Consider the following 85,124-nt stretch of genomic DNA (forward strand, 5'->3'; position numbering starts at 1 on the left):
CACTAGAATAAAAGAAGAAACCATCCGTGGCTTACACGGAAATCATGACAGGGTCGAAAGAACAGGCGATGACCTTCGTCGCGCAACACCCGGTCCCCAACGACCTCCTGGATTCCGTCGAGAACCTCAACGACGTCCGAGCCGCCGAGCTGATCCCGCCCGACGACCCCCGTGCGACCGGACGCTAGCCAGCCTCCGGCAGAGCGTCCCCAGCCGCCCGCCGGTCGACATCCCCAGTCTCTCCGTCCAGCGCGGCCCGCCGCCCCAGCGTGAACACGTACGTCAGGAACAGCAGCTCCACCACCGCCCCGATGCCGATTCGCAGCCACGTCGGCCAGCCGGACGGTGTCACGAACGCCTCGATCACGCCCGACACCAGCAGCACGCACGCCAGCCCCAGCGCTATCACCACCACTGACCGGCCTTGCTCGGCCAGCGCCGCGCTTCGCGATCGACGGCCCGGGTCCACCACGGTCCAGCCGAGCTTCAGACCGGTCCCGGCCGCGATGAACACCGCCGTCAGTTCCAGCAGGCCGTGCGGCAGCAGCAGTCCCAGCAGGACGTCGCCGCGGCCGGCGGAGGACATCAGGCCGATCGCGATCCCGGCGTTCAGCGAGTTCATCCACAGCGCGGCGATCACCGGCAGGCCCAGCGCGACGCCCAGGAACAGGCAGGTCGCGGCCACCCAGGCGTTGTTCGTCCACACCTTCGCCGCGAAGGACGCCGCGGGGCCGGTCGAGTAGTACGTCTCGTATTGGCCGCCCGGTGCGGTCATCGCGTGCACCTCGTCCGGCGACACCAGCGACGCGCGCACGTCCGGGTCGCCCGCGATCCACACGCCCAGCACCGCCATCACCGCGACCGACAGCAGCGCCGCCGGGATCCACCAGCGGCGGCTCAGGTACACCGCGGCCGGGAACCGCCGGGTGAAGAACAGCCCGACCTCGCGCCACGCCGGGCTGTGCGAGCCGGCCACCGCCGAACGGCCGCGGGCGACCAGCGCCGACAGCCTCGCCAGCAGGGCCGGGTCGGGCGCGGTCGAGCGGATCATCGACAGATGCGTCGCTGCGCGTTGATACAGCGTGACCAGCTCGTCTGCCTCCTGGCCGGTCAGCCTGCGCCGTCCGGCGAGCTCGCCGAGCCTGCTCCATTCGGCACTGTGCGCCGCGACGAACACATCGACGTCCACCGGCCACCTCCCTCGTCCGCCAGGATAGTGGCACCGGCGCCCGCGTCGGCGCTCTACGCTGGCCTCGTGCAGGAAGAGTCCGATCTCGTCACCGGTGAGGCCGTCGTCCTCGACCTGCGGGTGGCGAAGCTCGCCAGCCGCGCGGTCGCGATGCTGCTCGACGTCCTCGTCCAGGCCGCGTTGCTGCTGCTGGTGTTCGTCATGCTGATGCTGACCGCGGGGTCGTTCGACTCGGCGCTCACCGTCGCGCTGATGCTGACCACGTTCATGCTGGTCGTGATCGGCTACCCGGTGCTGTTCGAAACGCTCAGCCGCGGCCGTTCGCTCGGCAAACTCGCGCTCGGCCTGCGCGTGGTTCGCCTCGACGGCGGTCCGATCAGCTTCCGGCACGCGCTGACCCGCGCGCTCGCGGGCTTCTTCGTCGACTTCTGGGCGCTCGGCTTCCTCGGCGCGGTGGCCGTCATCGTGTCGCTGACGTCGTCGAACGGCCGCCGCGTCGGCGACTACCTCGCCGGGACCCTCGTGATCCGCGAACGCGTGCCGCAGTCCGCGCAGGCGATTCTCATGGTGCCGCCCGGCCTCGAGGCGTGGGCCGCGCACTTCGACCTCAGCGGACTCACCGACGACCTCGCCATGGCCTCCCGCCAGTACCTCGGCCGCTACCACGAACTGCGCCCGGAAGCGGCCGCGTCGCTCGGCTTCGGCCTGGCACAGCAGGTTTCGGCGGCGATCGGCGTACCGCTGCCGCACGGGATGCCGCCGTGGGTCTTCCTCACCGCCGTGCTCGCCGAACGCCGCAACCGCGATCACGCCCGGCTCGCGCCGATGCAGTACGGCCCGCCCGCCTACGCGCCGCCGCCGGTTCAACCCCCGGCGCCGCCGAGGTCCGACAACCCCTTCACCCCGCCGAGCTGAGGACATGCTCGCCGACGACGTCACCGTCACCACTGCCCAGGACGGTCAGCTCACGGTCATCGAGCGCATCGTCACCGACGCCCCCGCCGTCCATCGCATCGCCGAGCGCGTACCCGTCACTGACGACGAGGACCGGCTTTACTCGGTCACTGACCTGCATCTTTCCGGGGCTGTCAGTGCGAACGGAACGACGATCATGGTCACCGGTCCGGCCACCATTTCGTACACAGTGGACGGCGCGGTCGCCGCCGGGCAGGTTCGGTTTCAGCTCACTGGCGGCTGGGATCGTACGGTCGATCGGGTCACTGCCGCCTTCAGCGCGCCGGGAGTGTCCGCCGCGGATTGCTACGCCGGTCAGCCGGGATCGTCTCGGCAGTGCACTTTCTCCGAACTCCGGAGCGGGGGAGCGCATGCCGAACAGAACGTTCTGCGCCAAGGGGATCGGATCGATCTGGCCGTCCAAACCGGGCCGCTGCCGGAGAACGCCCGGTTTGTCCCGACTGGACCGTTGGCCGCCTTCGCACCGGGATTTCCTTCTGCCCTCAGCGGTCTTGCGTTAGTGCTCTACCTGCTCGTCGGTGCCGGTGTGCTGCGTCGCCGCACCAGGCTGCGTGGTGAACTCGACCTCACCGGCACGGTCCTCGATCTCGTCGCCCGAGGGCATCTGCACATCGCCGACGGTCAGGTCAGCCATGGCGAAGCCGATCCGCTCACGCCGTTCGAACAAGCGGTCAAGACAGCCTTCCCGCCGGGGCCGCTCGCTGCCGCACGGCCGGATCAGGCGGAACTGCGCACCCTTCTCGACGCCGAAGCGCATCGCCATGGCTGGCTGTCCACGAGGCAACCGCACGTCCGCCGAGCCGGGCTCATCCTGGCCGCTGCGGGCGTCGTGACGACCGTCGTCCTCGCCCTCACCGTCGGCGAGGCGCTGATCGGCGTCGCGCTCCTGGTCGCTGGAATCGCCACCTTCCTAGCCGCTCCGCTGGTTCACACCCGCCGTGGCCGTGCGTTGAGGAGCCCGACGGGGCGGGCCGAATCTCCGTTGGCGGCAGAGATCGGCGCGATCCAGGCCATGGCCGAACGGCGCTCGGCGGTGGCCGCGCAATGAAACTCGCCGCCCTGCTGCTGATCCCGTTCCTCTCCGCGGCGCCGGACCAGCCGTCGCTGCCCGGCCTGCCGCAAAGCGTCGAAGTAGCGCTGAAGGTCCAGCACGACGGCAGCCTGTCCGTCACCGAAGCAGTCTCAGTACCGCGCGACACCTCCATGACCCGCACGATCCCGTTGCGCGCCAACGCCCGCGTGCTCGGCATCCGCGACATCAGCATTGAAGGCGCGGGCAACGCCGAATCCGGCAACGACCAGGTGACCTTCTACCTGCGCGGCGGAACGTCCGTGCTCCGGTACACAGTGGACGGTGCGGTCGGCACGAGTCTTGGCGTCGAGCACGTGACCTGGGATGTGGCCGGTGGCTGGGACACCCGCCTCGAACTGGTCCGCGCGACCTTCGCCGCACCCGCCATCCCCGATGCGCTCAACTGCCTCGCCGGTCCGCCCGACTCGACGTCCCGCTGCGGCGCCGCGCAAATCGACCACTCCGGCCTGACCCGCGTCTCGGTACCGAACCTCCAGCCCGGCTCGCGCGTACAGCTGACCGCCGAACTCCCTGGCGGCACAGTCGCCGCGACAGAGCACCTCATCCCCAGCGGCCCCTTCGCCGCGACCGCGCCGGTGTGGTGGGCATGGCTGGCCTTCGCCGCGCTGTCGATCGCTGGTGCCGTCACAGTCTTCGTACGCCGCCGACGCGACCGACAGCCCGGCCGAGCCACTCCCGTGCAGCTTCTCGACAACGGCCGCTTCTCTTCGCCGGACGGCGTACTCCCTGGACACGTAGGACTGCTACTCACCGGACGCGTCAGTTCCGTCGACCTAGCCGCGACAGTGCTCGACCTATGCGTCCGTAACTACCTATGGGTCACCGAAGACGGTCCGCACAGCTGGGTCCTCGTACGCCGCAACCCGCCCGACGAACACCTGACCGCCTTCGATCGCGCGGTCTACGCAGCCGCTGCGCCGGGCGAAGCCGCGACACTCGCCGAAGTCCGCGAAGCAGGCGTACGCGAGCTAGTAGCGGACACGGTCCGTCGCGGTTGGCGCTCCCCGAAGCGGCTGTCGAAGATCGGCCCGCGGCTATGTGGGTACGGCGTCTTCCTCACCGTCCTGCTGGCCTTCACCGTCGGTTACGCACAACTCGGGTTGGTGCTTCTCGCCACCGGCGTCGCCGTGACGGCCGCCGCGCGCCTTCTCCCGGAGCGCACGAAGGCTGGCCTAGACCTCCGAGACCGCCTTCTCGGCCTCAACGCGCAGCTGCGCGCGATGGAAGCGCCAGACGACGAACTGCTCGTCTCTCGCGCGCTCCCGTACGCGTACGCGCTGGGCGAAGCGGACGCTTGGCTAGTTAACGCTTGTTCGCTGTCGGCGTACTGGTACGGCGCCTCGGGTGAGGACGCTGTGCCGTTGGTGCGGACCAGGGGATTCGTGGCCGCACTGACCGTCGCGTTCGAGGGCGCGAGGCACCTCCGACCGGACGAGCCCAAGACGCCCGCGCCTGCGTAGGGTGGAGGCATGGCCGATCCCGAGCTCTTCCGTTTCACGATCGACAACGGTCTGCGCGTGGTGCTCGCTCCTGACCCGACCGCGCCGGTGGTCGGGGTCAGCGTGCACTACGACGTGGGCTTCCGCTCCGAGCCGGAGGGGCTGACCGGTTTCGCGCACCTCTTCGAGCACCTGATGTTCCAGGGCAGCGAAAGCCTGGAGAAACTGGCGCACTTCCGGCACGTGCAGTCCAGCGGCGGCACCTTCAACGGTTCCACGCACCCGGACTACACCGACTACTACGAGGTGCTGCCCGCGGCCGCGCTGGAACGCGCGCTGTTCCTCGAGGCCGACCGGATGCGCGCGCCGAAGCTGACCGCGGAGAACCTGGCGAACCAGATCGAGGTCGTCAAGGAGGAAATCCGGCTGAACGTGCGCAACCGGCCGTACGGCGGATTCCCGTGGATCCTGCTTCCGCCGGTGCTGTACTCCACCTTCGCCAACGCGCACGACGGCTACGGCGCCTTCGAAGACCTCGAGGGCGCGACGCTGGACGACTGCGCCGCCTTCTTCGACACCTTCTACTCGCCGGCCAACGCGGTGCTGACCGTCGCGGGCGACTTCGAGGTGGAGGACGCGAAGGCGCTCGTCGAGAAGCACTTCGGCGACGTCCCGCACCGGCCCGCCCCGGTCCGCCCGTCGTTCGCCGAGCCGCTGCCGACGACGCAGCTGCTGGGCGAGCACACCGACGCGCACGCGCCGCTGCCCGCGCTGGCCGTGGGCTACCGGATGCCGGACCCGATCAACGACCTCGACGGCTACCTCGCGTACCTGGTGCTGGCCGGCGTACTCACCGACGGTGACGGTTCGCGGCTGCAGCAGCGGCTGGTGCACGTCGAGCCGCTGGTGGTCGACATCGGTGCGGGCGCCGGGCTGTTCGGCCCGTTCGAGGCGCGCGATCCGGACACGTTCACCATCACCGCGATCCACCCGCCGGAGGTGCCGCGCGAGCGCGTGCTCGCCGCGCTGGACGAGGAGCTGGAGAAGCTCGCGTCCACGCCGCCGGACGCCCACGAACTGAAGAAGGTCACCGCGCGCTGGGCGGCGAGCCTGCACGCGGAGCACGACCGGCTCGTGTCGCGCACGCTGGCGCTCGGCGCGTTCGAACTGCTTTACGGCGACGCGTCGCTGGTCTACCAGCTCGCCGACCGCCTGTCCGCGGTCTCCGGCGAAGCTGTGTCGGCGGCGGCGAAGGCGCTGCGCCCGGACGCGCGCGCCGTGCTCGTCGTGAAGCCCGCAAGCACCGAAGGGACGGAACAGTGACCTCGGCTGAACAGGTCAAAGCCGCACACCGCAGCGCCGAGGAGATCGGCCGCACCGCCACCGGACCGCGCCCGCTGCCCGAACTGGGCCGCCAGCGCGCCGCCGCCGATCTGTCCCATGTGGACACGACGCTCTCCAACGGGCTGCGCGTGCTCGCGGTGCGCAAGGCGAGCGTCCCGATGGTCGAACTGCGGCTGTGGATCCCGTTCGCGGGCGAGGACCGGATGCACGCGGCCACCGCGGAGGTGCTCGCGGAGACCGTGCTCACCGGCACCGCGCGGCGCGACCGGGTGGAAATCGACGCCGAGGTCGCGCTGATCGGCGGCGACCTGAGCGCGGGCGTGGACCCGGAGCGGCTGTACTTCGGCGGCACCGCGCTGTCCGACGGCCTGCCGACGCTGCTGGACGTGCTCGGCGACGTGCTCACCGGTGCCACGTACGGCGAAACGGAGGTCGCGCGCGAGCGGGAGCGGCTGATCGAGCGCATCGCGGTGTCGCGCACGCAGCCGCGCACCATCGCGCGCGAAGCACTGCAGAAGCACCGCTATGGCGACCACCCGGCGACCCGCGAGGTCCCGCAGGCCGAGGACGTCGCCGAGGTGACCGCCGAGCAGGTGCGCGCGCTGCACAACGCCTCGGTGCTGCCGCGCGGTGCCGTGCTCGTTCTGGTCGGAGACCTTGACCCGCAAGAGGTTCCGGCCGAACTGGAGCGTGCGCTCGGCGGCTGGAAGTCGGACCGCTCGGCCGTGGTGCTGCCGCCGCTGCCCGCGCTGACCGGCGGCAACGTCCTGCTGGTCCCGCGCGCCGGCGCCGTGCAGTCGCAGATCCGGCTGTCCGCGCAGACGGTGCCGCGCACCGACCCGCGGTACCCGGCGCTGCAGCTGGCGAACCTGGCGTTCGGCGGGTACTTCTCCTCGCGGCTGGTCGAGAACATCCGCGAGGACAAGGGATACACCTACGGTGCGCACTCGGGCTTCGAGTTCACCGGTGACAGCGCGGTGGTCAATGTGGACGCGGACACGGCCAACGAGGTCACCGCGGCGGCGTACCTGGAAACCCGGTACGAGCTGTTCCGGCTCGGCACCGTGCCGCCGACCTCCGAAGAGGTCGAATCGGTGCGGCAGTACGCGATGGGCTCGCTCGTCACCGGCACGTCGTCGCAGGGCGGGCTCGCCGGGCAGCTGATGGCGCTGGCGTCGAACGGCCTCGGCATCGAGTGGCTGCAGAGCCACCCGGAGCGGCTCGCGGCGGTCACCGAGGAACAGGTCGCCGAAGCGGCGGCGGAGTTCTTCGCGCCGGGCGGGTTCACCGGCGTCGTGGTCGGCGACGCGGACCTGCTCGCGCCGAAGCTGGCCGCGCTCGGAGTTTCGGCAAGCGAGAAGGACTGATGAGCGTTCCGTTCGAACTGGGGGCACTGCCGACGCTGTCGCGTTCCACAGTGGACCGTCAGGAAACCTTGCGCACCAACCCGGAGCGGCTCGCCGCGAAATGGTCGGAAGCCCGCGTGGTGCTGCTCGACGACACCGGCCGCACGCCGGTCGTCGAGGGCGGCTCCGCGCTGGCCACCCGCAAGGCGATGAATTTCGGCACCGAACCGCCCGCCGACGCGGTGTTCCTCGGCGAGTGGGAAGACATCGACTACTGGTCGCTGCCCGGCAGCATCGAGGGCGACGTCGACAGCGTGCGGCTGGCGGGCAGCTGGGGCGTGATCGAAGAGGTGCCGCGCGCCAACGGTGAGCTGTGGGTCGAGCTGCGCGGATACGGCGAGCAGCTGGACGACACGTCGGCCGGGCTGTTCACCACCGCGCAGGCATTGCGGCACTGGCGGCGGCAGTCGCGCTTCTGCACCCGCGACGGCTCGCCGACGCAGCTGACCCAGTTCGGCTGGGCCAGCCGCTGCGAAGCCAAGGGACACGAGGAATACCCGCGCACCGACCCGGCGGTGATCTGCCTGGTGCACGACCTCGACGGAGTCAACGGCTCGCACGTGCTGCTCGCGCGGCAGCCGATGTGGCCGCCGGACCGGTACTCGGTGCTCGCCGGATTCGTGGAAGCGGGGGAGTCCCTGGAGGGCTGCGTCGTCCGCGAAATCCGCGAGGAGGCCGGGATCGAGGTGGGCGACGTGCGGTATCTCGGCAGCCAGCCGTGGCCGTTCCCGCGCTCGATCATGCTGGGCTTCACCGCACGCGCGGACCGCGAAGCGCCGCTGGTTCCGGCTGACGGCGAGATCGAGGAAGCGCTGTGGGTGTCCCGGGAGGACGTTCGGGCCGCGTTCCGAAACGCCGGGACCGGGGTGCCGACGCCGATCGCCGGTGGCGCGTCGAATCTGTTGCTGCCGGGGAATTCGTCGATCGCCCGGGTGATGTTGAAGGCATGGGCGGAAGCTGAGGAGTGACGATCAGGTGCGGGCCGCTTCGCATTCGGCGATGCGCGCCCGCACCCGTTCGTTCCCGGCGAGCTCGTCGGAAAGCTTGGTATCGCGGTAAATCCTCGCCGACACGAGCTGATCCGCGGTCAATCCCCATGCCCCGCGCAGATTCGCGCCGAGCAATTTCGCGTTGTCCATCTTCGCGCCGGTCAGGTTGGCCTCTTCCAGGTCGGTGTTCTCGAAATCCGCCGACCGCAGGTCCGCCCGGATGAAATCGGCTCCGCCCAGCAGCGCCGCCTCGAAGTCCACTCGCCGCAACTGTCCGTTTTGGAACTTCCCCCGGCGCAGTTCGACCCGGCGCAGGTCCAGTCGCGGTTCGCCGTCCCGGATCGGGCGGCGGCACAGCACCGTCACCGCGGCCTGCAGATCCTCTGGCGGCCTCGGCGCGGCTGAGTCAGTCCCCGGCGACCGGTGCCGCAGGAACGCGGCGAGCACCTCGAGCACGGTGTCGTGGTCGGCCTCGCTGTCGCGCAGGATGCGTTCAAGGCTGTAGATCCCGCCGATCCGCTGGTCAGTGTTGGCGTCGCCGAGCAGTTTGATCGCCTCGACGTACCGGCCGGTCAGCTGTTCCTGCCGGTGCAGATCGAACAGCTTCTGCGTGTGCCGGTGGTTCTTGTGCGTGTAGAGCAGGCCGAGCCCGCCGACGACCCCGGCCCCGATCGCGACCAGCGTCGTGCGGAACCCGGTGACCACCGCGCCGTCGGCCGGTTGCAGATCGCGCTCGCGCAGATGGCTGCCGTCGAGCCACCACGGTCCGCGCCACAGCAGCAGCGCGAAGACGACGAGGGCGAGCACGCCCCCGGCAACGGCCATCGCCTGTTTGGTCCTCGGTGTCATGGACCACATGATGCCGTTGGTCTGGACCGCGCACGGTCCGCGCTCGCCCGATCACCCTGTGCCGGTCGCTGACATCCCGCGGTATCAAGCCGTTACCCCGCCGTTTCCCTAGCCCATTGACGGCGTGTGGCCGCGCTCACTACAGTCCGGGAAAACCGTCTGTAAAGTTTCCTAATAAAGGAGCAGCCAGGTGCGAGCCGGCAGTCCGCGAACGTTGCGCGAGATGAACGACCGCGCGGCGATCGAGGCGTTGCTGCGGAACGGGCCGCTCACGCGGGCCGAGCTCGAGGCCGCCATCGGGTTGTCCAAACCGGCCACCGCGCAGTTGCTCACCCGGCTTGAGCAGGACAATCTCGTCGGCAAGGCGGGGGAGCGGGCCGGTGGCGGACGCGGGCCGCGCGCGCAGTTGTGGGCGGTCAACGGCGGGCTCGCGCACGTCGCGGCCGTCGATCTCACCCCGCGGGTCGCGGACTTCGTGGTCGCCGACGTCGCCGGGGCCGTGCTCGCCGAGTACCGCGTGCAGCTTCCGGTGGCCGAGGGCGCGGACGTCGTCGGGTCGTTCGGGCAGGCGCTGCGCCGGGTCACCAAGGCCGCGGGCATGCAGCTCGACGATCTGGCCAATGTGGTCATCGGCGCGCAGGGCGCGTTCGACCCGCGCACCGGGTTGCTGTCCTCGGCCCCGCACATCCCGGGCTGGCTCGGGTTCGACGTGCCGGCGCGGCTGAGCGACGAACTCGGCGTCACGGTCAAGATCGAGAACGACGTAAACCTTGTCGCGGTTGAGGAAATGACCGTCGGCAACGCGCAGGACGTCGACGACTTCGTGCTGGTCTGGCTGTCCGAAGGCGTCGGCGGCGCGGTCGTGATCGGACGGCGGCTGCTGCGCGGCGCGACCGGTGGCGGCGGCGAGATCGACTGGATGCGCGTTCCCGATCCGGCCACTGTGGACACTGGCGACAGCTGGCCGTCCGCCGGTGCGCGGTTCGGAAACCTGGTCGACTCGTCCGCGATCACCCGGCTCGCCAAGGCGCACGGCATCTCCGCGGACAGCGGCTGGGACGCCGTGGCCCAGGCGCGGCACACGGCACACCAAGGGTTTCTGGACGATCTCGCGCGCCGCGTCGCCAGCGGAGTCGCGAGCCTCGTCGCGGTCGCCGACCCGCAGCTCATCCTGTTGTGCGGCGAGACCAGCCGCGCCGGCGGCGACGAGTTCGCCGGGATCGTCGCTGAGAAGCTGCACGAACTGGTCCTGCCGCGCACGCCCGTCGGCGTCGCTTCGGTGCAGGGCAACGCGGTGCGCGCCGGTGCGCTGCAGTCCGCGCTCGCCACCGCCCGTGAGGACGTCTTCGGCGTCGTCACCCCCACGCTCCTCGGGCCGCGTCGGTCCGCGGGAGAGCAAGCCCCGTCCCCGACCGAGTAGACCCACCCGAAGGACAGGAGGGTTCATGTCCGCTCCCACCCGCATCCGGAGAATCGCGCGCAAGCGCGGGTCTCTGCTGCTCAGCGCCGTCGCGGCGAGCACGCTGCTGGCCACCGCCGCGTGCGGTGCCGCCGCGCCCGCAGGCGGCGGCGACGCCGCGGCTCCGCCGAACAAGGACGACAAGCTCACCATCACCGTCTACAGCAAGTTCACCGACCGCGAGTACGGCGTGGTCACGAAGGCGCTGGACAAGCTCAAGGCGAAGTTCCCCAACATCACCATCAAGCACGAGGGGAACCAGGACGACGACAAGCTCACCCAGTCGATCCGCGGCGGGAACCCGCCGGACGTGGCGATCTCGTTCTACACCGACAACCTCGGCGCGTGGTGCTCGACGGGCAGCTTCCAGGACCTGAAGCCCTACATCGACCGCGACAAGATCGATCTCGAGCAGATCCCGCAGGCGGTCCGTGATTACACGTCCTACCAGGGCAAGCGGTGCGCGATGCCGATGCTCGCCGACGTGTACGGGTTCTTCTACAACAAGACGCAGTTCGCGGCCAAGGGCATCGCGGGCCCGCCGAAGAACACCACGGAGCTGTTCGAGGACGTCAAGAAGCTCACCGAGTTCAACCCGGACGGTTCGATCAAGACCGCGGGCTTCCTGCCGTCGATGCCGTTCTACGCCAACCAGGCGCAGTACTGGGCACCGAACTTCGGGGCCAAGTTCATCGGCCCGGACGGCAAATCGTCGCTCGCTTCCAGCCCCGGCTGGAAGGAGATGTTCGAATTCCAGAAGAAGCTCATCGACTTCTACGGCGGGCACGAGAAGGTCGAGAAGTTCAAGGCCGGGCTCGGTGACGAATACTCGAAGGACAACGGCTTCCAGTCCGGCAAGCTGTCGATGATCTACGACGGCGAGTTCCGCACCGCGTTCCTCAAGGACCAGATGCCTTCGCTCGACTACGGCACCGCGCCCGCTCCGGTGCTCGACAGCCTGGCCGGCCAGTACGGCGGCGGGTTCGGCACCGGCACGATCATCGCGATCCCGAAGGGCGCGAAGAACCCCGGCGCGGCGTGGGAGCTGATCAAGCAGGCCTCGCTCGACACCGACACCCTTGTCGAGATGGCGAATGGCCTGAACAACGTGCCCAGCACCAAGGATTCGCTGAGCTCGCCGAATCTGAAGATGCCGCCGCAGTTCAAGACCTTCACCGACATCTACAACAGCGGCAAGCTGGTCGCCAACCCGACCACGCCGATCGGCGACGCGTTCCTCAAGGCGGTCAACGACTTCGCCGAGAAGTGGCAGGCCGGGTCGGTTCCCGATCTGGACGCGGGCCTGAAGAAGGTCGACGCGCAGATCAACGACGAATTGGCGCAGAAGGGCGCCGGCGGATGACCACGCTGACCGCGGCGGAATCCGGAACCTCCTCCGCGCCGAACCAGGCGCGGAGGGGGTCTCCCCGGGCCAAGCGCAGGCGCACGGTGTTCTGGTTCATGGCGCCGGCGACCCTCGGGTTCCTCATTTTCTTCGCCTACCCGCTCGGCGCGACGCTGTTCTACTCGTTCACCCGCTACGACCTGATCAACCCTCCACAGTGGATCGGGTTCGACAACTACGTGCGCATGTTCACCAGTGAACCGCTGGTGAAAACGGCTGCGTACAACACGTTGTGGCTGGTGATCATCCTGACGATCTGCCGGGTGCTGTTCTCGCTCGGCGTCGCGTCGGTGATTTCGCGGCTGAAGAGCGGCGTCGGCATCGTCCGCACGCTCTGCTATCTGCCCGCGCTCGCCCCGCCCGCGGCCGCGACGCTCGCGTTCGTCTTCGTGTTCAACCCGGAATTCGGTCCGGTGAACCGGTTCCTGCGGCTGGTCGGCATCGACGGCGGATTGTGGTTCAACAGCCCGGAAATGTCGAAGCCCGCGCTGACCCTGCTCGCGCTGTGGGGTTCGGGCGAGCTGATGATCATCATCCTGGCCGCGTTGCTGGACGTTCCGCAGGAGCAGTACGAGGCCGCGGAACTCGACGGGGCCGGCCCGATTCGCCGGTTCTGGCACGTGACGCTGCCGTCGATCTCGCCGGTGCTGCTGTTCGGCGTGGTCAACTCGATGATTTACGCGCTGCAGTTCTTCACCCAGGCGATCGTCGCCGCGTCCGCTTCGGCGGGCACAGCTGACGTCGCCGGGAACTCGAAACTGATCGGTGCGCCGGAAAACTCGACGCTGACGTATCCGATCTGGTTGTACGTACAGGGTTTCCGATACTTCAACATGGGCTACGCGGCGGCGATGGCCGTGTTGCTGTTCCTGGTTTCAGCTGGTTTCACCTGGATTCTGGTTCGGCAGATGCGTAAGACGCAACATCAGGAGGACGGGGCATGACGACGCTTTCGGCACCGCCGCGTCCGGCTGCTCCGGTGCATCCGCGGGAGAAGTTCAAGCGGCGCTGGGACAAGAAACTGTCCTTTGTGGCCACGCACGCGGTCGGCATCGCGCTCGGCCTGATCTTCATGCTGCCGCTGCTGTTCGTTTTTCTCACCTCGGTGATGAAGAGCGACCAGGCGATGACCTCGAGCCTGTGGCCGACGGAATGGCATTTCGAGAACTTCGTCGAGGTGTTCCGGAAGGCCCCGTTGCTGGAGTACTTCGGCAACAGCTTCCTGTACTCGGCGCTGGCGACGATCGGGGCGCTGCTCTCGGCGATCCCGGCGGCGTACGGGCTGGCGAAACTCCGGTGGCGCGGGCAAAACCTGTGCTTCATGCTCGTGGTCGTCGCGATGATGCTGCCGCCGCAGGTCACTGTCGTTCCGCTGTACGACCTGTGGGTGCGGCTCGGTTTCACCGGCACGCTGGTGCCGCTCATCGTGCCGTACTTCTTCTTCGACGCCTTCTCGATCTTCCTGCTGCGGCAGTTCTTCCTGACTATTCCGAAGGACTACCTCGAAGCGGCGAAGATCGACGGCTGCAACGAGTTCCGGGTGCTCACGCGGGTGCTGATCCCGATGGCGAAGCCGGGGATCGCGGCCACCGCGATGTTCTGCTTCCTGTTCACCTGGAACGACTATTTCGGCCCGCTGCTCTACACGGGCGAGAACAAAGACAACTGGCCGCTTTCACTGGCGATCGCGTCCTTCCGAGGCATGCACCACGTCGAATGGAACCTCACGATGGCCGCCACCGCGCTGATCATGCTGCCGGTGATCGTGCTGTTCGTGTTCGCGCAGAAGTCGTTCGTCAAGGGCATCACGTTCACGGGAGTCAAGGGATGAAACTGGCAGTGGTCGGCGGTGGGTCCACCTACACGCCGGAGCTGATCGACGGCATCGCCGGACGGCGGGCCTCGCTCGACGTCGACGAGATCGTGCTGATCGACCCGGACGCCTACCGGGTCGAAGCGGTCGGCGATTTCAGCCAGCGGCTGCTGAACCACGCGGGGCATTCGGCCCGCGTGCGCACCACCGCGAATCTGGAGGAGGGCGTCGACGGCGCGTCGGCGGTCCTCATCCAGTTGCGCGTCGGCGGGCAGAAGGCGCGTGCGTCGGACGAGACGTTCCCGCATATGTGCGGTTGTGTCGGCCAGGAGACGACCGGTGCGGGCGGCCTGGCGAAGGCGCTGCGCACGGTGCCGGTGGTGCTCGACATCGCCGAGCGCGTGCGCAAGGTCGCCGGCGACGACACCTGGATCGTCAACTTCACCAATCCGGTCGGCATCGTCACCCGCGCGCTGCTGCAGGAGGGCCACCGGGCGGTCGGCCTGTGCAACGTCGCGATCAACCTGCAGCGCAAGTTCGCGAAGCTGCTCGGCGCGTCGACCGGCGACGTCAAACTGGTCCACACTGGACTGAATCACCTGAGCTGGGAACGCGGCGTCCTGGTCGACGGCGTCGACCGGCTGCCGGAACTCCTTGCCCAGCACGCGGAATACCTCGGCGAAGAGGTCAGCGTGCCGGTCGAGTGGATGCAGCGGATGCAGGCCGTGCCGTCGTACTACCTCAAGTACTACTACTCGCACGACGTGCAGGTCGCGAAGCAGCGGACCGAACGTCCGCGCGCCGAGGTGGTCAGCGACGTCGAGGAAGAATTGCTGAAGATCTACCTCGACCCGGAGCAGGTCACGAAGCCGGAGTCGCTGGAGAAGCGCGGCGGCGCGTACTACTCCGAGGCGGCGGTGCAGCTCGTGCACGCGCTCACCTCCGGCGGTGGCGCCGAGGAGCACGTGGTGAACGTCCGCAACAACGGCACGTTCGACTTCCTGCCGGACGACGCGGTCATCGAGGTTTCGTCCACTGTGGATTCCGCGGGCGCGACCCCGATTCCGCAGGCTCCGGTCGACCCGCGGTTCGCCGGGCTGATCGCCGGAGTCACGGCTTACGAGTACCTGGCCTTGGACGCCGCGATCAAGGGCGGCCGGGACCGGGTCGCGGACGCGCTGCTCGCGCACCCGCTGGTCGGCCAGTACACCAAGGCGGACCAGCTCGCGGACGAACTCGTCGCACGCAACCGGGATTTCCTGCCCTGGGCGCGGGCATGAGCGACACCGTCGTCGCGATCGACGGGGGGAACAGCAAGACCGAGGTGCTGGTGGTTTCGCGGGACGGCGTCGTGCTCGGCGCCTCCCGCGGCCCCGGCGTTTCTCCCCAGCGCGTCGGCGTCGACGGATGTGTCGTCGCACTTGAGGAATTCGTCCAGGAAGCCCTCCTTGCCGGTGGGCTTTCGACCGAGCCGCCGTTCGCCGTGCACACCTCGGCGTACCTGGCCGGTCTCGACTTCCCCCGGGAAGAAGAGGCACTGCACCAGGCTTTGTCGGCCCGCGGCTGGAGCTCCACTTTGGACGTCGGCAACGACGTGCTCGCTTTGCTGCGGGCTGGAAGTTCCGACGGCACCGGGGTAGCAGTGGTGTGCGGCGCGGGAATCAACGGCGCTGGCTTCGCCCCGGACGGTCGTTCTTACCGGTTTCCCGCGCTGGGCAAAGTGTCCGGCGACTGGGGCGGCGGCTACCGGCTGGGCGAGGAAGCCCTGTGGTGGGCTGTCCGAGCGGAAGACGGACGCGGTCCGCGAACTGCGTTGGAATCGGCTGTCGCGGAGTACTTCGGTGCTTCGAAACTGCTGGATGTGGTGCAGGGCTTGCACTTCGAGGAGATCGATGCCGCCTCGATCCACGGCCTCTGCCCGCTGTTGTTCGAGGTGGCCGCGTCCGGTGACGAGGTCGCGCAGGACGTGGTGACGCGGTTCGCCGAGGAGGTAAGCCTGCTGGTGGCCGCGATCATGCGCCGCCTGGACCTCACGACGTCCGCTCCGGAGGTCATCCTCGGCGGCGGCGTGCTGACCGGCGTCGGTGAATCGGTGATCGCGGACATCGAACGCCGCTGCCTGAAGGTGGCCCCGCGGGCGCAAGTGCGCGTAGTGGAGGTGAACCCGGTGGTCGGAGCCGCACTGTTCGGTTTGGACAAACTCGGCGCTTCTGACTCCGCGAAAGCCGCGCTGAAGGCTGCGACGCAACGCGCGTGACAATGGGGTGGCTGCCCGAGCAAGGCAGCCACCCCATTCTCGGGTCAGGCCGCGATGCCCTTGCCGGTCTCCAGGACCGACTTCAGGTCGGACAGGATCCACGCCCAGCCGCCGCCCGCGTTCTCGCCCGGACCGGCGTTGACGTCCTCGTGCTGGCCGGACACGAGAGCCGCGTGGTTGGGCGCGCCGGTGACGTCGTGGGTGACGGTGAGCCGGGTGCCCGCAGTCTGCGTTTGCTCGATGTCGTAGGTGACCGTGGTGTACGGCTCCGCGACGAGACTCGGATCCATCTGCAGTTTCCACGTGACCACCAGCTTGCGCGGCGGATCGACCTCCAGCACTTCGCCGTCGAGGAGGTCGCTGGTGAACCCTGAGTCGATGAACTCCTGGGTCGGCTTGGTGCGGTGCTTGCCGCCGCGCGTGAGGTCGTAGTCGGCCAGTCCGGTGTAGCCGTATTTCTGGGTCCATTCCGGCTTCGTGATGGCGTCCCACACCGCCTGCGGGGTGGCCTTGATGTACACGCGGTTGACCTGCACGGTCGTGGTCTCGCTCATTTTCCGGGCTCCTTATAGGTTTCTTCGGCTTCGAGCTGGGCTTTGAGGCCCAGCAGCGCCGAGGTGTGGTGTGCGGTGTACTTGTCGATCCAGCGGTCGTGGATCTGCCGGATCGGGATCGGGTTCAGGAAATGCCGCTTCTCCCGCCCCTCCTTACGCGAGGTGACCAGCTCGGCCTCCTCGAGCAGCTTGAGGTGTTTCATCACCCCGAACCGGGACATGTCCACTTCGGACTCCAGCTCGGTGAGCGTGCGGCCGTCACGCGCGTAGAGCAGGTCGAGCAGGAACCGGCGGGTCGGATCCGCCAGAGCCTTGAAAACCAGGTCCTCGTCGGGCACGCACCGAGAATAGGTGACCAAAAGGTCACATGTCAACTGGGCGGGCCGATGGTTCGGGAGCGGGCTTGATTCGCGGTGCGTCTGCTTCTTCAAACGTCCGTGAGGGGCCCCTTGTGGGAATCAGATTCCCTCAAGGAGTCCTTCACGGACGGCTGCGGAGGCCGGATGGGTGCCTGCCGAAACCTCGTCGCGATGTCGGGGCGAGGAGCGAAAACGGCGGCGGCGGGACTTCATCCGAGTGAAGTCCCGCCGCCGCCGTGAAAGGGCTCGGCGCTAAAGCAACGCGCCCAACGGCAGGATCAACGCGATCGCCACCACCGAGATCACCGTCTCCATCACCGACCAGCTCTTCAGCGTCTGCCCGACCGACATCCCGAAGTATTCCTTGACCAGCCAGAACCCGGCGTCGTTCAGGTGCGAAAAGAACAGCGACCCGGCACCGATGGCGAGCACCAGCAGGGCGTTGTGCGTCGGGTCGAGGGTCGCGGCCAGCGGGGCCACGATGCCCGCCGCGGAGACCGTCGCGACCGTCGCCGAACCCGTCGCCAAGCGGATCGCCACCGCGACCAGCCAGCCGAGCAGCAGCGGCGACAGGTGCGCGCCCTTGGAAAGGCTGGTGATCACGTCGCCGACCCCGGCGTCCACCAGGGTCTGCTTGAATCCGCCGCCCGCGGCCACGATCAGCATGATCCCGGCGATCGGGGCGAGGGAATCGCCGATGATCGACGACAGCCGTTCCCGGTTCAGCCGCGCCGGGCGGCCCAGCACGACCATGCCGACGAGGACCGCCAGCAGCAGCGCGACGAGCGGGTCGCCGATGAAGTCGAGGACCCGGCGGACCGGGTTTCCCTTGTCCGCCAAGATGTCCGCGAGCGCCTTGGCCAGCATCAGGACGACCGGCAGCAGCACCGTGGACAGCGTCGCGAAGAAGCTCGGGCGGTGCTTTTCGTCGGTGCCTTCGGATTCCGGGACCAGCCGGGCGGGCGGCGCGGCGTCGGGCACCATCTTGGCGGCCAGGCGGCCGAACAGCGGACCGGCGATGATCACCGTGGGAAGCCCGACCAGCAGGCCGAGGCCGAGGGTGAGGCCGACGTTGGCGTTCAGCGAACCGGCGGCGGCCAGCGGGCCGGGGTGCGGCGGGATCAGGCCGTGCAGCACCGAGAGCCCGGCCAGCGCCGGGATTCCCAGCAGCAGCACCGGTTTCCCGCTGCGCTTGGCGACCAGCAGCACCACCGGGATCAGCATGACCAGGCCGATCTCGAAGAACATCGGCAACCCGATCAGCGCGGCGATCAACGCCATCGCCCACGGCAGCCCGCCGCCGCGGACCCGGCCGAGCACGGTGTCGACGATCCGGTCGGCGCCGCCGGAATCGGCGAGCAGTTTGCCGAGCATGGCGCCGAAAGCGATCAATACGCCGACGGACGCGATAGTGCTGCCGACCCCGTTGGTGAAGCTCTTCAACAGCTTGTCCACCGGCATCCCGGCGACTAGCCCGAGCACGCCGGAGCCCAGCGTGAGTGCGAGCAGCGGGTGCAGTTTCACCTTGCTGATCAGCACCACGATCACGGCGATGGCGAGCACCGTGGCGAGGATCAGGCGGGTGTCGTGGCCGGTCCAGCCGGCGGCGAGGGTCGTCATGCGCGCTCCCGGAACGCTTTCAGCGCCGACGCGACGAGGTCGGCGGGCGGGCGGCTGATGTCGAGGGTCGCTCCCGGCTCGTCCGCTTCCAGCGGTTCGAGGTCGGCGAGCTGGGAATCGAGCAGCGAGACCGGCATGAAGTGGCCGGTGCGGGTCTTCATCCGCTCGGCGAGCAGGTCGCGCGAACCGTGCAGGTGCAGGAACCAGACGTCCCCGCCGCCGCGGAGCACGTCGCGGTAGCGCCGCTTCAACGCGGACGAACTCACCACCGCGCCGTTCTCATGGTGCTTCCCGATCCAGGACGCGATCGCCGCCAGCCACGGCGCCCGGTCCTCGTCGTTCAGCGGGTGCCCGGCGGTCATCTTTTCGATGTTCGCCCGCGGGTGGAAGGTGTCCGCCTCGGCATACACGGTCCCGAGCTGCTCCGCGATCGCTGTGCCGACCGTCGTCTTGCCCGAGCCCGATACGCCCATCACCACGATGACCGTCATCCGCACCTCCCACGTCTTTGTGCTCTGGAGAGTCAAACTCAAAAGTACTACTTAATCAAGAAGAAGTAGTACTTAATCGAGTCAGAGCGCTAGGTTAACCCGGTGGGGACTGATCGGCACGAGGAGATGCTCGACGGGCTCGGCGCGGCCATCGCGAGCGGCGAGCTGGCGCCGGGCGCGGTGTTGCGCTCCGAAGAACTGCAGGAGCGGTACGGGGCTTCGCGGACGGTGGCCCGCGAGGTTGTCCGGGTCCTCGAGACGATGGGGTTGACCAGCAGCCGCCGCCGCGTCGGGGTCACCGTCCGCGAGCCGGCCGAGTGGAATCACTATGACCCGAGGCTGATCCGCTGGCAGCTCGACGGCGCGGACCGGCCGGCCGCGCTGCGCACGCTGACCGAACTGCGCTCGGCCGTCGAGCCGTGCGCCGCCCGGTTCGCCGCGATCCGGGCGACCCCGGAGGAACGCGGGCGGATCCGCGCGCTGGCGGTGCATCTCCAGCGGACGGCGCGCGCTCGCGATCTCGACACCTTCCTCGGCCACGACGTCGCATTCCACGATCTGCTGCTGTCCGCGTCGCGGAATCCGATGTTCGCGCAGCTGTCCTCAGTGGTCGCCGAAGTGCTCGCCGGCCGCACCGGGCACGGCCTGATGCCGGACGAACCGCAGCCCGAGGCGGTCGCGCTGCACGTCGAGGTGGCGGAGGCGATCGACCTCGCCGACCCGGTGCGCGCCGAACGCGCGATGCGCGACATCGTGGAGCAGGCACGCGAGGAAATCGCCGCCGCGGTGTCGAGTAATCTCGGCGACTGAATCGTCCACGTTCGGGGGGCTGCAAGTGAGCGCGGCGCGCGCGATCGGCTTGATTCTCGGTTTGGCCGCAGACGGAGCACTCGGCGACCCGCGGCGACGGCCGCCGGTGACCGCTTTCCGCCAGGTAGTCGCCGCCACCGGTTCGCGGCGCGCGGCCGGTCTCGGAATCGCTGGCGCGGCCGTCGCGGCTGGCGTGCTGGTCGAGCGCAGCGGCCGCCGCAGCCCGGTGTTGCAGGCGACAGCGACGGCGGTGGCGACGTGGGCGGTCGTCGGCGCGGCCGGGCTGGCGACGCAGGGGACGGAACTGGCCCGCGATCTCGAAGAGGGCCGTCTCGAACCTGCGCGCGACACACTGTCCGAACTGGACCCGCGCGTCACCGACGGGCTCGGGACGATCGGGCTTTCCCGTGCGTCTGTGGAAACTTTGGCGGAGAACACGTCCGAAGTGGTCGTGACACCGTTGCTGTGGGGCGCGGTCGCGGGCGTGCCCGGGCTGCTCGCGGCGCGGACGATCGGACTGCTGCGTCGCCTGCTCCCTGGACACTGGGCGATCGACCGGCTCGATGAACTCGTCCACCTCCTGCCGACCCGGGTGGCCGCCGCGCTGACCGTTGTGGGTGCGCCGGTGGTGGGCGGTTCGGCGGGTGGCGCGTGGCGGGCTTGGCGGCGCGACACGATCGCGCACCCGAGCCCGAACGCCGGTCGCGTTGAGGCGGCTTTCGCTGGTGCGCTGGAGATTCGGGTCGGCGGGCGGACCGAGTATCCGCAGGGCGTGGTGGAGCTGCCGGTGCTCGGGGTCGGCCGGAATCCGGACGCTGGGCACGTGACGCGCGCGGTGGAACTGTCCCGAGTGGTCGGTTGGCTGGCCGCCGGGACGTCGGTGGTCGTGGCGGTGCTGACCGGATTGCGTCGCCGAAACCCCTGAGCCGTCAGGGTTTCAGGTGCGCGATGGCCTCCGCGTCGCCGAAACCGTCCCGTTCGGACAGTCGGGCCCCGATCCGTTGCCGGTCCTCGGATTTCTTGTTCCCGCCGTACTTGAACTTCGCCCGCACCTCGGTCACGGTCAGCTCGATGCCGCGAATCCCGGGCAGCAGCCGCCGGTCCGGAGCGTCCACGGCGGACACCGGGGTGCGCTTGCCGCCCGGCTCGAAGTGCGCCAGTTGGTGGTTCAGCAGCGCGGCCTTCTCCGCCGGGTCGTCGACGAGGCGGACGTCGCAGGCCAGCTGCACGCTCGCGTAGTACGACGTGGGCACGCCCAGCGCGGGATCGTCGGCGGTGTTCCAGTCCGAACGGATGTACGTGTAGTCGCCGGTCACCGTCAGCAGCGCGCGCGGGTGTTCTTCCAGCAGCGGCCACACCGGGTTCGGCCGGGCGAGGTGCAGGCGGACGGTCGCTTCGCCGTCGAAGACGAAGTGCGTCGGCACGACCACCGGGAGATCACGGCCGCGGCCGCCGGCGACCAGTTCGCCGAAATCGTGTCCGGCGAGCCAGTCCCGCCATTCGTTCTCGTCCGCGGTGTCCCAGGGATGGATCAGCATGCCGCCAGTATCAGCGCCGCGAGTGGCCCGGACAAAGAGCCATTTTTCCGGAGAACGACCAGGCCACTCAGGCGGTCGGCGTGTACTCGTCCTCTTCTTCGGCGAGCATCTCCGCGACGGACTTGCGCCGGCCGCGCTGCGGGCGTTCGGTTGTCAGCGCGCCGCCCGGACGCAGCTCGCGGATCGTGAAGTACAGCCAGCCCAGCAACGCCATCGTGCCGAACGCCAGCCACTGCAGCGCGTAGGAGAAGTACGGGCCCGACTCCAGCTGCGGCAGCGGAAGCGCCTTGAGCACGCCGGGCTGGTTCCCGTCGAGCTGGAAGTAGCCAGGCCGGATAGTGAGGCCGGAAGACTTCGCGACCACGCGCGAATCGACGGTGTAGCTCTGCAGCTTCCCGTTCGTCGACGCGTCAGCGAACGCGTCGCGGTTCTTCGGGTCCGTCTCGTCGCTTCGCACGCGCGCGACGACCGTCACCTGTCCGCCCGGTGCTGCCGCGTACGGAAGGACGCCGGAGTTGCTGCTGAGCCCGACGTAGCCGCGGTCGACGAGGTACACAGTGCCGTCGGTGGCGCGAAGCGGCGTGAGGACCTCGTACGCGCCTTCGCCCTGCACAGTGCGCAGCCGCGCGACAACTTCCGCCGAAGGCAGGTACGTGCCGGTGATCGACACGAGGTGCCACTCGGTGTTCTTGTCCGGCTTCGTCCCGGGCGGCAGCAGCTGTGCCGCGGGAGCGGGCTTCGCGGTGAACGACGTGGTCAGCGCGTTGTTCTGGGTGACCTGTTCGCCGTCGCGGCGGAACTGCCACGGGGCCAGCAACGTGTAACAGCAGATGGCGAAGGTGAACACCACCACTGTCAACGCCAGCCATCCCGGCCGGAGCAGAAACCGCAACCGCACCCCTCTACGGTAGGCCGTCGCGTTCCGTGCGCGCACCCGGACCGGACGTCACGCCTGTTCGCGGACCCAGTCCAGCAGCCCCGGCACGCTCCGCTCGATCATCCCGAGCACGTCCTCGAAGCCGTCGTCGCCGCCGTAATACGGGTCCGGCACCTCGGCGCCTTCCGGAGCGGACGGGTCGAAGGAGCGCAGCAGCCGTACCCGCGCAGGGTCTTCGACGCGGGACTGCAGGAAGCCCAGGTGACTTTCGTCGGCGGCGAGCAGCAAGTCGGCTTCGAGGTCTTCGTCGCTGACCTCGGCCGCGATGTGCTCAGTGGGGTAGCCGTGCGCCTTCAACGTGGCGCGCGCCCGCCGGTCGGCCGCCTCCCCGACGTGCCACGGCCCGGTTCCCGCGCTGGACACGTGCACGGCGTCGGTGAGGCCCGCGTCGGCGAGCTTCTTGCGGAAGACGAGCTCCGCCATGGGGGAGCGGCAGATATTTCCCGAACACACAAACACCAGGGAAGGCATGGTCGGAAGTCTCCCAGAGCGATCGTGCGAGGATCCCCAGGTGCCTGCATTAGCCGAGATCATCGCCGTCCTCGAACGCAGTTACCCGCCCCGGCTGGCGGAAAGCTGGGACGCGGTCGGGCTCGTCTGCGGAGACCCGGCCGAGGACGTCGCCCGCGTGCTGTTCTGCGTCGACCCGGTCGAGGAGACGCTCGCCGAGGCCGAGGAAATCGGCGCGCAGCTGATCGTCGCGCACCATCCGCTGCTGCTGCGCGGCGTGCACGGCGTCCCCGCGGACACCGCCAAGGGCTCGCTCGTGCACCGCATGATCCGCGGCGGCATCGCGCTCTACTGCGCGCACACCAACGCCGACTCGGCCGACCCCGGCGTGTCCGACGCGCTCGCGGAGGCCATCGGGCTCGTGGTCGACCGGCCGCTCGACCCGCAGGAACCGGGCGGTGCCACCGGGATCGGCCGGATCGGGCACCTGCCCGCCGCGGAGCCGTTCGCGCAGTTCGTCCAGCGGGTCGCCGACGCGTTGCCGGTCACCGTGCCCGGCGTGCTCGGCGCGGGAGACGAGGACCGGCCGATCCGTACCGTCGCGGTTTCCGGCGGTGCGGGCGACTCCTATCTCGCGAAGGCGACGGCCGAGGGCGTCGACGCGTACGTGACCGCGGATCTGCGCCACCATCCCGCCGGCGAACACCTCGCCGCGGCGGGAACCGTGCCCGCGCTGGTCGGCTTGACGCACTGGGCCAGCGAGTGGCCGTGGTGCGGACAGGCCTCGGCCCTTGTCGGCGCGGCCTTTGCGGGTACCGTCGAAGCTCACGTCTCCACGCGGTGCACCGACCCGTGGACCATCCGCGCTACCACCCAGTAACTAAATCAGGGAGCACAGTGAAGGCCGACCCCGCCGTCCAGCGTCAGCTGCTCGAACTCGCGAAGGTGGACGCCGAGCTTTCGCGCGTCGCGCACCGCCGCCGCACCTTGCCCGAGCTCGCCGAGATCGAGGCCGGGGAGAAGTCCGCCAGGGAGAAGCGCGACGCGCTCGTGTCCGTCCAGACCGCGTCCTCGGACCTCGACCGGGAAATCGCCCGGCAGGAGAAAGAGGTCGAATCGGTGCGGGCGCGCGTCGACCGCGACCGCAAGCTGCTGGAATCCGGATCGATCGGCGCCAAGCAGATGACCGATGTCGAGCACGAGCTGCAGACGCTGGGCCGTCGGCAGGGAGCGCTCGAGGACGACCTGCTGGAACTGATGGAGCAGCGCGAGGCGCTGGGCCTGGACGCGCAGCGCACCAGCGCCGAGGTCGACAAGGCGGTGCAGGAGGTCGAGGCCGCCACGGCGCGCCGCGACGAGGCGTTCAAGGACCTCGACACCACCGAGGCCCGCCGCAAGGAGGACCGCGCGAAGCTGCTGCCGCGGTTCCCGGAGCCGCTGCTCAAGCTGTACACCCGCGTCTACGACCACAAGGGCATCGGTGCGGCGCTGCTGCGGGCCCGCCGGTGCGGCGCCTGCCAGCTCGAACTCGACCGCAACACCATCTCCGAGATCAAGGCCGCGGCCGAGGACAGCGTCGTGCAGTGCGACAACTGCGGCGCGATCCTGGTCCGCACGCTGGAGTCGGGCCTGTGAGCGAACGGGCGATCGTCGAGGCCGACGGCGGATCCCGGGGCAACCCCGGCCCGGCGGGCTACGGCGCGGTCGTGAAGGACGCGGCCACCGCCGAGGTCCTCGCCGAGCGCTACGAATACCTCGGCATTACCACGAACAACGTCGCGGAGTACTCCGGGCTCGTCGCCGGGCTCGCCGCGGCGGCCGAGCTCGGAGTGTCCATTGTGGACGTCCGGATGGACTCGAAGCTCGTGGTGGAGCAGATGTCCGGCCGGTGGAAGATCAAGCACGCCGCGCTGCAGCCGCTCGCCGCGCAGGCGCGCGAGATCGCGGCGGGCTTCGACCGCGTCGGCTACACCTGGATCCCGCGCGCGGAGAACTCGCACGCGGACCGGCTCGCGAACGTCGCGATGGACAGCGCCGGGTCCGGGGCCACCTCGCCCGCCCCGCTCGCCGAAACGCGGCCGAAGGCCAAGGTTTCCGAGCCGGACCGGGTGTCCCCGGCGGGCTGGACCGGAGCCCGCGGCACGCCCACCAAGCTGCTCCTGCTGCGCCACGGCCAGACCGAGATGTCGGTCGACCGCCGCTACTCCGGGCGCGGCGACGTCCCGCTCACCGAACACGGCCGCGGCCAAGCCGCTGCGGCGGCGAAACGGCTGGCCGCGATGCCGGGGCTGATCGGCGAGGACGGCGAACCGGCCCCGATCATCTCGTCGCCGCTGATCCGCACCAAGCAGACCGCGCAGGCGGTCGCCGACGCGCTCGGCGGCCGGGTCGAAACGCATCCCGGCCTCATCGAGACCGACTTCGGCGAATGGGAGGGCCTCACTTTCGGCGAGGCCGCGCAACGGGATCCGGAACTGCACCGCTGCTGGCTGAGCGATTCGTCGTGCCCGCCGCCCGGCGGCGAGAGCTTCGACGCGGTCCACGAGCGGGTCGGCAAGGCCCGCCGCGACCTCGTCGAGCAGTACGACGGGCGCACGGTGCTCGTGGTCAGCCACGTGACGCCGATCAAGACCCTGCTGCGGATGGGGCTCGACGCCGGGCCGTCGCTGCTGTTCCGGCTGCACCTCGACCTGGCGTCGCTGTCGATCGTCGAGTTCTATCCCGACGGCAACGCCTCGGTCCGGTTGGTGAACGACATCTCGCATCTGCCCTGAGCGGCGTTGATGTGACGTGGATCACGGTCGGGGATGACGTGTGAAACGCCCCGAATGAGGTATTGGCTAGAGTGCGGTGTCGACCGCGGCGCCGCGGCGCTGGTCCCGGCCGGGACTTCAAGGGGGGCGCAGGCTCGTGCGTTTCTTCGGCAGCATCCGCAAGTGGAAACAGTGACGAGGACATGACGGCTAGCGCACTCACCGCAGTATCGGAGCCCGACCTGCCGGGGGAGGAGACGACCGACCCGCCCGCGCGGTTCAAGCTCAGCTGGCTGGCGTCGACGCTGGCGGTGCTGGCCGGCGTGGCCGCGATCGCCTGGCACGCCACCCGCTACGGGCACTGGATCGTCGACGACGCGGCCATCACGTTCTCCTACTCGCGCAGCGTCGCCGACGGGCTCGGCCCGGTGCTGGCCCCCGGCCAGCCGCCGGTGGAGGGCTTCTCGGACCCGACGTGGATGATCCTGCTCGCGCTGGGCAAGGTCGTCGGCCTCTTCGACAAGGGCCTGCTGTTCGGCATCCCGGACTACGTGCTGTTCCCCAAGCTGCTCGGCCTGTTCTTCGCCGCGGGCATCCTGGTGCTGTGCCATCTGGTGGCCCGGCAGGGGTTCCGCAGGCACGCGTGGGCGATCACGCTGGCCACCGGCCTCGGGCTGGCGGCGATCCCGTCGTTCGTGATCTGGGTGGTCTCCGGTCTCGAGAACTCGCTGTTCGCGTTCTTGATCACCGCGTTGGCGGCGCTGCTGTTCACCGCGCTGCGCAAGGAAAACTCGCTGTCGTTCAAGGTCGCGATCGTCGCGGGCGTGCTCGTCGCGGCCGCCGCGCTGACCCGGCCGGAAGGCCTGATCTACGCCAGCGCGTACCCGATCGTCCTGCTGTTCGGCGTGAAGCGCGAGGGTTTCTGGCCCAGCCTGCGGTCCGCACTGGTGTCCATCGCGGCCTTCGCCGTGCTGTTCGGCGGCTACGTCGTCTGGCGCTACACGGAGTTTCACCGGCTGCTGGCCAACCCGTCGGTCGCCAAGAAGCAGGGGCTGCCCACCTTCGCGTCGATCATCCGGCCGAACCAACTGGTGGAGTACGTGGGCATCGCGCTGACGCTCGTGCTGGTCGCGGCGGTCGTGTGGGCGCTGGTCAAGGCTCCGTGGCGGCGTCCGCTGATCGGGCTGGTCACGCCGCTCGTGCTCGGCGTGATCGCGTACGGCGTGATGGTTCCGGACTGGATGGCGCAGTACCGCTTCGCGACGCCGGTGTGGGTGCTCGGCACGCTGTGCGGCGTCATGGCCGTCGCCGAACTGCTGCGTTCGCTGGCGAAGGTGCAGTGGCGAGCGGTCGCGGCGCTCGTGCTCGTGGCCGCGTCGGTGCCGTCGGCGATCGGCTTCGTGAACCAGTCCGACGAGTTCATCAAGAGCCCCACCGTCCCGGCGTGCCTGATCGCGGACCGCTTCGGCCGCGGCTTCAACACCTACGCCGACATGCTCGGCCTGCAGCAGGCGTCGCTGCTGCTGCCGGACCTCGGCGGCTCGTCGATGACCAGCCGACTCGAACTGGTCGACATGGCCGGCCTGGTCAACGCGCCGATCGCGGACCTCACGCACAAGGAAGACATCGCCGGCCTGCGCGACTACGTGTTCGACACGGTGAAGCCGACCTTCATCCACTCGTGGGGCCCGTGGGCGGACGGCAACGAGATCAGCATCGACCCGCGCATCGACCGGGACTATGTCCCGATCCTCGTGTACCCCGGCCCGGGCAAGCGCCAGGGAGACTTCGTCCGCAAGGACGCGGTCACCGACTCGGCGAAGCTCGCCGCTGTCCAGCACTACGCGCAGGTGACGATGATGAACGTGGAAGCGCAGCGGTTCGGGGACGGTCTGGACGACTGTGGTCCGACGTTGTCGCGCGGCAGCACGATCGCGCCGCGCGGCTAAAGCACCAGCCACAACGCGCACGTCGCCGCAGCCAAGGCCAGCGGCGTCGTGAGCGCACCGAGTCTCAGGAATTCGCCTACCGGCGGATGCTGTCCATGCCGGACGACGACACGGCGCCACAGCAGCGTCGCGAGCGAGCCGAGGTACGTCGCGTTCGGGCCGATGTTCACGCCCAGCAGCACGGCGAGCAGCACGCCCTGATTCGGGTGCGGGCCGAGGACGGACAGCAGGATCAGCGTCGCGGGCAAGTTGTTGACGACGTTCGCCAGCGCCGCCGCGATGGCGGCGGCGAGGAGCAGTTCGGGCAGCCCGGCCGTAGTTGGCAGGATTGAGCGCAGCAGCCCGCCGAGAACGTGTTCGTTGACCGCTTCGACCACCACGGCGAGGGCGAGCACGAAGAGGATCAGCAGCGGGGACGCTTCGGTGAGCACCTGCCAAGGCCGGATCTTCCGCTCCGCCAAGGCTTTCGCGGCCAGCACGAGCGCGGTCAGCGCGGCGACCCAGACCGGTTCGACGTGCACCAGCTGTCCGGTCGCGAATCCGGTCAGCATCACCGCCAGCACGACGAGGGTGAAGACCGGCGCTTCGCGGTGTTCGGGGCGGCGGGTGCTGGCCGGTTCGCGGAGGTCCTTGCGGAAGAACCAGGCGAACGCGGCGAGTTCGACGGCGAGCGTGACCAGCCAGGGCAACGCCATCAGCGCGGTGAAACCGGCGAAGGTGAGGCCGGAAGCGGTGAAGGCGAGCAGGTTCGTGAGGTTGGAGACGGGAAACAGCGTGGACGCCGAGTTGGCCAGGTGCGCGCACGCGTAGACGTGCGGGCGCGCGGTGAGTTTCAGTTCCGCCGCGGTGGCGAGGACGACCGGGGTCAGCAGGACGACGGTGGCGTCGAGGCTCAGCACGGCGGTGACGATCGCCGCTGCGGCGAAGGTGAGCAGCAGCAGCCGAGGTTGCCGCCCGCGGCAGATTTCGGCGAGCTCGGCGCCTAGCCAGGTGAAGACTCCTTCTACCGCGGCGAGGTGGCTGACCAGCAGGATCGCTGCGAGAAAGCCCATCGTCGGCAGCATCTGGACGACCCGTTCGCCCGCTTCGTGCGGGGAAATCAGGCCAAGCGCGAGGACGACACCGGCGGCGGGGACCGCGAAGACAGCCTCCGGGAGACCGCGTGGGCGCGCCATGGCGAACCAGAGCGTTCCGGCGAGAAGAAGCAGAGACAGGGCACCGTTCACGCCCGAACGCTAGCCGCCGCGAGATCTCAGATCCCTGCCGGTTCCGGGACTCCCGCGCCGCGTTCCAGTACCCGCTCCTTCTCGCGGATCACCGGCAGCACCGTCCGGCCGAAGTGCTCGACGTCCTCCAGATAGTGCAAAAACCCGAGCAACAGCAGGTTCGCGCCGCGCTTTTTGTACTCGATCGCGCGGTCCGCGATTTGTTCCGGAGTGCCGATCAACCCGGTCCGGAATCCGTCGTTGTACTGCACCAGGTCCGCGAACTCCGAATCCGCCCACATGCCCTTGGTGTCCGAAGTGGACTTCCCGGCCTGCGCGACCGCCGAGCGGAATCCTTCGACGGCGGGCACGTTCGCCTTCGCCACGATCTCCCGCAGCACCTCGCGCGCCTCGGCTTCGGTTTCGCGGGCGATCACGAAGCCGTTGAGCCCGAAGCGCACCGCGTGGTCGTTCTCGGCGGCGTACCCGCGCACCTCGTCGACCTGCTCGCTGAAATCGGCGAAATCCTTGCCGTTGCTGAAATACCAGTCCGAAACGCGACCGGCCAGCTTACGCGCCGCGGTGGAGTTGCCGCCCTGGAAGACCTCCGGATGCGGCCGTCCGGGACCGGCGACCGGTTTGGGTTTGATGTCGAAATCGTGGATGCGGTAGAAATCGCCGCCGAACTCGGCGTGGTCGTCGGTCCACAATTGTTTGAGCACGCGGATGAACTCCTCCGAGCGGCGGTAGCGCTCGTCGTGTTCGAGCCAGGGCTCTCCGAGACCGGTGAACTCGTCTTTGAACCAGCCGCTGACCACGTTCACCGCCGCCCGGCCGCTGGAGATGACGTCCGCGCTGGCGATGAACTTCGCGAGCACGCCGGGCTGCCACAGTCCTGGGTGGACGGCCGCGATGACCTTCAGCCGCTGCGTCGCGAGCAGCAGCGCCAGGCTGAAACCGGTGGATTCGTGCTGGTAGGCGGCACCGTAGCTGGCGGTGTAGCGGACCTGGGTGAGCGCGTATTCGAAGCCGTTGTTCTCGGCGAGCACGGCCAGGTCGCGGTTGTACTCGTAGCCCCAATCGGTGCGCTGTTCGATGTCGCTGGTGACCAGGCCGCCGCTCACATTCGGGACCCAGTAAGCGAATTTCAGGGGTTCGTGGGGTTCAGGTGCGGACATGGCGGGAGTGAAACAGCGGCCGGGCACGGTGGCAAAGGGCGTCCACGCGGTGGAATGTGCCTGCGGCGCGGAAGGTCCGTGAGGGGAACCCTGAGGGACTCTGAGTCCCTCAGGGTTCCCCTCACGGACGAGGGCATCGCGACAGCGAATCCGCCGCAGCCAGAGCTGCTGAGAAACCTCAATGTGCCAACCCGTGCCGGTGCTCCGGCCGTCCCCGGGTACGCTGCTCCGGCGGACGAGCTGGCAGGACGGTCGCGGCCCGGGTTCTCCCGGTCCGAGGAAAGTCCGGACTCCGCAGGGCAGGGTGGTTGCTAACGGCAACCCGGGGCGACCCGCGGGACAGTGCCACAGAAAACAGACCGCCCCCGTCTCGGCGGGGGTAAGGGTGAAACGGTGGTGTAAGAGACCACCAGCATCCCGGGTGACCGGGATGGCTCGGTAAACCCCACTCGGAGCAAGGCCAAGAGGGAGCTTCGCTCCTGCGCAGGCGATCGAGGGCGGCCCGCCCGATGCCTGCGGGTAGGCCGCTGGAGCCTGCCGGCGACGGCAGGCCGAGATGGATGACCGTCGCCCGGTCCGCCGCGAGGCGGCCCGGGAACAGGATCCGGCTTACATGCCAGCTCGTCCGCCCGATCGCTACGATCGGGCGCATGGGTCAAGCCGTCGCCGCCGCTGTCGCCTTCCGGACCACCTTCGACGCTCTGCACGCTCCCGTCTACTTCGCGCCGGAGACTCAGCAGCGGCTCGCCGCCGTGGGGCTCAAACCGGGGTCGATGACCTACTTCGCCAGCCGCGCCGCGGCGATGGGCGCGGTCGGACCTGGCACGGTCACCGCGACCTTCTACAGCTTCAGCCCCAGCCTGATCGCGCACTTCGTCCCGCGTGTCTGGACGCTCGCCACCCCGGAGACCGTCCTGGAAGCCCGGCTCGCTGCCGTCGACGAGGTCTACCGCAGGCTGTTCGGCGACGAGACGCTCGCGTCCGCGGAGGTCGCCGAGGCGGCGGCGCTCGCGCGCGAAGCGACCGAAGGCTGCCGTCCGGAGGGGCGTCCGCTCTACGCCGCCCACGCGGACCTGGCGTGGCCCGAGGAGCCGCACCTCGCGCTCTGGCACGCGACCACGCTGCTGCGCGAGCACCGCGGAGACGGGCACGTCGCGGCGTTGACCACGAATGGCCTGCCCGGTCTGGAGGCACTGGTCACGCACAGCGCGACGGCGAACGGAACACCGCCGGACACCGCCAAACGCACCCGCGGCTGGAGCGACGACGAGTGGGACGCGGCCGCGTCCAGGCTGGCCGCCGACGGAATCCTCGGCGCGGACGGCGCGCTCACCGAACGCGGGCTGGCGTTCCGCGAACACGTGGAGACGGCGACGAACGCGGCGGCACAGGGCCCGTGGCGGCGCCTCGGCGAGGAGAAGACGGCTCGGCTGGAACAGCTGTGCGCCGCGCTCAGCCGCCGGGTGATCGAAGCCGGCGCGATCCCCAGCAGCGCGTTCCGGGCCTGATCCTCGAGACGGCCTGGAACTGCCCGGGATCACGCTTTGTAGTGAACAAATGCGCACATCGGACGTGATGGTGACCGTTATCGCATCAGAGAGTGATCAATTCCGGATTGTTTTCCAATCCGGTTGTCACTCACCGGACTCGCGGCGGAACGCCGATCGGGGCATGCCACACTGGTCCCTGCCCGACACGCCGGTCCGGGGCGCACTGAGAGTGAGCGCCGCACGATTTGCGGAGCCGCACCGCCGGAACACTGCGCAATCCGGGTGGCTTGGGTTATTCCGGAGCACCCTTGCCACGATGATGGAGGGCGAGGAATCCTGACCACCGGACCGCAGCACCCGCCCGCTAACCACAAGTCGACATCTACGCAGCGCGCTTTGACCATTACCCCTTGTAACGCCATGATGGTGTTCGTAGCTTCGCCGAAGCCAGAACAGCGCGGCGCCTGCCGTGCACCGGGAGTATCGCGATGACCAGCATGACCGCCCTTGAGACGTTCGTGGCCGAAGGGCTCGGCACCAGCAACGTCCGCACCTGGCTGCTCGACAACGTCATCCCGCTCGTACTGCTGGCGGTGGCGTTGCTGCTGCTGTGGCTCGGCGGCGGCAAGGGCGACAACGCGGGAGTCATGCGGCGGCTCGCCGGCGTGGTCATCGCGCTCGCGATCATCGGACTCGCGGTCAGCGGAGCGGGCGTCAACGTGGGCCAGTGGATCGCCGGCCTCTTCACCGGCTGAGGCGGAGCAGGCGTGCGGATCAGGACCGATGACGAGGTGTACCGGGTCGATGCCGTCTGGCTCGGCCCGCCGAAAGCGACTTTTCCCTGGCGAGCCCGATACGTGGCATGGCTCGTCGGCATTCCGGTCTTCCTGGTCGTGCTCACCGTGGAGCGGTGGGTCGGCTGGAGTTTCGGGTTCTTTTCCACGGCGTGGGCGTTCGTGGCCACGATCGTGATCACCAGGCTGATCACCGCCAAGATCAGTCACGAGCGCCCGCTGGGCGCGGTGATCGCGATGATGGGCCAGGAATTGCGCGCGCCGCGCGAACGGTCCTCGGGCGCGGGCGGCGCGGTGAGCGCCAGCCGGGTCCGGGTGCGGGCGGAGCGCCCGCTGCCGAAGCACAAGAGAAGGCGGCAGTACCAGCACCGCGACCCTCGTCGCGGTGCTGGCACGAGTGCCGGGAAACAGGGAGCACCACGAGCGCGCCGGAGCCGCCCCGCGGCTCGGGCCGGGAGGTAGTCGTTGTTCGGTCGCGGCGGAAGCCGAGGGAAACGGGAGCAAGACGTCCCCGCCGGCGCGTGGAACGCGCCACCGCGGGGCCGTCCGCCGTCCGGCGGCACAAACTCCGGCGGCAAGGGCCGCCGGCTGCCCGGTGAGCAGGCGATACCGGCGTACACGCCGTCGATCGCCGCGCGCAGCATCGACGGCCACCTGCTGCGGACCGGGTACGAGGTGTACGCCTGGTACCGGCTCGCGCCGCAGCGCTGGTCGTTCCGTTCCGATTCGCAGCGCCGCGACCTGATCGCGGCCATCGCGGGCCAGTACGCCGAACTGCAGGGCCGCTGGCTGCACCTGCGCGTCACGAACCGGCCGTACCCGATCCGGATGTGGGCCGAGGCGCACGTGCACAACGCGGTCGGCAGGCCGGGCGACGTGCCGGGCGCGCTGTCGTTCGACGACTACCTGATCGGCGAGCAGCAGCAGCTGATGGGCCGCTCGATGGCGGAAAAAGAGGTCTACCTCGGCGTCCAGGTGCAGACCCGGCGCATGGTGGACCGCGCGGTCGAACGCGCCGCGCCCGTGCTGCGCCGGATCCTGCCCGAGGCGGTCGACGCCGAACTGGCCGCGCTCGACTCCGAGATCGAGCACCTCGACCAGGTCATCGGCAGCGCCGGGCTGGAAGGCCGTCCGGTGCACGCCGAGGAGATGTCCTGGCTCATGCACCGCTCGTGCTCGCTGGGCCTTCCCGCGCCGCGGAACATGCCCGCGGTGCCGGGTGCGGCGTGGGAGCCCGAGGACCTCGCCAGCTTCACCGACGCGGCTGATTTCCACGCCGACCCGTACGCGCCCACAGTCACCGTGCGTGGCCGCACCGGGTCCAACGCCGGCGTGTCGCGGCATCTCGCGGTGCTCACCGTCGGCCAGATGCACGGGCTGCAGATCCCCGAGGTCGACGACCCGTGGATCCAGCACGCGGACCGGCTGCCCGCGGCGGTCGAGGTGTCCGCGCGGATCTACGTGCGGCGTCCGGAAGAGGTGTCCGGCGAGCTGCAGCGGCAGATGAACAAGGTCCGCTCGCAGGTCAAGCACTACACCGACGAGCACGAGCTGGAACCGCCGCAGTCGCTGGCCCGGCAAGCGGGCCGGGTGCTGGAGATCGACGACGAGATGACGTCGGGCTTCACCGCGCTCGCCACTCGCGTGCGGTCGTGGTGGCGCCTCGCGGTGTCCGGTCCGACCGAGCGCGACGCACTGCGGCTGGCCCAGCAGCTGCTGGACCTGTACAAGCCGAAGATCGCCATCGAGCACCCGGAAGCGCAGTACGCGATGGCCAGGGAGTTCATCCCGGGCGAGCCACTGGCCTCGGGCGCGTACATGCGCCGCGGTTCGGTGGTGTGGACGGCGTCCTCGGTGCCCACCGCGACCGCGGAGGTCGGCGACCGGCGCGGGATCCTGCTCGGCGAAACGGTCACCGCGACGCGGCGTCCGGTGGCCTGGGACCCGTGGATGGCGCAGGAGATCCGCGACGGATCGGGCCTCACCGCGATGGTCGCCGGACTCGGCGGCGGCAAGTCGTTCCTCGGCGGCGGCATCGTCTACAAGACGCTGCGGGCCGGGGCGCACTGGACGATCCTCGACCCGTCCGGCCCGCTGTCGCGGCTGTGCGACCTGCCGGAGATCCGGCCGTACGCGCGGCCGATCAACCTGCTCAACGCCCAGCCGGGCATCCTCAACCCGTACCGGGTGGTCGCCGATCCGCTGATCGAGCACTTCATGGACGAGGAGGACCCGGAACGCTCGTGGCGGCGCGAAAAGGCGCTGGCCGGGGCGACCCGGCGGCGGCTGGTGCTCGACGTGCTCACCGGCGTGCTGCCGTACGAGGTGTCGCGGATGGCGCAGACCCGGATCGTGCTGCTGCGCGCGGTGCGCGCGGTCGGCGGCCGGTTCGACGCGGACCCCGGCCAGGTCATCGACGCGCTGCGGCGGGATTCGAGCGAGCACCACGAGCACGCGGTCGTGGTCGCGGACTTCCTGGACGAGATGCGCGAGCGGATGGCGCTGCTGATCCCGGAAACCGACGCGGACCCGTACGCCGAGACCCGCGACGACCGGATGACCGTGCTGACCATGGCGGGCCTGACCCTGCCGAAGGACGGCGTGCCGCGCGAGTACTGGACCGACGCCGAATCGCTCGGCGTGGAGATGCTGAACCTCGCGGCGTGGCTGACCCAGCGGTCGGTGTACGAGAAGCCGAAGGAACTGCGCAAGGGCGTCTGGATCGACGAGGCGTTCTTCCTGTCCGAGGTGCCGACCGGGCGCGTGCTGATGAACCGGTTCGCGCGTGACTCGCGGAAGTGGAACGTCCGGGTGCTGCTGTCGTCGCAGATCCCGGCGGACTTCCTGAAGATCCAGGGTTTCGTGGCGCTGCTGGACTCGGTGTTCGTCGGCAGGCTCGACGACGACGACGCACAGGCCGACGCGCTGCGGCTGCTGAAGGTGCCGGTCGGCGTCGGCTACGAGCAGGTCGTCGCCGCACTGGGCCGTCGGCCAGGAGCCCAGCGCGGGCTGGAACGCGACATGGAACCCCGGCAGTTCATCTTCGGCGACGGCGCCGGCGGCGTGGAGCGCATCCGCGTCGACTTCTCCGGCCCGCATCTCGACCCGCTGCGCGCGGTCATGGACACCACCCCGGGCTCGCCCGACGCGCGCACGAAACCCGGCAGCGAACTCGTGGCACCCCACGAGGACGAGGCCAAGCCGTATGTCCCCGCCCCACCGGAGGACGACGAGCTGGAACACGACTTCGAACTCCAAGCGGAACTCGAGGTCGGTCTTGCCGACGAGCAGCTCCTGGGCTCGCCGGACCCGCTCGCGTCCGAGACCGGCGAGGTGGAGGGTGCAGTGCGCAACGGACGGCAGGAGGACCGGCACGCCCGCGCCGGCGGCAAGGGCGGCGGCACCGGCAGGGATGCCGCATGAACCCCGGTGATCCGGGCCGGCCCGCGCCGGCCGTGAGGAGGCCTGCGTGAACACCGTCTTCACGCTGGCGTTCGTCCTCGCGTTCGCCGCCGGCTGGCACGCGCTGCGCAAACGCGTCAAGGAGGGCCCGAAGCCGGGCGGGCGTCGGCCCAGCCGGCGTGCGTCGCTGCTGGCCGTGGTGGCGGTGATCGGCCTGCAGACGGTGCTGTTCGCCCCGGCGGCCAACGCGGCGGCTTGCGGGGAATCGCCTAACCCGGAGCGTCCGGGCGCGGGCATGGTCGGCGCGCTCGACCCCGCCGAAGGCCACGGCGAGGCGGGCAGCCCGTACATCGATTACAGCTACGCCGGATTCGTGTGGAACACCTACCAGACGAACTGCACGGCGTTGTCCGCCATCGCGTCGCCGAGCTCGACCATCGACACCTGGGCGGGCAACCAGCTCTTCAACGTCGGCAAGAACATCGTCGGCGCCACCAACTCGCTGCACTACACGGTGCTCGAGGGCGGTCTGCTCAACCCGATCTACAACGCGGTCAAGGCAGGCGCGGAGAAGGTCTACAACAACATCTACGCGCAGCTGTTCGGGCTGGTCGCGTTGATCCTGTCGATCATGTTGTTCCGCAACATCTGGCGCGGCGACCTGGCCGGGGTCAGCAAACGGGCGCTGTATGCGATGGCCGGCGTTTGGCTCGCGGCCTCGTCGCTGGCGATGCTGAGATATTTCGATCCGATCGACAAGGCGATCGTGCAGACCACCACGAACATCCAGGCCGGGTTCGTGGACGAGTCCGAGAACCGGGTCGTGCGGCACATCCTGCCGACCGACCTGCACACCGAAGTGGTCTACAAGAACTGGATGCGCGGGGAGTTCGGGTCGCCGGACGCGCCGCAGGCGACCCAGTACGGCCGTCCGTTGCTCGATGCCCAAGCCTTCACCTGGGACCAGCTGCGCAATGGCGACGACGCCAAGCAGAACGTCGTCGACGCCAAAAAGGCCGCCTTCAAAGACATCTCCACCAAACTCGGCCCCGCCACCGGCTACTTCACCGGCGAGGCGGGCGGCCGCACCGGCGCCGGGTTCCTTGCCCTGGGGCAGAGCCTCGTCTACTCGCTCTTCCAGTTGCTGGCCAAGGCGTCGGTGCTGCTCGCGCAGGTGCTGATCCGCCTGTTCGCGCTCACCGCGCCGCTGATCGGGCTGGTCGCGCTGCTGAACCCGGAGATCCTGCGCCGCGTGCTCAAGGTCGCCGGCGGCATCGCGTTCAACCTGGTCGTGCTGTCGGTGCTGGCCGGCGTGCACGCGCTGCTGCTGCAGGCGATCTTCGCCGCGGGCGACGGGCTCAACCTGCTCACCAAGATGGTCCTCGCCGGCCTCATCACGGTGCTGTTGTTCCTGGTCGGACGGCCGGTGCGGCGGTTGTGGCAGATGGTCGAGATGTCGGTCAGCATGGTCGGCGCGGCGGTGCCGTCGCCGGGCGGCGGGCTGTTCTCCCGGTTCCGCCGGAAGAACGGGCCGACGCCGCAGGACGAGTTCTGGCAGAACGTCCGCGACACCGACGACGTCGTCGACGGCGACCAGCGCGGCCCGATCGGCGCGACGGTCGGCGGCGGCCGGTACCGGCCCGAGGCGGCGGTGTTCGCCAGCTCGCAGCGGCTCGACAACGGCTCCCGCGCGGCCCGGCCCGCGGCGGCCTGGTCCGGTGCTCCGTGGCCGGGCGCGGTCGGTCCCGCGCAATCCGCCGCGGGCGCGCTGCCCGCGGGCGGCGGGGGAGGCGCGCCGGTGTTCGGCCAGTACCACCCGGTGGCCGGTGCGCCCGGCGACTACGTCATGGCGGGCGCGCGCTGGCCGGTCAAGGAAAGCCGCCAGGTCGACACGTCCCCGGTCGCCGACCGGCGGTGGAGCGACGAGCCGGAACCGGTGGTCGTGCCGTCCCGGATGGCCGCGCCGGACCGCGGCTACTCCTCGCCTGCCCCGGACCAGCCAGGGTTCACCGTGCCGACCCAGGGCATCCGGGCCCAGCCGCGCCGGGTGGACCCCGAGGTCGTGGCCGGGAAACCGGTGTTCGTGCTGTACCGCCCGTCGCGCGGCATCGAGGTCCGCGACACCGACCAGGTCATGGGGCGGTGACCGATGCCGATCCGCACCAACCGCGGCCGGACCGCGGTGTACCGCCGCCTGTGGGGCTACCCGCTCCGCTCGCCCCGGCACCTCGTGGGCACGCTGGTGTTCCTCGCGCTGGTGATCACCGCGCTGGGCATCGGCCTGCCGAAGATGCTGGGCAAACCGGCGTCCGCGCAGCCGGGAGCGGCTCCGCCGAACTCGTCGGCCGGACCGCGCACCGGCGTCGCGGCTCCGGTGCCGAGCACTGAAACCCTGCCGACCCGGCTGTCGCAGCCGCTGGTCACCCCGACGTCGGCGCCGCCGAGCCCGGAGGCGGTGAACGTCGCGAGGCAGTGGGCGAACGCCTGGGTCCGCCATCCGGCGGGCATCTCGAACGCCGACTGGCTCAACGGGATGCGCGGGCTCACCACCGACGAGTACCTCCCCGTCATGTCCACAGTGGACCCCGCGAACATCCCCGCCACCAAGGTCACCGGCGATCCGACGGTCACGCAGTCCTACTCCAGCTCGGTCAAGGTCGTGGTCCCCACCGACGGTCCGAAACTTAGCATCACCGTGGTCAAAATCAGCGCGGGATGGCGAGTGTCGGATTACGACCAGGCGAGCTGACCGTGAAGCTGGCCATTCTCGTCTCGGTGCTGATCGCCGCGGTTTTCGCCACGGTGCTCACCACCAACGTCGTGACGAAGGTCGTGAACGACCAGCAGCAGGCGGCGGCCGGCGGCATCGCGCTGACCTCGTGCGACGCCGCGATCGGCCCGACCCAGCCCGGCCAGCCGGAGCAGGGCGGTTCGGACGCCGCCGAACTCGACCAGGAGTCGCGCGGCACGGTTTCGCTCATCATCGCGATCGGCAAGCAGCGCAGCCTCGCGCCGCGCGCGTGGCAGGTCGCGATCCAGGCCGGGATGACCGAATCGCGGCTGCACAACGTGAACTTCGGCGACCGCGACTCGCTCGGCATCTTCCAGATGCGCCCGTCGATGAACTGGGGCAGCGCGGCCCAGGTCACCGACCCGAACTACGCGATCAACAAATTCTTCGACGTCCTGCTCGGCGTCCCGGACTGGGAAAACCTGCGCCCCGGCGACGCCGCGCAGCGAGTCGAGCGGTCCGGTTTCCCGGACCGGTACCACCGCTGGGAGGCCATGGCGGCCTCGCTGGTGCAGAACATGGGCCAGATCGCGGACGTGGTCGGCTGCGGGCAGGGCATGGGAGCCGCGCTGCCGCCGAGCCAGGCCGCCGCGCAGGCGATCAAGTTCGCCCTCGGCGAGCAGGGCAAGCCCTACATCTGGGGCGCGACCGGCCCGGACTCCTACGACTGTTCCGGCTTGATGCTGCGCGCCTACGAGTCGGCGGGCGTGGTCCTGCCGCGTGTTTCGCAGGACCAGTACAAGGCGGGCGCGATGCTGCCGGTGCGCGAAGCACAGCCCGGCGACCTGATTTTCCTCGCCACCGACCCGGCCGACCCGACGACCATCCACCACGTCGCGATGTACCTGGGAGACGGCAAGATCGTCGAGGCCCAGCAGACCGGCGTCCCGGTGCACATCCGCCCGTTCTCGTTCGACGAGCGTCAAGTGGTGCCGCAGGCGGTGCGCCCCGGCGTCTAGCATGGGTGCGGGAGGCATCGGCTCTTGACCCGCGGGCGCCCAGTACCGCGGGTCCGGATTCACCCCGAAGTCGCGGCCTGTCCACGAGCACGTGGCCGCGCGCTGGCAGAGGATGGCACACGTGGCACGGAAATTCGGCAAGCGAGGCAAGTCAGGCCAGAGCGAGCCCCAGGACCCGGCGGCGCTGTTCGGCGCACCGCAGCCGCCGCGCCAGTCCGCGCACCCCGCGTCCAGCACCCCGTTGGCGGACCTGCTGAACCAGGGAATGCCCGGAGTGGACGGCGGGTACGTCGTCCTGCCGCGCTCCCTGGCGGAGGGCATGTCGCTGCCGTGGCAGCAACAAATGGCGGCTTTGCTGGCCCAGTTCCACGCAGGGCACGCGCGGTTGTCGTGGCCGGTGTATCGGGTGGTCCCGTCCCGTTACGAGCGGTTGGTCGATCTCGACGAGGAGCAGCTGGCCGAGGCCGGTTACCTGGTGGAGATGGACGCCGAGGGGGAGATGGTTTACCGGGAACGGAGCGGCCGGAAGGTCCAGGACCCGGATCGGACGACTGTGCTGGTGTCCTGCCTGGACCCGATCCCGCGCCCGGCCGCGGCGGGTCCGGCGCCTGCCGGGGATCCGCGGCCGGTGGGGCCGTTGCCCGCGCCGGTGCCGATGAACATCGGACCGGCACCGGTGTGGCGGTCGGTTCCCAACGGGCCTGAGGAGGCGGCGGCTGGGCCGGTTAACGCTGGTCAGGTGCCTCGTCCGCCGGAGGAGACCCGCTCGGCCGCTGGTGCTGGCTCGGTTCCGGCAGCGAATCCGGAGCCGGTGACGAACGGCCAGGTCAAGGCACCGGAACCGCCCGCGCCTGTCCCGCCTGCGCCGCCCGCTGCGATGGCGGAACCGCCCGCGCCGGTCTCGCCCGCTGACCAGGTTCCGGAGACCGCCAGCCCGGCACCTGTGGCAGAGACACCCAAGCCTGATCCAGTGCCCGCAACTGACTCGGGCACGACTGTCGAAAAGCCGGTTCCTCCACACAACTCGGGCACCACGGATTCCGCTCCGCCCGCGGTGGAAGAGGTGCCGCCCGCGGTTTCCGCACCGGCGATTCCGGCCTCTGCCCCCGCACCGCACGATGCTCCGGCTCCCGCGCAGCCAGTCGATTCGCAGCAGTTGCGGGCGAGGCAGTCGTGGCAGCCGAAGCCGTACGTCCACGAGCCGAGGCAGCCCGCGCGACCGGCGGAACCGTTGCCGCCGCAAGGAAATCCGGCGCACGGCCAGGCTCCTCAGCCGGGAGTGCAACAGCCGCAGTACGTCGCTCCGCCCCCGGCACCGCAAGCTCCGTCCGCGCACCCGCCCGTTTCCGGGACACCGCAACAGGTTCCGCCTCCTGCCGCGCCGGTCACGGAGCAGCCGCCTGCGCAGCAACCCGCGCAGCCGATTCCGCCGACTGCACCGGTCGCGCAGCACCAGACTCCGCCCGCGCCTGCCCCGCAACAGACCGCGCCGGTGCAGCAACCGTCGGCGCAGCCTGTCCCGCAGCCGCTTCCGCCAGCGAACCCCCCTGCCCAGCAACCGCTTCCGCCCGCACCCAGTGCGCAACCGGCTCCGCCCGCGCAGCAATCCCCAGCGCAGCCGCAGGCGAACCCGTCCGCCACGGGACCATCACAGCCCACCCCTCCCGCCACGGGCACCCCGTTCCAACTGCCGCAGCCCAGCGGTCGCCGACGGCCCGCCGAGACCGGACCGGACGGACGACCGCTGCCGGTTTTCCCCGGGCAGGAAACTGGTCCGTCCGGGCCACCGCAGCCGTCGCGGACGTATCGGGAGGAGCCGCCGGTCTTTCCCGGCAAGGAGTCCGCCGTACCGCCGGTGCCGAAGCCGGATTACGGCGCTTCCTCCCCGGCTGACGACGCGGCGACCCCGCCCCGCGGCATCCCCGTTCCGGACAACCGAGACTGGTTCGACGAGCACCCCGACCACAAGGACGACGGCCCGACCGACTTCGGGCCCACCGGGCAGCCCACCGAGGTCCCGTTCCGCTGGCGCAAATGAGCGGGCAGGTGTCAGGCTGAACCCATGTCTGACGACCCGAACCCGGACCAGGGCTGGTACTACAACACCCGGACCCGCGAAGTCGAGCACCTGGAACGCAGCCGAGGAGCAGACCTCCTCGGCCCCTACCCGGACGAGGCCACGGCCCGCCGGGCGCTCGACATCGCCCGCGAACGCACCCGCCAGGCCGACGCGGCCGACCGCTCTTGGGACGGCGACTGACCGGCTGCCAGGGTAAATAGCCGGGTGACCGCGGCCTCGCGATCAAGCGGGGCCGTCGAGTCCCTGGGGCGTCCGCGGCTTGGCGCGGGGCTGGCCCCACAGTTGCAGCAGGCATCCGGAATCCGCGGTGTGGAACCGGATTCGGTAGTCGCCGTGTCCGGCGGGCAGCGGCGGCAGTGCCAGTTCCCGTCCGGCCAGCTCCCGCAGGACGACGTGGCCGGAATGAAAGCGGCAGCTCAGCTCCGCGATCCGGGGATAGGACTGGTCGGGGCCCGGGTCCGAGGGGGAGAGGGTCACGGTCAGGAGAAGGTCGCCGTCGTCGATCGGGGACCAGAGCAGTGCCGCGCCGGGGACGGCGTCGATCAGGTCCGCGGACTCGGCGGACGGCGGGACCGGCAGGATGTCGCCGAGCGGACGGCCCCGGTCGAGGAGCATGAACTGGCCGGCCCGGACACGCAGCACGAAGTCGAGCCGTTCGGTCTCCGCGGTCGCGAGCCGGTCGGGGGCGAAGTCTTCGGGGATGCCGTCGGGGAAGCCGTGCCCGGCGAGGTATTCGGCTAGCTCCGCGTCGGTGACCTGCCGGGCGCGGTCGGCGAGGCCGGGGACGTCTCCCGGCTCCGGCCGCTCGTATCTGCTGACGACCGCCACCTGACCCGGGCCTTCGGGCAAGGGCCCGGGCCATTGGCTCACCGAGACCGTCCACACGTTCGGCAGGCGACCCGTCTGATGTTGACGGTCCCGCCGGACGCGTCGGCCCGCGTTTCGGTCGGTGCGAAGGCGAACTCGGGGAAATCGTGCGGACGACCGCAGGCGCGCAGGATCTGGTCCATCGCGACGTCTTCTCGGGTCGGGACGGGGTTCACTGGTCGCCTCTCGGTTGAGCCAGCATTTCGCGGCCGCGTTCTCCGGTGAAGGTGGCCGCCAATACCGGGTCGGCGAGCAGCGCGATCGGGGCAACGTGGTCGGCGCTGCGAGGCCGCCAGTGCACCAGTGCCGCCCGCACGGCCCGCCACAAGGCTTCGGGGTCGTCCGTGTGCTGGTCCAGTGCTTCCCTGACCCGCAGGTCGAACTCCGGGTTGCCGAACCTCGGGCGCTGCCCGTCCCGTCGAAGCCGGGCCTGGCCCTCGCCGACGGCGAGCTGGATCTCCGGACGCTCGCCCATCATTGCCGTCCGCAGTGTCGAGCGGTGGTAGGGCGTGGTGGCGCGGGCGTGCTCGGCCAGCAGCCACGGCATGAACTCCTCGGTGAACAGCGGATCGGCGAAAAAACCGTCGCGCGCGAACTCCGAGTGCAGCAGCCTGCTCAGCGAAAGTCCGGCCGGGTAGTCGCGGCCGAGAAAAAGATCGAGCTGGACCATCAGAACCGTCGCCCGGTCACGGCCGAACTTCTCGGCTTGCTTGAGAACCGCCGCGGCACTGTCGACCTCGCCGGCGAGAGCGTCGAGCCGGGCTTGTTCGACCTTGGCGTCCCAGGCGTCGCGGGTCTCGCCTTCCGGCCGGCGCAGTCGGTGGAAATCGGCGTACAGGTCCTCCATCAGCGCGGCGAACGACGCGAACTTGGCAGGCGGCTCGGCCAGCCAGGAGAACAGGCTGTAGGCCGCCCACTCACCGGCCTCGTCGACGTCGCCCGGATCGAGGAACAAGATCCCGACGTCGGCCTCGAGCGAGATCAGCAGCCCTCGGCTGAACTTGTTGCCCTCGCTCGGATTCGGCTCGCCCTCGGAGAGCTCTTCCCACTCCTCCCAGTGCGGCTCGAGGTCGCGCAGCCATCCGAGAGCGGCGGTGTCCCGCATGCGCCGGACGGACGGTCCGGCGTCTCGCCAGCCGTCTGTGGTCAGCAGGAATTCCCGATACGACGGCGGCAGTTTCCGGCCGAGGCGCGCCTCCGCCCCGGCGACCGCCTCCGCGCTCGCCGGGGCGAAGCCGAGCCACCGATCGCGCAGGACTTGCGGGTCGAGGTCGGCGGGCTTCGCGCTCTGGACCCACTCCGCGCTCCACCGAGACAGCCATGGTCTCCAGTCCATAGCTGCCATTGTGGCGGCGCGGCTCCGTCTCAGGCGGCCAATTCGGCGAGGTCTCCGATTATCCCGCCACGAGAGCCGGATCCAGGACGAACTCCGGGTCCACCTGCTCCGCCAGATCCGCGCCCGCGCGCCCGTTTCCCCAGGCCCGCGCGTTCCGCAGGTGGAATTCCACTCCCTGCCGCTGGTACCGCGCCCAATCGCGCGGCGTTGTGTCCACCAGTTCCTGCATCGCGGCCAGCGTCGCCAGGTTGCGCGGTTCCAGTTCGCCGATCGGCCGGGTCGTGCCGCGTTCGGCGGCTCGGACGTGGCCGGACGTCGTCATCCAGCCCAGCAGGGCCGAACCCAGTTGCGTGGTCAGGAAATCCACGTCGTCGCTGTCGGTGACCTTGTTCCCGACGGCAACCAGGTGAACCCCAAAGTCCCGCGCGTGATCCGCGTACTGACGGTAAACACCGACGCTGCGCAGGGTCGGTTCGCATACCAGGAACGTCACGTCGAAGCGCGTGAACAGACCCGAGGCGAACGCGTCGGCGCCAGCGGTCATGTCCATCACGACGTACTCGTCCGTGCTGTCCACCAGGTGGTTCAGCAACAACTCAGCCGCGCCGACCTTCGAGTGGTAGCAGGCGACGCCCAGGTCGTCCTCGTCGAATTTGCCGGTGACGCCCAGGCGGACGTCGCCTAGCGGGCGGAAGCAGGTGTCGAAGACGGGGTTGTCTTCGAACGGGCGCACGAGCCGCGAGCCGCGGCCGGGCGGGGTGGTTTTGATCATCGCGTCGGCGGACGCGATCCGCGGGTTGTCGCCGCGCAGGTAGTCCTTGATCAGCGGCATGTGCTCGCCCAGCGTCGGCCACGCCAGCGCCTGTTCCTCGGTCGCGCCCAGGGCTACCGCGAGGTGCTGGTTGATGTCGGCGTCGATGGCCAGCACCGGTTTGCCCGCACCCGCCAAGTACGAGACGAACAGCGACGAGAGCGTGGTTTTCCCGCTGCCGCCCTTGCCGACGAACGCGATCTTCACCGATTCGACCCCTTCTGAAAATGAAGACGGTTATCAATGCCAGGCAGGCTACACCCGACCGGCCCGCGCCCGAACGGGCGATCATCGGCGGTTCGGCGGGATAGTGTTGGACCGTGCCGCCACTCGTGCTGAGGACGCCAGCGTCGGGAGGGGACTTCGGTCGTCTCCGGGCGGAGTTCGCGCTGCCGGAGTCGTTCGGGCCCGCGGTGCTCGCGGAGGCCGAAACGGCGGTGCTCGATCCGCTCGCGTCGGCCGGCGGCCGCGAGGACGCCACTGACCTGCCGTTCGTCACGATCGATCCGCCCGGGTCCAAGGATCTCGACCAGGCGATGGTGATCGAGCGGCGCGGCACCGGGTTCCGGGTGCAGTACGCGATCGCGGACCTGGCGGCGTTCGTGCCGCCGGGCGGGGCGCTCGATCACGAGGCGCGGCGGCGCGGGCAGACGCTGTATCTCCCGGACGGCAACGTTCCGCTGCATCCGCCGGTGCTCTCCGAAGGTGCGGCCAGTCTGCTGCCCGGCGAGATCCGGCCTGCGGTGTTGTGGACGATCGACGTCGACGAGGCTGGGGAAATCGTCGCCACGCGCGTTCGGCGGGCGTTGGTGCGTTCGACTGAGCAGCTTGACTACGAAGGGGTCCAGTCGTCGCTCGACGCCGGGAAACCGCATCCGTCGGTGGCGGCGTTGCCGGAGCTGGGCCGGTTGCGGCGCAGTCTCGCGGTGCGGCGCGGCGCGGTCGAGTTGCAGTTGCCGGAGCAGGAAATCAGCGGCGACGTCGACGGCGGCTGGATTCTCGCGCGCCGGCCGCGGACGGTCGTCGACGCGTGGAACGCCGAAATCTCTCTGCTCACCGGGATGGCCGCGGCACGGATCATGATCGACGCCGGGATCGGGGTATTGCGGACACTGCCGTCGCCGGAGCCGGACGCGGTGGAATGGCTGCGCCGGTCCGCGGCGGCGACCGGGTTGGCCTGGCCGGTCGAGCTGACGGTGTCCGAGTTTCTGTCTACTTTGGACCCGGGACAGCCCGCGTCGATGGCGTTGTACGCGGACACCACCAGGCTTTTGCGGGGCGCGGGCTACACGGCCTTCGCCGGGGAATTGCCCGCGGTTACGACGCATGCCGGGATCGGCGGGGCGTACGCGCATGTCACGGCGCCGATTCGTCGGCTGGTCGACCGGTTCGGCACCGAGGTGTGCCTGGCGGTGACGGCGGGGCGCGACGTGCCGGATTGGGTCCGCGAGGCGTTGTCTGAAGTACCGGCGCAGATGTCCGCTTCGGACAGTCTGGCCGCGCGGGTCGAGCGGGCGTGCATAGATCAGGTCGAGGCGTGGGTACTCGCTGAACATGTGGGTCACGAGTTCACCGCGGTGGTGCTGCGTGCGGAAGAGACGCGCGCGGAAATCCTGGTCGAGAACCCGCCGGTGATGGCGAAGTGCTCCGGCGAGAAGTTCCCGGAGGGCGAGCGGATCGCGGTGCGGCTGACCGAAGTGGACGTCGAGCAGCGGAAGGTGTCGTTCGAACGGGTATGAGGAACTCGGAACTGGTCGATGATCTCGGCGAGCCGGTGCCGATCGAGGGGCCGCCGCGGCGAGTGGTGTCGCTGGTGCCTTCGCTGACCGAGGCGGTGGAGGTCAGCGCGCCTGGGCGGCTGATCGGGGCGACGGACTACTGCACGCATCCGGCCGATCTGGACGTGGAACGGGTCGGCGGGTCGAAGTACCCGAAGCTCGACCAGGTGCTCGCGCTCAATCCGGATCTGGTGCTGGCGAATTCCGAGGAAAACCGCCAGGAGGATGTGGAAACGCTGCGCGCCAACGGGATTCCGGTGTTCGTCATGGCCGCAGCGGAATCCGTGCCCGCGGCCCTGGGTTCGTTGCGGCGGATTTTCGGCCAGGTGTACGGCATCGACGAACCGGAATGGCTCGACACCGCGGATGAGCTGTGGCGCGAGGTGGAGCCGGTGCGATACCGGGCGGTGATCCCGGTGTGGCGCAAGCCGTGGATCGTGCTGGGGCGCGACACCTTCGCCGGTGACGTGCTGCGCCGGGTCGGGATCGAGAACGTCTATTCAGGACACTCCGAGCGGTATCCCCGGCCGTCGCTGGAAGAACTCCAGAAGACCGGGGCCGACCTGGTCGTACTGCCCGACGAGCCGTACGAATTCACCCAGGACGACGGCCCCGGCTTCTTCCCGGAGATGCGCCCGGTGCTGATTTCCGGGCGCTACCTCACGTGGTACGGACCGTCCCTCGTGGACGCCTACGCGGCGCTCAGAGGGTCAGTCCAGTAAGGACGGTCACGCGCTCCTCGGTGAAGTCCGCCATCGCCGCGGCCGGACCTTCCCGGCCGACGCCGGAGTCCTTCACCCCGCCGTACGGCATCTGGTCGGCGCGGAAGCTCGGCACGTCGCCGACCAGCACGCCGCCCACCTTGAGCCGCGCCGACACGTCGAACGCCGTCGGCAGGTCGCGGGTGAAAACGCCGGTCTGCAAACCGAAGCGGGACGCGTTGATCCGCTCGACACCGTCGTCCACAGAGGACACCCGAACCAGTGAGACCACCGGGCCGAACACCTCGTCCGCCATCACCGAAGCGTCCTCGGGAGCTTCGGCGAGCACGGTCGGCTCCACTGTCGCACCCTTGCGGCTACCGCCGGCCAGCAGCTTGGCACCGGCGACAACCGCGTCGGTGACCCAGGATTCGACCCGCGAAGCAGCTGCCTCGTTGACCAGCGGGCCAACGTCGACGCCGTCCTCGCGCGGGTTTCCGGTGCGCAGCGCGGCGACCTGTTCGAGAACCTTCGCCTGCAGCTCGTCGTAGACGTCCGTGTGCGCGTACACCCGCTGCACCGAAATGCACGACTGTCCGGCCTGGTACATGGCGAACGTGGCGATCCGCTGCGCGGCGAAGTCCAGGTCAGTCCAATCCGGACAGACGAGCACCGCGCCGTTGCCGCCGAGCTCCAGCGCGACGTGCTTGCGCGGCACGCTGTCGCGGATCGCCCAGCCGACCGGCACCGAACCGGTGAACGACACGACCGGCAGCCGCGGGTCCTTGACCAGTTCGGCGGTCGCTTCGTTGCCCAGCGGCAGAATCGACCAGCTGCCCGCCGGAAGATCCGTCTCGGCAAGGATTTCGCCGAGCAGCAGCGCGGTCAGCGGCGTCGCCGGGGCCGGCTTGAGCACGATCGGCGCGCCGACCGCGATCGCCGGGGCGACCTTGTGCGCCACCAGGTTCAGCGGAAAGTTGAACGGTGTGATGCCCAGCACCGGACCGCGCGGCACGCGCCGGACGAGCGCGAGCCGTCCGGTGCCGCCCGGGTCGGTGTCGAGGCGCTGCAGGTCGCCGGAGAACCGGCGGGCCTCCTCGGAGGCCCAGCGGAACGTCGACACCGCACGGCCGATCTCGCCGCGCGACCACTTCAGTGGCTTGCCCGATTCGGCGGTGATCAGCTGCGCGATCTCCTCCGCCCGCTCGGAAAGCCGTCGCGAGATGTGGTCCAACGCGCCCGCACGGACGTGCGCGGGCAGCGTCGCGTACTCGTCGGCGACGTCGGCCGCGGCCTGGACCGCGGTCTCCACATCGGACGGTCCGGGCAGGTAGTGCGAACCGGCCTCAGACCCGTCGAACGAATGGCGGACGACGGTGGTTTCGCTGCTGGTTACCGGCTTTCCGGCCACCCAGAACGGAAAAGTCACTTGCGGGCCTCCGTGGCGATTGCGTACTCGAGAACGGCGAGGCCTTCGTCGAGCAACTCGTTGGACAGGGACAGCGGGGGAAGCAGCCGGACGATGTTGCCGTAGGTGCCGCAGGTCAGCACCACGACACCCTGCGCGTGGCAGGCGGCGGCAATGCGCTTGGTGAGGTCGGCGTCCGGCTCGTTCGTGCCCGGCTTGACGAACTCGGCGGCCAGCATCGCGCCGCGTCCGCGGATGTCGCCGATCACGCCGGTTTCCTCGGCCAGCGCCCGAAGCCGCGGCAGCACCAGTTCTTCAATGCGCTTCGCGGAACCGGTCAGGCCGTCGTTGCGCATGGTCTCGATCGCGCCCAGCGCCGCGGCGCACGCGATCGGGTTGCCGCCGTAGGTGCCGCCGAGCCCGCCCGGGCCGACCGCGTCGAGCAGCGCCGCGCGCCCGGTCACCGCGGCCAGCGGCAGGCCACCCGCGATGCCCTTGGCCGTGCAGACCAGGTCCGGGACGACGTCCTCGTGCTGCGAGGCGAACCAGTTTCCGGTGCGGCAGAAGCCGGTCTGCACCTCGTCGGCGACGAAAACGACGCCGTTCGCCTTGCACCACGAGGAAATCGCGGGCAGGAAGCCGGGCGCGGGCTCGATGAACCCGCCCTCGCCCTGGATCGGTTCGAGCACGACGGCCGCGACCTGGTCGCCGCCGATCTGCTTCTCGATCCGGTCGATCGCCTGCCGCGCGGCCTCCGGGCCGGCCAGCCCGTCGCGGTACGGGTAGGAGCCCGGCACGCGGTACACCTCGGGCGCGAACGGGCCGAAGCCGTGCTTGTAGGGCACCGATTTCGCGGTCATGCCCATCGTCAGGTTGGTGCGGCCGTGGTAGGCGTGGTCGAACACCACGACGGCCTGGCGACCGGTTGCGGTGCGCGCGATCTTCACCGCGTTCTCGACCGCCTCGGCACCGGAGTTGAACAGCACCGACTTCTTCGCGTGGTCGCCCGGGGTCAGCTCGGCCAGCGCTTCGCAGACCTCCACGTAACCCTCGTACGGGGTCACCATGAAGCAGGTGTGGGTGAACAGCGCCGCCTGCTCGCGCACCCGGTCGACCACCTCGGGCGCGGAATGCCCGACGCTCGTCACCGCGATCCCGGAACCGAAGTCGATCAGCACGTTGCCGTCGGCGTCGGTGAGCAGTCCGCCGCTGGCGGAGGTGATGTAGGCGGGCAGCGTGGACGCGACCCCGGCGGCGACCGCGTTCGCGCGGCGTTCTTGCAGCGCGCGGGAGACGGGCCCGGGGATCTCGGTCTGCAGCCTGCGCTGCCGGGGTGCCGGAGCCTGCGGCTCGGCGGCGGTGCTGGTGGTCACGGCGCTCCTACATCGCGGGTCGTGAGTGTTAATCCCGGTTAGAACCGCGATGCGCACTCACGAGCTTTCAGGTGGGTCGCCCTCAGGATGGGGCCTGCGCCGCCCGCCGTCAGCTGGCCGTTCTGTCCAACTTGACGTCTACACTTAGCCGTTATGGCACTCACCCTGCGCGCCCTCGCCGCCGAACCCGCGCTGGAGCTGCGCGTGGTCGCGGGCGAGGCCGGGCTGGACCGCCCGATCGGCTGGGTGCACCCCACCGAGCTGACCGACCCGCAGAGCTTCCTCGAAGGCGGGGAACTGCTGCTCACGACCGGCCTGACGCTCTACAGCGCGACCTACGCGGCGTACATCCGGCGGCTGGTCGAGGCGGACGTCGCCGGGCTCGGCTTCGGTGTCGGGCTGAGCCACGCGAAGGTGCCGGACGCGTTGGTGGCGGTCGCCGACGAGGTCGGGTTGCCGGTGCTGGAGGTCCCGCGGAAGACACCGTTCATCGCGATCACGCGCGCGGTGTCCCGGTCGGTCGCAGCCGACGAGTATGCCGCGACGGTACGGATCGGCCGCGCTCAACAGGAGCTGACGAGGACCGCTGTCGGGCGAAGCGGTGCCGGGGGGGTGGTGCGGCGGCTCGCGCGGCTCATCGACGGCTGGGCCGTGCTCTACGACTCCGCCGGACGCGTGCGCGAGGCTTCGTCGGCCAGGGCGCGCAGTGTCGAGTTGGACGTCACCAGCCTTCGCGCGGGCACGCGCGTGGTGTCCCATGGCGACGACGAGGTCGTCATCCAGACTCTGCACACGCGGGGTGCGTTGGCGGTCGGTACTGCGGAACCGTTGGACAGCACCGGCCAGCACATCGTCAACACGGCGGTCTCGCTGCTTTCCCTTGCCCTGGAACAGGATCGCGCACAGCGGCTTTCGCTCTCCCAACTGCACACCGGCGTGCTGGAGCTGCTCGCCGCCGGACACCGTGAGCTGGCCCGCGAGGTCGTGCCGGACCTTCCGCCGGAGCCGTGGACGGTGCTCGCGGTGGCCGGCAGCAAGGCCGCCCGGAACACGCTGTACGAACGGCTGGAAACCCTTGCCGGGCAAGTGTTCGCCGCGCATCGCGGGGACAAGCTGATCGTGCTGGCCGAGAACGACGAGGTGAGCGCGATCGTCGCCGAGACCGGGGAGTTCCACAGTGGACTGTCGACAGGGGAATTCCCGACCGCGCTAAGGCAGGCGGAAGAAGCAGCCGAGGCGGCGCGGACCCAGCGCGTGCCGATGCTGCGGTACGCCGATCACGCCGGGGCCGGACTGCTCGGCCTGGTCGATCACCAAGCCGCGCAAGCGTTTTCCGACCAGCTCCTCGCACCGGTGCGGGAGTTCGACCGGACCGGTCGCGGCGACCTGGAGCTGTCCCTGCGCTGCTGGCTCGAACACCACGGCCACTGGGACCTCGCCGCGACGAAGCTCGGCGTGCACCGGCACACCTTGCGCAACCGGGTCACCAAGGCGGCCGAGCTGCTGGGTCGGGACCTCGACGCACCCGGCGTCCGCGCCGAACTGTGGTTCGCCCTGCAGATTAGGTCGTGACCAGCAACGTGATCGGCGAATCCCCGCAGCGCCGCAACGTCATCCCGCCCGGCGCCGTGTACGGCTCCGCACCGGAGGCCCACCAGGCTGGCACGTCGATCTCGCGCACCAGCGACCCGGTCGCCTTCCGCACGCTGTTCGAGACGATCACGCGGCCCTGCGCGTTGAGCAACGCGGCGGTCCGGCCGAGCGCGCGAAGCCGGCGACTCACCGTGCGCTCGAACTCGCGCACATACACGTCCGCACCAACGACTCCGGCGAATTCCTCACCGCGCGTGACCGGAACGGTGAAGGTCAGCGTGTACTCGTCGGTGCAGAGATAGTCCACGTACGGCCCGTTGACGTGCCGCCGTCCGCTGTCGCGCGGGACGGTAAACCACGATTGCCGCGTGTAGTCAAGGAAATTAGGGCTCTCCGGATCGAGGCTGATGAACAGCTGTTCCGGCGCGCCGTCGTCGGTGCGGCACGAAGTCCACCACTCGAAGCCGAGTTCCTGATCAGCCAGGACATTCGGCGCGCTCACGAAGCCCGCGCCGACCACGAGGCCGCCGAGCGCCTCGATGACCTGCGGCCGGATCGTGTGCAGCGCTTCGGCGGACAGGTCGGCGGTTTCGCCGAGCAGCGTTTCCGCGGCGGCCAGAACTGGTTTCAGGCGCGCGAAAATCTCCTCGACGAGGGCGGAAACCTGGGTCACTACCTCTTCGCCGGTCAGCGTGTGGGTGTCGGTCACGATGCTCACCTCGTGATGCGGGTCATCGGAGCTTACGGCGTTTCGAGGGTCAGGTGCAGATCTGCGAGCCGATCAAGCGCGCCGAGAAGGTGTTCTTCGGTCAAGGCGCGCGCCCGATCGCCGTCGGCCGAGGCGATCGCGGTGACGATCGCCTGGTGCTCAGCGTAAGACCCACGGCAGGTTTCCTTGTCGCCGAGGGGCGCCCAGAGCAATACGCCGTGTTCGCTCTGCAGCTGAACTTCCTGGTTGGTGAGCCGCGGGGACTGTGCGGCGGCGGCGACTTCGAGGTGGAAGTGCCGCTCCGCGCGGGTCGCGTCGGGGCCGCTCGCGCCGAGGAGGTCTTCCGCGGTGAGCCGCAGCCGTTCGAGATCTTCGGGAGTGCTGCGTTCGGCGGCGAGTTTCGCGGCCGAGCCCGCGACGGCGAGGTAGTGGTCGCCGAAGTCGCGAAGTTCAGCCATTGAGACCAATCGCAGGCGTTCGGCCCACGAACTCTGCGCGGGCCAGTCCGGGGTGCGCACGAAGCTGCCGCCGCCGCGTCCGCGCCGCGTTTCGACGAGACCCTGCTGCCGCAGCACCGCGAGCGCCTCGCGCACAGTGACCGTGGAGACGCGGAACTGCGCGGCGAGTTCGGCCTCGCTCGGCAACTGCTCGGCGTCGTCGAGGAGACCGAGCGTGATGGCGTCGAAGAGCCGCGCCGCGACCGCTTCCGCGCGCCCCACCTGTTCCAGCGGGGCGAACATCGCCAGTCGTGCGCTGTTCGACATCTCCTTGCGCATCGTTGGTCCACCCGTCTCGGCATCCGTTGGTGCCAATCCTGCCCCAGGGCCTTGTCATTTGAAATATGGAGTTATATGTTTCATTCTGCCACGGAGAGTCAGGAGGCGCACGCGTGCAGGAGTTGAAGCACTACATCGGCGGGACCTACGTCGACTCGCTGTCCGGAAAGGTCGCGGAAATCGTCGACCCGGTTACCGGGCGTGCGTACTGCACCGCGCCGGTGGCCGGCGCCGAGGACGTGGACCGCGCGCTGAAGGTCGCCGCGGAAGCGTTCGAAAGCTGGCGCGAGACCACCCCGGCGCAGCGGCAGCTCGCACTGCTGAAGATCGCCGACGCGCTTGAGGCGCGCGGCGAGGAGATCATCCGCGTCGAAGCGCAGGACACCGGCAAGCCGTTCGCGCTGACCATGGAGGAGGAGCTGCCCGCGGTCATCGACCAGGTGCGCTTCTTCGCCGGTGCCGCGCGCGTGCTCGAAGGCCGTTCGGCCGGCGAGTACATGGAAGGCCACACGTCGTTCATCCGCCGCGAGCCGGTCGGCGTCTGCGCGCAGGTGACGCCCTGGAACTACCCGCTGATGATGGCGATCTGGAAGATCGCGCCCGCGCTCGCTGCGGGCAACACCATCGTGCTTAAGCCGTCCGACACCACGCCCGCCTCCACTCTGCTGCTCGCCGAGATCTGCGGCGATCACTTGCCCGCGGGTGTTTTCAACGTGATCTGCGGCGACCGCGACACCGGACGTGCGTTGGTAGAGCACGACATTCCGGCGATGGTGTCGATCACCGGCTCGGTGCGGGCTGGCATCGAGGTCGCCGGTTCGGCGGCACACGACGTCAAGCGCGTGCATCTCGAACTGGGCGGCAAGGCCCCGGTGATCGTGTTCCCGGACGCCGATCTCGAAGCCGCGGCCGAAGCTATCGCCGCGGCTGGGTATTTCAACGCGGGCCAGGACTGCACGGCCGCCACCCGCGTGCTCGTGCACGACGACGTGCACGACACGTTCGTCAACGCGCTCACTCGCCAGGCCGAGGCGAACAAGACCGGCACGGACGACGACGTCGCCTTCGGTCCGCTCAATAACGAGGCACAGCTGGAAAAGGTCTCCGGTTTCATCGACCGGCTCCCCGCGCACGCGACTGTCCACTGTGGAGGACGGCGCTCCGGCGACGAGGGCTATTTCTACGAGGCCACCGTGGTTTCCGGCGTCCAGCAGGACGACGAGATCATCCAGAACGAGGTCTTCGGCCCGGTCATCACGGTGCAGCGGTTCACTGAGGACGACGAAGCGCTCAAGCACGCCAACGGTGTTCCCTATGGCCTCGCCTCCTCGGTGTGGACCAAGGATCACCAGCGCGCCATGAAGTTCTCGGCGAAACTCGACTTCGGCTGCGTGTGGATCAACACGCACATTCCGCTCGTGGCCGAGATGCCGCATGGCGGGTTCAAGCGGTCCGGCTACGGCAAGGACCTCTCGCTGTACGGCCTCGAGGACTACACCCGCGTCAAGCACGTGATGAGTGCGCTGTAGCCGTCGTGACCAGATCCATGGGAAGGCCCGTCATGCCCCATCAAGCCCCCGCCGAGACCCGGCCGCCGGGAAGGCGTCCGCAGTCCGCGCAGCCGGCGATCCGGCTCACCGGACTGGAAAAGCACTTCGACAAGGTGCGCGCCGTGGACGGGGTCGATCTCGACATCCCGCCCGGCGAGTTCTTCTCGATGCTCGGCCCGTCCGGTTCCGGCAAGACCACCGTGCTGCGGATGATCGCCGGGTTCGAATTGCCGACCGCGGGCACGATCGAACTCGAAGGCAAGGACGTGAGCCAATTGGCTCCGTTCGACCGCGACGTCAACACGGTTTTCCAGGACTACGCGCTCTTCCCGCACATGACGGTGCAGCAGAACGTGGAGTACGGCCTGAAAGTCAAGCGGGTCGCGAAAGCCGAACGCCGGGACCGGGCGAAGGAAGCGCTGCGCACGGTGCGGCTGGAGGACTTCGGCGACCGCAAGCCGGCGCAGATGTCCGGTGGACAGCGACAGCGCGTCGCGCTCGCCCGCGCTCTCGTAAATCACCCGAAAGTGTTGCTTTTGGACGAACCCCTTGGCGCGCTTGACCTGAAGCTGCGCCAAGCCATGCAGGTCGAGCTCAAGCAGATCCAGCGCGAGGTCGGCATCACCTTCGTCTTCGTCACCCACGATCAGGACGAGGCGCTCACCATGAGCGACCGGATCGCCGTGTTCAACGCGGGCCGCATCGAACAGGTCGGTACTCCGGTCGAGGTGTACGAACGCCCGGCAAGTGCTTTCGTAGCAGGGTTTGTCGGCACCTCGAACCTGCTCAGCGGCCGCGGCGCCGAGGCGGTGATCGGCAGGCCGGGCGTCTACAGCATCCGGCCGGAGAAGATTCGCATCGACGGAGACCTTGCGTCTCCGGCCGGTCCCGGAGAGACTTCTGCGACCGGTTCGGTCACGGATGTCGTTTATGCCGGTTCGACGGTGCGCTACGCTGTCGCGCTCGATGCCGGGGGCCAATTGTCCGTTGTCCGCCAGAACACCAGCGAGCCGACCGAGTTCGCCGACGGTCGCGTCCGCCTGCGCTGGCGCCGCGAACACAGTTTCCGGGTCCCCGAAGCCGGCTAGTTCCTCACGGGAAGGTTTCTCTCGCTATGAAGAACAGGAAGACGCTGCTCGCAGGGCTGTGCGGCGTGAGCCTCCTGCTCGCTGCCTGCGGCACCTCGGGCTCCGACTCCAAAGCGGGGTCGGCGCCAGGCGCACAGGGCTTCACGCCGCCGAAGCTGAACGCGCTGACGCAGCTCGGCCAGCCGGAAGGCCAGCTGAACGTGCTCGCGTGGCCCGGCTACGCGGAAAACGGCTCGAACGACGCGAAGGTCAACTGGGTCACGCCGTTCGAACAGCAGACCGGGTGCAAGGTCAACGTCAAGCCGTTCGGCACCTCGGACGAGGCCGTGACGCTGATGAAGACCGGGCAGTACGACGTGGTTTCGGCGTCCGGCGACGCCTCGCTGCGGCTGGTCGCCTCGGGTGACGTCGAGCCGGTCAACACCGCGCTCGTGCCGAACTACAACGACATTTACCCGTTCCTCAAGAACAAGTCGTGGAACAGCGTCAACAACGTCGCCTACGGCATCCCGCACGGCTGGGGCGCGAACGTGCTGGCCTACCGCACCGACAAGGTGCAGCCGGAGCCGAAGTCGTGGTCGCCGATGTTCGACGAGAAGTCGCAGTACAAGGGCAAGATCATTGCCTACGACTCCCCGATCTACATCGCCGACGCCGCGCTGTACCTGATGGCGCACCAGCCTGACCTGGGCATCAAGAACCCGTACGCCTTGGACGACAAGCAGTTCAAGGCGGCCACGGACCTGCTGAAGAAGCAGCGCCCGCTGGTCGAGGAGTACTGGTCGGACTACCTCAAGGAAACGCAGTCGCTCAAGAGCGGCGACGGCGTGATCGGCACGGCCTGGCAGGTGACGGTGAACCTCGCGAAGAGCGAGGGCGCGCCGATCGCGGCCACGGTGCCGAGCGAAGGTGCGACCGGCTGGTCGGACACCTGGATGGTGTCCGCGAAGTCGCAGCACAAGACGTGTGCGTACAAGTGGATGGACTACATCACGAGCCCCAAGGTGAACGCCCAGGTCGCCGAATACTTCGGTGAGGCCCCGGCGAACTCCAAGGCCTGTGCGGAGTTCAAGGACAAGTCGCTGTGCGACACCTACCACGCCAACGACGCCGCGTACGCCGCCAAGATCCAGTACTGGACCACGCCGATCCCGCAGTGCCTCGACGGCCGCACGGACGTCAAGTGCAAGGACTACGGCGACTGGACCCGGGCCTGGACCGAGATCAAGGGTTGATCGACTCTCGCGGATGCCGGTTCCCACCGCGCCGGCATCCGTGAGTCCGCCGGGGGTTGCGGGCCCTCCCCAATGTTCCCGCAGCCCCCGGCTTTTTCTCCCTTCCGCACCCGAAAGCGCTAAGACATGACCGCCGTGAGCCCGCCGAGTCACCGCATCTCGGCTTTCTTCCACCGCAAACCCCAGCTGCGCCTCGGACTTCTCCTCACCGCGCCGATGCTCTGGCTCGGCCTGGCCTACCTCGGCGCGCTCGCCGCCCTCTTCATCACGGCCTTCTGGTCCACCGACGTCTTCACCGGCAAGGTGGTCACCGACTGGTCTTTCGACAACTTCGTCACGCTGTTCAGCGATTCCGTTTATCGCACGATCACGTTCCGCACCGTCGGCATCGCGCTGCTGGTGACCGTGATCGACGCGGTGATCGCGTTCCCGATGGCGTTCGCCATGGCCAAACTCGCGTCGCCGCGGGCGCAGCGGCTGCTGGTGATCATGGTGATGACGCCGCTGTGGGCGAGCTACCTGGTGAAGGCGTACGCGTGGCGGACCCTGTTGTCCGGCAACGGGGTGCTGAACTGGCTGCTGAACCCGCTCGGCATGTCCGGCCCGGGTTACGGCGTCACCGCGACCGTGATCACGCTGTCCTACCTCTGGCTGCCGTACATGATCCTGCCGATCTACGCGGGACTCGAGAAGCTTCCGACGTCCCTGGTGGACGCTTCCGGCGACCTCGGCGCCAAATCCTTCCGCACGTTCCGTTCGGTGATCCTGCCGCTGACGTTCCCGGCGATCGTCGCGGGTTCGATCTTCACCTTCTCGCTGTCGCTCGGCGACTACATCGCGGTGAAGATCGTCGGCGGTACCTCGCAGATGCTCGGAAACGTCGTGTACGACAACATCGGCGCGGCCAACAACCTGCCGTTCGCCGCGACCGTCGCGACGGTCCCGGTCGTGATCATGCTCGTCTACCTGGCCGCGGTGCGTCGCACCGGTGCGCTGGACAACCTCTAGGAGACCGCCGTGCGGATGTCGAAACCCGCCCGGGTGCTGCTGTGGACCGCACTCGGCGCCGGATTCGCGGTGATCTATTTCCCGCTGCTGGTGGTCCTGCTGAACTCGGTCAACGCCGACACCACGTTCGGCTGGCCGCCCAAGAGCTTCACGCTCGAATGGTGGGGCCGGGCGATCACCAACGAGGGCGCCCTGCACGCCTTGTGGACCAGCGTCATCGCCGGGCTTTCCGCGACCGCGATCGCGTTGGTGCTCGGCACGATGGCCGCGTTCGCGTTGCAGAAGTACCGGTTCTTCGGGCGGAACTCGTTGTCGCTGCTGGTGATCCTGCCGATCGCGCTGCCCGGCATCGTCACCGGTATCGCCTTGAACAACGCGTTCCGGACGATCTTCGGCCTTGACCTCGGGCTGATGACGGCGATCGTCGCGCACGCCACGTTCTGCATCGTGGTGGTGTTCAACAACGTGGTCGCCCGGTTGCGCCGGATGGGCGGGAACCTGGAAGAAGCGTCGATGGACCTTGGCGCGGACGGCATGACGACGTTCCGCCTGGTGACGTTCCCGATGCTGCGATCCGCTTTGCTGGCAGGCGGATTGCTGGCGTTCGCGTTGTCGTTCGACGAGATCATCGTGACGACGTTCACGCTCGGCACCGGCATGGAAACGCTGCCGATCTGGATCTACAACAACCTGTTCCGCCCGAACCAGGCCCCGGTGGTCAACGTGGTGGCGGCGGTGCTGATCATCGTATCGACGGTGCCGGTCTACCTGGCACAGCGACTTTCCGGCGGCGACAGCTCCAGCGGCGGCCGCATCTAGCTCCGAAGGTCCGTGAAGGGCTCCTTGAAGGAATCAGATTCCTTCAAGGAGCCCTTCACGGCTTTAAACCGGTTGCCGCGCCAGAGGACAGCGGGCACAGTGCGGTCAGTGGACATGCGTGATCACGGCGGCGACGGTGCCCCGGTCGTCTTGCTGCACGGCGGCGGTGGCCGCACGAGGCACGACTGGGATCACCTCGTCCCGCTCCTGCCCGAGTTCCGGATCGTCGCCTACACCTTCCGGCCGGGGCCGTGGAACTGGCGGCAGGCGTTAGCCGATCTCGCCGACGTCATCCGGCATTTCGACCTCGACCGACCCGCCGTCGTCGGACATTCGCTCGGCGGCATGCTGGCGGCGTTGTGGGCCGCAGAACATCCCGAGTGCCCGCTCGCGGTCAACCTCGACGGGCACACGAATCCCACCGGTCCGGTACTCCGCGGCTTCGTCGACGAGCAGGTCCGGCTGTCGGAGGATCCCGATCTCGGCGCGCTGATCGCGGCGTTCGACGAACTCGACCTGATCGCGACTTACCGGGCCACGCGGTGCCCGCTGCTGGTCGTCTCCTCGCTGCGGCCGGAAGCCGGGATGCTGCTTCCCGAGGAGGTCGGCGTCGCGTTCGCCCGGTACCGCAAGGAATTCGGCGACCAGCTGGCCGCCGCTGCCGCCGATACTCCGCTGCTTTCCCTGCACGAGACCGACACCGGTCACGACGTGCATTTCGAAGCGGCGGAGGAAGTCGCCGACCTGATCCGCCGGGCTACCGGAACCCGTCCGTAGCCTCGCGGAGAGCCGCAAGAATTCCGGGATCGGTAACGGCGTGACCCGCGGATTCGGTGAGCTTCAAGGTCGAACCGGGCCAGGCGCGATGCAGCTGATACGCCGTGATCGGCGGGCACACCGCGTCGTAACGCCCTTGCACCAGCACTCCGGGGATCCCGGCGAGCCGGTCAGCATCCCGGATCAGCTGGCCTTCTTCCAGCCACGCGCCGTGCTGGAAGTAGTGCACCGCAAGCCGAGCGAACGTCAGCGCGAACTGCGGATTCGCGTATTGGTTCACAAAGGACTGTTGCGGCAGCAGTGCCACCGTCGCGCCTTCCCAGACGCTCCAAGCGATCGCGGCCCGTTCACGAACAGCAGGGTCGGGGGAGTGCAGCAGCTCGGCATACCCAGCGAGCGGGTCTTCCCGCTGAGGATCATCCAGCGGCTCCAGGAACGCATCCCACTCTGCCGGGAAGAGATTCGCCGCGCCACCACGATAAAGCCAGTCCAGTTCCCGTTGGCGCACCGTGAAAATCCCGCGCAACACCATCTCGGACACCCGCGACGGATGGGTTTCCGCATACGCCAGCGCAAGCGTCGAACCCCACGACCCGCCGAACAACTGCCACCGCTCGACGTTCAGCCGTTCGCGCAGCAGCTCCATGTCGGACACCAAGTGCCACAACGTGTTCGCCGACAGGTCATCGCCCGCGTTAGGTGTGCTGCGACCCGCGCCGCGCTGGTCGAACAGGATGATCCGGTACGCCTCGGGGTCGAAGTGCCGCCGGGTCATCGGCGCGGTGCCGCTTCCCGGCCCGCCGTGCAGCACCACCACCGGTTTCCCCTGCGGGTTCCCGGCTTCCTGGCAGTAGATCCGGTGCCCGTCGCCGACGTCCAGCATTCCGTCGGCTCGCACCGGGATCGGCGGGTAAAGCTCGTCCATACCGGACACTCTTCCCGAAGGCTTCCGGCTCCCCGAAAGGAGGGTGGGGGCCCGCCCCCGCCGCCGGGCTGAGCGGGCCCCCGTCTGTGATCGCGGTCAGCAGCCTGGTGTCGCGGCTACGTTCGCGAAGCCCTTCCCGGCGTTCGTTACCTTGTTGCTGGCGCAGACCTTGTTCCCGGTGGCCGCCTTAACCACGTAGAAACCGTAGGCCGAGGGCGCCTGCACGTCCGCGGTGTTGTCCGAGAAGGTGTTGTTCTGGCCCCAGCCGTCGACCTGCACGTGGACCTCGAACGACCCGTAGGTCGCGTCGTGCACGAAGACCTTGCTGCCCTTGTTGCCGGTGACCAGGTATCCGTTGCCCTTCACGTCGACCCAGCTGTCGGCGTAGTTCTCGCCGCTCTGCCCGGTGCCGTCGAAGGTGTTGCCGCGCAGTTCGCCGCCGGTGGTGCCTTCCTTGACGTCGATGGACTCCGCGCGCACGTTCGGCCCGATCTTGTTGCCGATCGCCTTGTTGCGGTCGCTGTGATCGGGCTGCCCGCCCGGCCAGTTGCTGGTGGCCGAGCCGAAGTAGATGCCTTCGCCGAAACCGCCGTTTTCCTTGCCGGTGTCGGAGATTTCGGAGTTCTGCACGACGTTGTCGCTGCTGTCGTGCTGGAAGTGGATGCCCTCGTTGCCGATGCCGGTCACCTTCAGCCCGTCCACCAGCGTGTGGTTGACGCCCAGCGCCATCACGCCCTTCTGGCCGCCGGTGACGGTGAACCCGGACAGCGTCCAGTAGCTGCCGGTCAGTTCGATGGTGCGGCCGCCGGACGCCTGCACGACCGCGCTGCGCGGGCCGGTGAGGGTGATCCGGCCGGAGTCGGTGCCGTTGGCGGCGGCCTTGAAGTTGCCGGTGTAGGTGGTGTTCGCGGCCAGCTGGATCGTGGTGCCCGGCTTGGCCGAGGCCAGCGCCGTCTTCAGCTCGGCGGAAGTCTTGACCGGGACTGTCCCGGCGGACGCCGCGGGTGTGGCGAGTGCGAGCAGTGCTGCGGCTCCGGCAGTGGCTGCCAGAACCCGATCGCGGACACGCATTCCAACCCTCCTCGTCGAGGCTCGATGACTTCGGATGCGGCGTGCGCTCACGCTAAGACATCGAGAGAACACTGGTCAAGTACATGATTGATGTTCATGGATGTGAACAGAATGAACAAAGGGTGGCCGGAAAGTGTCGCCTGCGACTGTTCCCGCCCGGCTTGCTCGGAGTTAACCCGGTCCTCGGTAGCTTTTCCGCGGAATGCCCGAACTGCGGCGAGAAAGGCCCGTGAATGTCCGCGGTCAGCTACCTCGAGTCCATTGTCGTCGGCGCTTTGCAAGGCGTGTCGGAATTGTTTCCGGTGTCCAGTCTCGGACACAGCGTCCTGTTGCCGGCGCTCGTCGGCGGAAGCTGGGGCCGCGACCTGAGCATCGGGAAGGACTCGCCGTATCTCGCGGTGCTGGTGGCGATGCACGTCGCCACCGCGATCGCGCTGATCCTCTTCTTCCGGCGCGACTGGGTGCGCATCGTCACCGGCTTGTGGACGTCCATCCGCCGCCGCGAGGTCCGCACGGCCGACCAGCGGCTCGCGTGGCTGCTCATCCTCGCCACGATCCCGGTCGGGATCGCCGGGCTGCTGCTGGAAAGCCTGCTGCGCGACGTGCTCGGCAAGCCGGTCCCGTCGGCGATCTTCCTCGCGCTCAACGGCGGGGTGCTCTTCGCCGCGGAGAAGTTCTCCCGCAAGCCCAAGACGGCGGTCGCGCGCGAGGAGGAGACCATCGATTTCAGCGCCGAGGAGACGATGGTGATGCGCGCGGTGACCATCGACGAGGCGACCGACGTCCGGCTGTCCAAGCTGAGCGTGAAGGAAGCTGTGCTCATCGGGTCGGCGCAGATTTTGGCTCTGCTGCCCGGGATCAGCCGCTCCGGCATCACCATGGTGGCCGGTCTGCGCCGCGGTCTCGACCACGAGGACGCCGCCCGTTTCGCCTGGCTGCTCGCGACGCCGGTGATCCTCGCCGCGGGCGCGTTGAAGATGCCGTCGCTGTTCACGCCGGAGAACAAGCCGTCGCTCGGCCCGGCGCTGGTCGGCAGCGTGGTGGCGTTCATCGCCTCCTACATTTCTGTCCGTTTTCTGACGAAATACTTTGAAACGCGCACCTTGACCCCCTTCGCCATCTACTGCGCGGTCGCCGGAATCGGCAGTCTGATCTTCTTCGCGGTGTCAGGGGCGGCGTAGGGCGCGATTTCGCCGGGTGCACACTGAACGCATCGAAATCGTGCCTGACCTGCCGCCGCTGAGCGGATCGACGTTGTTCACGGCCTGGACCTTGGATGTCCCGGCCGTGGTCGTCGCGCTCGCGCTCGGCGTCGGCTACGTCGTGGCGGCACGCCGTCAGGAGTGGTCAGCGGGCCGGACCACAGCGTTCCTCTCCGGGCTGGCCACGCTCATCCTCGTCACGTGCTCGTTCCTGGGCGTGTACGACACGACGCTGTTCTGGGTCCGCGCGACGCAGAACACCGTGCTGCTGATGGTCACGCCGTTGCTGCTCGCGCTCGGCGCGCCGGTGACGCTGTTGATGCGCACTGCGCCGCCCAGGGTCGCCACATGGCTGCGTACGCACGGCCGTGGCCGCTTCGCGCAGTTCATCACCTTCCCGCTGTGCGTCACCGTGGTGTTGATCGCGCCGTTCCTGCTTATCTACCTCACGCCGCTGTACGAGCTTTCGCTCGACTCAGCGGTCGTCGGCGGCCTCGTGCGCGTGGTGCTCGTGCTGGCCGGCTTCCTGTACTTCTACAGCCGCGTGCAGCTCGACCCGACGCCGCGCAACGGCTCGCACCTGGTGTCGGTGTGGATTTCGTTCACCGAAGTGATCTTCGACGGCGCGCTCGGCCTCGTGCTGTGGCTCGGCCCGCTGCTCGCGCCCGCGCACTACGACGCGGTGCACCGCGACTGGGGACCGGACCGGCGCACGGACCAGATCATCGGCGCGGGCGTGCTGTGGATCGGCGGAGACGTCGCCGGGCTGCCGTTCGTCGGCGCGCTCTTCATCAGGTGGGCCCGCGACGACGAAAAACGGGCGAAACGGCTCGACCGGAAACTGGACGAGGAGGCAGCGGCAGGCGAAGCACCGGCGAAGGGATTGTGGTGGGAGAGCGATCCGGAACTCGCCGAACGGTTCCGCCGCTCGTGAGTGCCGGTTCGCACCGGCACTCACGAGGCAGCTCAGTGGAACGCGTGCTCGGGCGCGGGGAACTCGCCGCGCCGGACGTCCTCGGCGAACGCCGTCGCGGCGCTCTGCAGCACCCCGGCGACATCGGCGTACCGCTTCACGAACCGCGGCGCCTTGCCGCGGCGCAGTCCGGCCATGTCCTGCCAGACCAGCACCTGGGCGTCGCAGTCCGGGCCGGCTCCGATGCCGACCGTCGGGATCTTCAGCTCGTGCGTGACGCGCTTGGCCGCCTCGGCGGGCACCATCTCCATCACGACCGCGAACGCGCCGGCTTCCTGCAGGGCCAGCGCGTCGGCGAGCAGCTTCTCCGCCGCTTCGCCGCGCCCCTGCACCCGGTAGCCGCCGAGGTTGTGCTCGCTCTGCGGGGTGAAGCCGATGTGGCCCATGACCGGGATCCCGGCCGAGGTGAGCGCCTCGACGTGCGCCGCGAACCGGTGCCCGCCTTCGAGCTTGACCGCGTGCGCGCGGCCCTCCTTCATGAACCGGACGGACGTGGCCAGCGCCTGCTCCGGGGACAGCTGGTAGGAGCCGAACGGCAGATCGGCCACCACGAGCGCGCGTTTGGCCGCCCGGGTGACCGAGCGGACCAGCGGGAGCAGTTCGTCGACCGTGACCGGCAGCGACGTGTCGTAACCGAACACATTGTTGGCCGCGGAGTCGCCGACCAGCAGCACGGGGATGCCTGCCTCGTCGAAAAGCTCGGCGGTATACATGTCGTACGCGGTGAGCATCGGCCACGGTTCGCCGCGGTCCTTCAGCTCGCGCAGATGGTGGATCCGGACTTTTCGCGGCTTGGCCTGGCCGGCGGTGCTCGCCGGGCCGGTTCCGTAAGGGGCGGCCACCTCGCCGGCGGCGCCGTCGGGTTGGGCAGACTGGGCAGACATCGTCGTCGACCGTCCTTCCCTCGAGGCCTCGCAGAGGTCCCCGGGTCGTGGAGTCAGTACCGGACACAGCCTGACACGCGCGCGGAAGGGCCCCAAGGTCGTGCGACCAGCTTCACACGGCCGGGTAGCGACAACCGTTTTGCCTCCTGTGACGTCTTGATAGGCACCGGACCGATATGCGTCCGGTGGTGAGAAGGTCCGGCGCGTCCCCGACACGGTCGCGCCGCAAGAAAGGTACCGATGGGAACCCCAGTGAGCGCCCGCCCGCGCAGCCTCGGCTGGAAGGCCCGCGCCGGCGGTCTCGTGGCCACTGTCGTGCAGCTGGCAGCACTTTTCTCGGTCGTGCTGCTGCTGTCGGGCGGACGGCACGGGCACCTGCTGAACGGCATCGACATGGCGTTCGGCGCGGTGAGCGTGCCGACCAGTTCGAGCCTGGTGATCGTGCTGCTGCTCGTCGTGCTCGGCGCGGCGCTGCGCAGGCGCAAGAAGGCCGCGCTGTACGTGCTCGTGCTGTTCCAGGTCGCCGGCCTGGTCACCACGCTGGTCCTGCAGGCGCTGCTGCTGTGGGCTCCCGACCTGCTGACTCTCACCGCCCGCCAGATGCGGCACATCCCGACGCAGGTGGGCGCGCTCGCGGTGGCCGACGTCATCTCGATCCTGCTGATCGTGTTCCTGCTGTCGCTGCGCCCCGCGTTCCCCGCGCGGCTCGCCCCCGGCGCCTGGTGGAACGGCCTTTCCGTGCTGTTCGTCGGGTTCCTCGCGGTGATCGTGTGCGGCTGGGCACTCACCGAGGTATTCCCGGGCAGCCTTGGCGACGCGTGGGAGCGCTTCGCCTGGGTGGTCAACCACGCCACCGGCGAAAACCTGCAGCTGCGCCGCATCGGCGTCGGCGAAGGCCCGGCGTGGATTGACGTCGTCCTCGACCTCGGCGCGACCTTCGTGTCCACTGCCGCGCTGTACACGCTCTTCCGCGGCGTACGCAGCCGTCGCATTCGGACAGACCACGAAGAACTGCAGCTGCGCCGTCTGCTGGGCGAGTACGGCGAGGACGACTCGCTCGGCTACTTCGCCACGCGCCGCGACAAGAGCGTCATGTTCGCGCCCAACGGCCGCGCCGCGGTGACGTACCGCGTGCTCGCGGGCACCACGGTGGCGAGCGCGGACCCGATCGGCGACCCCGACGCGTGGCCGGACGCTGTGCAAGCGTGGCTCCACGAAGCGCGTACGTACGGCTGGACGCCAGGCGTGCTCGGCGCGAGCGAGAAGGGCGCGAAGGTGTACGCCGCCGCGGGGCTGCGCGCGCTGCAGATCGGCGACGAAGCGGTCCTCGACGTCCGAGAGTTCTCACTCACCGGCCCTGAGCGGAAATCCGTGCGACAGGCGGTGAAGCGGATCCAGCGCGCCGGGTACACCGTGCAGGTCCGGCGACACAGCGAAATCCCCGAAGACGAGATGGTGCAGCTGCTCGCCCGCGCACAGCAGTGGCGCGTTGACGAGACCGAGCGCGGCTTCTCGATGGCGCTCGGCCGTCTCGGCGACCCGAGCGACGGACGCAGCGTGATGGTCGAGGCGTACGACGCGCGCGGCGAACTGCGCGGCCTGCTGTCGTTCGTGCCGTGGGGCCGTCGGGGCCTCTCGCTCGACCTGATGCGCCGTGACCGGGACGCCGAAAACGGCCTCAACGAGTTCATGGTCGCCGAGGTCGTCGCGGCCGCGCAGCACGTCGGCGCGCAGCGGATTTCGCTGAACTTCGCGATGTTCCGCGCGGTGTTCTCCGAAGGCGAGCGCATCGGCGCCGGACCGGTTCTGCGCGCGTGGCGTGCGGTGCTCGGCCTCGCGTCGCGGTTCTTCCAGCTGGAATCGCTGTACCGGTCGAACGCCAAGTACGGCCCGGAGTGGGAACCGCGGTTCCTCTGCTACTCCTCGGCGCGGCGGCTCCCGCGAGTCGGCATCGTCGCGGGCGCACTGGAGGGCTTCGTGCCCACCGGCCGCGCGCGTTCGCTGCGGCTGGAGAACGTGGGGGAGGACTTCGTCGCGCAGGTCCGGCGCATCGACGAGGAAGCGGCGCAGGTCGTGCCGCGGCCCAAGCGGCGTCCGGAACAGGTGCGCGTGCGAGTGGCCAAAGTGGACAAACTGCGGGAGCTCGGGGTGGACCCGTACCCCGTCGGTTTCTCCCGCGAAGACCACCTCGGCGACATCGTGCACACGTTTTCCGGACTGGAACCCGATTCCCACACCGGAAAACGCGTCCGGGTAGCCGGGCGGGTCCTCGCCCTGCGCACCCTCGGCGGCCTGTGTTTCGCGCGAATCAAGGACTTCTCCGGCGAACTGCAGCTGATGCTCGACGCGAAGGTCCTGGACCTCACCGGCTGGCGAACCGGCGTGGACCTGGGCGACCACGTCGGCGTGAGCGGCGAGGTCATCACGTCCCGCCGAGGCGAGCTGTCCGTGCTCGTGGACGAGTGGACCGTCACCGCGAAGTGCCTGCATCCGTTGCCGGACAAGCGAAAGGGCCTCACCGACCCGGAGACGCGAGTACGCCAGCGTTACCTGGACCTGGCGGTCAACCCGGACTCCGCGAACATGCTGCGCCTGCGCTCGACGGTCGTCCGCGCGGTCCGCGAACGCCTGCACCAGGGCGACTTCCTCGAGGTCGAAACCCCGATGCTGCAGACCATTCACGGCGGTGCCAACGCGCGACCGTTCGTCACGCACATCAACGCGTACGACATGCGGATGTACCTGCGGATCGCTCCGGAGCTGTACCTGAAGCGCCTGTGTGTGGCCGGCGTCGAGCGGGTTTTCGAGCTGAACCGGAACTTCCGGAACGAGGGCGTCGACGCGACCCACAACCCGGAATTCACGATGCTGGAGGCGTACCAGGCGTACGCGGATTACAACGCCATGCGCCACCTGATGCGCGACCTGATCCAGTACGCCGCCGAAGCCGCGTACGGCGCACAGATCGTGCGACGCCCCGACGCCAACGGCCGCGTCGTCGAACACGACATCTCCGGCGACTGGCCAGTCATCCCCGTGCACAAGGCCGTGTCGGACGCCCTCGGCGAGGAAATCGACTCCCGCACCCCCATCGCCACTTTGCGGAAACTGTGCGCCGCCGCCGGAGTCCCGGCTCCTGAGGAAGCCAGTGCGGGCGACCTGGTCCTGAAGGCGCACGAGCACCTGGTGGAGGGCTCGACGGTCCTGCCGACCTTCTATACGGACTACCCGACCGAGGTCTCCCCGCTGACCCGTCAGCACCGAACGGACCCGCTCCTGGCAGAACGCTGGGACCTGATCGCGTTCGGCTCGGAAGTCGGGACTGCGTACACGGAGCTGACCGACCCGCTAGAGCAGCGTCGCCGGTTGGAAGCGCAGTCCTTGCGCGCGGCGAGCGGGGATGTCGAGGCGATGGAGCTGGACGAGGACTTCCTGCTGGCACTGGAACACGGAATGCCGCCGACTGGCGGGTTGGGGCTCGGAGTGGACCGGCTGCTGATGATGCTGAGCGGGACGTCCATTCGGCAGACGGTGCTTTTCCCGTTCGTCCGTCCGCAGGGGTGAGGTTGGTTCGGTTGTTTGCGGCCTTGCTTCACCGTGGTGGACGCCCGCTGCTGCGGATCTTGTCGGCTTCTTGCCCAGTTCGGCGGCGCTGACGTCGGTGCGCAGCTCTGCTTGACTCCGGCTCGCTCTCGCGCGGATAGACAGAGTGCGGTTGTAGTGCTCTGCTCTCGTGGGCCGTGGGCCGTGGGCCGTGGGCCGTGGGCCGTGGGCCGTGGGCCGTGGGCCGTGGGCCGTGGGCCGTGGGCCGTGGGCCGTGGGCCGTGGGCCGTGGGCCGTGGGCCGTGTCGGCAATTGCAGACAGCGCACCCCGCCACCGCTCGCCGAAATCCGCAGCCACAAGAACCCGCCGCTTCCGATGGCTCGCAGATGTCGGCGCTCGCAGACGGGGCCCCAGAGATCCGCCTCGGTCACTGGCGTTGGCCACCGGTGTCGGCGATTGCAGACGTAGTGCCTGGCTAGCCATCCGAAGAATTCGTGGTCGCAATCGCCTCGCCGCTGCCGTCGATCCCGCAGATGTCGGCAACTGCAGACACGCCGCTGCCATCCGCGCAAGACCGTGGGCCAGGCACTCCACCCGCAGGTCACCGGCCGTCCACCATCGCCCGCGGTCAGCCGCCCAGTCCATTCCCGTGGCCAGCCGTCCCGGTGCTTTCCGCGGCTAGTCACCTCAAAACCTCGCAGCCGTCCGGTGTCGTGAAACGCCACGGCCATCCGGCCTCGCGATATCCCACAGCCGTCCGGCGTCGCGGACCCCCGCACCCGTCGGGCGTCGCGGAACCCGGCGGCCGTCAGGCCTTGCCGCCCTGTCCTCCCACCACGCCGGGCCGCCCGCGGTGTCCCCTCCCGGCTCCCGCCCCAGCCTCCGCAACCCCCGGCCAATTTCTGAACGTCTCTCACGTTCGAGGCAGGTATTGGCAGCCCGTCAACCATGATCCGGTAGCCTCCCCCAAGGATTCGGTGCGTGAGTTCGTGGTAGCGGATGGTGTCCGGAACCTCCGGTAAGTCACGGGTGTGACACCATCCGGCACTTCGTCGCAGAGATTCGCTTAGGGTGGGCAAGTGCGTGCTGCGCGGGTGGCTTTGATAGTCCTGCTCGGACTGGGTTTGGCGGGATATTCCGCGTGGCTGCTGGAGTTCTTCATGCAGACCGGGGTGTCGGCGACCGATCAGCCGGTCTGGGATTTGTTCTACGCGCAACCGGTCTTCCGCATCGCGACGGGCATCGGCGGCCTGGCCTTTTTCCTCACCGGACCGGCCCTGATGCGGCTCGCGCCGGCCCATTGGAGCGGGCGGCTGACGTCCGTTTCGGTGTCGGTGTTCGGCATCGTGCTGATGGTGTGCGCGGGCGTCCCGGAGACGGTGGTGACTCCGAACCTGCTGAGCGCGGCTGTCGCAGTCGGCGCGTTCAGCCTGATCTTCTGGTGGCCGTCCGGTTGGCGAGCCTGTGCGGTGGGTTGCCTGGTAGTCGTGCTGGTCGCGTGGGCGCTGGTGGTGGTGTCGACGCTGGCCGGGCACCTGGAGGGCGTGTTCACCAGGATTCAGCTAGTGGTGCACGCGGCGCAGGTCGTGATCGGCGGCGCGTACGTCATGCAGACCCCGGTTCCGGTCCGCGGCCGAAAATTGTCGGTGGCGGGTGCGATGCTGCGGAGCAACAGACACCGGAAGTGAGGCCACCATGGCTGGCAAAGTCTCCCCAACCCCTGACGAACGCGGCGGTTTGCTCGGTTTCCTGGCCCAGCAGCGGCAAGCGGTGAAGACCGCCGCGTACGGCCTGACCGACGAGCAGGCGCGCGCCGTGCCCAGCGCGAGCGCCCTGAGCGTCGGCGGGCTGCTGAAACACGTGTCGTCCACCGAAAGCGACTGGATTGACCACGTGCTGCGCATCCCGCCGAAGCCTTTCGCCGAAAGCATGGCGACCTACCAGGAAAACTACCGCCTCGGCCCGGACGAGACGCTGGAGTCGGCCATCGCGGCCTACGACCAAGTCGCCGCCCGCACCGAAGAGGTCATCGCCGGGGTCGAGGACCTGAACCAGGAAGTCCCGGTCCCGAAGGACGTGCCCTGGTTCCCGGACGACGTGTCGGCCTGGTCCGTCCGCTGGGTGCTGCTGCACCTGATCGAGGAAACCGCCCGCCACGCCGGCCACACCGACATCGTCCGCGAATCCTTGGACGGTGCCACAGCCATGCCCCTGCAAGCCGCGGCAGAGGGCTGGCCGGAGACGGACTGGCTGAAGCCGTGGAAACCGGCGGAATGAGCTGAGTTTCGCTGATCGTTCGCCCGGCCAGCCGCGATGGTCGAGCCAATCCGAGCCGGGCTGGCCGAAGGTGGGCCAGCAGCGACGGTCGAGCTAGGCGGGATTGGCTGGCTGAAGCGGGCTGCTGCTTAGCCGTGGCGGGTGAGCCGGGAGCGTTTGACTGGCTGGCTGAGGTTGGCGGGCGGGCCAGGTGACGGTTGAGCTAGGCGAGTTGGGTTGGCTGAAGGTCGGTCGACTGTGACCGTTGGGCTAAGCGAGTTGGCGTGGCTGGAGGTTGGTCGGCCGTGACGGTTGAGCTAAGCGAGTCGGGTTGGCTGAAGGTCGGTCGACTGTGACCGTTGGGCTAAGCGAGTCGGGCCAGCTGAAGGTCGGTCGGCCGTGATGAGTGAGCTCGGAGCGTTGGGCTCGCTCTAGGTCGGGTTGGCCGGTCGCCGTGCCAATAGCGGCCGAGTCAGACCGGGTGGCTTGGTTGGCTGTCGGGCCGGGTGCAGCTGACTGCAACGGTTGGGGCGTGCGGCCCGCTGGGGCGAGCGATTCCTCCGGGCGGACTGCTTCGGTCGGCTGCGGCGGTCAACTCACTGGCTTGGCTGGCGAGAGGCCTGAGCTGGAACGGGTGGGTGGCTGGCGACGGACGAGCCATGGGGGAGTGGCTTTCAGCTGGCTGAAATGACTGAGCCAGGGGGCTGGATCGTGCTTGACCAGTTGCGGACGTCGTGATCGTCGGCTGGTTGGCCGCGGGACCAACGAACTGTCGACCGGGCAGCCTTAACCGCCTGCGGTCTTTGCGCGGCACATGGGTGCACTCGGTTGGGAACCTGCGGCACTGGGGGTGCGGCTGGATTCGAACCGAGTGCGCCAAGGCTTCAGCGTGCTCAGACGCTCCGAATAACAGCCGGGCAAGCCTTCAGCGAGCCTCCCGACCGGCCCGCAAGGCAGGCCAGCTCCCGCACCCACCCCGTCAGAACAGCGTCGGTTCCTCCGGAAACGCCCCTTCGATCACCAACATCCGCCGCTTAGTCGCAACCCCGCCCGGCGCCGAGAAGCCGCCGGTGTTCTTGCCTGCTCCCAAAACCCGGTGGCACGGCACGATGATCGGGAACGGATTGTTCCCCATCGCCTGTCCGACAGCCTGCGCGGAACCCGGCGCACCCAGCTGATGCGCGATATCCCCGTACGTCAGGACTTTCCCCGGCGGAATAGCCCGCGCGACGTCGTACGCCCGCCGGTTGAAGTCCGGTACGTCCCGGTAATCCAACGGTGCCGCACGCAGATCGCGAGCCTCGCCCGACAGCAGCGCGACAACATCCGCCACCACCGCGCGAAGTTCCTCCGGCACCGGCGATTCCACCGCGTCCGGGAAGCGGGTCGCGAGGTGCGCGCGCGTCCGCTCAGCCGTGCTTCCGGGCAGTGCGGTTCCGATCACCGCACCGTCCTGCCAGGCGAGGCCGCACGCCCCGATCGGGGTGTCGAACACCGTGTACCCAACCGTCATACCGCCCAGCGTACGACCCGGCACCGACAGAAACTGGCGAGAAAACGACACGACCCTGGAGCCGCGGCGAACCCGGTCAGCGACGATGAAGACGAAGGCGACCGCGACAACCGGCCAGGCCGCGAACCCCGGTCAGGCCGCGAACCCCGGGCCAGGCCGCCAACCCCGGCCAGACCGCGAACCCCGGGCCAGGCCGCGAACCCCGGTCAGGACTTCCGTTCCCGCCACCCGTTCGTCATCGGAAGCCGCCGATCGCGGCCGAAGGCCTTGAACGTGATCTTCGTGCCCGGCGGGTACTGCCGCCGCTTGTACTCGGCTCGGTCGACCAGGCGTACGACCCGGTCGATCGTCTCCGGGTCGAAGCCCGCCTCGATCAGGTCCGCGTAGCCGCGGTCGTTCTCGACGTAATCGTCCAGGACGTCGTCCAGCAACTCGTAATCCGGTAGCGAGTCCGAGTCCTTCTGGTCCGGCCGCAGCTCCGCCGACGGCGGCTTCGTGATCGAGTTTTCCGGGATCGGCGGCGTTTCCCCGCGCTTGGCCGCTTCCTCGTTCCGCCACCGCGCCAGCTGCCACACGTGGGTCTTGAACAAGTCCTTGATCGGCGCGAAAGCTCCGACCGCGTCACCGTAAATAGTCGAGTAGCCGACGGCCAGTTCGGTCTTGTTGCCGGTCGCCAGCACCAGGTGGCCGTCCAAATTGGACAGAGCCATCAGCAGCATCCCGCGCACCCGCGCCTGGATGTTCTCCTCCGCGAGCCCGGTCAGCTGCAACTGATTGACATACACGTCCACCATGTCGCCGATCGGCTCGACCCGGTAGTGCGCACCGATCCGCTCCGCCAAGTCCGAAGCGTCATCCCGCGAGTGCGACGACGAGTACTTCGACGGCATCGAAACGCCGTACACGTTGTCCCCGCCGAGTGCGTCCGCCGCCAGTGCCGCGCAGACCGCCGAGTCGATTCCGCCCGAGAAGCCGAACGTGACCGACGAGAAGCCGTTCTTGTGCACGTAATCGCGCAGCCCGACGACCAGCGCCGACCACACCTCGGCCTCGTCCGACAGCGGTTCGCTGATCGTCGGAGCGACCAGCGGCGAGTACTCAACCAGCGGCGAGTCGTTCAACACCCGCCGGTGCACTTCCAGCCCGTCGAAAGAGCCCGTGGCGGCGGCACTGGCGACAGGCAGGTCCAAGTCCAGCACCAGCAGGTGCTCCACGAACTGCGGTGCCCGCGCGAGCAAAGTCCCGTCCGCGCCGACCACCAGCGAGTCGCCGTCGAAAACCAGATCGTCCTGTCCGCCGACCTGGTTCGTGTACACCAGCGGCGCGCCCGCCTCGGCCGCGCGCCGGGCGATCAGCGGCAGCCGCTGTTCGTCCTTCGACCGCTCGTACGGCGACGCGTTCGGCGCGACCACCAGGTCGACCCCGGCCTTGCCCAGCGCGGAGATCGGGCCGCCGTCCTGCCAGATGTCCTCGCAGATCACCATGCCGATGTCGACGCCGTGCAGCCGCAGCACCTCGAGTTCGGTGCCCGGTTTGAAGTACCGGTGCTCGTCGAACACCCCGTAGTTCGGCAGGTGGTGCTTGAACTGCCGGGCGACGACCTCGCCGCGGTACAGCGCCGCCGCGGCGTCGCGCGGGCCGATTTCGTCGTGGTCGAGGTAGCCGACGTACGCGAGCACGTCGCCGCAGCCTGCCTCGTCGAGCCGGCGCGCCAGTTCGGTCACCGAGCGCCGGGACGCGTCGGCGAACGTGCGCCGGAGCGTGAGGTCCTCGACCGGATAACCGGTCTGGGACATCTCCGGGAACACGACGACGTGCGCGCCCGCCTCGGCGGCCTTGCGGGTCCACTCGACGGTGAGCGCGGTGTTCCCGTCGATGTCGCCGACGGTGGTGTTGACCTGGGCCAGTGCGATGCGCAGTTGCGGCATGCCGCCATTCTGTCCCACCGCACCGACAGAAACTACGCAGAGGTGAGCCAGAGAACGGCGAAGGGCCCCTCACCCGCGAGACCAGGAACTTGAGATGGCGATGTGGGCGCGCTCCCGGCTCGGCTGGTCGCCAGGCTGAGTGCAGGTCGCTGTGGGCTGCGGACCCGGGAACGGAAGCCGGGTTGTGGTCCGTGAGGGGAACCCTGAGGGAATCAGATTCCCTCAGGGTTCCCCTCACGGACTTCGAGACCTGGCCACATGGTGACAAATCAGGCCTTCCGGCCTGCGGCTTAAGTTCCCGGCGTGGCCCCTCACCCGCGGCGAGAGGCCCTTCGAAAGAAGGAATCAGGACTTCTTCATCCGCATCATGCTGCGCACCTTCTTGACCGTCTGCTCGAAGTCCGAGTCGAACGGGTTGTCGTGCACCAGGTACGTCCACGTCGTGTTCGCCCGCCGCACGCCGACCTCCTCGAGGTCGAGGCCGTCGTCGGTGATCTCGGCTTCCTCGAGCGTCTTCGCCGCGCGCGAGGCGGATTCGGCGATGATCTTGTGGAACTCCGGGATCGCCGCGCGGTGGAACTCGTCCAGCGGCGTCTCGCGGGCCAGCGCGCGCAGGTGGATGCTCTCGCGCACGTCGGTGAGGTACGCCAGGTGGTCCGACCACAGCTGGTCGAGGTGGAACAGCCGGACCTCGCGGCACACCTGCTCGAGCCGGTCGGAGTCGTCCAGCTTTTCCTTCAGCTCGGCGAACTTCTCCGGCTGGGCCTTCTCCAGCTCCTCGGCCGCGAGCCCGGTGTGCAGCACCTTGTCGCGGTGCTCCAGCAGCTCGGCGCGCTGCCGCTCGATCAGCCGGGTGTAGCGCCAGGTGTTGCGGTGGATCTCCAGGTCGACGCCCTCGGCCACGCGCTGGGCGTGGTTGAGCTGCCGGTGCGCGGCCGGGTCGGTGATCTCGCCGGTCTCGGTGTCCGCGTCGATGCCGTCGGGCAGATCCGGCGCGTTCGACAGCACGAGGTCGTCGTTGAGGCTCGCGAAGAAGATCGCGCTGCCCGGGTCGCCCTGCCGTCCGGAGCGGCCGCGCAGCTGCCCGTCGAGGCGGCTCGACGGATACCGCGCGGTGCCGATCACGTGCAGGCCGCCCAGCTCGGCGACCTCTTCGCGGGTCGTGCCGTCGCTGCCGCCGAGCCGGATGTCGGTACCGCGACCGGCCATCTGCGTGGACACGGTGACCGCGCCCTTCTTGCCCGCCTCGGCGATGATCGCGGCCTCTTCGGCGTCGTTGCGCGCGTTCAGCACGACGCACGGCAGTTCGGCCTTCGCCAGCTTCTCCGCCAGCTCCTCGGACTCGGCGACGTCCTGGGTGCCGACGAGGATCGGCCGCCCGGTCTCGTGCACCGTGCGGATCTCCTCCTCGATCGCGCGCAGTTTCTGCGACGGCGAGGCGAAAACGCGGTCCTGCTGGTCCTCGCGGACGTTCGGGGTGTTCGGCGGGATCACCGCGACCTCGAGCTTGTAGAACTCGCGCAGCTGCTCGGCGACCGCGACGGCGGTACCGGTCATGCCCGCGACCTCGGGGTAGCGCGCGAGCAGCGCCTGCACGGTGATCGAGTCGAGAATCTCGCCCCGGTCAGTCGCGGTGACCTGCTCCTTCGCCTCGACCGCGGCCTGGAGGCCGTCCGGCCAGCGCTGCAGTTCGGCGACGCGGCCGCGGGCGGCGTTGATCAGCTGCACCTTGCCGTCGCGGACCAGGTAGTCGACGTCGCGGGTGAGCAGCGCGTGCGCGTGCAGGGCGACGTTCACCGCGGCGAGCCGGTCCGAACCGGATTCGTCGTACAGGTCGACGCCGCCGAGCGACTTCTCCACGACCGACGCGCCGGCGCTGGTCAGCCACGCGTTGCGGCCCTCGGAGTCGGTCTCGTAGTGCAGGCCGAGGCGCAGCCGCCGGACGATCTTGGCGACCTCCTCGTCGGCGTCGTTGTGGTCGATCGAACCGGCCATGACCAGCGGCACCCGCGCCTCGTCGACCAGCACCGAGTCGGCCTCGTCGACGATCGCCACCTCGGGAGCCTTCTGCACCAGGTCGTCGGCGTTGGTGACGAGCCGGTCGCGCAGCACGTCGAAGCCGATCTCGGCGACCGCGCCGTAGGTGACCTCCTTGCCGTAGGCCTCCTTGCGCTCCTCCTTCGAGTGCGCCGGTTCGATCCAGCCGACGGTGACGCCGAGCAGGTCGTACACCGGGCCCATCCACTCCGCGTCGCGGCGGGCGAGGTAGTCGTTGACCGTGACCACGTGCACCCGGCGCCCGCGCAGCGCGTACCCGGCTCCGGCCAGCGCGCCGGCGAGCGTCTTGCCCTCACCGGTCTCCATCTGCACGACGTGCCCGGTGAGCAGGCCCATGGTGCCGAGCAACTGGACGTCGAAGGCCCGCTCGCCGAGCTTGCGCCGGGCGGCCTCGCGGCCGAGCGCGCAGATCTCGATCAGCTGGCTGTCGGTGAACGAGGCGGCCCCGCCGATGGCGTCCCGCAGCTTGCCCGCGCGCTCGGTGAGCTCGGCGTCCTCGAGCTTCTCCAGCTCCGGTTCGAGCTTCTCGACGGCGGGCAGCAGCGCCTCGTAACGGGTCAGCTCGACGCTGCCCGGCCGCTGGATGATCCGGCGGAGCCGCTTGCCCACCCGGCTGATCAGTGCCACGCCTGGTCTCCTCGTGTCGATGTGTCTCCGGTCGCACCCGCACTGCCCAACGCGCCGACGGTGCGTTCGAGTTCCGCGCCCGGATGGCACGATCAAACCGTGCCACGTCATCCCAGCGCCAGCCCGAAAGTCCATCCGTTCGTCGCGTTAGCGGCTGCCGGCCTGCTCGCGACCACGCTCGCGGCGTGCGCGTCCAAGCCCGACCAGGCCGCGCTCGCGCCGACGGTCGAATCGCACGCGCCGGTGGGCCCGGTGCCCGCCGGACTGTCGCGGTTCTACGGGCAGAGCGTGTCCTGGTCCGCGTGTGCACCCTACGCGACCTCGGACGACGCGCGATCCGCCTTCAAGGCGCAGGGAATCGAGTGCGGACGGCTCACGGTCCCGTTGAACTATGACAAACCGGACGGCCAGACGATCACCATCGGCGTGCTGCGCCACCGCGCGAGCGATCCGGGCCAGAAAATCGGTTCGCTCGTGGTGAACCCGGGCGGACCGGGCGCTTCGGGCATGGTCGCCGCGGCGGGCCTGATGGACCAGGTGTCGAAGTCCGACCTGGGCGACCGGTTCGATCTCGTCGGTTTCGACCCGCGGGGGATCGGGGCCAGCGAACCGCAGATCAAATGCCTGACCGGACCCGAGCGCGACGCCGACCGCGCCGACGACAGCGAGACCGACGGTTCTCCCGCTGGCGTCGCGAAGCAGGAGACGGAACAGAAGGACTTCGCCGCGAAGTGCACACAGCGGACGAAGTACGGCGACGACATGCTCGCGCACGTCGGCACGCGCGACGTCGTTAAGGACATGGACGTGCTGCGAAGCGTCCTAGGCGACGAGAAGCTCACGTACCTCGGTTACTCGTACGGCACGCGCATCGGATCCACGTACGCGGAGACCTTCCCGAAGAACGTGCGCGCGCTCGTTCTCGACGGTGCTGTCGACCCGACGCAAAGCCCGGAAGACTCACTAGTCGCGCAGGGCAAAGGCTTCGGCGGAGCGTTCAATGAGTTCGCGAAGTGGTGCGCGGCGCGTCAGGACTGCGCGCTCGGCAACAACCCGGCTGACGCGACGAAGCAGTTCCAAGACCTCACGCGCCGGCTGATCGACTTCCCGGTGCCGGTGGGCGACGGCCGCAAGCTGTCGTACGACGACGCGACCACTGGTGCCATACAGTCCCTCTACCAGCAGAATCTCTGGGAGTACCTCAACACCGGGCTGAATGAGCTGAAGCTGCAGCGCGGCACGACGTTGGAGAAGCTCGCCGACATCTACAACGAGCGCAATCCGGACGGCAGCTACGGCACCACGCAGGACGCCTTCATCGCGATCCGCTGCGTCGACGACCCTCGCGTCACCGATCCGAAGCAGATCCTCGAAAGCCAGGAGAAATACGTAAAGGCGGCACCGTTCCTCGACGACGGCCGCCAAGCCAGCTCCGCTCGCGACGCGTGCGCGTTCTGGCCAGTGCCGAACACGTCGAAGCCGCACGAGCCGAACGTCGAAGGCCTGCCGAAGACCCTGACGATCTCGACGACGAACGACCCCGCGACGCCGTACCAGGCGGGCGTGAATCTCGCGAAGGCTCTGAAGGGTTCGCTGCTGACCTTCGAGGGGACGCAGCACACGGTGTTCCTTCAGGGCAACGCGTGCGTCGACAAGGCCGGTGCGGATTACCTGATCGACGGCACGACGCCGCCGGACGGCACTCGCTGTAAGGCCAACTGAGGTTGCGCTGGCTCGCGACGGTTGTGGTGGCGATGATGCTCGCCGCTACGGCTTGCGCGAGCCAGCGGGCAGCGCTCGATTGGGGACCGTGTGTGCCGTACGCGCAGACTGCTTTCGAGAAGGGTCTGTACGCGGATGAGTCGGTCGACTGTGCCCGGCTGACGGTGCCGCTCTACTACTCGAATCCGCAGGGGCGGACAGCGTCGATCGGTTTGCTGCGGCATCGGGCCACCGACCCGGCACACCGGATCGGGTCTCTCGTGCTCAACCCTGGCGGGCCAGGCAGTTCGGGGATGACTGCGGCGGCCACGTTGGCGCAGCCTGCCGGGACGCTTGCCCGGCGGCTGTCTCGAGAAGACCGGCGCGGAGTTCCTCGCGCACGTAGGCACGCGAGAAGTCGTACGCGACCTCGACGCGCTTCGTGCCGCCCTCGGCGACACGAAGCTCACGTACCTCGGCTACTCGTACGGCACACAGATCGGTTCGGCGTACGCAGAGGCGTATCCGGACAAGGTGCGGGCGATGGTCCTCGACGGTGCCATCGACCCCGCACAGAACTTGCCGCAGACACTGATCGCCCAAGCCGCCGGGTTTCAGGACGCCTTCACCCACTTCGCGCAGTGGTGCTCGAAGCGGCCTGGGTGCCCGCTAACCGGCGACGCGACCGCGGCCTTCCAGCGAATCGCCCGCCCTCCGGTTTCTGCGCTGCCCGGCCGCACGCTGTCCTTCGCCGACACCGTCACCGCGACGGAAGCCGCGCTCTACTCCCACGCGTAGCGGCGCGAAGCTGCTTCAGCTGGCCGACGACTACTACCAACGCGACGAGAACGGCCACTACAGCGGAGCTTTCGACGCCTACTACGCCGTCCGCTGCGTCGACTACGACCGCGTCACCGACCGCGCGACCATCGACGCCGCGCACCGCCAGATGCGCACTGGCGCACCGTTCCTCACCGGCAGCTCGCCTGACGCGGGCGAACTCGACACCTGCTCGACCTGGCCCGTACTGCCGGCCTCACGGCCGCACAGTCCGTCCGCGCCCGGCCTGCCGAAGACGCTCGTCATCTCGACCACGCACGACCCAGCTACGCCCTACCGTCAGGGCGTAGCGCTCGCGAAAGACCTCAACGCCGCACTGCTGACTGTCGACGACGTACAGCACGCAGCGTTCCTCAAAGGCAACGCCTGCGTCGACAAAGCGACAACGACCTACCTCAGCACGGCCATCGCCCGAGACGGCAACTGCTAGGGCTGCTGATCCGTCAGCAGCACCTCGTACATCACCGGGCTGTCGCGGTCCGTCGCCGGCGGCACCTGCAGCCACATCCGCGCGAAGCGGCGCGGTTCGGCCGCCGTCACCCAGATCTTCACGTTGACGTCCGCGTGGATCTGCGGCACCAGCGTCGCCGCGACAGCCTGGGGCACGGTCCCGCCGACGCGGTAGCCGTCGACGTGCTGGATCGTCTCGCGGATTTCGGTTTTCGGCTGCTGGAGCGAGCCGAGGAGGCGGATCAGGCCGCCGTGCGGGCCGAGGAACCGGCTGACCGGGAAAGTCGTGGGACCGCTCGTTTCGGCGCCCTTCGTGTCCTTGGCGGTCGCGGTGTGCCCGGAGACGGTGAACGAGAACGACCGATCGGTGAATTCCGCGCTGCCGCTCGCCTGCCCGCCGCTCTTGAGGGTCGCGTTGCCGACGAGCTTGGTCATCGGCAGGCCGGGCAGCACGCCGTTGACGCCGACCGAGAAGTGCAGGCTGCGGACCTGGGAGAAGTTCTCCTTGGCGGCGGCGAGCAATTCGTCCGCCGCGGGCAAGGGGGGTGCCGCGGTGCAACCGCCGACCAGCCCGAGGAGCAGCAGCGCCGGCAGGACACGTCGGCTGAGCATGGCCGTGAGCCTACTTGGTTGGCCCGATCCTTTCGGATGGTGTCCTTCCGGCCACTGTCGACAGAGCCCTGGGCACACCAGACTGACTGCTCGTGACCGTTGAGACTCGTCCTGCCCGCCGCCTGCACCGCGCCTGGTTCGTCGCGGCGGCCGCGTTCGTCGCCCTCCTCGCCGCCGCCGGCTTCCGCGCCGCGCCGGGTGTCCTGATCGATCCGCTGCACCAAGAGTTCGGTTGGTCCCGCGCCACGATCGGCTCCGCCGTCTCGGTCAACCTCGTCCTGTACGGCCTCTTCGCGCCCTTCGCGGCAGCGCTGATGGAGCGGTTCGGCATCCGCCGCGTCGCGGCTACCGCGCTGTGCGTTGTCGCTCTCGGCGCGGGCGGCACCGTCTTCATGAGCGCCAGCTGGCAGCTGATCCTTTGCTGGGGCGTGCTCGTCGGCCTCGGCACCGGCTCGATGGCGATGAGCTTCGCCGCGATGGTCGCGACGCGCTGGTTCGTGCGTCACCGCGGTGTCGTAACCGGCGTACTGACCGCCGCAGGAGCGACCGGACAGCTGATCTTCCTGCCATTGATCGCGTCGCTCGCGGTGGACGACGGCTGGCGTACTGCGTCCATGGTCATCGCCATCGCGGCTCTCGCGGTGGTCCCGGTCGTGCTGTTGGCCGTACGCGACCATCCTGCCGACGTCGGCGCTGTCGCGTACGGAGCGCCCGAAGGCACTGAAGTCGAGCGTCCTGCGCCGAAGGTCGGCACTGTCCGCCGAGGGTTGACGGTGCTGTTCCAGGCCGCGCGCACCCGTACGTTCTGGCTGCTCGCAGTCGGGTTCGCCATCTGCGGAGCGACCACGAACGGGTTGGTCAGTACGCACTTCGTCCCGGCCGCGCACGACCACGGCATGCCGCAGACGACCGCGGCGAGCCTGCTCGCGCTGGTCGGCGTCTTCGACGTGGTGGGAACGATCGCGTCGGGATGGCTCACCGACCGTGTCGACCCACGGATCCTGCTTGGCGTCTACTACGCGTTGCGGGGAGTTTCGCTCGCCCTGTTGCCGCAGCTGTTCACGAATTCGGTCCAGCCGAGCATGTGGGCGTTCATCCTCTTCTACGGCCTCGACTGGGTGGCGACCGTCCCGCCGACGGTCGCGCTCTGCATCCGCTCCTTCGGAGAAGCCGGGCCGATCGTGTTCGGCTGGGTCTTCGCCTGCCACCAGTTGGGCGCGGCCTTCGCCGCTTCCGCCGCAGGCGCGGTGCGCGACCAGCTCGGCGATTACGCGGTCGCCTGGTACGTCGCCGCGGGGCTCGCGGTCATCGCCTCGGTCGCGTCGCTGTCGATCACCCGGTCAAGCAAAACTCAGAAACCCCAGCTCGCACAACTCGCGTGAATCCGTCTCCGATGTGGGTGACCCGTGAAACATGGCGTTAACACGTGCTGGTTAGGGTTCGGCCATGGATCGCCAGCAGGAATTCGTGCTCCGCACTTTGGAAGAGCGCGACATCCGTTTCGTTCGCCTGTGGTTCACCGACGTGCTGGGATTTCTGAAGTCCGTCGCGGTCGCGCCCGCCGAACTGGAGGGCGCGTTCAGCGAGGGCATCGGTTTCGACGGCTCGGCCATCGAAGGGTTCGCGCGCGTCTACGAGTCGGACATGGTCGCCAAGCCCGACCCGTCCACGTTCCAGGTGCTGCCGTGGGAGACCCCGGAGGGCGGCCCGTACTCCGCGCGGATGTTCTGCGACATCGCGATGCCCGACGGTTCGCCGTCCTGGGCCGACCCGCGGCACGTGCTGCGCCGCCAGCTGTCGAAGGCCAGTGAAGCCGGGTTCACCTGCTACGTGCACCCGGAGATCGAGTTCTTCCTGCTCGCCAACCTCCCCGACGACGGCAGCGAGCCCGAGCCCGCCGACAACGGCGGCTACTTCGACCAGGCCAGCCACGCCACCGCCACGCACTTCCGCCGGCACGCGATCGAAACCCTCGAGGCGATGGGCATCTCGGTCGAGTTCAGCCATCACGAGGGCGCGCCGGGGCAGCAGGAAATTGACCTTCGCTACGCCGACGCCCTGACCATGGCCGACAACGTGATGACGTTCCGTTACGTCGTCAAGGAGGTCGCGCTGACCCAGGGCGTGCGCGCGACCTTCATGCCGAAGCCGTTCACCGACCAGCCCGGCTCCGGCATGCACACCCACGTCAGCCTGTTCGAAGGCGACCGCAATGCGTTCTACGACGCCGAGGACCCGCACGAGCTCTCCGAGACCGGCAAGGCGTTCGTCGCCGGCGTCCTGCACTACGCCAAGGAAATCTCCGCCGTCACCAATCAGTGGGTCAATTCCTACAAACGGCTGATCAGCGGCAGCGAGGCTCCGACGACGGTGTCGTGGGGGAGGGCGAACCGCTCGGCGCTCGTGCGCGTGCCGATGTACTCGCCGGGCAAGGCCTCGTCGCGGCGCGTGGAGATCCGGACGCTCGATTCGGCATGCAACCCGTACCTGGCCTACTCGGTGATACTGGCCGCGGGGCTGAAGGGCATCGAAAAGGGCTACGAGCTGCCGCCGCCCGCCGAGGACAACATCTGGCAGCTGTCGGACTCGGAACGCCGCGCCGCCGGCTACTCGCAGTTGCCGCAGAACCTCGGCGAGGCGCTCGCCGAGATGGAGAAGTCGGAGCTGCTGCCGGAAGCCCTCGGCGAGCACGTTTATGACTTCTTCTTGCGCAACAAGCGGGTTGAGTGGGACAACTACCGGAGCGCGGTCACTCCGTACGAGCTCCGGACCCTGTTGCCGATGCTCTGACGGGCCCCCGGGCCGTGCTCCGACGTTGGGGAGGCATCGGAACATGGGAAAAAGACTGCCCGCCGTACTCGCCGCACTGGTCGCGGCGGCGGGCTTGGCCACCGCGCCGCCGGCGGTCGCGATGCAGGATGAACCCGCGGTCGACGCGGCAGGCCTGCATTTCGACCTCGACCGCGCCGACATCCCGTTCCTGCAGCACCGGATGGCGACCGGACAGCTCACCCCGACCCGGCTGACCAGCGCGTACCTCGCCCGGATCCGGGTGCTGGACCCGAAGGTCAACGCCGTCCTCGCGCTCAACCCGGCCGCGCTCGCGCAAGCTGCGGCCAGCGACGTCCGGCACCGGACCGGCCGCACCCGCGGTCCGCTCGACGGGATCCCAGTGCTGGTCAAGGACAACGTCGACACCCAAGACCAGCAGACCACCGCCGGCTCGCGCGCGCTGCGGAGCCGGCCGGCGAAGGACGCCACGCTGATCACCCGGCTGCGCGACGCGGGCGCGGTGATCCTCGGCAAGGCGAACCTGTCGGAATGGGCGAACTTCCGCGCCGCGAAGCCGACTTCCGGCTGGTCCGGCGTCGGCGGGCAGACCAACAACCCGTACGTCCTGGACCACAACCCGTGCGGTTCGTCCGCCGGATCCGCGGCGGGCGTGGCCGCGTCGCTCGCGCAGGTCGCGATCGGCAGCGAGACCGACGGGTCGATCGTGTGCCCGGCAGGGATGACCGCCACCGTCGGGCACAAGCCGAGTCTCGGGCTCGTCAGCCGCACCGGCGTCGTGCCGATCTCCGCGGAACAGGACACGGCGGGACCCATCGCGCGCAACGTCGTAGACACCGCACTGACGCTCTCGGCGCTGCAGGGCCGCGACCCGTCCGACCCGGCCACTCTGCGCTACCCGTCGACCCAGCCGACCGACTACGCGAAACTCCTCCGCCCCGGCGTCCTGCGCGGCGCCCGGATCGGCCTGTGGCGGCTGCCGGTGCTCGGCCCGGACACAGATGCCGTGGTCAGCAAGACGAAAGCTTCGCTGGAACGCGCCGGCGCGACGGTCGTCGAGGTGACCCTGCCGTACCAAGACCGGCTCTCGGCGCTGGAGTTCCCGGCGCTGCTGACCGAGTTCCACCGCGACATCGACGCCTACCTCGCCACGCGCCCCACCGGCCCGCGGAACCTCGCGGACCTCGTCGCGTACAACCGCGCTGACCCGTTGGAACGCACCTGCTTCGCTGGTCAGGAACTGTTCGAGCAGGCGCTCGCCGCGCCCGGCCCGCAGGACCCGACCTACCTGAAGAACCGGGCCGAGCTGCAGGACCTGTCGCGCCGGTCCCTTGACGAGACCCTCGCGAAGTACGACCTGGACGCCATCGCGTCGCCGACGAACCCCCCTGCTTGGAAGACGGACTGCAAGGTCGGCGACAACGACGTGATCCCGTCCTCGACCCCGGCCGCCGTGGCGGGCTACCCGGCCGTCACGGTCCCGGCCGGTTCGGTCGGACCGCTGCCGGTGGGGATTTCGTTCATGGGCGGACAGTGGACGGACGGGAAGATGCTCGCCCTGGCCGCGGACTACACGCGGGTCGCGCCGGTTCGGGTTCCGCCTCGATACCTGCCCCGGTTGCCTGGGTAATCCCGTCGGGGTGCTGGTTTGTCGGCCGCCGGTCAGTGCACTGCACTGGCCGGCGGCTTTCGTTTTCGGCAGGCGCCGCTGCGGATCGAGTGGTCGGCAGTCGGCTGACCTGCGTAATCGGGTTGCGCGGGCGACCGCGAAGGAGTGGACTTGGGCTGGTTCGAGGGCTTGCGGGCGGAGACCTGGGTCACTCGAGGGCGTTCGGGAGCCCATCCGAGCGCTCCCGAACGCCCGCGAACCGGTCGAATCGGCCCGCTGTCAAGGCTCTGACCTGCGGCGATGCCGTTAAGTGACCCCCCTGTTTTCGGGTGGTTGGAAGGCATGTAATCTTCTCTTCGTCGCCAGGAACACCGGGCCGGCGGGGCCGAAAGCCTCACCGACCAGGAGCCAGGGCCGAGCGGGTTGACACCGCGAAACGGACCAGGTAATGTTCAGCGTCGGCCCACGAGCGGCCGCCGACTCCCTACGACTAGCTTGTAGGAACCGGCATGCTCGACCAAAAGCTTGAAATAACGCATCGAGCTTGGCCTGGTTGATTCCGGGGCTGGTTCGGGGTGTGTTGCTTGAGAACTCAACAGTGTGCTAGTGAACTAAGCCAGTAGAGCTTAATTTGAAACCCCCTCGTCGGGGTTTCCTTTGAGAATATGATTGAGAATAGTCTCGATCGAACTTTACAGCATTGTTGGAGAGTTTGATCCTGGCTCAGGACGAAC

At 69.0% G+C, this 85,124-nt stretch carries 73 protein-coding genes and 1 other RNA gene; 49 read left to right on the forward strand and 25 right to left on the reverse strand.

The genetic code is table 11. From position 1 onward, the window contains the following. The first annotated feature begins 44 nt into the window (after positions 1 to 44). Complete coding sequence (locus ACFORO_RS28320; protein ID WP_377872098.1) at positions 45 to 188, forward strand: hypothetical protein; 144 nt, start codon at positions 45 to 47, stop codon at positions 186 to 188. Here the strand turns inward: ACFORO_RS28320 and ACFORO_RS28325 are convergent. Beyond that, entirely contained in the window at positions 185 to 1,189 is a 1,005-nt protein-coding gene (locus tag ACFORO_RS28325; protein ID WP_377872099.1) for a stage II sporulation protein M, read from the reverse strand. The two genes, ACFORO_RS28320 and ACFORO_RS28325, sit on opposite strands and share 4 nt — an antisense overlap. A 66-nt stretch (positions 1,190 to 1,255) precedes the next feature. On the opposite strand from ACFORO_RS28325, the gene ACFORO_RS28330 reads away from it, so the two are divergent. Genes ACFORO_RS28330 through nudC form a run of 6 tightly spaced genes read left to right on the forward strand, consistent with a single transcriptional unit; the run spans position 1,256 to position 8,414 of the window. Then, the gene (locus ACFORO_RS28330) at positions 1,256 to 2,104 is read left to right on the forward strand and encodes an RDD family protein (protein ID WP_377872100.1); all 849 of its coding nucleotides are present in this window, start codon (positions 1,256 to 1,258) and stop codon (positions 2,102 to 2,104) included. 4 nt (positions 2,105 to 2,108) lie between these two features. After that, complete coding sequence (locus ACFORO_RS28335) at positions 2,109 to 3,212, forward strand: hypothetical protein (RefSeq protein WP_377872102.1); 1,104 nt, start codon at positions 2,109 to 2,111, stop codon at positions 3,210 to 3,212. Beyond that, positions 3,209 to 4,717: a DUF2207 family protein gene (locus ACFORO_RS28340; protein WP_377872103.1), complete on the forward strand. Its 1,509-nt coding sequence runs from the start codon at positions 3,209 to 3,211 to the stop codon at positions 4,715 to 4,717. The genes ACFORO_RS28335 and ACFORO_RS28340 overlap by 4 nt, the downstream gene beginning before the upstream one ends. Before the next feature lie 9 nt (positions 4,718 to 4,726). Further along, the gene (locus tag ACFORO_RS28345) at positions 4,727 to 6,019 is read left to right on the forward strand and encodes a M16 family metallopeptidase (RefSeq protein ID WP_377872104.1); all 1,293 of its coding nucleotides are present in this window, start codon (positions 4,727 to 4,729) and stop codon (positions 6,017 to 6,019) included. Next, the gene (locus ACFORO_RS28350) at positions 6,016 to 7,407 is read left to right on the forward strand and encodes a M16 family metallopeptidase (protein WP_377872106.1); all 1,392 of its coding nucleotides are present in this window, start codon (positions 6,016 to 6,018) and stop codon (positions 7,405 to 7,407) included. The genes ACFORO_RS28345 and ACFORO_RS28350 overlap by 4 nt, the downstream gene beginning before the upstream one ends. Next, on the forward strand, positions 7,407 to 8,414 hold the full coding sequence (nudC, locus tag ACFORO_RS28355; protein ID WP_377872108.1) for an NAD(+) diphosphatase: 1,008 nt from the start codon (positions 7,407 to 7,409) through the stop codon (positions 8,412 to 8,414). The genes ACFORO_RS28350 and nudC overlap by 1 nt, the downstream gene beginning before the upstream one ends. Positions 8,415 to 8,417: 3 nt before the next feature. On the opposite strand, the gene ACFORO_RS28360 is transcribed toward nudC, so the two are convergent. After that, positions 8,418 to 9,284 (reverse strand): pentapeptide repeat-containing protein, encoded by an 867-nt coding sequence (locus ACFORO_RS28360; RefSeq protein WP_377872109.1) that lies wholly within the window; start codon positions 9,282 to 9,284, stop codon positions 8,418 to 8,420. Between the two features lie 190 nt (positions 9,285 to 9,474). Here ACFORO_RS28360 and ACFORO_RS28365 point away from each other — a divergent pair, with 190 nt between their 5' ends. From ACFORO_RS28365 to ACFORO_RS28390, 6 genes are read left to right on the forward strand one after another with little or no spacing between them, the layout of a single operon-like run. Next, positions 9,475 to 10,704, forward strand: a complete 1,230-nt coding sequence (locus ACFORO_RS28365) for an ROK family transcriptional regulator (RefSeq protein WP_377872111.1) — start codon at positions 9,475 to 9,477, stop codon at positions 10,702 to 10,704. Between the two features lie 25 nt (positions 10,705 to 10,729). Beyond that, entirely contained in the window at positions 10,730 to 12,106 is a 1,377-nt protein-coding gene (locus tag ACFORO_RS28370) for an extracellular solute-binding protein (RefSeq protein ID WP_377872113.1), read from the forward strand. Continuing rightward, positions 12,103 to 13,092 (forward strand): carbohydrate ABC transporter permease, encoded by a 990-nt coding sequence (locus ACFORO_RS28375; protein ID WP_344288496.1) that lies wholly within the window; start codon positions 12,103 to 12,105, stop codon positions 13,090 to 13,092. The genes ACFORO_RS28370 and ACFORO_RS28375 overlap by 4 nt, the downstream gene beginning before the upstream one ends. Further along, the gene (locus tag ACFORO_RS28380) at positions 13,089 to 13,979 is read left to right on the forward strand and encodes a carbohydrate ABC transporter permease (RefSeq protein ID WP_377872114.1); all 891 of its coding nucleotides are present in this window, start codon (positions 13,089 to 13,091) and stop codon (positions 13,977 to 13,979) included. Before ACFORO_RS28375 ends, ACFORO_RS28380 begins: the two co-directional genes overlap by 4 nt. Further along, positions 13,976 to 15,241, forward strand: coding sequence for a 6-phospho-beta-glucosidase (locus ACFORO_RS28385; protein ID WP_377872116.1), 1,266 nt, complete (start codon positions 13,976 to 13,978; stop codon positions 15,239 to 15,241). Before ACFORO_RS28380 ends, ACFORO_RS28385 begins: the two co-directional genes overlap by 4 nt. Further along, the gene (locus ACFORO_RS28390) at positions 15,238 to 16,218 is read left to right on the forward strand and encodes an N-acetylglucosamine kinase (protein WP_377872117.1); all 981 of its coding nucleotides are present in this window, start codon (positions 15,238 to 15,240) and stop codon (positions 16,216 to 16,218) included. The genes ACFORO_RS28385 and ACFORO_RS28390 overlap by 4 nt, the downstream gene beginning before the upstream one ends. A gap of 44 nt (positions 16,219 to 16,262) precedes the next feature. On the opposite strand, the gene ACFORO_RS28395 is transcribed toward ACFORO_RS28390, so the two are convergent. The 4 genes from ACFORO_RS28395 to ACFORO_RS28410 form a co-directional block, all read right to left on the reverse strand. Then, positions 16,263 to 16,772 (reverse strand): SRPBCC domain-containing protein, encoded by a 510-nt coding sequence (locus ACFORO_RS28395; protein WP_377872118.1) that lies wholly within the window; start codon positions 16,770 to 16,772, stop codon positions 16,263 to 16,265. Continuing rightward, on the reverse strand, positions 16,769 to 17,110 hold the full coding sequence (locus ACFORO_RS28400; protein ID WP_354744763.1) for an ArsR/SmtB family transcription factor: 342 nt from the start codon (positions 17,108 to 17,110) through the stop codon (positions 16,769 to 16,771). Before ACFORO_RS28400 ends, ACFORO_RS28395 begins: the two co-directional genes overlap by 4 nt. 273 nt (positions 17,111 to 17,383) lie before the next feature. After that, positions 17,384 to 18,751: a GntT/GntP/DsdX family permease gene (locus tag ACFORO_RS28405; protein ID WP_354744761.1), complete on the reverse strand. Its 1,368-nt coding sequence runs from the start codon at positions 18,749 to 18,751 to the stop codon at positions 17,384 to 17,386. Beyond that, positions 18,748 to 19,242: a gluconokinase gene (locus ACFORO_RS28410; protein WP_377872120.1), complete on the reverse strand. Its 495-nt coding sequence runs from the start codon at positions 19,240 to 19,242 to the stop codon at positions 18,748 to 18,750. Before ACFORO_RS28410 ends, ACFORO_RS28405 begins: the two co-directional genes overlap by 4 nt. Positions 19,243 to 19,368: 126 nt before the next feature. Between ACFORO_RS28410 and ACFORO_RS28415 the strand changes: the two genes are divergently transcribed. Both ACFORO_RS28415 and ACFORO_RS28420 read left to right on the forward strand, forming a co-directional pair. After that, the gene (locus tag ACFORO_RS28415) at positions 19,369 to 20,052 is read left to right on the forward strand and encodes a FadR/GntR family transcriptional regulator (protein WP_377872166.1); all 684 of its coding nucleotides are present in this window, start codon (positions 19,369 to 19,371) and stop codon (positions 20,050 to 20,052) included. A 25-nt stretch (positions 20,053 to 20,077) separates the two neighbouring features. Further along, a complete protein-coding gene (locus ACFORO_RS28420) occupies positions 20,078 to 20,977 on the forward strand; it encodes a cobalamin biosynthesis protein CobD/CbiB (RefSeq protein WP_377872121.1) in 900 nt (299 codons plus the stop codon). Positions 20,978 to 20,981: 4 nt separating this feature from the next. On the opposite strand, the gene ACFORO_RS28425 is transcribed toward ACFORO_RS28420, so the two are convergent. From ACFORO_RS28425 to ACFORO_RS28435, 3 genes are all read right to left on the reverse strand, one after another. Then, entirely contained in the window at positions 20,982 to 21,590 is a 609-nt protein-coding gene (locus tag ACFORO_RS28425; RefSeq protein ID WP_377872123.1) for an FMN-binding negative transcriptional regulator, read from the reverse strand. 67 nt (positions 21,591 to 21,657) lie between these two features. Then, positions 21,658 to 22,488 (reverse strand): SURF1 family cytochrome oxidase biogenesis protein, encoded by an 831-nt coding sequence (locus ACFORO_RS28430; RefSeq protein ID WP_354744753.1) that lies wholly within the window; start codon positions 22,486 to 22,488, stop codon positions 21,658 to 21,660. Between the two features lie 48 nt (positions 22,489 to 22,536). After that, positions 22,537 to 22,998, reverse strand: coding sequence for a low molecular weight protein-tyrosine-phosphatase (locus tag ACFORO_RS28435; protein WP_377872124.1), 462 nt, complete (start codon positions 22,996 to 22,998; stop codon positions 22,537 to 22,539). 40 nt (positions 22,999 to 23,038) lie between these two features. Here ACFORO_RS28435 and ACFORO_RS28440 point away from each other — a divergent pair, with 40 nt between their 5' ends. From ACFORO_RS28440 to ACFORO_RS28455, 4 genes are all read left to right on the forward strand, one after another. Then, on the forward strand, positions 23,039 to 23,857 hold the full coding sequence (locus ACFORO_RS28440) for a Nif3-like dinuclear metal center hexameric protein (RefSeq protein WP_377872125.1): 819 nt from the start codon (positions 23,039 to 23,041) through the stop codon (positions 23,855 to 23,857). A gap of 17 nt (positions 23,858 to 23,874) precedes the next feature. Further along, complete coding sequence (locus ACFORO_RS28445) at positions 23,875 to 24,612, forward strand: zinc ribbon domain-containing protein (protein ID WP_354744747.1); 738 nt, start codon at positions 23,875 to 23,877, stop codon at positions 24,610 to 24,612. Continuing rightward, complete coding sequence (locus ACFORO_RS28450) at positions 24,609 to 25,751, forward strand: bifunctional RNase H/acid phosphatase (RefSeq protein WP_377872127.1); 1,143 nt, start codon at positions 24,609 to 24,611, stop codon at positions 25,749 to 25,751. The genes ACFORO_RS28445 and ACFORO_RS28450 overlap by 4 nt, the downstream gene beginning before the upstream one ends. A 182-nt stretch (positions 25,752 to 25,933) precedes the next feature. Further along, on the forward strand, positions 25,934 to 27,679 hold the full coding sequence (locus tag ACFORO_RS28455) for a hypothetical protein (RefSeq protein WP_377872128.1): 1,746 nt from the start codon (positions 25,934 to 25,936) through the stop codon (positions 27,677 to 27,679). Here ACFORO_RS28455 and ACFORO_RS28460 read toward each other — a convergent pair. Next, a complete protein-coding gene (locus ACFORO_RS28460; protein ID WP_377872129.1) occupies positions 27,676 to 28,905 on the reverse strand; it encodes an SLC13 family permease in 1,230 nt (409 codons plus the stop codon). The genes ACFORO_RS28455 and ACFORO_RS28460 overlap by 4 nt on opposite strands. A 26-nt stretch (positions 28,906 to 28,931) precedes the next feature. Beyond that, entirely contained in the window at positions 28,932 to 30,062 is a 1,131-nt protein-coding gene (sfnG, locus tag ACFORO_RS28465; RefSeq protein ID WP_377872130.1) for a dimethylsulfone monooxygenase SfnG, read from the reverse strand. A gap of 236 nt (positions 30,063 to 30,298) precedes the next feature. Between sfnG and rnpB the strand changes: the two genes are divergently transcribed. From rnpB to ACFORO_RS28515, 10 genes are all read left to right on the forward strand, one after another. Next, positions 30,299 to 30,690: RNase P RNA component class A (rnpB, locus tag ACFORO_RS28470), an RNA gene on the forward strand. Positions 30,691 to 30,712: 22 nt separating this feature from the next. Beyond that, entirely contained in the window at positions 30,713 to 31,570 is an 858-nt protein-coding gene (locus ACFORO_RS28475) for an SCO6745 family protein (RefSeq protein WP_377872132.1), read from the forward strand. A 470-nt stretch (positions 31,571 to 32,040) separates the two neighbouring features. Next, entirely contained in the window at positions 32,041 to 32,307 is a 267-nt protein-coding gene (locus ACFORO_RS28480; RefSeq protein WP_344288458.1) for a hypothetical protein, read from the forward strand. Between the two features lie 12 nt (positions 32,308 to 32,319). Next, positions 32,320 to 32,808 (forward strand): hypothetical protein, encoded by a 489-nt coding sequence (locus ACFORO_RS28485; RefSeq protein WP_354744737.1) that lies wholly within the window; start codon positions 32,320 to 32,322, stop codon positions 32,806 to 32,808. A 3-nt stretch (positions 32,809 to 32,811) separates the two neighbouring features. Beyond that, complete coding sequence (locus ACFORO_RS28490; RefSeq protein ID WP_377896664.1) at positions 32,812 to 35,769, forward strand: ATP-binding protein; 2,958 nt, start codon at positions 32,812 to 32,814, stop codon at positions 35,767 to 35,769. A 46-nt stretch (positions 35,770 to 35,815) separates the two neighbouring features. Next, complete coding sequence (locus ACFORO_RS28495) at positions 35,816 to 37,894, forward strand: magnesium transporter (RefSeq protein ID WP_377872135.1); 2,079 nt, start codon at positions 35,816 to 35,818, stop codon at positions 37,892 to 37,894. 3 nt (positions 37,895 to 37,897) lie between these two features. Then, a complete protein-coding gene (locus tag ACFORO_RS28500) occupies positions 37,898 to 38,497 on the forward strand; it encodes a hypothetical protein (protein WP_377872137.1) in 600 nt (199 codons plus the stop codon). A 2-nt stretch (positions 38,498 to 38,499) separates the two neighbouring features. Next, entirely contained in the window at positions 38,500 to 39,498 is a 999-nt protein-coding gene (locus ACFORO_RS28505; RefSeq protein WP_354744815.1) for a C40 family peptidase, read from the forward strand. Between the two features lie 121 nt (positions 39,499 to 39,619). Continuing rightward, entirely contained in the window at positions 39,620 to 41,536 is a 1,917-nt protein-coding gene (locus ACFORO_RS28510; RefSeq protein ID WP_377872138.1) for a hypothetical protein, read from the forward strand. 24 nt (positions 41,537 to 41,560) lie between these two features. Then, positions 41,561 to 41,758, forward strand: coding sequence for a hypothetical protein (locus ACFORO_RS28515; RefSeq protein ID WP_116203985.1), 198 nt, complete (start codon positions 41,561 to 41,563; stop codon positions 41,756 to 41,758). A 42-nt stretch (positions 41,759 to 41,800) separates the two neighbouring features. Here ACFORO_RS28515 and ACFORO_RS28520 read toward each other — a convergent pair whose 3' ends face one another. The 3 genes from ACFORO_RS28520 to ACFORO_RS28530 form a co-directional block, all read right to left on the reverse strand. Next, positions 41,801 to 42,406: a hypothetical protein gene (locus ACFORO_RS28520; protein ID WP_377872140.1), complete on the reverse strand. Its 606-nt coding sequence runs from the start codon at positions 42,404 to 42,406 to the stop codon at positions 41,801 to 41,803. A gap of 211 nt (positions 42,407 to 42,617) precedes the next feature. Continuing rightward, the gene (locus ACFORO_RS28525; RefSeq protein ID WP_377872141.1) at positions 42,618 to 43,781 is read right to left on the reverse strand and encodes an SMI1/KNR4 family protein; all 1,164 of its coding nucleotides are present in this window, start codon (positions 43,779 to 43,781) and stop codon (positions 42,618 to 42,620) included. Between the two features lie 58 nt (positions 43,782 to 43,839). Continuing rightward, on the reverse strand, positions 43,840 to 44,799 hold the full coding sequence (locus tag ACFORO_RS28530) for an ATP-binding protein (RefSeq protein WP_354744727.1): 960 nt from the start codon (positions 44,797 to 44,799) through the stop codon (positions 43,840 to 43,842). 113 nt (positions 44,800 to 44,912) lie between these two features. Between ACFORO_RS28530 and ACFORO_RS28535 the strand changes: the two genes are divergently transcribed. Together ACFORO_RS28535 and ACFORO_RS28540 are read left to right on the forward strand one after the other, a co-directional pair. Then, on the forward strand, positions 44,913 to 46,331 hold the full coding sequence (locus tag ACFORO_RS28535) for an RNB domain-containing ribonuclease (RefSeq protein WP_377872142.1): 1,419 nt from the start codon (positions 44,913 to 44,915) through the stop codon (positions 46,329 to 46,331). After that, positions 46,328 to 47,092 carry a helical backbone metal receptor gene (locus ACFORO_RS28540; RefSeq protein WP_377872143.1) on the forward strand — a complete coding sequence of 255 codons (765 nt, stop codon included), beginning with the start codon at positions 46,328 to 46,330 and terminating at the stop codon, positions 47,090 to 47,092. The genes ACFORO_RS28535 and ACFORO_RS28540 overlap by 4 nt, the downstream gene beginning before the upstream one ends. Here the strand turns inward: ACFORO_RS28540 and ACFORO_RS28545 are convergent. Together ACFORO_RS28545 and gabT are read right to left on the reverse strand one after the other, a co-directional pair. Next, positions 47,073 to 48,500 carry an aldehyde dehydrogenase family protein gene (locus ACFORO_RS28545; RefSeq protein ID WP_377872144.1) on the reverse strand — a complete coding sequence of 476 codons (1,428 nt, stop codon included), beginning with the start codon at positions 48,498 to 48,500 and terminating at the stop codon, positions 47,073 to 47,075. The two genes, ACFORO_RS28540 and ACFORO_RS28545, sit on opposite strands and share 20 nt — an antisense overlap. Further along, the gene (gabT, locus tag ACFORO_RS28550; RefSeq protein ID WP_377872145.1) at positions 48,497 to 49,852 is read right to left on the reverse strand and encodes a 4-aminobutyrate--2-oxoglutarate transaminase; all 1,356 of its coding nucleotides are present in this window, start codon (positions 49,850 to 49,852) and stop codon (positions 48,497 to 48,499) included. Before gabT ends, ACFORO_RS28545 begins: the two co-directional genes overlap by 4 nt. Before the next feature lie 153 nt (positions 49,853 to 50,005). Between gabT and ACFORO_RS28555 the strand changes: the two genes are divergently transcribed. Continuing rightward, positions 50,006 to 51,424 (forward strand): PucR family transcriptional regulator, encoded by a 1,419-nt coding sequence (locus ACFORO_RS28555; RefSeq protein WP_377872146.1) that lies wholly within the window; start codon positions 50,006 to 50,008, stop codon positions 51,422 to 51,424. Here the strand turns inward: ACFORO_RS28555 and ACFORO_RS28560 are convergent. Then, positions 51,414 to 52,154, reverse strand: coding sequence for a cache domain-containing protein (locus ACFORO_RS28560; protein WP_344288433.1), 741 nt, complete (start codon positions 52,152 to 52,154; stop codon positions 51,414 to 51,416). The genes ACFORO_RS28555 and ACFORO_RS28560 overlap by 11 nt on opposite strands. Before the next feature lie 32 nt (positions 52,155 to 52,186). After that, on the reverse strand, positions 52,187 to 52,930 hold the full coding sequence (locus ACFORO_RS28565; protein ID WP_344288431.1) for a FadR/GntR family transcriptional regulator: 744 nt from the start codon (positions 52,928 to 52,930) through the stop codon (positions 52,187 to 52,189). Between the two features lie 113 nt (positions 52,931 to 53,043). On the opposite strand from ACFORO_RS28565, the gene ACFORO_RS28570 reads away from it, so the two are divergent. The 6 genes from ACFORO_RS28570 to ACFORO_RS28595 all read left to right on the forward strand — a co-directional run bounded on the left by ACFORO_RS28570 (position 53,044) and on the right by ACFORO_RS28595 (position 59,407). Further along, the gene (locus ACFORO_RS28570; RefSeq protein WP_377872147.1) at positions 53,044 to 54,459 is read left to right on the forward strand and encodes a gamma-aminobutyraldehyde dehydrogenase; all 1,416 of its coding nucleotides are present in this window, start codon (positions 53,044 to 53,046) and stop codon (positions 54,457 to 54,459) included. Between the two features lie 32 nt (positions 54,460 to 54,491). Then, positions 54,492 to 55,568 (forward strand): ABC transporter ATP-binding protein, encoded by a 1,077-nt coding sequence (locus ACFORO_RS28575; protein WP_354744716.1) that lies wholly within the window; start codon positions 54,492 to 54,494, stop codon positions 55,566 to 55,568. A gap of 26 nt (positions 55,569 to 55,594) precedes the next feature. After that, complete coding sequence (locus tag ACFORO_RS28580; RefSeq protein WP_354744714.1) at positions 55,595 to 56,803, forward strand: ABC transporter substrate-binding protein; 1,209 nt, start codon at positions 55,595 to 55,597, stop codon at positions 56,801 to 56,803. 126 nt (positions 56,804 to 56,929) lie between these two features. Continuing rightward, on the forward strand, positions 56,930 to 57,811 hold the full coding sequence (locus tag ACFORO_RS28585; protein ID WP_354744712.1) for an ABC transporter permease: 882 nt from the start codon (positions 56,930 to 56,932) through the stop codon (positions 57,809 to 57,811). A 15-nt stretch (positions 57,812 to 57,826) separates the two neighbouring features. Next, on the forward strand, positions 57,827 to 58,630 hold the full coding sequence (locus tag ACFORO_RS28590) for an ABC transporter permease (protein WP_370940174.1): 804 nt from the start codon (positions 57,827 to 57,829) through the stop codon (positions 58,628 to 58,630). A gap of 114 nt (positions 58,631 to 58,744) precedes the next feature. Next, entirely contained in the window at positions 58,745 to 59,407 is a 663-nt protein-coding gene (locus ACFORO_RS28595; RefSeq protein ID WP_377872168.1) for an alpha/beta fold hydrolase, read from the forward strand. Here the strand turns inward: ACFORO_RS28595 and pip are convergent. Together pip and ACFORO_RS28605 are read right to left on the reverse strand one after the other, a co-directional pair. Further along, positions 59,388 to 60,332, reverse strand: a complete 945-nt coding sequence (gene pip / locus ACFORO_RS28600; protein WP_377872149.1) for a prolyl aminopeptidase — start codon at positions 60,330 to 60,332, stop codon at positions 59,388 to 59,390. The genes ACFORO_RS28595 and pip overlap by 20 nt on opposite strands. Positions 60,333 to 60,428: 96 nt before the next feature. Beyond that, on the reverse strand, positions 60,429 to 61,403 hold the full coding sequence (locus tag ACFORO_RS28605) for a right-handed parallel beta-helix repeat-containing protein (RefSeq protein ID WP_377872150.1): 975 nt from the start codon (positions 61,401 to 61,403) through the stop codon (positions 60,429 to 60,431). A 233-nt stretch (positions 61,404 to 61,636) separates the two neighbouring features. Here ACFORO_RS28605 and ACFORO_RS28610 point away from each other — a divergent pair, with 233 nt between their 5' ends. After that, positions 61,637 to 62,584 (forward strand): undecaprenyl-diphosphate phosphatase, encoded by a 948-nt coding sequence (locus tag ACFORO_RS28610; protein WP_377872151.1) that lies wholly within the window; start codon positions 61,637 to 61,639, stop codon positions 62,582 to 62,584. Between the two features lie 16 nt (positions 62,585 to 62,600). Beyond that, positions 62,601 to 63,539: a cytochrome c oxidase assembly protein gene (locus tag ACFORO_RS28615; RefSeq protein WP_354744704.1), complete on the forward strand. Its 939-nt coding sequence runs from the start codon at positions 62,601 to 62,603 to the stop codon at positions 63,537 to 63,539. A gap of 32 nt (positions 63,540 to 63,571) precedes the next feature. Here the strand turns inward: ACFORO_RS28615 and panB are convergent, their stop codons facing one another. After that, a complete protein-coding gene (gene panB, locus ACFORO_RS28620) occupies positions 63,572 to 64,462 on the reverse strand; it encodes a 3-methyl-2-oxobutanoate hydroxymethyltransferase (protein WP_354744702.1) in 891 nt (296 codons plus the stop codon). 240 nt (positions 64,463 to 64,702) lie between these two features. On the opposite strand from panB, the gene lysX reads away from it, so the two are divergent. The 3 genes from lysX (at position 64,703) to ACFORO_RS28635 (ending at position 70,283) form a co-directional block, all read left to right on the forward strand. Further along, on the forward strand, positions 64,703 to 68,026 hold the full coding sequence (gene lysX, locus ACFORO_RS28625) for a bifunctional lysylphosphatidylglycerol synthetase/lysine--tRNA ligase LysX (RefSeq protein WP_377872153.1): 3,324 nt from the start codon (positions 64,703 to 64,705) through the stop codon (positions 68,024 to 68,026). 1,059 nt (positions 68,027 to 69,085) lie between these two features. Continuing rightward, the gene (locus ACFORO_RS28630) at positions 69,086 to 69,694 is read left to right on the forward strand and encodes a hypothetical protein (RefSeq protein WP_377872154.1); all 609 of its coding nucleotides are present in this window, start codon (positions 69,086 to 69,088) and stop codon (positions 69,692 to 69,694) included. A 7-nt stretch (positions 69,695 to 69,701) separates the two neighbouring features. Continuing rightward, entirely contained in the window at positions 69,702 to 70,283 is a 582-nt protein-coding gene (locus ACFORO_RS28635; RefSeq protein WP_377896665.1) for a DinB family protein, read from the forward strand. 958 nt (positions 70,284 to 71,241) lie between these two features. Here the strand turns inward: ACFORO_RS28635 and ACFORO_RS28640 are convergent. The 3 genes from ACFORO_RS28640 to secA2 all read right to left on the reverse strand — a co-directional run bounded on the left by ACFORO_RS28640 (position 71,242) and on the right by secA2 (position 76,388). Continuing rightward, complete coding sequence (locus ACFORO_RS28640; protein ID WP_377872158.1) at positions 71,242 to 71,775, reverse strand: methylated-DNA--[protein]-cysteine S-methyltransferase; 534 nt, start codon at positions 71,773 to 71,775, stop codon at positions 71,242 to 71,244. 206 nt (positions 71,776 to 71,981) lie between these two features. After that, positions 71,982 to 73,703, reverse strand: a complete 1,722-nt coding sequence (locus tag ACFORO_RS28645) for an NAD+ synthase (RefSeq protein ID WP_354744692.1) — start codon at positions 73,701 to 73,703, stop codon at positions 71,982 to 71,984. A 345-nt stretch (positions 73,704 to 74,048) separates the two neighbouring features. Beyond that, entirely contained in the window at positions 74,049 to 76,388 is a 2,340-nt protein-coding gene (secA2, locus tag ACFORO_RS28650; RefSeq protein WP_377872159.1) for an accessory Sec system translocase SecA2, read from the reverse strand. A gap of 99 nt (positions 76,389 to 76,487) precedes the next feature. Between secA2 and ACFORO_RS28655 the strand changes: the two genes are divergently transcribed. From ACFORO_RS28655 to ACFORO_RS28665, 3 genes are all read left to right on the forward strand, one after another. After that, positions 76,488 to 78,110: an alpha/beta hydrolase gene (locus tag ACFORO_RS28655; RefSeq protein WP_377872160.1), complete on the forward strand. Its 1,623-nt coding sequence runs from the start codon at positions 76,488 to 76,490 to the stop codon at positions 78,108 to 78,110. A 333-nt stretch (positions 78,111 to 78,443) separates the two neighbouring features. Then, a complete protein-coding gene (locus ACFORO_RS28660) occupies positions 78,444 to 78,887 on the forward strand; it encodes an alpha/beta fold hydrolase (protein ID WP_377872162.1) in 444 nt (147 codons plus the stop codon). A gap of 151 nt (positions 78,888 to 79,038) precedes the next feature. After that, positions 79,039 to 79,359: an alpha/beta hydrolase gene (locus tag ACFORO_RS28665; protein WP_377872163.1), complete on the forward strand. Its 321-nt coding sequence runs from the start codon at positions 79,039 to 79,041 to the stop codon at positions 79,357 to 79,359. Here the strand turns inward: ACFORO_RS28665 and ACFORO_RS28670 are convergent. Further along, positions 79,356 to 79,991, reverse strand: a complete 636-nt coding sequence (locus ACFORO_RS28670; RefSeq protein WP_377872164.1) for an LppX_LprAFG lipoprotein — start codon at positions 79,989 to 79,991, stop codon at positions 79,356 to 79,358. The two genes, ACFORO_RS28665 and ACFORO_RS28670, sit on opposite strands and share 4 nt — an antisense overlap. Positions 79,992 to 80,083: 92 nt before the next feature. Between ACFORO_RS28670 and ACFORO_RS28675 the strand changes: the two genes are divergently transcribed. The 3 genes from ACFORO_RS28675 to ACFORO_RS28685 all read left to right on the forward strand — a co-directional run bounded on the left by ACFORO_RS28675 (position 80,084) and on the right by ACFORO_RS28685 (position 84,411). After that, positions 80,084 to 81,373 carry an MFS transporter gene (locus tag ACFORO_RS28675; protein ID WP_354744682.1) on the forward strand — a complete coding sequence of 430 codons (1,290 nt, stop codon included), beginning with the start codon at positions 80,084 to 80,086 and terminating at the stop codon, positions 81,371 to 81,373. Between the two features lie 64 nt (positions 81,374 to 81,437). Continuing rightward, on the forward strand, positions 81,438 to 82,781 hold the full coding sequence (gene glnA / locus ACFORO_RS28680) for a type I glutamate--ammonia ligase (RefSeq protein WP_344288388.1): 1,344 nt from the start codon (positions 81,438 to 81,440) through the stop codon (positions 82,779 to 82,781). 43 nt (positions 82,782 to 82,824) lie between these two features. Then, positions 82,825 to 84,411, forward strand: a complete 1,587-nt coding sequence (locus ACFORO_RS28685; protein WP_377872165.1) for an amidase — start codon at positions 82,825 to 82,827, stop codon at positions 84,409 to 84,411. The last annotated feature ends 713 nt before the right edge of the window (positions 84,412 to 85,124 follow it).

The sequence above is a fragment of the Amycolatopsis halotolerans genome (assembly GCF_042647905.1).
GTDB classification, from domain to species: domain Bacteria; phylum Actinomycetota; class Actinomycetes; order Mycobacteriales; family Pseudonocardiaceae; genus Amycolatopsis; species Amycolatopsis halotolerans.

Coding starts and splice junctions, on each gene's coding strand:
- glnA (WP_344288388.1), top strand. CDS start 81,438: ATGGATCGCCAGCAGGAATTCGTGCTCCGCACTTTGGAAGAGCGCGAC.
- ACFORO_RS28455 (WP_377872128.1), top strand. CDS start 25,934: ATGACGGCTAGCGCACTCACCGCAGTATCGGAGCCCGACCTGCCGGGG.
- ACFORO_RS28360 (WP_377872109.1), bottom strand. CDS start 9,284: ATGACACCGAGGACCAAACAGGCGATGGCCGTTGCCGGGGGCGTGCTC.
- lysX (WP_377872153.1), top strand. CDS start 64,703: ATGGGAACCCCAGTGAGCGCCCGCCCGCGCAGCCTCGGCTGGAAGGCC.
- ACFORO_RS28375 (WP_344288496.1), top strand. CDS start 12,103: ATGACCACGCTGACCGCGGCGGAATCCGGAACCTCCTCCGCGCCGAAC.
- ACFORO_RS28610 (WP_377872151.1), top strand. CDS start 61,637: ATGTCCGCGGTCAGCTACCTCGAGTCCATTGTCGTCGGCGCTTTGCAA.
- ACFORO_RS28345 (WP_377872104.1), top strand. CDS start 4,727: ATGGCCGATCCCGAGCTCTTCCGTTTCACGATCGACAACGGTCTGCGC.
- ACFORO_RS28410 (WP_377872120.1), bottom strand. CDS start 19,242: ATGACGGTCATCGTGGTGATGGGCGTATCGGGCTCGGGCAAGACGACG.
- ACFORO_RS28645 (WP_354744692.1), bottom strand. CDS start 73,703: ATGCCGCAACTGCGCATCGCACTGGCCCAGGTCAACACCACCGTCGGC.
- ACFORO_RS28540 (WP_377872143.1), top strand. CDS start 46,328: ATGAGGAACTCGGAACTGGTCGATGATCTCGGCGAGCCGGTGCCGATC.
- ACFORO_RS28595 (WP_377872168.1), top strand. CDS start 58,745: ATGCGTGATCACGGCGGCGACGGTGCCCCGGTCGTCTTGCTGCACGGC.
- ACFORO_RS28480 (WP_344288458.1), top strand. CDS start 32,041: ATGACCAGCATGACCGCCCTTGAGACGTTCGTGGCCGAAGGGCTCGGC.
- ACFORO_RS28340 (WP_377872103.1), top strand. CDS start 3,209: ATGAAACTCGCCGCCCTGCTGCTGATCCCGTTCCTCTCCGCGGCGCCG.
- ACFORO_RS28405 (WP_354744761.1), bottom strand. CDS start 18,751: ATGACGACCCTCGCCGCCGGCTGGACCGGCCACGACACCCGCCTGATC.
- ACFORO_RS28585 (WP_354744712.1), top strand. CDS start 56,930: ATGACCGCCGTGAGCCCGCCGAGTCACCGCATCTCGGCTTTCTTCCAC.
- nudC (WP_377872108.1), top strand. CDS start 7,407: ATGAGCGTTCCGTTCGAACTGGGGGCACTGCCGACGCTGTCGCGTTCC.
- panB (WP_354744702.1), bottom strand. CDS start 64,462: ATGTCTGCCCAGTCTGCCCAACCCGACGGCGCCGCCGGCGAGGTGGCC.
- ACFORO_RS28685 (WP_377872165.1), top strand. CDS start 82,825: ATGGGAAAAAGACTGCCCGCCGTACTCGCCGCACTGGTCGCGGCGGCG.
- ACFORO_RS28390 (WP_377872117.1), top strand. CDS start 15,238: ATGAGCGACACCGTCGTCGCGATCGACGGGGGGAACAGCAAGACCGAG.
- sfnG (WP_377872130.1), bottom strand. CDS start 30,062: ATGTCCGCACCTGAACCCCACGAACCCCTGAAATTCGCTTACTGGGTC.
- ACFORO_RS28500 (WP_377872137.1), top strand. CDS start 37,898: ATGCCGATCCGCACCAACCGCGGCCGGACCGCGGTGTACCGCCGCCTG.
- ACFORO_RS28565 (WP_344288431.1), bottom strand. CDS start 52,930: ATGCGCAAGGAGATGTCGAACAGCGCACGACTGGCGATGTTCGCCCCG.
- ACFORO_RS28555 (WP_377872146.1), top strand. CDS start 50,006: ATGGCACTCACCCTGCGCGCCCTCGCCGCCGAACCCGCGCTGGAGCTG.
- ACFORO_RS28370 (WP_377872113.1), top strand. CDS start 10,730: ATGTCCGCTCCCACCCGCATCCGGAGAATCGCGCGCAAGCGCGGGTCT.
- ACFORO_RS28635 (WP_377896665.1), top strand. CDS start 69,702: ATGGCTGGCAAAGTCTCCCCAACCCCTGACGAACGCGGCGGTTTGCTC.
- ACFORO_RS28475 (WP_377872132.1), top strand. CDS start 30,713: ATGGGTCAAGCCGTCGCCGCCGCTGTCGCCTTCCGGACCACCTTCGAC.
- ACFORO_RS28435 (WP_377872124.1), bottom strand. CDS start 22,998: ATGCCTTCCCTGGTGTTTGTGTGTTCGGGAAATATCTGCCGCTCCCCC.
- ACFORO_RS28605 (WP_377872150.1), bottom strand. CDS start 61,403: ATGCGTGTCCGCGATCGGGTTCTGGCAGCCACTGCCGGAGCCGCAGCA.
- pip (WP_377872149.1), bottom strand. CDS start 60,332: ATGGACGAGCTTTACCCGCCGATCCCGGTGCGAGCCGACGGAATGCTG.
- ACFORO_RS28640 (WP_377872158.1), bottom strand. CDS start 71,775: ATGACGGTTGGGTACACGGTGTTCGACACCCCGATCGGGGCGTGCGGC.
- ACFORO_RS28575 (WP_354744716.1), top strand. CDS start 54,492: ATGCCCCATCAAGCCCCCGCCGAGACCCGGCCGCCGGGAAGGCGTCCG.
- ACFORO_RS28385 (WP_377872116.1), top strand. CDS start 13,976: ATGAAACTGGCAGTGGTCGGCGGTGGGTCCACCTACACGCCGGAGCTG.
- ACFORO_RS28395 (WP_377872118.1), bottom strand. CDS start 16,772: ATGAGCGAGACCACGACCGTGCAGGTCAACCGCGTGTACATCAAGGCC.
- ACFORO_RS28580 (WP_354744714.1), top strand. CDS start 55,595: ATGAAGAACAGGAAGACGCTGCTCGCAGGGCTGTGCGGCGTGAGCCTC.
- ACFORO_RS28425 (WP_377872123.1), bottom strand. CDS start 21,590: ATGCTGATCCATCCCTGGGACACCGCGGACGAGAACGAATGGCGGGAC.
- ACFORO_RS28515 (WP_116203985.1), top strand. CDS start 41,561: ATGTCTGACGACCCGAACCCGGACCAGGGCTGGTACTACAACACCCGG.
- ACFORO_RS28320 (WP_377872098.1), top strand. CDS start 45: ATGACAGGGTCGAAAGAACAGGCGATGACCTTCGTCGCGCAACACCCG.
- ACFORO_RS28380 (WP_377872114.1), top strand. CDS start 13,089: ATGACGACGCTTTCGGCACCGCCGCGTCCGGCTGCTCCGGTGCATCCG.
- ACFORO_RS28590 (WP_370940174.1), top strand. CDS start 57,827: ATGTCGAAACCCGCCCGGGTGCTGCTGTGGACCGCACTCGGCGCCGGA.
- ACFORO_RS28335 (WP_377872102.1), top strand. CDS start 2,109: ATGCTCGCCGACGACGTCACCGTCACCACTGCCCAGGACGGTCAGCTC.
- ACFORO_RS28415 (WP_377872166.1), top strand. CDS start 19,369: ATGCTCGACGGGCTCGGCGCGGCCATCGCGAGCGGCGAGCTGGCGCCG.
- ACFORO_RS28665 (WP_377872163.1), top strand. CDS start 79,039: ATGCGCACTGGCGCACCGTTCCTCACCGGCAGCTCGCCTGACGCGGGC.
- ACFORO_RS28525 (WP_377872141.1), bottom strand. CDS start 43,781: ATGGACTGGAGACCATGGCTGTCTCGGTGGAGCGCGGAGTGGGTCCAG.
- ACFORO_RS28670 (WP_377872164.1), bottom strand. CDS start 79,991: ATGCTCAGCCGACGTGTCCTGCCGGCGCTGCTGCTCCTCGGGCTGGTC.